Origin of the sequence: Saccharopolyspora ipomoeae (assembly GCF_029952525.1) — a bacterium.
Lineage (GTDB): Bacteria > Actinomycetota > Actinomycetes > Mycobacteriales > Pseudonocardiaceae > Saccharopolyspora > Saccharopolyspora ipomoeae.
Genome location: NZ_JASAOF010000012.1, coordinates 1 through 114,833 on the forward strand (window position 1 = coordinate 1; position 114,833 = coordinate 114,833).

The following is a 114,833-nucleotide window of genomic DNA, read 5'->3' on the forward strand; positions in this document are numbered from 1 at the left end:
CACCGCCGAAGAACGGGACGGCACCGCCGAAGAACGGGACGGCACCGCCGAAGAACGGGACGGCACCGCCGAAGAAGCTGACCGTCACCCGGGTCGCCGCGTGGCGCAGCAAGGACCTGACCCAGCGGGTGGTGCGGCTGTTCTTCTCGCTGGCGCACGCCGACGGGGCCGACCGGTCCGGGCTGGCCAAGTTCACCTACGCGTGGATGGGCAACTACGCGGTCGACGCGGCGATGGCGGTCGCGCTGGCCAACACGCTGTTCTTCTCGGCGGCCACCGCCGAGAGCAAGGACAAGGTCGCGCTGTACCTGCTGATCACGGTCGCGCCGTTCGCGGTGATCGCCCCGGTGATCGGCCCCGCCCTGGACCGCCTCCAGCAAGGCCGGAGGGCCGCGCTGGCGGCGTCGTTCGCGGTGCGCGTGGTGCTGGCCGCGGTGATGGCGCTGAACTTCAACAGCTGGCTGCTCTACCCGGCCGCGCTGGGTTGCATGGTGCTGTCGAAGTCCTTCGGCGTGCTCAAGGCGGCGATGACGCCACGGGTGCTGCCCGGCCAGATCACCCTGACCAAGGCCAACTCGCGGCTCACCGCGTTCGGTCTGGCGGCGGGTGGCGCGTTCGGCGCGATCGCCTCCGGTTTCGCCTGGCTGTGGGGGTCGGAGGGCGCGCTGTGGTTCATGGCCGCGATGGCCGCCGGGGGCGTGTGGCTCTGCCTGCGCATCCCGGGCTGGGTGGAGAGCACCGAGGGCGAGGTCCAGACGTCGATCGGTGATCCGCTGATCGGTGATCGGGGCCGCTCCCGCAAGGTGGCGCTGAGCGATCACGTCGTGGTGGCCCTGTGGGGCAACGGCGGCATCCGCGTGCTCACCGGGTTCCTGACGCTGTTCGCCGCGTTCGTGATCAAGCACGACACCCAGCACGACCCGTTCACGCAGCTGGTGCTGCTGGGCCTGGTCGGCGGCGCGGCCGGTGTCGGCAGCTTCCTGGGCAACGCGCTCGGCTCGCGGATGACGTTCGAGAAACCGGACCGGCTGATCATCGGCTGCCTCGGAGCGGCGATGGGTGTGGCGGCCTGCGCCGCCGCCCTGGCCGGGCTACCGCTGGCGGTGGTCGTCGGCCTGGTCGGCGCGACCGCCTCGGCGCTGGCGAAGGTGTGCCTGGACGCGGTGATCCAGCGGGACATGCCGGAGGCCTCGCGGGCCTCTGCGTTCGGCCGCTCCGAAACGATCCTGCAGCTGAGCTGGGTCTTCGGCGGCGCGCTCGGCGTGCTGCTGCCACCGGTGTACTGGATCGGGTTCCTGGTGGTCGCCGCGCTGCTGGCCCTGGTGCTGTCGCAGACGGTCGTGCGGGGCCGCGGCGGCACGCTGATCCCGGTGATCCCGCTGCCATCGCGGCTGCGGCGTTCGGCGAGCGCACCGGCCACCGCCCGGTCGACCACCGGCCCGTAGGCTCTGGCCGTGCATCGTGGACTGAAGCCGCTGCTGGCGGTGGCCGCTGCCGGGCTCGCCGCCGGCTGCTCCTCCCCCAGCCAACCGCAGGTGACCTTCTACTCGCACGGGGACTCGGTGGCCGTCGACGCCGCCCAGTACTGCGACCCGACCGGTGACCAGTGCTCTCCCCCGAACCAGGAGGCGGTGGGTGAGCTGCGGATGGTCGATCGCGACCCGCTGCAGATCTCGGTGCCCGCCGAGGTCGCCAACGCGCCGTGGCAGGTGGTGTTCCTCTACCAGGGTCTCGACGGCAAGCAGCTGGACGGCCGCAGCCCGGTGTTCACGCCGAACTCGCGCCACTCGTACACGCTGCAGCTGCCGCCGGACGGCGCCCGCATCGAGCACGTCGAGGTCCAGCAGTTCTCGGCGGTGCTCACCCAAGGCGCCGACGGCGGAGTCGACTTCGGCATCGGCGGCAGCTGGGTCCTCGACGTCAAGCAGTGAGGCCGCGCGCGTCAGGCAAGCGCCGGAAGCGCTTTCTCAGTACCCCACCTGAGGCACTTGCACCGCCGCGGGTTCTGACACGTCTTCTGGGGAGGACAGCCGTAGCGCCGTGTATTGACTGACATACATCAGTCTCGGATCCCGGAGCCAGAAGGCGTGTCAGGTTCCGCTACCCGCACCGCCAAGCAAGAAGACCGCGGAGTCTTCCTGAAACCGGTCAGTTGCCACCCGGGTCGAGTTCGCGCGCCACGGCGCGGACCACTTCGCCGATGCGCTTGGAGGTCTTGCGGTCGGGGTAGCGGCCTCGGGCCAGGTCGGGCTGGACCTTCAGCTCCAGGAGCTTGATCATGTCCTCGACCATGCCGTGCAGCTCGTCGGCGGGACGGCGGCGCGCCTCCGTGACCGAGGGCAGCGGGTCCAGTAACTTCACCTTCAACGCCTGCGGGCCGCGTCGACCCTGCGCCATGTCGAAGTCGACGCGCTGGCCGGTCTTGAGCGCATCCACACCAGATGGCAACGCGGAGGAACGCACGTACACGTCCTCCCCGCCATCCTGGGTCAGGAAGCCGAAGCCCTTGTCCGAGTCGAACCACTTGACCCTGCCGGTCGGCACTGTCCTCACCGTTCCCTGTCGAATGCGCGCTGACCCGCTCGCGGGCCACGATCCCTGCCGTTGTTCCCACCGCAACGCGGCAAACGCCCCGTCACGACGAAAGCGCCCCGTTAACGCCACGCAGGTGCGCGCGCCGGGACGCGTCCCACCAAGCGTACCGCGAAGGTGGACCACGTCACCCATCCTTATCGACCCAGACCGGTTGCAGCCGTTGGTGCTGCTGTGAATACGCTGCTCACATGGCGAGCAACTCACCCAGATCCGCAGTGCTTCCGGTCGCGATGGCGATGTTCGGCGTCGGCCTGCTCGCCATCATCGTGATCTTCGCGCTCTTCGCCACCGGTCATCAAGACCTCCCGGCGTGGGTCAGCCTCGCGACCCTGCTGTGCCCGGCGGGCCTGATCTTCGGCGTGATCGCGACCGTGGTGCGCGCCCGCCGGAACTAGACGCGGGCCGCCAGCCAGGCCGGGAACTCGGTGAGGTCGTTGAGCGCCACGTCGGCTCCGGCGTCGCTGAGCTCGGCGGTCGAGTAGGGGCCGGTGGCCACGGCGACCGCGGTGGCTCCGGCCGCGTGCCCGCCGACGATGTCGCCGAAGTGGTCGCCGACGTAGATGGTCGCGCCCTCGGCCAGCAGCACGTCGCCCTTGCCCGCGCCGAACACGCCGCCGGCGAGCCGGTCGACGTTCCAGCCCATCGCCTTTAGGTGCAGCGCGGCGTTTGGCTCGTACTTGCCGGTGACCACCAGCGTCCGCCCGCCCGCGGCGCGCACGGCTTCCAGGGCCTCGGCGGCGCCCGGCAGGGCGATCGTCTCGCCGATGACGACGGTCGGGTAGATCGCGCGGAAGTGGGTGACGAGCCGCGCGACCATCGGCTCGTCGAAGCCGTAGCCGCGCAGCACGTCCTCCAGGGGCGGCCCGAGGTTCGACGCGAAGTGCTGCCCGTCCAGCTCGGTGCCGAACTCCTCGTTGAGGGCCTCGAAGGCGCGGACCATGCCGGGCCGCGGATCGATGAGGGTCATGTCCAGGTCGAATCCGACCGTGAGTGCGTTGCGCTCGTCCATCGCGGCCAGCCTACGGATCCGCGCGCGGCGAACTTGACGCGAAACTGTCCGGTACCGAAACTAGCTGGAGTAGCGCACCTCACACCACGGCGAGCCGGAGTCGTTCAATGACGAGCACGCACCCCGCCCAGCGCGAGAGCTTCCACTCCCTGCAAGCACGCGGCCTGAACTGGGAATCGCTGCCGCTGCGGCTGTTCTCCAAGGGCAATGCCCGCTTCTGGAACCCGGCCGACATCGACTTCACCCAGGACGCCCAGGACTGGCAGCAACTCACCGACGACGAGAAGCGCGGCGTGGCCGGGCTGTGCGCCCAGTTCATCGCCGGCGAGGAAGCCGTCACCGAGGACCTCCAGCCGTTCATGGCGGCGATGGCCGCCGAGGGCCGCTTCGGCGACGAGATGTACCTCACCCAGTTCTGCTTCGAAGAGGCCAAGCACACCCAGGTGTTCCGGCTGTGGATGGACGCGGTCGGCCTCACCGACGACCTGCACGAGTTCGTCGCCGAGAACCCCGGCTACCGGGAGATCTTCTACAAGGCGCTGCCGGAGACGCTGCAGGCGCTGCACACCGATCCCAGCCCGGAGAACCAGGTCCGAGCCTCGGTCACCTACAACCACGTGGTCGAGGGGACGCTGGCGCTCACCGGCTACTTCGCCTGGCACAAGATCTGCGTCAGCCGCGGCATCCTGCCGGGGATGCAGCAGGTCATCAAGCTCATCGGCGACGACGAGCGCAGGCACATGGCCTGGGGCACCTTCACCTGCCGCAGGCACGTGGCCGCCGACGAGCGCAACTGGGCGGTCGTCGAGGACCAGATGGCGACGCTGCTGCCGCACGCCATCGCCCAGGTCCAGTGGCAGCCCGCCGACGCCCCGGAGGAGCTGCCCTTCCAGCTCGACAAGGAGGAGCTCACCGCCTACGCGTCGGACCGCGCGACCCGCCGCCTCGGCGCGATCTCCAGCGCCCGCGGCATGCCGCTGGCCCAGATCGACGTCGACGCCGAACCCGAAGCCCTCGAAGACCGCTTCGGCGCCGAAGACGCAGCAGAACTCGACAAGCTCCGCACCTCAGAGGAATGACAGTTTTCATGAAAACTGTCCCCACCTCTGACCTCCCGGGGTGGTGCAGTTTTCATGAAAACTGCACCACCCCCGAACACGACCCAAACCCCTCGTAACGCCTGTTGGGGTGCTTAGACGGGACAGTTTTCATGAGAACTGTCCGTCCCCTGGTCTCGTGGAGAGGTGACAGTTTTCATGAAAACTGTCCGTTCTCCGGGTGTCGTGGGGTGGCGCAGTTTTAAATAAAAAAAAGTTTTCATGAAAACTTCGCCACCACGAGCGGGGTCAGGCTTGGAAGGGGTCCGTGACGTGGTCTCGGAGGTCGGCGATGGAGCGGACGACCTTCGTCGGGCGGTACGGGAACAGCTCCGCCGTGTCCTGATCGGAGATGCCGGACAGGACCAGGATCGTCTGCAGCCCCGACTCCAGGCCGGAGCGGACGTCGGTGTCCATCCGGTCGCCGATCATCAGCGTGTTCTCCGAGTGCACGCCCAGGTGGCGCAGCGCGGAGCGCATCATCAGCGGGTTCGGCTTGCCCACGTAGTACGGGGCGCGGCCGGTGACCCGCTCGATCAGCGCGGCGACGGCACCGGTGGCCGGCAACGTCCCCTCGCGACTCGGACCCTTCTCGTCCGGGTTGGTGGCGATGAACCGGGCACCGTTCTCCACCAGCCGGATGGCCTTGGTGATGGCCTCGAAGCTGTAGGTGCGCGTCTCGCCGAGGATCACGTAGTCGGGATCCCGGTCGGTGAGCACGTAACCGATGTTGTGCAGCGCGGTGGTCAGCCCGGATTCGCCGACGACGAACGCCGAACCGCCGGGGCGCTGCTGCTCCAGGAACTGCGCCGTGGCCAGCGCGGACGTCCAGATCGCCTCCTCCGGGATGTCCAGCCCGCTGCGCAGTAGCCGGGCACGCAGGTCCCGTGGGGTGTAGATCGAGTTGTTGGTGAAGACCATGAACGGGATGCCGTTCTCCCGAAGAGCGGCCACGAACTCGTCCGCGCCGGGCACCATGTGCTCCTCGTGGACCAGCACGCCGTCCATGTCCATCAGGTACGTCCAGGTGGATGGCTCAGTCACGCCCATGATGATCCTCCGGGAACGGGGTGTATGGCCACCTCGGTAGCCTTGATCACGAACCACACGTCCTCACCTGCGGAAAGTCCGAGCTCGGCGACGGCCGCCGGGGTGACGTCGGCGGCGGGACCGCTCTCAGCGCGCACCCGGACGACGTCGCCGCGCGGTTCCAGGGCCGCGACGGTGACCGGCAGCGCGTTGCGCGGGCTGCCGTGCGGGCGCTCCCGGTGCACGGCCACCGCTGCCGGGGCGAACACCGCCGCGGCCGGTTCCCGGACGTCGAGCTCCTCCACGACCCGGCCGCTGATGATCTCGTCGCCGATCCGCACTCCCCCGTCGACCGCGGTACCCGCGAGCAGGTTGAGCCCGGCCAGGCGTGCGGTGAAGGCCTCGCGCGGCCGGGACAGGACCTCGCTGGTCCGGCCCTGCTCGACGATCCGCCCGTCGCGCAGCACCAGCAGCCGGTCGGCCAGCACCACGGCGTCGAGCACGTCGTGGGTGACCAGCACAGTCGGCATGTCCTGGCGGCGCAGCACCTGGTGCAGCAGGCCGCGCATCGCCGGGGCCGCGTCGACGTCCAGCGCCGCCAGCGGCTCGTCGAGCATGAGCAGCCGGGGGTCACCGGCCAGCGCGCGAGCCAGCGCGACCCGCTGCGCCTGACCGCCGGAGAGCCGCGCGGGACGGCGTCCGGCCAGCTCGACGACACCGGTCTCGACCAGCCAGTGCTCGGCGATCTCCCTCGCCCGCGCCTTGCTCGCGCCCGCCGCGCGGGGCCCGAAGGCGACGTTGTCGCGCGCGGTGAGGTTCGGGAACAGCAACGGTTGCTGCGCCAGCAACCCCACACCGCGCCGGTGGGTGGCGACGTGGACGCGGCGCTCGGTGTCCAGCCACGGCGCCCCGTCCAGCTCGACGACGCCCCGATCCGGCACCAGCTGTCCGGCCAGCACCGACAGCAGCGTCGACTTCCCGGCGCCGTTGTGCCCGAGCACCGCCAGCACCTCGCCGGAGGCCACCTCGAAGTCGGCGCGCAGCGAGAACTCCGCGCGGTGCAGCTCGACGTCCACCCTCAGGCCGCTCACAACCGTCCCTCCACAGCTCTCGGGCGGGCGATCACGATCACCAGCAGGGCCACGACCACCAGCAACAACGACATCGCCACCGCAGCGTCCACATCGGACTGGGCGGTGGTGTAGATGGCCAGCGGCAGGGTCCGGGTGCTGCCCTGCAAGCTGCCCGCGAAGGTGATCGTCGCGCCGAACTCGCCCAGCGCGCGGGCGAACGTCAGCACCAGGCTCGACCCGAGCGCGGGCAGCAGCAGCGGCAGCGTGACCCGTCGGAACGCCAGCCACGGGCCCGCGCCCAGCGTCGCCGCGACCTGCTCGTAGCGGCCGCCCGCGGTGCGCAACGCCCCTTCCAGCCCCACCACCAGGAACGGCATCGCGACGAACGTCTGCGACAGCACGACCGCCGCGGTGGTGTAGGGCAACCGGATCCCGACCACCGCCAGCACGCCGCCGAGCGGCCCGGTCCGGCCCAGCAGGTAGAGCAGCGCGAGACCGCCGACGACCGGCGGCAGCACCAGCGGCAGCAGCACCAGCGCCCGCACCACGCGCAGCCCGCGCATCCGGGAGCGGGCCAGCACGACCGCCAGCGGCACCCCGAGCAAAGCGGCCAGCGCGGTCGCGATCAGGCCCGTGACCACCGACAACCGCAGCGCGTCCAGCGCGGAAGGGCTCAGCAGCAGCGCGGGCAACCGGGCCGGTTCGACCCGGGTGAGCAGGCCGAACACCGGCAGCGCCACCAGCGCCAGCGCGAGCGCCGCAGGCACCCACAGCACGGCGGGCACCTGCGGCGGATGACGCCTGATCACGGAACGTCGAAGCCGTGCGCGCCGAGGACCTCGTGGCCGACCGGGCCGCGCACGAACGACACGAACTCGTCGGCGGCCTGCGCCTGCTGCGAGTCCTTGACGGTGGCGATCGGGTAGCTGTTGACGACCTGCGGCGACTCCGGGAAGTCGATCACCTGCACCTGCTCCCCCGCCGCCTCGGCGTCGGTGACGTAGACCAGACCGGCATCGGCCTCGCCCGCGACGACCTTCTGCAGCACCTGCTTGACGTCGTTCTCCTCGCTGACCGGCTGCAACCCGACCCCGGCGACCTGGGCGACCTTCTGCGTCGCCGCGCCGCACGGCACCTGAGGTGCGCAGACGACCAGCTTCTTGCCGCCGAGGTCGTGCAGCGAGGTCACGTGGCCGGGGTTGCCGGGAGGCACGACCAGGGTCAGCCGGTTGGTGGCGAAGGTCTGCGGCGGCGAGACGAGATCGGCGACCTTGGCCATGTTCTTGTCGTCGGCGGAGGCGAACACGTCGCCCGGGCGGCCCTGCTTGATCTGCTCCGCGAGCGTCGAGGAGCCCTGGTAGTCGAACCGCACCTCGACGTCCGGGTGGTCGGCGGTGAACCGCTTCCCCAACTCGTCGAAGGACTCGGTCAGCGACGCCGCGGCCAGCACGGTGACCGTCTTCCGCTCCGCGGGCGCCTGGCCTGGCTGCACCTCCTGGCCGGGCTGGGCCTGCCCGCAACCCGCCAGCAGGGTCAGCGCGAGCATCCCGCCCGCGATCATCTTGAGCTTCGACATTCAGCCCTCTCCCGGTGTCTCCACCACGACGTTGGTCGACTTGACCACGGCCACCGCGAGCGACCCGGGCACCAGCCCGAGTTCGCGGACCGCCTCGGTGCTCATCAGCGACACCACCCGGTGCGGACCGCACTGGATCTCCACCTGCGACATCACCTTGTCCGAGACGATCTCGGTCACCAGCCCCACCCAGCGGTTGCGCGCCGAACGCCCGACGGCCGACGGGTCCGGCGCGGACCGGGCCTGGTCGCGGGTGAACTCGGCGAGCGCGGCTCCGTCGACGACCAGCCGTCCGGCCGAGTCGCGCTCCGCGGGCAACTGCCCGCCGTCGACCCAGCGGCGAACGGTGTCGTCGCTGACGCCGAGCAGCGAGGCTGATTCTGCGATCCGATAGTGCGGCACGCGCACGACGATACTTCCGCAGGTGCGGCGAAACTAGGCCCTCTCGACCCGCGAACTCGGATCGTTAACCTCCGCCGCACCCCTGTTGACCAGCGCTCTTGGCGGGCTCGAATCCTCGCGCGCGATCGAAAATCGTCGGTGCGAGGAGATAGGGTCGAGTTGTGAACGCGGTGGACTTGGGAATCCCGCTCGTGCGCCGCTCGACCGACTCCTCCGAACGGCCGGACACTCCGGAACTGGTGGACCGCTTCGGCCGGGTGGCGACGGATCTGCGCGTCTCCCTGATCGACAAGTGCAACCTGCGCTGCACCTACTGCATGCCCGCCGAGGGTCTGCCGTGGCTCAAGCGCGACGAGATGCTCGACACCGACGAGATGATCCGGCTGATCCGGATCGCGGTCGAGGAGCTGGGCGTGACCACGGTGCGCTTCACCGGTGGTGAGCCGCTGCTGCGCCAGGACCTGGTCGACGTCATCGCGGCGACCTCGTCGCTGCCGAGCAGGCCCACGACCTCGCTGACCACCAACGGCATCAACCTCGGCGGGTTCGCCGAGAAGCTGGTGACGGCCGGGCTGAACCGGGTCAACGTCTCGCTGGACACCCTGGACCGAGCGGTGTTCAAGGAGCTGACCAGGCGCGACCGGATGCAGGACGTGCTCGACGGGCTCGCGGCGGCCAAGACGATGAAGCTCGAACCGGTCAAGGTCAACGCGGTGCTGATGCGCGGCGTCAACGAGCACGAGGCCCCGGACCTGCTGCGCTACTGCATCGAGCGCGGGTACCAGCTGCGGTTCATCGAGCAGATGCCGCTGGACGCCCAGCACGAGTGGGACCGCGGCGCGATGATCACCGCCGACGAGATCCTGGAGATGCTGAGCAGGGACTTCACGCTCACCCCGGACGTCGCCGAGCGCGGGTCGGCCCCGGCCGAGCGCTGGCTGGTCGACGGCGGCCCGGCCACGGTGGGCGTGATCGCCTCGGTGACGAGGCCGTTCTGCGCGGCGTGCGACCGCACGCGGTTGACCGCCGACGGGCAGCTACGCTCGTGCCTGTTCTCGACGACGGAGACGGACCTGCGCGGACCCATGCGCGAAGGGGCCACCGACGCCGAGCTGATCCGGCTGTGGCAGGGCGAGATGTGGGCCAAGGCCGCCGGGCACGGGATGGACTCCGGCGAGTTCGCCCAACCATCCAGGCCGATGAGCGCAATCGGGGGTTAGCGGAGATGACCGCGGTGTCGGAGCAGAGCACCGGTCCGGCGGAGGGCGCCGTCTCGGTGCAGGTCCGCTATTTCGCCGGCGCTCGCGCGGCGGCCGGCGTCCCCGAGGAGACGGTGCTGCTGGCCCGCCCGGCGGGCGCGGCGCCGACCGTCTCCGACGCCATCGCGGCGGCGCTGAACCAGCACGACGAGAAGCTCGCCAAGGTGATGCCGGCGTGCAGCTTCCTGCTGGACGGCGTGGCCGTGCGGGACCGCGGCACGCTGATTCCCGCTGACGCCACGCTGGACGTCCTGCCGCCGTTCGCGGGCGGCTGAAACCCCCGCGCACTGTTTCTTCTGCGCGCGTGCGGGTGCGCGCGAATACAACATGCCCTGGCGTGTCGTACAGCCTCGTCCGGGTGACTTTCTGGTTGATTCTTCCCTCATTCGATCTTGGTCCGCGGGGCGCTCTCCGGAGCCCCCGCCCGACCGCTTGAACGCCACCCGATCCAGCGACTAGACCAATCACGGTCCGTCAGAATGTGAACACACATCGCGTTGGCGCTCTGCCACCCGTGTCCCCCACGACCCGGGGTGGCCCACGCGCGCTCGACGGTTGGTGACGGCGTGACGGGGGTTCCCCAGTGGGAGCATCGAGGTGACCCAAGCCTCACTTACGGTGATCGATATCAGCCCGGAAACGGTCCGATAACGACGCTCTGATCAGGCAAAATGATCGGGATCGCCACCCCTTCGGCCGGTGTTACTGTGACCAGCGTCACATGGTAGAAGATTTCCGATCTTCGGATTGGTTACGTAGTGTCGCTCCTCGGTCGGCCCCGAACCGATCAGCAAGGAACCCGAGAGCCCGTGGCGCCGAGCCTGTCCAGCGGGCCCTCACCCCGAAAACGAAAACGAACCGGACAGGAACGAGGGACATCTCAGGGCTCCCCGAAAGCTCCGAGATGCCGCCGGCTCCCCCGAGACCGGCGGGCACGGACCCGGCTCCACCCGAAGGAGCCAGACGAGGGTTCGACCCGAGGCGCGGCTGGAGAGAGGGACATGGGCAAGCACCGCAAGCCTTCGAGTACCAAGCGCAACTTCGCCCGGATCGCCGTTGCCGGCGCTGTGGTCGCCACCCCGATCGCGATCGCCGCACCCGCCAACGCAGCGGACTGGGACACCCTCGCGCAGTGCGAGAGCAGCGGTAACTGGAGCGCCAACACCGGCAACGGCTTCTACGGCGGCCTCCAGTTCACCCCGTCGACCTGGGCCGCTTACGGCGGCAGCCAGTACGCCAGCAGCGCCCACAACGCCACCCGCGAGCAGCAGATCGAGGTCGCGGAGAAGGTCCTGGCCTCCCAGGGCAAGAACGCGTGGCCGGGCTGCAGCGCGAAGCTGAACTGGACCAGCGGCTCGACCAAGTCGAGCACCAAGACCGAGTCCACGCCGAAGAAGAAGACCACCACGACGACGACCAAGTCGACGGTCAAGGCGGACGGCGCGGACTACACCGTGAAGGTGGGCGACACCCTGGGCAAGATCGCGCAGCAGTTCGGCGTGAACTACCAGGACATCGCCGCCAAGAACTCCAGCGTCATCAGCGACCCGAACCTCATCTTCCCGGGTCAGCAGCTCGACGTGAAGTAAGACTGCGCGGTCAGGCATCCCCCAACGCCGACCGGCAAGAGAAGCACGCGCCGTCTCCCCCGACACAGCACGTGCTTCGCCAGGAGAACCCCTCCACCGCAACGCCCCCAACGCGGTGGAGGGGTTCTTCTCGTGCAGACGAAGTCGAATTACCAGCAACGACGAGGCAAGGACGGCAACGGAAACCCCTAGGGGCAGTTGACCCATTCCTCGGAGTTGTCGTCGAAGACCTGCCGCTTCCAGATGGGGAGCCGCCGCTTCACCTCGTCGACGAGCTCGGAGCAGGCGTTGAAGGCCTGCTTCCGGTGCTCGGCGGCGACGGCGCACCCCAGCGCCACATCCCCGATCTTGAGCATCCCGATCCGGTGCGACGTGGCGATGGCCCGAACGCCCTCGAACCGCCCGGCGATGTCGGCAGCGACTTCCTGGATGACGTCCTGGGCGATGGGGTGCCCGGTGTACTCGAGTTCGAGGACGCCGCGTCCGCCGTCGTGGTCGCGGACAACCCCGTTGAAGGTCACGACGGCCCCGGCGGCGTTGTGCTCGACGAGCCGGGCGAGGGCCTCGACGTCGATGGCCTCGTCGACGACGTCGGCCCGGAGGACGTCGGCCGCGGTGCGGGCGGTCCCGGGGCGGGTGGGCGCGGTGCCGGAGCCGGGGTGGTCGCCGCCGTGGAGCTGGTCGACGGCGTGGTCGAGGACGCCTCCGAGCACGCCGAGGCCGTCCTTGACGCCGCCGGTGGAGCCGGGGAGGTTCACGATCAGGGTGCGGCCGCTGACACCGGCGAGGCCGCGGGAGAGCACGGCGGTGGGGACCTCGGGCAGTCCGGCGGCGCGGATGGCGTCGGCGAGCCCGGGGATCTGGTGGTCGAGGACTCCGGCGGTGACCTCGGGGGTGCGGTCGGTGGGGTTGATGCCGGTGCCGCCGGTGGTGATGACGACGTCGACGCCGCCGTTCACGGCGGTGCGCAGCTGGTCGCCGACCGGATCGCCGTCGGGGACCACGAACGGGTCGGGAGTGTCGTAGCCCCGGTCGCGCAGCCACTTGACGATCACGGGACCGGTGCGGTCCTCGTAGATCCCGGCTGCGGCGCGGTTGGACGCGGCGACGACTCGCGCGGTCCTCGTCATGGAGACCTCCCGTGGTTTTCCCGGTCCTGGTGCAACGACGACCAGTGACTGATTAGTCCCTGCTGCGAATGGCGGCGGAGCCGCTGTTTCAGGTGTGGGACTCAGCCCGCACCGCCGCAGGTCCTGCTGCTGGCACCGCCACGCACATCAACCCCGAACCACTTCCTAGTCCGCTTCGCGCTCCCAGAGACCGGTCTTGCCGCCCTCCTTGCGCTCGACCTGGACCTGGTCGAGGACCGCGCCGGGGTCGACGGCCTTGATCATGTCGTGCAGAGCGAGCCCGGCGACGGCGACCGCGGTCAGCGCCTCCATCTCGACGCCGGTGCGATCGGTCGTCTTGACCGCGGCGGTGATCCGGACGTCTGTGTCGCCGAGTTCGAGCTCGACCTTGGCGCCGGAGATCGCGATGGGGTGGCACAGCGGGATGAGGTCGGGGGTGCGCTTGGCGCCCATGATCCCGGCGAGCCGCGCGGTGGCGATGGCGTCGCCCTTGGGCAGCCCGTCGCGGCGCAGCAGCGCGATCACCTCGGCGGTCGTGCGCACGACCCCGCTGGCCACGGCCCTGCGGGCGGTGGCGTCCTTCTCGGACACGTCGACCATGCGCGCGGCCCCGGCCGCGTCCACGTGCGTGAGCTCCTCCTGCGCCATGCCCCCGAGCCTAGAGGACCCGCATCCCCCGACCGAGTGCAGGCGACGTCGAAGACCCCGGCGTTCGTCGCGCGAGAACCGGGGTTCTCGACGCGATGGATGCCGGGGTCTTCGACGCGGTGGTGGGAGGGGTCAGAAGTCGAGGTCTTCGGCCATGCTCCAGGGGAGGGAGGAGCCTCCTCGGGAGGTGGTTTCGGCTGGTTTGGCGGCGAGGGCCGCCTTCTTGACGGCGTCCGCGACCGCGGGGGCGACCGCGCTGTCGAAGACGCTCGGGACGATGAAGGAGGCGTTGAGGCGCTCGCCGTCGACCACGTCGGCGATGGCGTTGGAGGCCGCGAGCATCATGTCGTCGGTGATCTCGTGGGCGTGCGCGTCGAGCAGCCCCCGGAAGACGCCGGGGAACGCCAGCACGTTGTTGATCTGGTTCGGGTAGTCGCTGCGCCCGGTGGCCACGATGGTGGCGTGCTGCTGGGCCTCCAGCGGGTCGATCTCCGGGTCCGGGTTGGCCAGCGCGAACACGATCGCGTCCGAGTTCATCGTGGCCACGTCGTCGGCGGAGAGCAGGTTCGGCGCCGAGACGCCGATGAACACGTCCGCCTCGCGCACCGCGTCGGACAGCGTGCCGGTGCGGCCCTCGGTGTTGGTGGTGGCGGCGATGTTCTGCAGGTTCTCGTCGGTGTCGCCGCGCCCGGTGTGCACGATGCCGTTGATGTCGACGGCGATGATGTCGGCGGGCTTCTTCTTCTGCAGCAGGCGGATGATCGCCGAGCCCGCGGCGCCGACGCCGCAGACCACGATGCGGCAGTCGGAGATGTCCTTCTCCACCACGCGCAGCGCGTTGCGCAGGGCGCCGAGCACGACGATGGCGGTGCCGTGCTGGTCGTCGTGGAAGACGGGGATGTTGAGCTTCTCGCGCAGCCGGGCCTCGATCTCGAAGCAGCGCGGCGCGGCGATGTCCTCCAGGTTGATGCCGCCGTAGACGGGGGCGATCAGCTCGACGGCGCGGATGATCTCCTCGGTGTCCTGGGTGTCCAGGCACACCGGCCAGGCGTTGACGCCGGCGAACTTCTTGAACAGCGCCGCCTTGCCCTCCATGACCGGCATCGAGGCCTCCGGGCCGATGTTGCCCAGGCCGAGCACGGCCGAGCCGTCGGTGACCACGGCGACCGCGTTGCGCTTGATGGTCAGGCGCCGGGCGTCGTCGGGGTTCTCGGCGATCGCGGTGCACACGCGGGCGACGCCGGGCGTGTAGGCGCGGGAGAGGTCGTCCCGGTTGGCGAGGGCGACGCGGGAGTTGACCTCGATCTTGCCGCCGAGGTGGACCAGGAAGGTCCGGTCGGAGACCTTGCGGACGCGCACGCCGGGCAGCGCCTCGAGGATCTCGGTGACCTCGCCCGCGTGGTCGGCGGACTGCGCGTTGCAGGTGATGTCGACGACGATGCGGTCGGCGTGCGACTCGACGACGTCGAACGCCGTGATCACCCCGCCCGCTCGACCGATCGCGCTGGTCAGGTCACCGGCGGCGGTCGTCGACGGCGGCGCCTCGACGCGAACGGTGATCGAGTACCCAGGACCTGGAACCGGCATTGGCACACCCCTGTCGAGCGAACGGCTATGGACGTGGGTGCCGTTCTCCAGCGCCCTCGCAGCAGATCAACTGCCCGGGACGCAAGCCCCTCGATCCCGCTAAGCGGCCGGAACTTCACCCAGCACGAAAAAGCCTAAAACTTTCCCGACTGTGAGCTAGATCCGGTCCGCTACTCACCGGTCAGCCTTGACAGGGCGCGTTCGGCGGGGGGACGGAACAGCCGAACCGGCGCGAAGCCGGTCCGGCCGCCGGGTGTCACTTGTTGATGACGGTGACCGGGTGCTCGTACGGGACCACGTCCTCGTTGAGCGGGAACGTCGTGTCCCCGAACGGCGACAGCGCGCCCTGCTTGTCGGCCACCAGCTCGCTGACCGCGTGGTCGCCCTGCGGCCAGCTCGGGTCGATGCGGTCCTTCTTCGTCTTGCCGGCCACGTCATTCCTCCTGCACATTCCGGCTACGGGTAATCCCAGTCTGCCGGATCGACGCGATCGAACTCACCCAAGGGTGGCCCAGCTCGCGCCGATCCTCCCCCGCTACTGCGCAGGGACGGGTCACCGCAGAACCCGGGGTGACCGGATTTCAATGGAAGTCAGGGGTCCGATCTCAATGGAACTCGGACCCCTGACTTCCATTGAAATCGTGAAACCTGCCGGTGGGCGGGTGGGGTGGTGCGGGCGAGTGCGGGGAGTCGGGGACGAGTCCTGGGTATCGTGGACGCGATGTCTCCAGTGGGAATGTGGCTCCGGGACCGCAGCGACGAGCAGCTCGTCGCGCTGCTGCGCGCGCGCCCGGATCTGGCGACGCCGCCGCCCGCCGACCTGTCCGTGCTGGGCTCCCGGGTCGCGCAGCGATCATCGGTGGCGCGCGCCTGCGAGGAGCTGGACTCCTTCGCGCTGAGCGCGATGGAGGCGCTGGTGCTGCTCGACGCCGATCAGCAGCCCGCCTCCCTCGACGCGGTGGCGCAGCTGCTGGGCTCCGACGTCACCGTGCAGCGGGTCCGGCGGACCGTGACGGCGTTGCGCGACCTGGCCCTGGTGTGGGGTGACGACGAGGCGCTGGAGATCGCGGGCACGGCGCGCGAGGTGCTGCCGACGTTCCCCGGCGGCCTGGGCCGACCGGCCGACGACCTGACCGAGGTGACGGCGAAGGCCGCGCTGGCGGACCTGGACGAGGAGGAGCGGCGGCTGGTCGGCGCGCTCGCCGACGGCTCCCCCATCGGCCGCACCAAGGACGCCTCCGCGCACGTCCCGCTGGAGAAGGCGGCCAACCCGATCCAGCGGCTGCTGGCCAAGGGCCTGCTGCTGCGCCGCGACACCGAGACCGTGGAGCTCCCCCGCCAGCTGGCGCTCGCCGTGCGCGGCGACCGCCCGATGGGCCGGGTCGAGCCCGAGGAACCGGCTCCGGAGCTGACGCAGACCGACCGGGAGCGGGTGGACTCGACCGCGGGCGGCGCCGCGCTGGAGCTGCTGCGGCACGTCGAGGAGCTGCTGCGCGCGTGGGAGGCCGACCCGCCGGACGTGCTGCGCTCGGGCGGTGTCGGCATCCGCGACGTGCGCCGGACCGCCAAGACCGTCGAGGTCGACGAGCAGCACATGTCGCTGCTGGTGGAGGTGGCCGTCGCCGCCGGTCTGCTGGACCGCACCGAGGACGCCGAGCCGCGCTGGCTGCCGACGATCTCCTCCGACACCTGGCTGGCCTCCCCCGTCGAGCAGCGCTGGGCGGCGCTGGCCGCCGCGTGGCTGGACCTGCCCCGGCTGCCGGGGCTGACCGGGGCCCGCGACGAGAAGGACCGGTTGATCGGGCCGCTGTCGGACGAGCTCAGCCGCCCGCTGGCGCCGAAGGACCGCCGCCGCGTCCTCGACTACCTCGACGAGCTGCCCGGCGGCTGCGGTGCCCGCCCGGACGACGTGGCCACCGTGCTGGCCTGGCGCGCGCCCCGGCACGCGGGCCGGCTGCGCGACGACCTGGTGCGCTGGACGCTGTCGGAGGCCACCGCGCTGGGGATCGTCGCGCTGGACGCGATGACCACCGCCGGTCGCGCGCTGCTGTTCGACGGCCCGGCCGAGGCCGCGCACCGGCTCGGCGAGGTGCTGCCGGAGCCGCTGGACCACGTGCTGGTGCAGGCGGACCTGACGATCGTCGCCCCGGGACGCCTGGAACCCGACCTGGCGACCGAGATGAAGCTGGTCGCCGACGTGGAGTCGGCGGGCAGCGCCACCGTCTACCGGGTGAGCGAGGGCAGCGTCCGCCGCGCCCTGGACGCCGGGCACACCGCCGACGACCTGCACGCGCTGTTCCGGGACCGGTCCAAGACGCCCATCCCGCAGGGCCTGACGTACTTGATCGACGACGTCGCCCGCCGCCACGGCAAGCTCCGCGCCGGGACCGCGTCGGCCTTCCTGCGCTGCGACGATCCGGTGGTGCTGGCCGAGGTGCTGGCGACGCCGTCGGCGGAGGAGCTGGAGCTGCGGCGGATCGCGCCGACCGTGCTGATCAGCCCGCTCCCGCTGGCCGATCTGGTGGACGGGCTGCGGGCGGCCGGGTTCGCGCCGGTCGCGGAAGGACCCGACGGCACCGTGCTGGACCTGCGGGCGAGCGGTCGCCGCACCCGCGGCAAGACCCGGCAGCGCCCCGCCTACGGGCCGCCGGTGCCCGGCGCCGAGCAGCTGCAGGCGATGGTCACGCAGCTGCGCGCCAACGACATCGCGGGGTCGGCCCGCCTGGGCCGGGCCGTGATCCCGGAGCGCGGGCGCCCGAGCGCGGAGGCGACGCTGGCGCTGCTGCGCGACGCCGCGGCCGACGACCGCAGCGTGTGGCTGGGTTTCGTGGACACCCACGGGGTGCGCAGCCAGCACGTGGTGCGCCCGGTCAGCGTCGGCGGCGGGATCTTGCAGGGCGTCGACGCGGCGAACGACGAGCTCGGCAGCTTCCCGCTGCACCGCATCACGTCGGTCGCCCTCGTCGAGGACTGACGGGGGAGGCCAGGACCGCCCTAGGTCAGTGCTGGGTGGCGAGGCGCTGGCGCATCGCGTGCTCGACCAGCGTGATCAGGGCCTTCTTGGTCGATTCCCGGTCGCGGGCGTCGACGGTGATCATCGGGACGGTCTCCGCGATGGTCAGGGCCTCGCGGACGTCCTCCATGCGGTGGTGCGTGACCCCGTCGAAGGTGTTGACGGCGACGATGTAGGGCAGACCCCGGTCGTCGAAGAAGTCGATCGAGGCGAACGCGTCGGCGAGCCGCCGGGTGTCGACCAGGACGACGGCGCCGATCGCGCCGCGCACCAGGTCGTCCCACATGAACCAGAACCGGTGCCGGCCGGGCGTGCCGAACAGGTAGAGGATCAGGTCCTGGTCGAGCGAAACCCGGCCGAAGTCCATCGCGACGGTCGTGGTGACCTTGCCCGGCGTGGCCGTGAGGTCGTCGACGCCGACGCTGGCCTCGGTCATGACCGCTTCGGTGGTCAGCGGAACGATCTCCGAGACCGAACCGACGAACGTCGTCTTCCCGACACCGAAACCACCGGCGACCACGATCTTCGTCGAGGTCTTCTGGTTGCTCGGTTGCTGCGACCGGGGATCAGAGCCTGCGAAGCCCACTGAGCACCCTCTCCAAGAACTCCATGGACGGCCGATCACCGACGACCATGCCACTGTCATGAATCAGAACCAGCCCGGTGTCGGCCATGTCGCCGATCAGGACCCGCACCACGCCGAGCGGCAGCCGCATGTGCGCGGCGACCTCGGCGACCGAGCGGGCCTCCAGGCACAGCTCGGAGATCGAGCGGTGCTCGGGCCGGGATTGGGTCGCCTGGTTGCGACCTCGTTCGCTGGTGCTTACCAACGTCTCGATAGCAAGATCATAATCGGTGCGGGTGCGCCCCCGAGTGCGGGCGTACGGCCGAACGAGTGAACCGCCGCTGTCCTCGGCTTCCATCTCGTCCATCGCCGGGATCGCCGGCATCGAGCCGGAAATCGACGGCATGGACTGGGAAATCGGTGACATCGACTGCGAGATGGACGGCATCGACACCGACGGCGGACCGCCGTCCGAGCGGGGACGCGGGGTCGGGGCGCCGCCCTGGGAACCCCACCCGTCCTGAGAACCCCACCCGTCCTGGGAGCCCCAGCTGTCCTGCGGCGCCCAGTTGCCCTGGGGTCCGCGGGGGTCCCGGGGCTGGCCGTCTTGGGAAGCCCGGCCGTCTTGGGAAGCCTGGCCGTCGTAGGAAGCCCGGGCGCTCTGCCCGCCCGAGGAGTCGCCGTACCCGCCCGACCCGAACAGGTCGGCACCCGGTCCCCCGAACAGCGCGCGGTCGTACCCGCCGATGGCGTCGCCCCCCTGCCCGGAAGGCGCGTCGTCGACGAAGTCGTCCTGCCAGGACTCCGCGCTCAGCCGCTTGTTGTAGAGGCGGAACAGGTCACCGTCCCAGCTGGGTTCGGAACCGGCGTTCATGGTCAGCTCCCCTCAGCTCTCCCCAGCCGGAATCACCGGCGACCCATGCCCTGCAGCTGCGCGCGCAGTTCGGGCGTGAGCTGACGACCGACCCGCTCCACGAGCAGGGTCATCTCGTAGGCGACCAGGCCGATGTCGGCGTTGGGCGCTGCCAGCACGGCCAGGCATGACCCGTCGCTGATCGACATCAGGAACAGGTAGCCCTGCTCCATCTCGACGACGGTCTGGGTCACCTCGCCTGCTTCGAAGCAGCGCGCGGCGCCTTGGGTGAGGCTGACCAGACCGGACGCGACGGCGGAGAGCTGCTCGGCGCGGTCACGCGGCAAGCCCTGGGAACCCGCCAGCAGCAGACCATCCGCGGACACGACCACCGAGTGCGCGACGCCGGGCACCCGGCGCACGAAGTCGGTGATCAGCCAACTGAAGCTGTTGCTGCTCATCGGTTGCTGCACGGACCCGTTCACTCCTGCTCCTCGGGACGGCTCGGATTCGAGCGGGGAAGTTCGGTGGAAACCGGTTCGGACTTGGCGTGCCTGCCCTTGTGGACGCCCTGCTGGAAGTTCGCCATGCGTCCGCGAACGGCGTCAGCCGAACGCGGGGCGGCGGGCTTGCGGCGAGGGGTCTGCGGGGTGCGGGGCGCTGCCGAGCCGGGCACGAGGTTGGTCTTGGGCACCCGCTTGGGAAGTCCGGCCGCGGTCGTCTCCTGAACCTCGGGGGTCTGCAGGAGGGCCTCGGCGGCTTTCCAACCGACATCCGCTTGTCCCCAGCCCGGGTCGGGCGTGGTGGTGCGCGGAACTTCGTCGACCACCGGCTCCGACGCGGGGCTCGACGGGGTCGAGGGCGCGGCGGCAGCCGGGTCGGCGGGCTTGGGGTCGGCAGCGGCGGTCGAGTCCTCCACATCGGACTCGCGGAACCACTGCGAGAGCACGGCTTCGTAGATCGGCAGGCGTTGGGTAGGCGCATCGTCCATGTCCCAGGACTCCCTCGGCTCGTCGTCGGCGTAAGCCGTCGACCCGCCGTCGAAGCCCGGGGTGTCCGGACCGGAAGTGCCTCGCACGGATGCGTTCTCGGACTCCCAGGACTCCGACGCCGGCTCCGGCCGGCTTTCGTTCCCTGGGGCGCCCTCGTGACCGCCGCCGAAGGCCGCGCCGATTCCACCGCCGTTCAGGCCGCTTCCGCTCAGGGAGCCGCCGTTGAGCGAGCCGCTGTCGTGCTCGCTCCCGTTCAGGCCACCACCGCTGAAGCCGTTGCGGTCCTCATCGGAGCCGAAGGGCTGCGACGGGGCGAAGTTCTTGGTCTTCTCCGCCTCGAACGGGCTGTGGAACAGGTCGGTCGACGAGGTCTCCGACGGTGCACCGCACTGCCCGTCGAAGCCCGGGTCGATGTCCGGCCAGGCTTCCGCCCCGACACCGTCGTCGTGGGGCGCCCGGTCGTCATCCTCCCATCGGGGGACGCTCGTTGCGCCGAACGAATCGCCGGTGGACGTCGTGATGGAGTACTGCGGCGGCTCGGCGCCGAAGTCGTCGTCCTGGTCCTGGAACTCGTGGCCGTTGACGTCGTGGCCGTTGAAGCCCTGGCCGTTGAACGAGGCGATGCCCGGCATGGAGGTGTCGGAGTCGCGAGCCGCCTGGTTCATCGAGGTGAACGAGGTCGGCGGCTCGGAACCGCTCAGGCTGGGCAGCTCGGCCCGGGTGGTCGGCGCGTCCAGGCCCGGCTGCTGGCCGTTGGTGGCGGCGCGACCGCCGAACGCGGCGGCCAGACCGAGCTGGGTGCCGGTCTCGCCGGGCCCGCGCTCCTCCGGCTGCGGGGTGCGCGGCATGTCGGGCATCGGCACCGGGCCGTCCGGGGTGAGCTGGACGACGAGGTCGCCGGACAGGCGCACGGTCGCGGTGACGCCGCCCTCCAGGCCCTCGTTGTTGCCGAGCTCGACCTCGATGTTGTGCCTGCGGGCCAGCTGACCGACCACGAACAGACCCATCCGGCGGGAGACCGCGACGTCGATCTCCGGCGGCCGCACGAGCCGCTCGTTGATCTCGTCGATCTCGCCGGCGTCGATGCCCACGCCGCGGTCGCGGATCTCGATGACCAGCTGCTGGCGGCGGTAGGCGGTCCGGACGGTGACCTCGGTGTCCGGGTTGGAGAACACCGTGGCGTTCTCCAGCAGCTCGGCGACCAGGTGCACGAAGTCGTTGACCACACGGCCCTGCAGGGCCAGTTCGGGGGCGTCGACCACGGCGACCCGGGCGTACTGCTCGACCTCGGAGACGGCGGCGCCGAGGACCTCGGTGAGCGGGACCGGGCGCATGGTGCGCCGGGTGAGGTCGGTGCCGCCGAGGATCAGCAGGTTCTCGTTGTTCCGCCGCATGCGGGTGGCCAGGTGGTCCAGCTCGAAGAGGCTGGACAGCTGGTCCGGGTCCTGCTCGTCCTGCTCCAGGCGGTCGATGAGCGCCAGCTGGCGCTGCACCAGGGTCTGCGACCGGCGGGCGAGGTTGACGAACAGGTCGTTGACGTTGTTGCGCAGCATGGCCTGCTCGACGGCCAGTCGCAGCGCCTGCTGGTGCACCGCGTCGAAGGTGCGGGCGACCTGCCCGATCTCCTCGTCGGTGTAGACCGGCACGGTCGGGACCGTGGTCTGGTGCGAGGCGCCCGGGTTCTCGGTGACCCGGTTGATCGCGTCCGGCAGGCTCTTCTGCGCGATCTCCAGCGCGTTGTAGCGCAGCGTGCGCAGCGGCCGCAGCATCGAGCGGGCGATGAAGGTCGCGACGCCGAACGCGACGATCAGCAGCAGCGCCACCAGGGCGGAGTCGCGGATCAGCGTCCAGGTGGCCGAGTCGGCCAGCGCGGTGGCGTCGGAGTGCAGGTCTTCGAGGACGTCGGACTCGACCTCGCGGACGAGGTCGGTGCGCTGCCCGGACTCCTGCCCCCAGTCGGCCGGGGAGACGCCGAGGTTCTGGTTCTGCTGATCGTTGTCGTAGGCGATCAGCGAGCTCTGCTCCATCTGCTCGGTGCGGTCGATCGCCGCACCGGCGACGCGCTCGGCGAACAGGGCGCGCTGCTCCTGGGTGGCCGCGGACTCGAACTCGCTGTAGGCGGCCTCGTAGCGGGCGTTGGCGGCGCGCATCTCGTCGGGCTGACCGGTCAGGAACTCATCGCGCAGCGCGGCGCTGAGCAGGATGGAGCGCTGCCGCGCGAGCTGCTCCTTGGCCTGGCCGAGGGAGTCGGCGGCGCGAGCGGTCTGCGCGGTGTCGGTGTTGGCCGCGGAGTTGGCGACCTGGTTGTTGATGGTCAGCAGCGTGTCGATCACCGAGTTGTAGGCGATCATCGTCTGCGGGCTGGTGAAGCCGCTGTTGACGGTGCCGCGCAGCGCTCCGAGGCTGCCGAGCCGGTGCTCGGCGCTCTGGAAGGCGAAGCGGACCTCGGGGGTGAAGCCCTCGAGCTGCGAGTCGAACGCCATCACCTGCTGGACAGCGGTGTCGACCCGCTTGCCCTGGTTGGCGTAGTCGGTGCCCGCGCTGCCGCCGTTGGCGGTGGTGAGCACGATCGCGAAGTCCCGCTCGCGCTGCAGCTCGTGGGTGAGGTTGGAGGTCTGCTGCGCCAACTCGACCTGGTCGACGATGGTCTGCATCTGCGACTGGCTGCTGAGGCCGTCGTAGATGCGCACGCCACCGACGCCGAGCGCGGCCAGGGTCGGCACGAGCAGGACGGCGGCCATCTTGTACCGGAGGCGCCAGTTGCGCAGCCACCACTTCTTGGTCCGGGCGGCAGCCGGATCGGCTGCACCGGCTGAGGTCGCGGGGTCGTTGTTGAGCATCCCTGTTTCCTGCGCTGCGGCGGACATGTGCGGAACCGCCACGGCTAGCTGCCCTCTCTGGCCGTGACGGTGGAGATCATCGTGCTGGGAATGTGCCCGCGAACCGACGCTGCCGCATCGGGTACCCACGAGCGGGTCCACGTCACCTCGGCGATCGAGTTTCCGCAGACCCCGACTCTGTCAGCCGGGCTTGCCATCACACTCCCTGGTCACAACGTGCATTCCCCCGAAGCAGAGGCCGGTCACCTCGACGGGCGAGACTATACTTAACCCGGCGTCACAAGTCAGGCCCCCAATACGGGTGTCCATCACTCTTAAGAGTGCCGTGGATAACAGCTGGGCCAAACGTGTGACCCATAGTTAGTTACGCCTGGTTGTAACCCGATAGTTCAAACCTTTACAGTCCTTTTTGCGCCCCACCCGTCACGGCAGTCGGGTTCGCGCCCGGCCCGCACCGGCGCGCTCCGTCGAACGCCGTGGCCAAGTCCACAGTGCACAGACGCACCTGCGGGACCCTGATCGGGGTTGTCCGCGCCCGACTGGCGGGGAGTTCTCGCCGGTGGCGCGCCATGTCGTGCGTTTCGCAAGGAGGACTCGATGACCCTGGCCAGTCGCGCTATGTCGCGGAGAGGTCTGCTCAAACTAGCCGGTGGCACCGCCACCGCGGGCGCGCTGATGGGCGCCAGCGGCTGCGGCCTGCTCGGCGGCTCGGAATCGGCGGGCGGCGGCGACGGCCAGATCGAGAAGCCGAACCTCAAGGTCGGCGCCATGCCGGTCACCGACCTCGCCCCGCTGCACCTGGCCGTGCGCAACGGCATCTTCCAGCAGGAGGGCCTCAACGTCGAGATCGTCACGACCTCGGACGGCAGCGCGGCGCTGACCAGCACCATCGGCGGCGACTACGACATCACCTACGCCAGCTACGTGCCCTTCTTCGCCGCTCAGGCGCGGGGCGTGGCCGACCTCAAGATCGTGGCCGACTGCGGTGCGGGCGCTCCGAACACGACCACGATCATGACCTCGCCGAACTCCCGGGTGCGCACGCCGCAGGACCTGGCGGGCAAGACGATCGCCATCTCCGGCCCGCGCACCATCTCGGAACTGCTGGTCAAGGCCACCATGCGGGCCTACGGCGTGGACTTCTCGAAGTCCGAGTTCACCGCGATCCCGTTCATCAACATGCCGGCCGCGCTGCAGCAGGGCCGGGTGGACGCCGCGATCCTGACCGAGCCGTTCCTGACCCAGGCCGCGCGCAGCAGCGGAGCCGTCCCGGTGGCCGACACCAACACCGGCCCGCTGGAGGACCTGCCGCTGACCGGCTACGGCGCGACCGCCAAGTTCGTGCAGGACAACCCCAAGACGGTGGCCGCCTTCCAGCGCGCGATGGACCGGGCCGTGGCCGAGTCGCAGGACCGCTCCAAGATCGAGCCGCTGCTGCCGGAGTTCGCCAAGATCGACAAGGACACGGCCGCGATCATCTCGCTGCTGAAGTTCAACTCGCGCGCCGACGCCACGCGCCTGCAGCGGGTTCCGCGCCTGATGAAGGACTTCGGCTTCCTGGACAAGGACATCGACGTCGCCAAGATGATCGTGCCGCCGGCCCAGGCCTGACCTGCCGCGCGGGCTGATCTCAGACGCAGGGCTGAACGCCGGGCCTCCTTCGGGATGAGCCCGGCGTTCGTCTTCCTCAGTCGAAAATCCGGTCCGGACCGGGTTCCGGGTTCTGAAGTTGTCCGGAACTCGCCACGAACTCCCGCCGAGCCGCAGACGTTTCGTCCGCTTCGAGACGCCTGCGGCTTTCGTCTTGCAACATCCGTGTATTTCCCGTTTTTGAACACAACCTCACCCGTTCGCGATGTGGAGGACACCCTTCGTGTTCTTTGCTCTCGCGAACGAGTGATGAGAGACACACCTTCGACTACTCGTCACAACGAGGCAATTACGTCTTGTTGTTCCCCCCTGGTCAGGTCTCTAGAGTTCTGCACGCACCGATGCAGCCGGTGACCTGGAGAACGCGGGACGTGCCCGAAACGGGGGACGCCCTCGTCCCGCGAGCGCCGCCACCCGCAGCGCACGCGCACCCGCCTCCCGGCCGCAGCGGCCTCGGTCCACGCAAGTCGCTCCAGCCGCCAGGCCCGCCCCGGGCCACACCCCGCCACGCCAGGAGGAAACGATGCGTCCCACCCACCGCCCGCTCGGCCGCCGAGACCTGTTGAAGATCGCCGGTGGTGCGGTCACCGCGGGAGCGCTGATGGGATCCAGCGGTTGCGGACTCCTCGGTGGCGCCGAGCAGCAGTCCTCCGGGAACGCCCAGGTGGAGAAGTCGCGGCTGCGCGTCGGCGCGCTGCCCACCGCCGAGCTCGCCCCGCTGTACCTGGCCGTGGAAGCCGGCCACTTCCAGCGCGAGGGCCTCCAGGTCGAGATCGTCTCCGCCCCCGACGGCGGCGCCGCGCTCAACAGCGCCATCGGCGGCGACCTGGACATCACCTTCTCCAGCTACGTGCCGATCTTCGCCGCGCAGGCCAAGGGCGTGGCCAACCTCAAGATCGTCGCCGACTGCATGTCCGCGGTGCCCAACAGCTGCCTGATCATGTCCGGGCCGAACTCCAACGTGCGCACCCCGCAGGACCTGGCGGGCAAGCGGATCGCCATCTCCGGTGCGGGCACGATCTCCGAGCTGCTGGTCAAGGCATCGATGAAGGCCAACAACGTGCCCTCCGACAAGGTGCAGATGGTGCCGCTGGGCTTCATGAACATGCCCAACGCGCTCAAGACCGGCCAGGTCGACGCCGCGATGGTCGTCGAGCCCTTCCTGACGCTGGCCGCCCGCGACGCCGACGCCGTCCCGGTCCTCGACACCACCACCGGGCCGCTGGAGGACCTGCCGCTGGGCGGCTACGTGTCCAACTCCCAGTTCGCCGAGCAGAACCCGAAGACCGTCGCGGCGTTCCAGCGCGCGATGACCGCGTCGGTGGCCGAGGCGCAGGACCGGGCCAAGATCGAGCCGCTGCTGCCCAAGTTCGCCAAAATCGACAAGGAAACTGCGTCCATCATCACATTGCTGAAATTGAACGCGCGTGCAGACGCCACCCGCTTGCAGCGCGTTCCCCGATTGATGCTGGAATTCGGTTACATCAACAAGGACGTCGACGTGGCGAGCATGATCATCCAGCCGCCGCAGAGCTGATCGGGACATGACCAGAACAATCCGGGGTCTGCTCGGACTGCTGGGATTCCTGCTGTTGTGGGAAGCCTTCAGCAGGTCCGGGCTCGTCGACCCGCAGTACTTCCCACCGCCCTCGGTGGTGCTGACCAGGTTCGTCGAGCTGCTCGGCGACTCCTCCTTCCTGCTCGACCTGATCGCGAGCGTGCTGGCCTGGGCCATCGCGCTGGGCATCTCGATCGCCATCGCGGTGCCCGCGGGTCTGCTGCTGGGCAGCGTCCGCGGCATCCGGGTGGCCACCCGCGCGATCATCGAGTTCCTCCGGCCGATCCCCTCGGTGGCGCTGATCCCGCTGGCCATCGTGCTGGTCGGCTCCGGACCGGAGACCAAGATCGCGCTCGCGGTGTACGCGGCGGTGTGGCCGATCCTGTTCAACACGATCTACGCGTTGGACGAGGTCGACCCGGTGATGGTGGACACCGCGCGGTCCTTCGGCTTCGGCCGGGTCCGCACGATGTTCACCGTGCTGCTGCCCAACGCCGCGCCGTTCGTGCTCACCGGCATCCGGATGTCGGCCTCGGTCGCGCTGATCCTGGTGGTCAGCACGGAGTTCCTGGCAGGCGGCGGTTCCGGCCTGGGCAGCTTCGTGCTGGACGCCTCCACCGGCGCGGGCCGGATGGACCTGGTGCTGGCCGGGACGATCGTCGCGGGCATCGTCGGCTACCTCATCAACGAGGCGCTGGAAACGGTGCACAAGCGCGGCCTGGCGTGGAGCGCGGTCGATCGGGAGGCAGTGTGACGGGCCACCACTTTCCCGGCTTTCCCAATTCCCCGGGAATTGACATCGCGAATTCACTGGAATTCAACGCGCGGTTGCGAGGTGCGCAATGAAGAAGACGCGTGGATTTCTCCGCCAGTGGCTCGTGTTCATCGTCGCCGTGCTGCTGTGGGAATTGGTGACCCAGCTCGCGCAGCACCCGTTCTTCCCGTCGCCGAGCAAGATCCTCGCCACGGCCGGGCAGAAGTGGTTCTCCGGACCACCGCAGTCGCTGTTCCTGACCACCGAGGCCACCGGCGACCTGCTGGCCAGCCTCGGCCGGGTCGCGCTGGGCTGGGTGCTGGCCGCGGTCATCGGCGTCGCCCTGGGCACGCTGCTGGGCCGGTCCCGCACGCTGCTGGACTACGTCGGGCCGCTGATGGCGTTCATGCGCGCCATCCCGTCCCCGGTGCTGGTGCCGGTGTTCATCGTGCTGCTGGGCATCGGCTCGTCGATGCAGATCACCGTGATCGTGTTCAGCGTCGTGTGGCCGATCCTGCTCAACACCGTCGACGGCGTCCGCTCTGTCGACCAGGTCAAGGTGGACACCGCGCGGTCCTTCCGGATCCCGCGCGGTCAGTGGATCACCGGCGTGGTGCTGCCCGCCGCCACGCCCAAGATCTTCGCCGGACTGCGGGTTAGCCTGTCGTTGTCGCTGGTGCTGATGGTCGTCTCGGAGCTGGTGGGCTCCACCAACGGCATCGGCTACCGGTTGATGTTCGACCAGCGGCAGTTCGACTTCCCGGCGATGTGGGCGGGAATCGTCCTGCTGGGCGTCCTCGGATACGTACTGAACACCCTGCTGCTCGTGGTGGAACGCCGTGCGCTGAGCTGGCAGCCCTCGCAGGCGTCGGCGGACCAAGTTGTCGGAGGCTGACCAATGACCCGAACGAACACGATGCTGGAAGTCTCCGGACTCGGTCACCGCTACGGCGGGGAGAACGGGCACCAGGCCATCGCCGACCTCACCTTCGAGGTCCGCACCGGTGAGCTGGCGTGCATCGTCGGCCCGTCCGGCTGCGGCAAGTCGACCATGCTGCGAGGCATCTCCGGCCTGATCAAGCCGACCACCGGCGACGTGAGCCTGCACGGCGAGCCGGTCGACGGCGTGCCCAGCGACCTGGCCGTGGTCTTCCAGGACTACAGCCGCTCGCTGTTCCCGTGGAAGTCGGTGCGCGCCAACGTCGAGTTCCCGCTGCAGGCCCGCGGTGTCAGCCGCGCCGAGCGGCGGGAGCGCGCCGACGAGGTGCTGGAGTGGGTCGGCCTGTCGGGCGCGGCGAAGAAGTACCCGTGGCAGCTCTCCGGCGGCATGCAGCAGCGGGTGTCGATCGCCCGCGCCCTGGCCTGCCGGCCGGCGCTGCTGCTGATGGACGAGCCGTTCGCGTCGGTCGACGCGCAGACCCGCTTCGAGCTGGAGGACCTGCTGCTGCGGGTCCGCAAGCAGTTCGACAGCACGGTCCTGCTGGTCACCCACGACATCGACGAGAGCATCTACCTCGCCGACCGGGTGTTCGTGCTGTCGAAATCCCCGGCGACGATCGTCAAGGACCTGGAGATCCCGCTCGGTCGCGAGCGCGACCAGATCACCACCCGCGAGTCGGAGACGTTCGTGCACCTGCGCAGCGAGGTGGCCCGCCTCCTCGACGTCAAGAGCGCAGGCCCGGCCCCGGCCTCGTCCGCGGAGACCACTCAGGTCATGTGACGCAGCGGAGAAGGGCGGTCCCGGTTGCTCCGGGACCGCCCTTCTTCCATGTCAACCTCGGTGCAAGCGGCGGAGCCGCGAGGTGCGGAGCCCGCTCTCGCAGCCGGCACCGCCGCGGGTTCTCAGACGTCGTCTGGCGAGTACGCCGCGACGCCGTGTATTGGCATACAAAAGGAGTGGCGCACGGAGTCCAGGCGGCGTCTGAGGTTCCGCTACCCGCACCGCCACGCAAAACGAGTGCCGAACTGTGGGTTTCAGTACAGGAAGCGCTGGCCCGGGTCGACCTTGACGTGCAGCAGGCTCGGGCCCTGCTTGCCGGAGAACTCCTCCGGCAGCGCCTGGGCGAGCTCCTCCGGGGTCTGGATGAGCTTGGCCGGGCAGCCGAGGCTGGTCGCCAGTCCGACGAAGTCGATGCCGCCGAGTTCCACGCCCGGCAGCTTGCTGCCGCCCGCGGCCTCGCCCAGCACCGCCACCGCCGCGTAGCGCGAGTTGTCCATGATCACGAAGGTGACCGGGGCCTGCTCGCGCACCGCCGTCCACAGCGACTGGATGCCGTACATGCTGGAGCCGTCGCCCAGCAGCGCCACCGTGCGCCGGGCCGGGTCGGCCATGCCGACGCCGACCGCCGCGCCCACGCCGTAGCCCAGGGCGCCCGAGAAGCCGGTGAAGAACCCGCCGTCGGTGGAGCGCACCGGGAAGTACTCGTGCAGGTCGTTGCGGTGGCTCGGGGTCTCCTCCACGACCGCCGCGTCGGCGGGCAGCTGCTCGACGAGCGCGTCGAAGACGTAGGAGGCGGTCATCGGCGTGGTCGCGGCGGGCTTCTCCGGCCGCGGCATCGTCGCGGGCGCCTGCCGCTCCAGGTCCTCCAGCTGCGCGTTGACCTGCGGGACCGCGTGCGCCATCGTGCCCATCACGCCGCGCCCGGAGCGGGCGCGCGCCAGCACGTCGGCGTCGTCGTGGACCAGGAACAGCTCCGGCAGCGCGACCTCGGCCTCGCCCCGGTAGACGTGGTAGGTGAACGCGGGCGCACCCCACACCACGACCAGGTCGTAGCTCCCGAGCTCCTGGCTGAGCAGCCGCTGCTCGGGCTGCAGGAACCCGGCGAAGCACGGGTGGTCCTCCGGGAAGGAGCAGCGCGGCGACATCGGCGGCGCGTACACCGACGCCTTGGTCTTCTCCGCCAGCCGCACCATCTCGTCCACCACGCCGTCGGCGTCGACGGCGGGGCCCGCGACGAACGCGGGCCGCTCGCAGCGCCGCAGCGCCTCGGCGAGCTCGGTGATCGCCGTCGGGTCCGGCGCGAACCCGGGCGTGCGCGGGCGGGCCGCGACCTCGACGCCCGGCTCGTCCCAGTCGTCGGCCGGGATGGACAGGAACACCGGGCCGTGGGGCGGGGTGGTGGCCATCTGGTAGGCGCGCACCAGCGCGGCCGGGACGTCCGCGGCGCGAGCGGGCTCGTAGCTCCACTTCACGTACGGCTTCGGGAAGTTCGGAGCCTCGGTGGCGCCCAGGAACGGCTCGCCGAACATCAGGCTGCGGGTCTGCTGACCAGCGGTGATGACCATCGGCGTGCGGTTCCGGTAGGCGGTGAACACCGCGCCCAGCGCGTGCCCGACGCCACCGGCCGAGTGAAGGTTGACCAGCACCGGCTCGCGGCGGGACTGGGAGTAGCCGTCGGCCATCGCGACCACCGCGGACTCCTGGAGCCCGAGCACGTAGTGGAAGTCGTCCGGCCAGCCGGTCAGGAAGGGGACCTCGGTCGTGCCCGGGTTGCCGAACACCGTGGTCAGCCCGAGCTCGCGCATCAACCCCCGGGTGATGTCGCGGACCGTGCGATCCTCGCTACCCATGTCCATCCCCTCCTCGCCGCGCTGGTCCCGACCCGTCGCGGCAGACCGAATTCGTTAGCGGTAAGAAACTCTAAACGCCCTGGACGTCTCCGAAGCAGACGGTTTTCCGGCTGAAGACGTAGTAGCCCTCGTTCTCTTCGCAGGCCGACTCCGGGTCCTGCCCGCCGACGACCCTGGTGACCTGGTCCTCGGCCTTCGAGCACTCCAGCTTCAGCGGCAGGACTCCCTCGTCCTGCTGGAACGGCGTCAGGCAGTCGCCGACCCGGACGTCGAGCACGATGCAGTAGGTGCTGTCGTCGGCGAAGTTGACGTAGTCGTCGCCGCAGCCCGCGAGGTCGCGCCCCTCGCGGACGTCGACGACCTCGTAGTCGGAGTCCGGGGAGCCGCAGTCGGCGGAGGCCATGCGACCGCCGCGCTCGTCGTTCAGCGCCATGCAGTCACCGGCCTCGATGCGGTTGCTCGCGGCCACGGCGAGCGTGATCGCGACGGCGCTCCCGAGCAGCAGCACCACCGCGCCGATCACGAGCCCGACGACGAGACCGGTCCGCTTCTTCGGCGGCGGCGGCGGTGGCGGCTGCTGGTTCCCCGCGACCTGCCGCCAGAACGCGTCCGAACCCTGCTGCGGGTACTGGTAGCCCTGCTGCCAGCCACCCGGGTACGGGCCGGACTGCGCGCCGTAGGGGTCCGGTTGCGGTGGGTAGGTCACTGGTCCTCCGTGGTCGAGTTCGCCACGATCAACCTACCCGGCCAGGGAAAACACCTGGTTACGCGGCATCCCGCCGGAGCACGAACAGGAAGGGGGCGTCGAGGCCGCGCAGGTCCATCGCGCACAGCAGCGTGTCGTCGTCGACCTTGCGGAACGGGTCGTGGATCGGCAGCGCGTCGTAGACCATCGCCGCCGAGGACACGCCCCGGTACTCGACCATCCGCAGCCGCGCGCGGGGTTTCGCCGTGGTCATCAGGGGCATGAGCAGCCGGAACAGCTTCGCGACGACCGGGCTGTTGAGCTTGTCGGCGATGCCGAGCATCAGCCCCACCGGCATGAACGCGGGGTTGATGCTGACCACCCGGTCGCCCTTGCCGCGGAACAGCAGCGGCTCGGCGTCCTCGGGACCGCTGAACCGCTTGCCGTACCAGCCGAAGCGCTCCAGCAGCCCGTCGAACGGGTTCCCGGTCGCGATGCCGTTCCCCCGCCACGTCCCGGCCAGCTCCTCGACCCGCACCGGCGGCAGCGAGTCGAACAGCTCCAGCACGTCCTCCCGCCGGACCCGGCCGTCCTTCGCGGCCCCGGCCTCCAACTCCCGCAACCGCCCCACGACGTCCACCACGACCCGCACCCTCCTCACCGATCACGACCAAGATCGAAAAACGCTCCCACCCCTCCCCTCCCACGACAATCCCCCGAGCGCCCCAGTCCGCGCCCCGGCCTCCCGCCGACCGCTCCAGTCCGCACTCACGTCACCAGGGGACAGTTTTTCCTCGAATCACCCATGATCAATGTCCGTTATGCCCGGACAGTTCTCACTAAAACCGTCATCTGGTGACGCACGCGCGCGTCGGGATCAGGCGATGTGGGTCACTTCGCCGGGTTCTGGGGGTCGGACCCGCGGGGAGCAGGTCGGAGCGGGTGGAATACTGGGTCGGGAGTCCGGTTGGTGGCTGCCAACAGCGCTGATCACCTGCGGAAACGCCGCCCGAACCCCGAGGGAGCGCTCACCTTGACCGACGGACCTCTCATCGTCCAGTCCGACAAGACGTTGCTGCTCGAGGTCGATCACGACCTCGCCGACGACGCGCGCACCGCCATCGCACCCTTCGCCGAGCTGGAGCGCGCGCCGGAGCACGTGCACACCTACCGGATCACGCCGCTGGCGCTGTGGAACGCCCGCGCCGCCGGGCACGACGCCGAGCAGGTCGTCGACGGCCTGGTCCGCTACTCCCGCTTCCCCGTCCCGCAGCCGCTGCTGGTCGACATCGTCGAGACCATGGGCCGCTTCGGACGGCTGCAGCTGGTCAACGACCCCGCGCACGGACTCGTGCTCAGCTCCGTCGACCGGGCCGTGCTCGAAGAGGTCCTGCGCAACAAGAAGATCATCCCGATGCTGGGCTCGCGCATCGACGACGACACCGTCGTCGTGCACCCCAGCGAGCGCGGACGCCTCAAGCAGATGCTGCTCAAGGTCGGCTGGCCCGCCGAGGACCTCGCCGGCTACGTCGACGGCGAAGCCCACCCCATCGAGCTGGAGCAGGACGGCTGGAACCTGCGCGACTACCAGCGCCAGGCCGTCCAGTCCTTCTGGGCCGGCGGGTCCGGCGTCGTCGTGCTGCCCTGCGGCGCGGGCAAGACCCTCGTCGGCGCCGCCGCGATGGCCGAGGCCGCCGCGACCACGCTGATCCTGGTCACCAACACCGTCGCGGGCCGCCAGTGGAAGCGCGAGCTGATCGAGCGGACCTCGCTGACCGAGGACGAGATCGGCGAGTACTCCGGCGAGAAGAAGGAGATCCGGCCGGTCACCATCGCCACCTACCAGGTGATCACCCGCCGCTCCAAGGGCGAGTACAAGCACCTGGAGCTGTTCGACTCCCGCGACTGGGGCCTGGTCGTCTACGACGAGGTGCACCTGCTGCCCGCCCCGGTGTTCCGGATGACCGCCGACCTGCAGTCCCGCCGCCGCCTCGGCCTGACCGCCACCCTCGTCCGCGAGGACGGCCGCGAGGGCGACGTGTTCTCGCTGATCGGCCCGAAGCGCTACGACGCCCCGTGGAAGGACATCGAGGCCCAGGGCTGGATCGCGCCCGCCGAGTGCGTCGAGGTGCGGGTGACGCTCACCGACGACGAGCGGCTGCGCTACGCCACCTCCGAGGCCGAGGACCGCTACAAGCTGTGCGCGACCGCGCGCACCAAGGCCCCGGTGGTGAAGGCGATCCTCGACCAGCACCCGGGCGAACCGGCCCTGGTCATCGGCGCCTACCTGGACCAGCTGCACGACCTCGGCGAGGCGCTGGACGCACCGATCGTGGAGGGCTCGACGAAGAACAAGGAGCGCGAGGAGCTCTTCGACGCGTTCCGGCGCGGCGAGATCAACCGGCTCGTGGTGTCCAAGGTCGCCAACTTCTCGATCGACCTGCCGGAAGCCTCGGTCGCCGTGCAGGTCTCGGGCACCTTCGGCTCCCGGCAGGAGGAGGCGCAGCGGCTCGGTCGCCTGCTTCGTCCCAAGAGCGAGCGCAAGCAGGCGCACTTCTACTCCGTCGTCTCGCGCGACACCCTCGACACCGACTACGCCGCGCACCGGCAGCGCTTCCTCGCCGAGCAGGGCTACGCGTACCGGATCGTGGACGCCGACGACCTGCTCGGCCCGGCCCTCCCGGACGCAGGGTGAGGATCTGCGGACAGTCGTCCTCCAAAAGGGGTCCGCGTGCGGCTGCTTTGCAGCTACCGTTGCGATGAACGAACGCAGCGTCTGAGCTGCAAGACACTGGAGATCGGATGGAAACCGAGCACGAACGACCGGCGATGGGCGGTGCGCACCGCTTCGTCGGACTCGCGGAGAACCTGGAACGCTACGCCGGCACGCCCACCGGCGCCGAGCCGCCGAACGTGCACGGCAGCAACCGCGGCTACGGTCTGGTGTTCTTCTTCCTCGAGGAGCTCCATCTGACGACGGTGATCAGCAGCGGCCTGCGGTTCCAGCCGCTGGGCGCCGAACCGGCGCAGGAGCTGGCCTGCACGGTCTACAAGGAGCAGGCCGAAGCCGCCCGCCACCTCGTGGACCTCACCTCGGAGCTGCTGGTGCAGCAGCGCACCTTCCTGGTGCCGGACCAGATCGTCCCGAACGAGAAACCGCTGCTCCCGGGCACGGAGTTCCACGGCGTCCTCGCCAGCGGCCACCCGATCTTCCCCTCGGAGTTCACCCGCTTCACCGACCCCGAGGGCAACGAGCAGCTCCAGGTCTTCACGCTGCTCCCGGTCACCCTGGGCGAGCTCAACTACATCCTCGACCACGGTGTGACAGCCCTCCGCCAGCAGTGGGCCCGCTTCGAGGTGGACGTCTTCGACCTCGGCCGCCCCAGCATCGCCTGACCCCGCACCCGACCAACGACCCGACGTCCTCACGTCGTCGCGATTTCAATGGAAGTCGGGTTCCCGATTTCCATGGAAATCAGATCCCCGACTTCCATTGAAATCGCGTGCCCTCGGGGGCGCGGGTGGCGGTGCGGGCTGAAAGGATTGGGGTATGGCGAGCTTCGATCCTGCGGCGTTGGATGCGGTCCGGGTGTACGCGTTGCCGATGCGGAACCGCTTCCGCGGGATCACCGTGCGGCGCGGGGTGCTGATGTCGGGCCCCGCCGGGTGGGGTGAGTTCTGCCCGTTCGAGGACTACGACGACGCCGGGGCCGTGCCGTGGTTGCGGGCCGCGCTGGAGGCGTGCCACGAGCGCTGGCCCGAGCCGGTGCGGGAGCGGATTCCCGTGAACTGCACCGTTCCCGCCGTGTCGGCGGAGAAGGCGCAGCAGATCGTGGCGGGTTCGGGGTGCCGGACCGCGAAGGTCAAGGTCGCCGATCCGGGGCAGCCCGCCGCGGACGACCTGGAGCGGGTCGCCGCCGTGCGGGACGCGCTCGGGCCGGACGGGGCGATCCGGGTCGACGCGAACGCCGCGTGGGACGTCGACACCGCGATCGAGCGCATCCGCGAGCTCGACAAGGCCGCCGGGGGTCTGGAGTACGCCGAGCAGCCGTGCCCGAGCGTCGAGGAGCTGGCCGCGGTGCGGCGCAAGGTCGACGTGCGGATCGCCGCCGACGAGAGCATCCGCCGGGCCGAGGACCCGCTGCGGGTGGCCGTGGCCGGGGCCGCCGACGTGGCGATCATCAAGGCGACCCCGCTGGGCGGGGTCCGCCGGGCGCTGCAGGTCGCGGAGGCCTGCGGGCTGCCGTGCGTGGTGTCCTCGGCGGTGGAGACCAGCGTCGGCCTGTCCGCCCAGCTCGCGCTGGCCGGTGCCCTGCCGGAACTGCCGTTCGCCTGCGGTCTGGGCACGATGGCGCTGCTCGACGGCGACGTCGTGGCCGACTCGCTGCTGCCCGAGCAGGGCTCGATGTCGGTGCCCACGGCGCCCCCGGAGCCCGACCCGGCGCTGGTCGCGGCCGCCACCCCGCCCGCCGACGTGCAGCGCTGGTGGCTCGACCGCCTCGGCCGGGTCGGAACCCTCCTGGGGGCCTAGGGGGCCGTTGAGGCATGCGGCGGAGCCGCGTTCTCTTCCACCACCCCGGCAACTGGCACCGGCGCGGGTTCTGAGCGCCTTCGTGGCGAGCACGCCGGGACGCCGCGTATTCGAATGCTCAAGGAGCGGCGCACGGAGTCCACGAAGGCGCTCAGGTTCCGCACCCGCACCGCCACGCAGGTTGACCACGAACCAGTTTCAGGATCAAGCCGCGCGCTTGCGGGCGCGGCGCTTCTTGAAGCGGCGCAGGACGATGAAGGCGACGAGCAGGCCGATCGCGGCCGGGGCCACCCGCTTGAGGACCGGCGCTCCGGCGGTGCCCAGCAGGTCGATGGCCTCGTCGTTGGCGGCGGGCTCGGACGCCGAGGCCGCGCTCGAATCGGCCGGGGTGACCCGCCAGCTGGTGTCCTTGCGCGCCGAGGTCGACCCCACCGCGGCACCGGCGGCGGCCGCACCCGCAGCGGCGGCGGTGCCGTTCCCGCTGGAACCGCTGGAGGTCTCGGTGCTCTTCGGCTCCGCGGCAGCCGACTCCTGGGACGCCGGGGCCTCGCGCTCCGACTCCAGCTTCTTGGCGAGGTTGTCGGCGAACTGGTTCAGGATCTTGCCGCCGACCTCGGAGATCAGGCCCCGGCCCAGCTGGGCGGGCTTGCCGGTGACCTTGAGGTCGGTGTCGACGGTGCCGTGGGTGGTCCCGTCCTGCTCGGTCAGGTTCACCACGACCGTCGCGGCCGCCGTGCCCGCGCCGCGCGAGTCCTTGCCGCTGGCGTCGATGACCAGGCGGCGGTTCTTCTCGTCGACGTCCTTGAAGACGCCGGTTCCCTTGTACAGCAGGGTGACCGGGCCGAGCTTGACCTTCACCGATCCGGCGAACTCGTTCCCCTCGGCCTTGGTCAGCGTGGCGCCGGGCATGCACGGAGCGACCGCCTCGGGGTCGGTCATCGCCTTCCACGCCGCATCGATCGGCACCGGAACGCTGAACGTGTGCTGCATCTCCACTGGAAGGTCCTCCTGATTGGCCGTGCTCGGCTCAGGCGCAGAGCCGTCGTTGAGTCTGAAGCTATAACGCAGTCCGCCCACCAGCCTCCCAGGCCGGACGGCGTGCCGGTAGCCCGTTCGGCCCAGCGAGTCGGACCACCCCGTCCACGAGAAGGATCGGGGCCTGGCGACGATTCCTCGCAACCGCCGCCAGGCCCGCATCGATCGATCGTGATCAGCCGCCCGCCGCCGCGAGCACGGCGCGACCGGTCAGCACCTCGGCGAGGTGCTCCCGGTAATCGGCGTCGGCGCTGGAATCGCCTGCCGCGCTGGTGCCTTCGGTGGCGTGCCGGGCCGCCTCGCGGATGGCGTCGGAGGTCGCCTGCTTGCCGACCAGCGCCTGCTCCACGCCCATCGCCCGGATGGGGGTGGCGCCCATGTTGGTCAGCGCGATGCGCGCCTCGGCGATCGCACCGCCGGAGACCCGCACCGCGGCGGCGACGCCGACGATCGACCACGCCTGGGCGACCCGGTTGAACTTCTCGTAGTGGGCGTTCCAGCCGGTCCACTTCGGCATCCGCACCTCGACCAGCAGTTCCGTCGGTTCGAGCGCGGTCGTGAAGTAGTCGACGAAGAACTCCGACGCCGGGACGGTCCGGCGGCCGGTGGGCCCGGCGATGACCATCTCGCAGTCCAGCGCCAGCGCCGGGGCCGGCAGGTCACCGGCCGGGTCGGCGTGCGCCAGCGAGCCGCCGAAAGTGCCCCGGTGGCGCACCTGGGGGTCGGCGACGGTGCGGGTGGCCAGCGCGATCAGCTCGGCGTGCTGCTGGATCAGCGGGTCGCGCTGCACCTCGTAGTGGGTGGTCATCGCCCCGATGACGAGCCGGTCGCCGTCCTCGCGGACGCCCCGCATCTCCGGGATGCGGCCGACGTCGACGATCGTGCCGGGATCGGCCATCCGCATCCGCAGCACGGGCAGCAGGCTCTGCCCGCCGCCGAGCACCTTGGCGTCCTCGCCCGCAGCGGCGAGCGCGGCCACCGCCTCCTCGACGGTGGAGGGCGCGGTGTATTCGAACTGTGCCGGGATCACTGGACACCTCCGGGGTTCATCGAGCCGAGTCCGCCGCCCGCCTCGGGCGCGGTCTTCCCGGACGCGCGAGCGCCGGTCATCGCCCGCCACACGCGCTGCGGCGAGCAGGGCATCTCGACGTCGTTGACGCCCATCGGGCGCAGCGCGTCGACGATCGCGTTGACCACCGCCGGGGTCGAGGCGATCGTGCCCGCCTCCCCGACTCCCTTGACGCCCAGGGCGTTCGAGGTCGCGCGGGTCTCGGTGCGGTCGGTGACGAACTCCGGCAGGTCGGCGGCCGAGGGCACCAGGTAGTCGGCCAGGGTGCCCGTGGTGAGCGTGCCGGTCTCGTCGTGGACGGCCTCCTCGTAGAGCGCCTGCGCGATGCCCTGGGCGAGACCGCCGTGCACCTGGCCCTCCACGATCAGCGGGTTGACCACCGCGCCGATGTCGTCCACGCACACGTACTTGCGGATCTTGACCTGCCCGGTCTCGGTGTCCACCTCGGTGGCGCAGAGGTGGGTGCCGTGCGGGAAGGAGAAGTTCTCCGGGTCGAACGTGGCGTCGGAGTCGAGGTTGGGCTCCACCCCGTCGGGCAGGTCGTGCGCGGCGAACACCGCGAGCGCCACCTCGGCCATCCCCACGCCCCGGTCGGTGCCGCGCACGCCGAACTTGCCCGCGGCGAACTCGACGTCTTCCTCGGCGCATTCGAGCATGTGCGCGGCGATCGGCTTGGCCTTGTCGATGACCTTGTCGGCGGCCGCGACGACGGCCATGCCGCCCACGACCAGCGACCGGGACCCGTAGGTGTCCATGCCGCGCGGCGAGACCTGGGTGTCGCCGTGTAGCACCTCGACGTCCTCGAACGGCACGCCGAGCCGGTCGGCCACGATCTGGCTCCACGCCGTCTCGTGCCCCTGGCCGTGCGGGGTGGCGCCGGTGACGACCTCGACCTTGCCGGTGGGCAGCATCCGGATCGACGCGTGCTCCCAGCCGCCCGCGCCGTAGGACAGCGAGCCGAGCACCCGCGAGGGCGCCAGGCCGCACATCTCGGTGAACGTGGAGACGCCGATGCCCAGCTGGACCGGGTCGTTGTCGCGGCGGCGGCGCTCCTGCTCCTCGCGCAGCGAGGTGTAGCCGAACAGCTCCATCGCCTTGTCGGTCGCGGCCTCGTAGTTGCCCGAGTCGTAGGTGAGGCCCGCGACGGTGTCGTACGGGAACTCCTCGTGGGCGATCCAGTTCTTGCGCCGCACCTCCAGCGGTTCCATGCCCAGCTCGGCGGCCAGCTCGTCCATCATCCGCTCGATGCCGAAGGTGGCCTCCGGACGTCCGGCGCCGCGGTAGGCGTCGGTCGGCGTCTTGTTGGTGAACACGTTGGTGCAGCTGAAGTGGTACGCCGGGATCTTGTAGATCGAGTTGAACATCAGCGCGCCCAGGATCGGCACGCCCGGGGTGACCAGGCGCAGGTAGGCGCCCATGTCGGCGAGTAGTTCGACCTTGAGCCCGGTGATCCGGCCGTCGCGGGTGGCCGCCATCGACAGCTTCTGGATCTGGTCGCGGCCGTGGTGCGCCGAGACCATCGACTCGGAGCGGGTCTCGGTCCACTTGACCGGGCGGCCGAGCCGCTGGGCCATCAGGAACGCGAGCACCTCCTCCGGCGTGACCTGCAGCTTCCCGCCGAATCCGCCGCCGACGTCGGGGGCGATGACGCGGATCTTGCTCTCCGGCACGCCCAGCGTCATGGCGAGCATGACGCGCAGGATGTGCGGGACCTGGGTGGCCGACCAGACGGTGATCTGCTCACCGGTCGGGTCGACGACGACCGAGCGCGGCTCCATGAACGCCGGGATCAGCCGCTGCTGCCGGAAGGTCCGCTCGACGCGCACCTCCGCGCTCGCCAGCGCCTGCTCGACGTCGCCGCCGGTGCCGGCCTCGACCGAGTCGAAGGTCCACACGGCGTTGGTGTTGGTGCCCAGGTCCTCGTGGACCAGCGGTGATCCCGGCGCGATCGCGGAGGGCATGTCCAGCACGACCGGCAGGTCCTCGTAGTCGACGTCGATGGCGTCCATCGCGTCGCGGGCCTCGGCGGCGGAGCGGGCGGCGACCATCGCCACCGCCTCACCGGCGAAGCGCACCTCGTCGACGGCCATCGGCGGTGCCTGCGGGGCCTTCATGTCCTCGGTGATCGGCCACGCGCAGGGCAGGCTGCCCTGGACGTCGGCGATGTCGCGGCCGGTGACGACGGCGACGACGCCCGGGGACTTCTTGGCGGCCTCGGTGTCGATCGCGGTGATCTTGGCGTGCGCCATCGGCGAGCGCAGGATCGCCAGGTGCAGGGTCCCGCTGGGCGCGAGGTTGTCGGTCCAGCGCGTGCGGCCGGTGATCAGCCGCGCGTCCTCCTTGCGCTTGCGGGAACGACCGAGTTCCGGCTCTGCCACAGCGGTCATGACTGGCGACCTCCCGTTGCCTCGGCACCGGTCCGCTCGTCGGCGGGCCTGCGCTGCATGGGCGTGTCGTCGGTGTGCTCGGCCGCGGGCCCGGCGCCGGGTTCCATGCGCTGGGCGGCGTCGCGCACCGCTCGGACGATGTTCTGGTAGCCGGTGCAGCGGCAGAGGTTGCCCTCCATGCCCTCGCGCACGGCCTGCTCGTCGGGTTCGGGCTCCTCCGCCAGCAGGTCCAAGGCCTGCATGATCATCCCGGGCGTGCAGTAGCCGCACTGCAGCGCGTGGTTGTCGTGGAAGGCCTCCTGCAGCGGGTGCAGCTTGCCGTCCTGGGACAGCCCTTCGATGGTGGTGACGTCGGTGCCGTCGGCCTGCACGGCCAGGACGGAACACGACTTGACGCTGTGCCCGTCCATGTGAACGGTGCAGGCGCCGCAGTTGCTGGTGTCGCAACCGATGACGGTGCCGGTCTTGCCGAGCCGCTCGCGCAGGTACTGCACGAGCAGCGTTCTGGGTTCCACTTCGTCGGTGTACTCGGTGCCGTCTACGTTGACGGTGATGCGGGACATGGAGCGGCCTCCTCGCCAGGAGCGCGAGCGTTCGGGAACGCGACTATCCGCCGAGTGACGGATGTCACTCGGCTAGAGGGTCCTACTCCGTCCCGGCGAGAGCAAGAGCACCCGGCGAGGGGCCACTGCTCTCAGTCGTGGTGGTGGATCGGACCCTCCACGTCCGAAAGCCTCACACCGCGGCCGCCCCAGCGCAGCGCGATCAGCTCGGCGGCGATGGACACCGCCGTCTCCTCGGGCGTCCTGGCGCCCAGGTCGAGGCCGATCGGCGAGGACACGCGGGCCAGCTCCTCCTCGGTGACGCCCTCCTCGCGGAGCCGCTGCATGCGGTCCTCGTGGGTGCGGCGCGAGCCCATCGCACCGATGTAGCCGACGTTCTGGCGCAGCGCTTCCTGGAGCACCGGCACGTCGAACTTGGGGTCGTGGGTGAGCACCATGACGGCGGTGCGCTCGTCGAGCCGTCCCTCCTCGGCCTGGCCGGCGAGGTAGCGGTGCGGCCAGTCGACGACCACGTCGTCCACGCCCGGGAAGCGGCTGTTGGTGGCGAACACCGGGCGGGCGTCGCACACCGTGACCCGGTAGCCGAGGAAACCGCCCATCCGGGCCATCGCGGCGGCGAAGTCGATCGCGCCGAAGACCAGCATCCGCGGCGGCGGCTCGAAGGAGTTGACGAACACCCGCATGCCCTCGCCGCGGCGCTGCCCCTCCGGGCCGTACTCGATGACGCCGCTGCGGCCGCTGGCGAGCATGCCGCGCACGTCGTCGACGACGGCGTCGTCGACCCGGCTGGAGCCGAGCGTGCCGCGCACCCGGTCCCGCCAGATCAGCAGGTGGGTGCCGACCTGGGCCCGCTCCGGGTGCTCGATGACGGTGGCCACCGCGACCGGCTCCTCCGCGCGCACCGAGGCGGCGACCTCGTCGAGGTCGGGGAAGGTCTCGCGGTCGATCCGCTCGACGAAGACGTCGAGGATGCCGCCGCAGGTCAGGCCCACCGCGAAGGCGTCGTCGTCGCTGACGCCGTAGCGGCGCAGCACCGGATCCGAGCCCTGCAGGACGGTGGAGCCCTCCTCGTAGACGGCGCCCTCCACGCATCCGCCGGACACGCTGCCGACAGCTTCACCCTCCTGGGTGACGAGCATCGAGGCGCCCGCAGGGCGGGGCGCGGAGCGGAAGGTGGCCACCACGGTGCCCAGCCCGACGGACTCGCCGGCCTCCCAGCGCTTGGTCAAGTCGTCCAACACGTCACGCACAGCACACCTCCACGGGCCTCACCGGCCCCTTCAAGCATCCACCCGGACCGGCGTCAGGCGAAACCGACCGGTACGCCGGGGATCTGCTCCCCGGACTGGGAAAGTCTGCGAACCCATGACCAGATGTCTTCCAGCGACCGCAGGCTGTGACCGGCCACCATTCGGTCAACGTGCGGGAGTGCCGCCACAATTCCGGATTGCACGGGTTGATATCCGTCGTGCCCGGCGTGCGGGTTCGCCCAGATCACGCCCCGGGCCAGGCGGTGCAGCCTGCGCATCTGCTCGGCCAGGTCGGACGCGTCGCCGCGCTCCCACCCGTCGGAGAAGAGCACCACCACGGAGCCGCGCGCCATGCCGCGCTGACCCCACCTGTCCAGGAACACCCGGAGAGTGTCACCCAGTCGTGTGCCCCCGGAGAAGTCGGGGACCGCTCGGGACGCCGCCTGCAGCGCCGACTCCGCGTCGCGCTGGCGCAACTGCCTGCTCACCCGGGTCATCCGGGTCCCGAGCGTGAAGACCTCGGTGCTCGCCGGGGCCCGGCGCACCACGACGTGGGCGAAGCGCAGCAGCGCGTCCGAGTAGGGGCTCATCGAGCCCGAGACGTCGATGAGCAGCACCACCCGGCGCGCCCGGCGCGAGCGGTGCTGGCGGGGCAGGCGCACCGGCTCCCCACCGGAGCGCAGCATCGCCCGCAGCGTCGCCCTCGGGCTCAACGCCCCGCGCTTGCCCGGCTCGCGGCGCAGCGCCGGGCGCGTCGGGGGCTCGGGCCGCAGCATCGCCAGCATCCGGCGGAGGTGCTCGCGCTCGGCGGCGCTGAGCTCGGTGACGTCCCGGTTGCGCAGCACCTCGGCGTCGCTGGCCGCTGCGGCCAGGGGGTTCTCGCCCTCCCCCTCGCCGTCGGCGCCCTCAGCCGTCAGCGCCGCGATCTTGGCCTGCCGGACCACCGGCTGCCCCGGCTGCTCCACGGGCATCGGCTCACCGCTGAACCACGTCGCGAACGCCGAGTCGTACCGCGCGACGTCGTCGGGCTCGGAGCACAGGGTCAACCGCCCGGCCCAGTACACCCCGTCCCGGTCGGTCACCCCCACCTGCTCCACGGCGTCCAGGAAGCTCTGCACCCGGTTCGGCCCCACGGCCATCCCCGAGTGCCGCAGAGCCCGGGCGAACCCCACCAACCCGGTCACGGTCTCCACCACGCACCTCCTCCTCTGCTCACCTGGGGTTTCACGATTACCGCCGTAATCCGCCCACGGAATACCGCCGTAATCGGGGTCCCGAATACCGCCGTAATCCGGTCACCCCGAGGTGGGCGGCAGCGGACTCGGGCTCAGGGGGCGGTGAGGACTCCTGCTGAGCGGACTCGGTCCGCGTCTTCCCGGTACTTGAGGACCGCGCCGAGGGTGGTGGCGGCGGTTTCCGTGTCCAGGGAGCCCGCGCCGAGAGCTTGGAGGGCTTGGGTCCAGTCGAGGGCCTCGGCCACGCCCGGGGGTTTGAGGAGCTCCATCTGGCGCATCCGCTGGAGGGCACCGGCGACCTGCTCGGCGAGGCGGACGTCGACGCCGGGGAGGCGCCGGCGCAGGATCGCGACCTCGCGCTCCAGGCCCGGGTGCTCCAGCCAGTGGTAGAGGCAGCGGCGCTTGAGGGCGTCGTGGACCTCGCGGGTGCGGTTGGAGGTGAGGATGACGATCGGCGGCTCGGCGGCGCGCACCTCGCCGTACTCCGGGATGCTCACCGCGTACTCCGAGAGCACCTCCAGCAGGAACGCCTCGAACTCGTCGTCGGCGCGGTCGATCTCGTCGACCAGCAGCACGCACGGCGCTTCCTGCAGAGCCCGCAGCAGCGGCCTGGCCAGCAGGAATCGCGGCGTGTAGAGGGAGGATTCGGCGGCGTCGGCGTCCAGCTCACCGCCGGAGGCCGCCTCCAGGGTGCGCAGGTGCAGCAGCTGCCGGGGGAAGTCCCAGTCGTAGAGCGCCTGGGCGGCGTCGATGCCCTCGTGGCACTGCAGGCGGATCAGGTCCACCCCGAGCGCCGCCGACAGGGCCTGGGCGAGCGCGGTCTTGCCGGTGCCCGGTTCGCCTTCGGTGAGCAGCGGGCGCCGCATCCGGATCGCCAGGAAGGCCGCGGTCGCGATCCCGTCGTCGGGCAGGTAACCGGTTTCGTCCAGCGCCGCCGCGACCTCGGCCGGTGATGTCATCTCGAGAGCGTCAGCCACCCCCCGAGCCTATTCGACCGCACGGCATCACCCCATAGGATGCGCGTCGGTCACGATCACGAGGTGGGTGCATGAGCAGGTTCCAGGGGTTCCCGGCGCACGTGGAGAAGCACGTCGGGCGGGTGCGCGGCGCGGACAGCCGCAGCGCCGGAGGTCGCGAGCGGGCCTACAACCTCGTCTACTGCGATCACGCCGACGACGCCCACGTAACCGTGCTGACCAGCGGACTCCGCGAGCACACGGCAGGCGCGCCGCTGCCGCAGGAGCTGCTGTGCACGCTGCACCGCGACCAGGAGGTCTACGCCAAGCACCTGGTGGGCGTGATCGCCGAGCTGCTCACCGAGTCGCAGGCGCGGGTGGGCTACGGCGCGCTGATCATGAACGACCGGGTGCTGCTGCCCGACACCGACATCGCGGGCGCCCTGGCCGCGCCGCACCCCTACCTCGGGGACGAGTTCGACGTGCTGCTCGACGACGGGGAGCCGGTGCTGCAGCTGATCACGCTCATCCCGATCACCCGGTCGGAGTCGCAGCTGGTCGCCCGCTTCGGCCGCGACGCGCTCTACGACCGGTGGGAGGCGTCTGAGACCGACCTCGTCGACATCTTCCGCGCGGATGTGGGCAGGGGACAGTTTTAGTGAAAACTGTCCGGACATTTCGGACATTGATCATGGGTGATTCGAGGAAAAACTGTCCCCTGCCGAGTCACCGCAGACCGGGGGCCTGGGCGATGAAGGTGTCGAGCACACCGTCGGCCACGAGGACCTGGCCCGCGGGGCGGACCTCGGCGGTCGTGGTGCGGATGCGCTGGGCCGCGTCGACGGCCCAGCGGGCCTCGTCGAAGCGGGCCTTGGCCATCGCCTCGTCGCCCGAGGCGCGGGCCTGGAGCCCGTCGGCCGTGGCGAGCAGCGCCTGACCCCACTGGTCGGTGGCCGCCAGCCAGTGGTCGGTGTCGGCGACGAAGTCCCTCGGCGCCCCGGCCCGGATGCGCTCCGGAGCCGCGGCGATGACCTCGGCGTAGGCCCGCAGGTCGCGGACCGCCGCGCGCCGGTCACCGCCGGACCACCCCGCGCGGAACGCGTCGAGACGACGGGACAGCTCCGGGGCCGGCGGCAGCCAGGCCGAGCCGTTCGCGACCGGGGCCATGTGCTCCAGGTCGAAGAACGCCAGCAGCGCCTCCACCGTCGCCGGATCGCCCCGCACGCCCGGGTCCTCCCCGGCGAACCGCTTGCCCGCCAGGTACTCGGCGGCGGCCCGCCACGACCGCTGCGGGTCGAAGTCCTCGTCGTTCCAGGAGAAGTCGGCCGCGCCCATCTCCACGACCTTGCTCGCCGCGGCCTGGTTCATCGGGTTCACCACGTCCCCGGCCAGCTGCCCGCCGAGCCCGCGCTCGCGCTTGTCGTAGGAGCCCAGCATGATCCGGCCGCGCGAGCCGTTGAAGTCGTTGACCGGGTAGTTGTCCCACAGGAAGACCTTGCGGCCCCACACCCGCTCGGCCTGCTGCGCGTCGGACACGGTGATCTGGCGCGGGATCACGCCGTCGCCGGTCCACATCACCAGCACCCGCGGGTCCAGGACCTCGCGGATCGCGGTCTTGTACTCGGAGTCCTCGACGTCGGAGTACTCGGTCGGCACGAACTGGAGCGGCGCGACGCCCTGGTGGGTGTCGACGAACTCCCGCTGCACCCGGTTGAGCAGGTCGGCCTGCGCGCGACCGGCCGAGCCCTCCGAAGGGCTGCCGTAGGCGCGCTCGTCGCCGTCGCAGTTCCAGCGGGTGTAGGAGATGTCGTCCAGCGGCAGCGAGAAGTCGCGGACGCCCTCGTCGTACATGGCCTGCAGCTTCGCCTGCAGCGCCTGGAAATCGCGCGGATCGCTGTAGCAGATGGAGTTGCCCGGCGAGAGCGCGAAGGTGAACTTCACGTGGTGCGCCTGGGCCTGCCCGATCAGCTCGCGGACCTCGCCGATCTCCCGCTCCGGGTACGGCTCGCGCCACTTCTCCCGGTGGTACGGGTCGTCCTTGGGCGCGTAGACGTAGGTGTTGAGCTTGACGTCGCCGTAGAACGCCAGCTGGTCCATCCGCTCCTCGTGCGTCCACGGCGGGCCGTAGAAGCCCTCGATCGCACCGCGCAGCGGCATCGCCGGGCGGTCCAGCACGCCGACCCCGGCGATGCGGCCCGGCGAGACGAGCTGCCGCAGCGTCTGCACGCCGTAGTAGACCCCGGCGGGGTCGGAGGCGCCGACGAACACCTCGGCGTCGACGTCCGGGCGCACCGCCAGCACGTAGCCCTCGTTCGCCATCGGCACCGGGGCGCCCATCCCGGCTTCCTGCAGCCCCTTGACCACGGTCGGCGCGGTGCGCTCACCGATCCGCACCCGAAGCGCGGCGTCGTCGGCGGGTTGGCCCGGCTCGCGGATCACGACGTCGTCGGCGCCGGCGAGCTCGAAGACCTGCTTGGCGAGGTCCTGGGTCGGCTTGTCGACCAGCGGGTCCACCACGATCTCGACCTTGCCGCGGACCGCGACGTCGTCACCGATCCGGTCGATGCCCTCGGGCTGCGGCACGACCGACGGCAGACCCTGACCGGGCAGCGCGTCGGAGCTCTGCGGCGCGGGCTGCTCGGGTGGCGCGGAGTTCGTGCACCCCGCCAGAGCCATCACCCCGGCTGCGCACACCGCGAACGACCTGGCAAAACCGCGCATCGAGCTCCCCATCCCATCCAACGTCGACGCCCCAGTCCAACACACCCGGGTGTGCCCCGAACGGGTCACCTACCCGCCTGACGCAAAGACGAAGGGCCGCCCCCTGGTGGGGACGGCCCTCGTCAGCTGCGGGTCGGGCTCAGAAGCCCATGCCACCCATGCCGCCGGTCGGGTCGGCGGCCGCGGCCGCGTCCCCGCCCTTCTCCGGCTTGTCCGCGACCACGGCTTCGGTGGTCAGGAACAGCGCGGCGATCGACGCGGCGTTCTGCAGCGCCGAGCGGGTGACCTTGGCCGGGTCGATGACGCCGGCCTGAACCAGGTCCTCGTACTCGCCGGTCGCGGCGTTGAGGCCGTGACCCGAGGTCAGGTTCTTGACCTTCTCCGCGACGACGCCGCCCTCGAGACCGGCGTTGACCGCGATCTGCTTGAGCGGGGCCTCGACGGCCAGCTTGACGCTGTTGGCGCCGGTGGCCTCGTCGCCCTCGAGCTTGAGACCGTCGAACGCGGTCTGCGCGGCCTGCAGCAGGGCCACGCCACCACCGGCGACGATGCCCTCCTCGACGGCGGCCTTCGCGTTGCGGACCGCGTCCTCGATGCGGTGCTTGCGCTCCTTGAGCTCGACCTCGGTGGCCGCACCCGCCTTGATGACGGCGACGCCACCGGCCAGCTTGGCCAGGCGCTCCTGCAGCTTCTCGCGGTCGTAGTCGGAGTCCGAGCGCTCGATCTCGGCGCGGATCTCGTTGACCCGGCCGGCGATCTGCTCGTCGTCGCCCGCACCCTCGACGATGGTGGTCTCGTCCTTGGTCACCACGACCTTGCGGGCCTGGCCCAGCAGGCTCAAGTCAGCGGTGTCCAGCTTGAGGCCGACCTCTTCGCTGATGACCTGACCACCGGTGAGGATGGCCATGTCCTGCAGCATCGCCTTGCGGCGGTCGCCGAAGCCCGGGGCCTTGACGGCGACGGACTTGAAGGTGCCGCGGATCTTGTTGACCACCAGGGTCGACAGGGCCTCGCCCTCGACGTCCTCGGCGATGATCAGCAGCGGCTTGTTGGCCTGCATGACCTTCTCCAGCAGCGGGAGGAGGTCCTTGACGTTGGAGATCTTGCTGCTCAGCAGCAGGATGTACGGGTCGTCGAGGACGGCCTCCATGCGCTCCGTGTCGGTCACGAAGTACATCGAGATGAGGCCCTTGTCGAAGCGCATGCCCTCGGTGAGCTCGAGTTCGAGCCCGAAGGTGTTGCTCTCCTCGACGGTGATGACGCCTTCCTTGCCGACCTTGTCCATCGCCTCGGCGATGAGCTCGCCGATCTGGCGGTCGCCGGCGGAGATCGCGGCGGTGGCGGCGATCTGGTCCTTGGTCTCGATCTCCTTGGCGTTCTTGAGCAGCTGCTCGGCGATCGCCTCGGTGGCCTTCTCGATGCCCTTCTTCAGGGCGATCGGGGAGGCGCCGGCCGCGACGTTGCGCAGACCCTCGCGAACCAGGGCCTGGGCGAGCACGGTGGCGGTGGTGGTGCCGTCACCCGCGACGTCGTCGGTCTTCTTCGCGACCTCCTTGACCAGCTCGGCCCCGATCTTCTCCCACGGGTCCTCGAGCTCGATCTCCTTGGCGATCGAGACGCCGTCGTTGGTGATGGTCGGCGCGCCCCACTTCTTCTCGAGCACGACATTCCGGCCCTTGGGGCCGAGCGTCACCTTGACGGCGTCGGCGAGGGTGTTCATGCCGCGCTCAAGACCGCGGCGGGCGTCCTCGTCGAACGCGATCATCTTGGCCATTGCGGTGTGGTCCTCCACCTATCAGGACGCCGTCGGTGCACACTGGTGCGTGCACGACGGCAGGACTCTGCTCGGCCAGGCTCGGTGCCCGCGACGGACGATCGCGCGGCGGCACCGTCATGTGGCGCCACCGGAACGACCTCACCGTCCCGACCTGGCACTCAACCCTGATGAGTGCCAGTACCGTGTTTAGCACTCACAGGGGGCGAGTGCAAGCGACCCGTCCGGGACTCACCCGCCGGCGGTCGGCACCGAGGTGGGCAGCCGCCCCGAGGTGGGCGTGGACGTCGAGCCCGAGCCGCCGTCCGAGGTGGCCATCGCCACGAACAGCAGCACGATCACCAGCAGCGCCACGACCACCAGGACCGGCACGATCCACTTCGCCGCGCCGCCCGACGAGGTCTTGGTGAACGCCGATGACCCGGCGGGCATCGGCGGCCGCACCCGCACCGGCTGCTGGTACCCGGCCGCGTAGGGCTGCGGGTAGGGGCCGGACTGCTGGTGCATCGGCTGCTGGTGCCCAGGCTGCCCGTGCACCGGCTGCTGGTGCACCGGCTGGGGCGCGGCGGCCTGCGGCACCGGCTGCTGGGCGATGCGCGGCGGCGCCGGGGCCTCCCCCGCCGCCGGGCCGAGCGCGGCGCGAGCGGCGGCGACGAGGTCCTGGCAGGTCGCGTAGCGCTGGTCGGCGCGCTTGGCCATGCCCCGGCGGAGCACGTCGTCGATCGGCGGCGGCAGCAGCACCAGCGATCCCGGCGTCGGCGGTTCGGCGCCCAGGTGGCCCTGGATGACCTCCTGCACCGAGCCGCCGAACGGCGGGCGCCCGGTCAGGCAGGCGAAGAGCACGCAGGCCAGCGCGTACTGGTCGGTGCGGCCGTCGACCGGCTCGCCGCGCAGGTGCTCGGGCGCGGCGAAGGTGGGCGAGCCCAGGAAGTCCCCGGAGGACGTGCGGTGACCGGTGGCGCCGCGCCGGGTCAGCCCGAAGTCGGCGAGGTAGACGTGCTCGTGCACCGATTCGCGCGAGGTGACCAGCACGTTCGCCGGTTTGAGGTCGAGGTGCACCAGGCCGCGCTCGTGCAGCATGTCCAGCGCCTCGGCGATCTGCCCCAGCAGCTCCAGGGTCCGCTTCGGCGAGATCGGGCCGTCGGAGATCAGCCCGGCCAGGTCGGTGCCCTCGACCAGCCGCATCGCGATGTAGAGCATGCCGTCGACCTCGCCGAAGTCGTACAGCGGCACGATGTTGGCGTGGTCGATGGCCGAGGTGTTGCGGGCCTCGTCGACGAAGCGCTCGCGGAACTCGGAGTCGCCGGTGATGTGCTCCCCCATCACCTTCAGCGCGACCTTGCGACCGAGCCGGACGTCGGTGGCGCGGTACATCACGCTCATCCCGCCGCGACCGAGCACACCGTCGATCTTGTAGTGGCCGAGCTTGCGACCGGTCAAATCATCCGAGGACACGCTCGGCAGCGTAGTCGTCGGAGGCGTCGGACGGGTGCAGGTTCAGCGGACCCAGCGCTGCGCCTGCCGTTCCGCGCGTTGCGGCCCGGTCCCCCGACCAGGAGAACCGGGCCGCACGACGACCTGGTGCGCAGTTCTTGTCAGACTTTGCGAACGCCGTCGGCTTGAGTTCGGCCATCACGGCCGGCTTTCACCTCGAATTCGACCCGATCTCCCTCGGAAAGGGTGCGGAAACCAGACATGTTGATCGCGGAGTAATGGACGAACACATCGGAACCACCGTCCGTCGCGATGAATCCGTAGCCCTTCTCCGAGTTGAACCATTTGACCGTGCCGACCGCCACGGCGTCCTCCTCAAGAAAATGTGATGCACGACGCTAGCGTCGCTGGAGCATCGGCCACACTACTCCGGAAAATCTGGCTCGTCGCGGGTTCGGCAATACGACTTTTCCGTTAAACGCTGGGCCGAACGGGTGGCCGCCGCAGCCACGTTGCGTTATCGAACGGAGCCAATTCCCCCGAGTGTCGCAATCGTTCTCCACCCGTGGCGAAAAACGGTAACGAAGCTTCCCCGGGTGAAACGCGCGAGCAACGCCGAACGGATACGTCAGACCATTCGGGATCCGGAGACCATTCGCGATTGTGCGCCGACAACGGCGTCAGGAACGCGGTCCGAGACCATTCGACTTGAGCCAGCCGACCAGTCCCCGCGGATTCCGCGTCTGGGTCAGCACCTGCCCCGGACCGGCGAAGTCGAAGACCAGCCCCTCGCCGCTCTTGAGCGACTGCGCCACGCCCTGGTTCATCTGCCGCAGCTGGCTCTGCACCGTGTCGGCGTAGGCGACCACGTGACCCGTGTCGATCGTGACGTACTCGCCGGGCTGCAGCGTCACCACGTCCAGCGCGCCGTAGCAGGCCACCACCGCCGAGCCGTGCCCGCTCAGCCGGGTGAGGAACCCGCTCTCACCGCCGAAGAGGTTCTGGAAACCGCCCCACTGCGTCTCCACCTGCACCGCGCTCGCCGAGGCCAGCCAGTTCCCCCTGGTCACGCACCAGCCGACCCGGCCGTCGAGCTCCAGCACGTTGAGGTCGCCGGGCAGCGTCGGCGCCACGTCGACCCAGCCGCCCTGCTGCGGCGCGGTGTAGGTCGAGACGTAGAACGACTCGCCGCCCAGCGCCGAGCGGGCCAGCGACTTGAGGAAACCGCCCTGCGCGCGCGACTCGACGCTCACGCCGTAGCTGGTGGCCAGCATCGAACCGGACTCCACCCGCACCGGCTCCCCCGGAGCCAGCATCAGCCGGGCGACCCCGTAGGACGGCGTGTGACGAGTGCGGACCTGCACGGCGAACCCCCTTCGAGCGCCCCGCGACTCGGGGCACGGCGATTCTACGAAGACCGCCCCCGGCTCGCGGAAAGTCCGCTCGGCCGACGTGAAAACGCGGCCCCGCTGACGTGAGAGCGCGCCATTGTGCCATCCCGCCGCGCGCGGCCGACCCCACGCCGATGGCGACACGGCGTGCCCGATGACAGATGATGCGTGCGTGTCGTCCAACAACACCGCTCCCGAGCTGAGGTCGGTCACCGATCACCGCGCGAAGGTCGCCTCGCTGCTGACCCGCACGCCGGTCGAGACGCGGCCGCTGGAGAACTGCCTGGGCCTGGCGCTGGCCGCCGACCTGGTCGCGCCGATCTCGCTGCCGCCCTTCAGCAACTCCGCGATGGACGGCTACGCGGTGCGCTCGGTCGACCTGACCGAGGCCACCCCCGACTCGCCGGTGACGCTGCCGGTCGCCGAGGACATCCCGGCCGGCCGGGTCGACGTGCCGCCGCTGCAGCCGGGCACCGCGCACCGGATCATGACCGGCGCGCAGCTGCCGCCGGGCGCCGACTCGGTGATCCCGGTGGAGCGCACCGACGCCGGCACCGAGACCGTGGCGCTGTTCGCCTCGGTGCAGCCGGGCGCGAGCGTGCGCCGCGCGGGCGACGACGTCACCGAAGGCACCACCGTGCTCACCGCCGGGACCCGGTTGGGCGCCGCGCAGCTGGGCGTGGCCGCGGCCGTCGGCATCGCCGAGCTGCCGGTGCACCGGCCGGTTCGGGTGCTGGTGCTGTCCACCGGCTCGGAGCTGGTCGCGCCCGGCGAGGAGCTGCAGCGCGGTCAGATCTACGAGTCCAACGGGCTGATGCTCGCCGCCGCGGTCCGCGAGGCCGGTGGCGAGGCGACGGTGCTGCGGTTCGTGCCCGACGACGTCGCGGCCTTCCACGCCGCGCTGGCCGAGCACCTGGACTCGGCCGACCTGCTGCTGACCTCGGGCGGGGTCAGCGCGGGCGCCTACGAGGTGGTCAAGGACGCGCTGTCGGGCAACGGCGTGGAGTTCACCAAGGTCGCGATGCAGCCGGGCACGCCGCAGGGCTGCGGCCGCTACCGGGACGCGTTCGCGGTGGTCACGCTGCCGGGCAACCCGGTGAGCTCGATGGTCTCGTTCGAGGTGTTCGTGCGCCCGGCCATCCTCGCCGCGGCCGGGCACGCGAGGACGTCGCGGCACGAGCGGCAGGCGGTGCTCACCGAGTCGCTGACCGCGCCCGCGGGCAAGCGGCAGTTCCGGCGCGGGGTGTTCGACCCGGCGACCGGCGAGGTCGGCCTGCAGGGGGCGTCCGGTTCGCACCTGCTGGGCAGTTTGGCGAAGGCGGACTGCCTGCTGTCGATCCCCGAGGACGTGACGGACCTGCCCGCCGGGTCCACAGTGGACGTGGTGTTGCTGGACTAGTTCAAGTCGATATCGCTTGTCACACCGTTGTTGACGGGTCGATGCGCGGTCCCCAAGACTGCTTGCCCGACCTTCCGCTTCCCCTCCGGAGTTTTGCACGTGCGTGGCCCCTGGCGCGCCGCCTTGGCGCTGGCGTTGCACATCGGTTTCTTCGTCGTGTCCCTCGGCCTGGTCGCAGGCCTGCTGATGATGGCGGGCATGACGTTCCGCCGGGACACCGTCGGAGGGCTCAAGGTCGCCTTCGCCGCCCTCGTCGTCGGCGCGACCCTGCTCTTCTGCCTGCGCGCGGTGCTGCGCAACAAGGTCCGGCCGCGCGGCGTGCCGCTGGACCGCGTGAACCAGCCCAACCTGTGGCGGACCATCGACCAGCTCGTCGACGCGACCGACTCCCCGCTGCCCGACGAAATCCGCATCACCTCCGAGCCGAGCGTCACCGTCCGCGAGGACACCGCCCTCCTCGGCCTGCGCACCCGCACCCGCTACCTGGAGATCGGGCTGCCGATGCTGGCGGCGCTGACCACGTCCGAGCTCGGCGCGCTGCTGGCGCACGCCGTCGGCAGGCTCACCGGGCGCAGCAGGCTCGCGGTCACCGCGCACCGGGTGCTGGCCAGCGTGCGGCGGACCCGCGACGGCCTCACCCCCGGGCCGGTGAAGTGGCTTTTCGCCGGGTACGCGCGGGTGTTCACCGCGATCGCCGTGACCACCACCAAGGAGCTGGTGCTGGCCGGTGACGCCGCCGCCGTGCGGGTCGCGGGCAAGCGGACCGCGGTGATGGCGCTGCGCAAGTCGGTGGCGGTGGAGCTCGGCTGGCAGGACTACACCGACGAGTACCTGAGCATGGCGGCCACGATCGGCCACGCGCCGGACGTGCTGCTGGGCTTCCGCAGCTTCATGGACCACCCGACGCGCAAGCCCGCGCTGGCCGAGCGCGCCAAGGTGGCCATCGCCGAGGAGACCGGCGAGCTTCCGGTGCGCACGCGGGTCGAGATGATGAAACGACTCAAGTCCGCCGACAAGGAGGTCGACGAGCGCCCGGCGTTCGCGATCCTGCGCAAGCCCCGCAACGCCGTGCCCGAGCTGGAGGACCACCTGCTGGTGGACTCGCTCGGCCCGCGGATGCCGTGGCCGGACGTGGTGCGGAAGGCCGGTGCGGCGCAGTCCGCCGAGAAGGCCGCGCAGCTCAGCGCCGCCGCCCACCAGTGCGGGCTCGGCGTGGACCCGACGATCCAGGGCGTCCTGGTGGCCATCCACCGCGGCCACGGCCGCGACCTGGTCAACCCCGTGCTCAACCCGGGCCTGCACCCGTCGACGATCGACCAGGCCGCCGAGGACACCCTCACCGACCTGCTGGGATGCACCGTCGTCGACGCGCTGGTCTGCGCCGGGCGCGCCCACCACGAGCTCGACTGGGGCGGCCCGCCCGGGATCCGGCTGGCCAACGGCCGCCCGATCGACCCGGACCGCCTGGTCCGCCCCGCCGTCGCCGACCCGCGGCTCATCCCCGGCCTGCACCGGGTCCTGGTCGACCTCGGCGTCCCGCTGCGCCACACGCGCGAGCCCGCCGAGGAGCCCGAGCCCGTGCTGTCGGGCATCGTCAGCCCCGTGCTGTGCTCCGGCGAGTCCTACGACCTGCTGGTCACCGACCGGGGGCTGCTCCTGCTGCCCAGCGACGCCAGCGCCGCGAAGCGGCTGCTCGCGGGCACCCTGGCGATGCTGCGCGAGGCCGAGGAGGAGCAGCTCAGCGAGCTCGCCTCGCGCCCGATCGCCGAGCTGCGGGAGCGCTCCGGCGCGCAGTGGGTGGACAGCCGCGACGTGGCCAGAGCCCGCCTCGACCAGGACAAGACCGGCTGGTCGCTGGAGCTGGACCTCTACCTCGACGAGTACGCGATGTCGACGCTGGACGACGTCCGCGTGGTCTCCGGCCCCGACGAGGGCGTCTCGGTGCTCACCCTGCGCAGCACCGCCGACGGCGTCGAGCACGGCGAGCCGTACCACGGCCTGTCCGAGCTGATGGGAGCCCGGATGGAGCTGGACGAGCCCGCCCTATCGCTGGACTGACGCCTGTCGCTGGGCTGGGGCTGTCGTTGGGCTGGGGCTGTCGCTGCACCGGGGCCCGTCGTCGGGCTGAGCCGCCGCAGACGGACAAAGAGGCCGTTCGGAACCTCCCCGTAGGTGCCGAACGGCCTCTTTGTTTTTCGGGTCCGTGCGCCCCCCGACGGCGCACGGCCCTCTTTTCGCGGTCCGCAGCACCTGGCAAGCGAAGGTGCCGTTCGCGGACACGAAGGAGATGAACTGATCAACGTTTCGTGACGCGGTTTCTAGTGTAATTGAGTTCACAGCTCGTCCGTAGCCGCTATCGGAGGACGTTGGCGACTCGTTTGGTGACTCCGCGTCAACGAAGTCACTGTTCTCTCCACGACCGGATGCGGTCACTCCAGGGACGGAAGGACCCCGACGGTTGGTTGCACCGGCAAGGAGGCTGCGCGTGGTCGTTCACCCGTCCGTGTGACTTCGTGCGTGCGGGGCGGTAGCATCTCGGCCGAAATACGTGCAGGTCAGGCGGTTCGTCCTTGATCGACTGCGGCCCCTGGCGACGGAGCCGATCGGACGTCGGCGATGCTGTACGTCTACGGCGCAGGCTGGACTACCGCGCCGCGCTGACATGACCTCCGACGCAGGGGCGCGACTACCTCGATGAGCAGCACCCAAGAGAGCCCGCTGGCGCACCTGATCGCGCTGGCCAAGGACACCGTTCCGCCGATGCACCCGGCAGGCAGGCCGTTCGTCATCGGCGCCGCCGTCGCCACGCTGGTGCTGCGCCGCATCTGGCGTCCGCTGGGCGCCGTCGGCGCGGTGCTCACCGCCTGGTGCGCGTGGTTCTTCCGCGAGCCGGTGCGCACGACCCCGACCCGCGAGGGCCTGGCCGTGGCCGCCGCCGACGGCGCCGTCGCGCACGTCGAGAGCGCCGTCCCGCCGGCCGAGCTCGGGCTCGGCGACGAGCCGATGACCCGCATCAGCACCTTCCTGACGATCTTCGACGTGCACGTCCAGCGCGCACCGGTCAGCGGCCGGATCGACAAGATCGTCTACCGGCCGGGCAAGTTCCTCTCCGCCGACCTGGACAAGGCCAGCGAGGACAACGAGCGCAACTCGATGGCGCTGCGCACCGAGGACGGCACCCGCGTCGCGGTCGTGCAGATCGCCGGCCTGGTCGCCCGCCGCATCGTCTGCGAGGTCGCCGAGGGCGACATCGTCGCGGCGGGCTCCACCTACGGGCTCATCCGCTTCGGCTCCCGCGTCGACCTCTACGTGCCCGCCGACAGCGAGGTCCTGGTCGAGCCCGGCCAGCGCACCATCGGCGGCGAGACGCCGCTGGCCGAACTGCCCAGGGGGAAGCGCGAACGATGAGCATGCGGACCACCCCCGGCGTCCGGCTGCTGCCCAATGCGATCACCGTGCTGGCGATGTGCGCCGGCCTGTCCGCGATCCAGTTCGCCCTCAACGGGCAGCTGGACTTCGCGATCGGGTCCGTCGCCGTCGCCGCCGTGCTCGACGGCCTCGACGGGCGGATAGCCCGACTCCTCGACGCCACCTCCAAGATGGGCGCGGAGCTGGACTCGCTGGCCGACGCGATGTCCTTCGGCGTGGCCCCGGCGCTGACCCTCTACGCCTGGCACATGCAGGACAACCGGGCCGGCTGGGTGGTCTCGCTGATCTTCGCGGTCTGCATGGTGCTGCGGCTCGCGCGGTTCAACACGCTGCTCGACGACGCCGAGCAGCCCGCGTTCGCCAAGGAGTTCTTCGTCGGCGTGCCCGCCCCGGCCGCCGGTCTGCTGGCGCTGCTGCCGCTCGCGCTGACCGCGCACTTCGGCTACCCGGGCTGGTGGGCGAACCAGACCGTGGTGATGGTCTGGATGGTGCTCATCGCCGCGCTCGCGGTCAGCCGGGTGCCCACGCTGTCGCTGAAGACCGTCAAGGTGCCGCCGAAGCTGGTGGCCCCGCTGCTGGTCGGCGTGGCGCTGCTGGCCGCGCTGGTCGTGGTGTTCCCGCTGATCTCGCTGGCCATCGCGATGGTGCTCTACCTGCTGCACATCCCCTACGCGGTCTACCGCTACCGGTGGCTGTCGCAGCACCCCGAGGCCTGGGACGCCGCGCCGCGCGAGCGCCGCGACATCCGCCGCCGCAACCAGCGCCGCCTGGGACTCCGCCCGCCGCTGCGCCGCAGCGTGGCGGGCGCCGCGCGCCGCGTCCGCCTCCCCCGCCGCCCCACGGGTCCGGGCCACCCCCGCCGCAGCTGGCGTCGCCTGGAGCTCCGGCGCAACCGCGACGACTACTGAGGCAGCGGACAGTTTTAGTGAAAACTGTCCCGACATTTCGGACATTGATCATGGGTGATTCGAGGAAAAACTGTCCCCTGCCCACCCTGGTGATCACCGCGACCACTGCTCTCGGCACCTCAGGGGCTGTCTGCGGCTAAGGTCGGCGGGGTGGCTTCGATCAGCTTGACCGCTCGCGCGTCCACCTCCGCTCGCGACACCCGGCGCGGGGTGGTGCGGCTGCACCCCGAGGTGATGGACGCGCTGGGGCTCCGGCCGTGGAGCGCGGTGCGGTTGACCGGGGCCCGGGAGACCGTGGCGCTGGCCGCCGCGGCCGAGCGCACCTCCCCCACCGGGTTCCTGCTGCTCGACGACGTCGCGCTGCTCAACCTCGGGGTCACCGAGGGAACCTCCGTCGCGGTCGCCCCGGCCCAGGTGGAGGTCGCCAAGCGGGTCGGCATCACCGGTTCCCGGATGGCGCGGGCGACGGTGTCGCCGGAGACCGCGCGGCTGGCGCTGACCGGCAAGGTCTTCTCCCCCGGCGACGCGGTGTCGCTGCTGCCGCAGGACCTCTCCCCCGCCTCCTCCTCGCGCGCCGGCGAGGTGCGCAGGCAGATGTCCGCCGCGATCGGCCTGACCTGGACCAACGAGCTCATCACGATCGCCTCCGCCGATCCCGCCGGTGCCGTGGCCGTCCAACCGTCCACAGTGGTCGAGTGGCAGGACGGCGTCACCGGGACCCCGCCCGAGCCCGCCGGAACCCCTGCCGCGCCCGCCGGAACCCCTGCCGCGCCGCGGGAAGCACCCGCCGCCGAGGAGCACCCGGCCGTGCCGGTGGCCGACCTGGTGGGCTCGCGGGACACCGCGCGCAGGCTCACCGAGTGGCTGCGGCTGGCCTTCGACCAGCCCGACCTGCTGCGCAGGCTCGGCGCCGAACCCCGCCTCGGAGCGCTGATCAGCGGCCCGCCCGGCGTCGGCAAGGCCACGCTGGTGCGCGCGGTGTGCGCCGAGACGGACGCCGAGCTCGTCGAGGTCGCCGCGCCCAGCATCGCCGCGCTGGAGGCCCGCACCGCCGCCGCGCGGCTGCAGCAGGCCGTCGACCGCGCCACGGCCGCCTCCGGCGACCGGGTCCTGCTGATCACCGACGTCGAGGCGCTGCTGCCCGAGTCCGACCCGCCGCCGCTGGCCACCGTCGCGCTCGACGCGCTGCGCGACGCACTCGGCCGCGACCGGCTCGCAGTGGTCGTCACCAGCGCGAACCCGCAGTCGGTCGATCCGCGGCTGCGCGAGCCCGGCCTGGTCGATCGCGAGCTGACCGTCGGGTTGCCCGACGACACCACCCGCGCCGACCTGCTGGGCGTGCTGCTGCGCGGCACCCCGCTCGACGAGGACGTGCGGCTCGACGACATCGCCGGTCGCACACCGGGTTTCGTCGTCGCCGACCTGCTGGCGCTGTGCCGGGAGGCCGCGCTGGGCGCCGCGCTGCGGTATTCCGACGACCCCGCCGACCCGCGCCTGCGCCACCAGGACCTGCTCGACGCGCTGTCCTCGATCCGGCCGATCTCGATGTCCACTTCGGACAACCTGCAGACCGGTGGGCTCACCCTCGACGACGTCGGCGACATGACCGAGGTCAAGCAGGCCCTCACCGAGACGGTGCTGTGGCCGCTGCAGTACCCGGACTCGTTCACCCGGCTGGGAGTCGAGCCACCGCGCGGCGTGCTGCTCTACGGCCCGCCGGGCTGCGGCAAGACCCACCTGGTGCGGGCGCTCGCGGGCAGCGGCAGGCTCAACGTGCTCGCGGTCAAGGGCGCGGAGCTGATGGACAAGTGGGTCGGCGAGTCCGAGCGCGCCGTGCGGGAGCTGTTCCTGCGCGCCCGGGGCGCCGCGCCCGCGCTGGTGTTCCTCGACGAGGTGGACGCGCTGGCCCCGCGACGCGGCCAGTCGTCGGACTCCGGCGTCGCCGACCGCGTGGTCGCGGCCCTGCTCACCGAGCTCGACGGCGTCGAGCCGATGCGCGACGTGGTGGTGCTGGCGGCCACCAACCGGCCGGAGCTGATCGACCCCGCCCTGCTGCGCCCGGGTCGGCTGGAGCGCCTCGTCTACGTCCCGCCGCCGGACGCCGACGCCCGCGAGGCGATCCTCGCGGCGGCGGCGAAGAACACGCCGCTCGCCGACGACGTCGACCTCGCGGACCTGGCCGCCGCGCTCGACGGCTACTCGGCGGCCGACTGCACGGCCCTGATCCGCGAAGCGGCCCTCACGGCGATGCGCGAATCCCTCACGGCGGCCGAGGTCACGGCGAGCCACCTGCGCACGGCGCGCGGGGCGGTCCGCCCGTCCCTGGACCCGGCCCAGCTCGAAGCCCTCGCCTCCTACGCCGACGACCAGCGAGGATGACCAGCCGGTCAAGCACCGAAGGTGCCGCACCGCCAAGCGAGGAGACCGCGGATCACTTCCCGGTGGAAGGGCCCTTGTAGTCGTTGGTGATGATGGCGATCAGACCGGGGGTGGCGTCCTGTATCCCGTCGAAGCGGGCGTCGGCGCGGGCGCCGATGCGGGCGGCGAGCTCCTCGGCCTGCCGCTCCTCGTCGGTGCCGGGCCGGAAGTAGACCGTGGTGGTCGGGATCTTCCCCGCCGCGTAGTTGCCGACCTCGGGCACGTCGTAGCCGGCCTTGCGGAGGTCCTCGGCGGCGCGGTGCGCGAGACCGGAGATCGTCGAGTTGTTGTAGACCCGGACGATGATCTGCTCGCTGCCCTTGCCGGACCCGACCGGGACGTCCTGCGCCTGCCCGGATCCCGTCGACTGCCCCGAACCCGTCGACTGGCCGGAGCCCGGTTCCTGGCCCGAGCCCGGCTGCGTGGCCTGCGGCGGCTCGGTCACCGGCGGGGGCGCGACCGGCGGCGGCTGGACGGGCGGGGTGACGGTGGACGGCGCGGGTTTCAGCGGCGGTTGCACCTGCGAGGAGGGTTCCGGCGGGAGGGGTTGGGCGGTGTCCGAGGACTCGCCCGACATCAGGGTCACGGTCCCGAACACGGCGGCGAGCACGCCGACTCCGATCAGACCCAGGCCGATCAGCTTGGCCCCGCCGGGCCCGCCGGACGGTTCCCCAACACTCATCAGTGCAACTCGATTCCCAGTCGTTGAGCGGCCCTGGCGCGCTGCCGCGCCGCCCGTGCCTTGCGCAGTCTCTTGATCAGCATAGGGTCCGCGCGGAACGCCGCGGGAGAATCCAGCAGCGTGTTGAGAAGTTGGTAGTAGCGCGACGCGGACATGTCGAACAGCTCGCGGATCGCGATGTCCTTCTTGCCCGAGCGCTTCCACCACTGCGCTTCGAAGGCGAGGATCCCGCGCTCCCGGTCGGTCAACTCCCGGTCGGTCAACTCCCGGTCGGTCAGCTCCCGATCGGCTGGTTCCCGTTCCGCGGGAACGGGTTCCGGCTCGACGATCCGCTCGATGGGCTGGGTGATCGGTTCCGCCACCTGCAGCCGCCGACGTGCCGGAGCCTGCTGCCCGTGCGTCCGCGCGAGCTGCTCGCACTGACGGGCGATCTCCTTCGCGGTCAGCATCTGGGCGGCGTCCATCCGGCTCCTCGCCTCGCGATCGGTCGCGGAGAATCACACGGCTGTCATTCCCGCACCAATTGAACCATGCCGTGATCCGGACGGGGAGCCGATCACACACCGGTTTCACGCGCAAGAGCGGCCCGGGTGCCTCACCTGCGCAACCGATAGGGTCCGCGCATGGCTGTTCACCCCATCCGCGTCTACGGCGACCCCGTGCTGCACCACCCGACCCGCCGCGTGGAGAACTTCGACGAGGAGTTGCGCACGCTCGTCGAGGACATGTTCGAGACGATGGCGGCGGCGAACGGGGTCGGGCTGGCTGCCAACCAGATCGGCGTCGACCTGCGGTTGTTCGTCTACGACTGCCCCGACGACGAGGGCGTGCAGCACCGCGGCCTGGTGGTGAACCCCGAGCTGACGACCTCGGAGATCCCGGAGACGATGCCGGACCCGGACGAGGACTGGGAGGGCTGCCTGTCGGTTCCCGGCGAGTCCTACCCGACGGGCCGGGCGAGCTGGGCGAAGGTCACCGGGTCCGATGTGGACGGTGAGCCGGTCGAGGTCGAGGGCACCGGCTTCTTCGCGCGCTGCCTGCAGCACGAGACCGATCACCTCGACGGCTACGTCTACCTGGACCGCCTCACCGGCAGGCACGCCCGCGCCGCGAAGAAGATGATCAAGCGCAACGAGTGGGGCGTTCCCGGGCTCAGCTGGGACCCGGCCGAGATGGGCGACCCGTTCGCCGACGACTGATCCGGATGGCTGAGCCTCCGGATCCGACTGTTGTCTCCGGGGGCTCCTGGCCGTAGCCTCGGGCACTGCACAAATCAATCCGCGGGAGCTCGCACCGAAAGCGGGCTGAGAGGGTGGCTGGAGCAACTCCGGGGCCGCCGACCGCAGAACCTGACCGGGTAATGCCGGCGTAGGGAGTGAACGGCAGTGGCCGACGTGTATCCGAACGCATCCGGAATCACCACGGGACCCATCGAGGGATCCCGAAAGGTCTTCAGCAGCACCGAATCCGGGCTGCGCGTGCCGTTCCGCCGCATCGAGCTGACCAACGGTGAACACCTCGACGTCTACGACACGTCGGGGCCGTACACCGATGACACCGCCACCGTGGACGTCCACAGTGGTCTGGCTCCGACGCGCGCGGGATGGCGGGACGGACGGGAGCACAACACCCAGCTGGGCTGGGCGAAGGCGGGCGCGATCACCCGCGAGATGGAGTACATCGCGCACCGCGAGGGCGTCTCGGCGGAGTTCGTCCGCGACGAGGTCGCCTCGGGCCGCGCGGTGATCCCGGCGAACCGGTGCCACCCGGAGAGCGAGCCGATGATCATCGGCAAGAACTTCCTGGTCAAGGTCAACGCCAACATCGGCAACTCCGCCGTCACCTCCTCGGTCGAGGAGGAGGTGGAGAAGATGGTGTGGGCGACCCGCTGGGGAGCCGACACCGTGATGGACCTGTCCACCGGCAAGCGCATCCACGAGACCCGCGAGCGCATCCTGCGCAACTCGCCGGTGCCGATCGGGACCGTGCCGATCTACCAGGCGCTGGAGAAGGTCAACGGCGACCCGGCCTCGCTGACCTGGGAGATCTACCGGGACACCGTGATCGAGCAGTGCGAGCAGGGCGTGGACTACATGACCGTGCACGCCGGGGTGCTGCTGCGCTACGTGCCGCTGACCGCCCAGCGCGTCACCGGCATCGTCTCCCGCGGCGGGTCGATCATGGCCGCCTGGTGCCTGGCGCACCACCAGGAGAGCTTCCTCTACACGCACTACAGCGAGCTGTGCGAGATTCTGCGCGCCTACGACGTGACGTTCTCGCTGGGTGACGGCCTGCGGCCGGGTTCGATCGCCGACGCCAACGACCGCGCCCAGTTCGCCGAGCTGGAGACCCTCGGCGAGCTCACCCACATCGCCCGCGAGCACGACGTGCAGGTGATGATCGAGGGCCCGGGTCACGTGCCGATGCACAAGATCGCGGAGAACGTGCGGCTGGAGGAGGAGCTGTGCGGTGAGGCGCCGTTCTACACGCTCGGCCCGCTGACCACCGACATCGCGCCCGCCTACGACCACATCACCTCCGGGATCGGCGCGGCGATGATCGCCCAGGCCGGCACGGCGATGCTCTGCTACGTCACGCCGAAGGAGCACCTGGGCCTGCCGAACCGCGACGACGTGAAGACCGGCGTGATCACCTACAAGATCGCCGCCCACGCCGCCGACCTGGCCAAGGGGCATCCGCGAGCCCAGGAGCGCGACGACGCGTTGTCGCAGGCCCGCTTCGAGTTCCGCTGGACCGACCAGTTCAACCTGTCGCTGGACCCGGACACGGCCCGCGCCTTCCACGACGAGACGCTGCCCGCCGAACCGGCGAAGACGGCCCACTTCTGCTCGATGTGCGGCCCGAAGTTCTGCTCCATGAAGATCACCCAGGACGTCCGCGCCTACGCCGAGGAGCACGGCCTCACCAGCGTCGAAGCCATCGAAGCGGGCATGGCCGAGAAGTCCGAGGAGTTCACCCGAACCGGAGGCGAGGTCTACTTGCCGATCGCGGCCAACGACTGACGCGGCCGCTGGGGCGGCTCCGCGCGGAGCCGCCCCAGCACCTCAGAACTGGTCGGTTGGAATGGACAAATCGAACGGCTCTGGAAGCTCGATCGGTTTGCCGAACGGAAACCGCTCGCGTTTCCCGTAAGTTCCATCCTGCGGGTCCGAGTGCAGGAAAGCCGCCGGTCCATCTTCGGCGAATCGATCGATCAGCAGGTACAGCGGCACCTCAGCTTGCCCGTAGGCCCACAGCTTTTCCTTGCGGTCGACATCCGCGTTGCTCTTTGAGGTGATCTCCGCGACGAGGAGCGCGCGTTCAACCGGCACCGGCCCCACCGTGTCGTCGTTCGGCAGCTCACCGAACGGAATCACCGCGATGTCCGGCACGAACAGACACCTCCGAAGAGGTATCGCGACGCCCGCAGTCTGGAAAACTCCCCATTCCTCTGAGATTGCTCGGTCCAGTGCGCGTTGAACACGCGCCGCGATCGCGTTGTGCGGATAACCCGGCGGCGGGGACATGACGATCGTCTCCTCGATGATCTCCGCGCGCCAGGCCTTGTTCGGCAGGTCCAAGTGCTGCCAGGTCTGCACCAACTCGTCCCACGTCGAGTACGACGGTGCCGGAGCAGCAGTCATAGCGCGGTCACCTCCTGTGTTGTTTTCATCACGCACAGTACTCACCGCCTCTGACAATCTTGCGATCTGCCTGGTCATGAGCCTATCGGGAATCCTTCACACCGTCAGCAGCTAGGCGATTCCAGATCATCGGTGACACGTAGCATCTCGGGAATGCAAGAAAGCACTGCTCCGGCCACTGCGTTGACGATCGCCGGGTCGGATTCCGGTGGTAGTGCCGGGATGCACGCGGATCTGCGGACCTTCTTCGCCTGCGGGGTGCACGGGATGACCGCCGTGACAGCGGTGACCGTGCAGAACACCGTGGGCGTGACCGGGCTGGTGGAGGTGCCGCCGGAGACGGTCGCCGCGCAGGTCGACGCGGTCGCCTCGGACATCGGGGTGGGCGCGGCGAAGACCGGGGTGCTGGCCTCGGCAGCCACCATCGACGCCGTCCTCGACGTGTGCGACCGGCACGGGATCGGTCGCGGCGGGCGGACGCCGTTCGTCGTCGACCCGGTGGCGGCCTCGCGCAGCGGTGAACCGCTGCTGCGGCCCGACGCGCTCGACGCGCTGCGGTACCGGGCGTTCCCCCGGGCCACCCTGGTCACCCCGAACCTCGACGAGGTGCGGCTGCTGACCGGCATCGACGCGCGCACCCGCGACGACCTGCTGGACGCGGCGAAGGCGGTCCACGACTTCGGCCCCGAGTGGGTGCTGATCAAGAGCGGCCACCTGCCCGACGACCCCGAGTGCGTCGACCTCCTCTTCGACGGCACCGAGGCCCTCGCGCTCCCCGGACCGCGCTACGCCACCGAGCACACCCACGGCGCCGGCGACGTGTTCGCCTCGGCGATCACCGCCGCGCTGGCCAAGGGCGCCTCGATGCCCGACGCGGTGCGCGGCGGCAAGCGGTTCGTCACCCGCAGCGTCGCCGACGCCTACCCGCTCGGGTCGGGCGTGGGACCCGTGTCGACCTTCTGGCGCATCAGCCCTCGCTCGTACTGACCAATCAATAGGGTGATTCTCGCCCCCACCCTGTAACCCGATAGGTGCTACTCGTCGACATATGTTCGAGAGACGCGTAATCCCAGGGCCCGGAACCTGGAGCGCGGCGAGGGATGACAGGGGTTTGCGAGAGCGTGGCTAAAGCGGTGTTGACACGAGCGCGGGGATGGCTGGCCACCGAGGCGGGGGCGCCGGATCCCCGGCAGCGCCAGTACGTGCTGCTGGTGGTGCTCGCCGTCCTCGCCGGAACCGTCGCCGGGTGGTTCTTCGAGGTGCAGACCCCGATGCTGCTCGGGGCGCTGACGACCGTGCTGGCGCTGACCGCCACCAGCGGTCAGGCGCTGCGCTCCGATCTGCGCCGGTTCATGTGGCTCACGCCCGCGCTGGTGCTGATGATGGCCGTCGGCCCGATGCTGACCAAGGTGCCGGTGCTGGCCGGGCTCGCCGTCGCCCTCGTGGTGTTCGGCACCGGGATGCTGCCCGCGCTCGGCGAGCACTACCGGATCGGCGGGCAGATCTTCGCCGCGGCGACGCTGGTGACCACCACGACCGGCATCGGCAACGACCAGCCGTTCCTGGTGCTGCTGGCCTCCACGCTCGCGGGCGGGCTGTTCGCGCTGCTGCTGCGGGTGATCGTCGGGCTCGGCGACCCCGGCCACGCGACCCGCGTCGCCGTGGCGCGCACCCTGCTCACCCCCGGTCCCGGCGTGCTCGAAGGGGCCGCGGCCGCGTGGCGCGCCGACGGCTCCAGCACCTGGCTCGGACAGGTGCTGGCGGGTTCGGCCCGGTTCCGGGCGGCCCGCGAGACGCTGCTCGCGCAGGCCCAGCAGAGCGACCGGATCGAGGCCGAGAGGCTGCGCGAGATCGTCGCCGAAGCCGACAAGGTCGCCGCCGAGCTCGCCCGCGCCGTCCGCTCCCGCGCCTGCACCGGCCTGCCGATGGCGGCCCGCCGCGACCCGGCGCAGATGGTCGTCGCCCGGGGCGGCAGGCAGGACCTGCCCGACGCGGTCGCGGGCGTGAACCAGGGCCTGGACCGGATCCGCGCGGCCGTCGTCAACCGGGACGAGACCCCGGTGCCGCCCGCCGAGGAGGGTGCGCTGAAGGAGCGGCTGATGGGCGCGGTCCGCGCGCACCTGTCGTTCCGGTCCTCGCTGTTCCGGCACGCGCTGCGCTGCACGCTGGCCGTCGCGGTCGGCATGGTGATCGTGCTGCTGATGCGCGACCCGTCGGCGTCGAGCCTGCTGCTCGCGCTCTACGTGGTGCTGGCGCCGGCCGCGCGCGACAGCATGACCGGCGCCCTGGAGCGCACCGGTGGCGCGGTGCTGGGCGTGACCGCCCTGGCCATCCTGATCACCCTGCTGCCCGGCGCCTACCTGCTGGTTCCGCTGGTCATCGGCGGGATGCTGCTGAACATGCCGCGACTGCGGGCCGAGTACCAGGTGGTGCTGGGCTGCCTGATCGTGATCACCGTCGTGGACCAGGCGATGACGCTGGACCGGCCGCTGGTCAACGTCGGCATCAGCTTCGCCGCCAACACCGCGGTCGGCGCGGCGATCGCGCTGATCGTCGGCTACGTGAGCTACCTGGTGCTGCCCAGCAGCATCGTCCCGGACGTGCGGGGCGCGGTGCGCTCCACCGTCTGGTCTGTCTCGGAACTGCTGCGCAGCGTCCGCGCCTCCGGTCAGGGCGCGGACCTGCCGAAGGCGCTGCAGGCCGCGAACGTGCTCGCGCTGCGCCGCACCCAGGACCTGCTGGGGATGCCGGCTCTGCTGGACGGCACCGGCGAGGAGACCGACGACAACCACGCCACCCGCGCCGCCGCGATCGCCCTGGACGCGCTGCGCCAGGACGTCTCCACGCTGGCCTTCCGGCCCGCCGAGGAGCGCAAGGTCGCGGTCCCCGCGCTGCGCTCGGTCGACGACCTGCTGGGCGGCAAGTCCACGGCGAAGATCCCCGACATCCCGGCGGGCGGCGCCCCGGCCTCCGAGCTGCTGGCGAGCTCCTTGGTGGAGAACGCCCTGCACGCCCGCCAGGCCATCGACCGCACCTTCGGCTACGACAACCCGTGGAAGAGCTACACGATCAGCTTCGTCCGCCCCGAACGCCTCCACATCCGCTGAGCAGCTGCCGCCACGGCTGGTCGCGCCGGGTTCGGTGGTGCGGCTGGGGACGGTTTCAGCCGGAATCGCCCGGGATCTAGGAGTCGAGATCCCGGGCGCTGGCCAAAAACCGTCCAACTCCCCGACCCTTCGGGACCAGAGCTAGCCCATCGGGGTGCCGGGGCTGGAGGCTTGGGCCCAGAAGCGCTGGGGGATGCGGCCCGCTTGGGAGGCGAGGCGGCCCGCTTCGACCGCCGAGCGCATCGCCGTGGCCATCCGCTCCGGGTCCTGGGCCCGGGTGACCGCGGTGGCCAGGAGGACCGCGGAGCAGCCGAGCTCCATCGCCAGAGCCGCGTCGGAGGCCGTGCCGATGCCCGCGTCGAGGACGATCGGGACGTTCGCCCGGGAGACGATCATCTCGATGTTGTGCGGGTTGCGGATGCCCAGACCGGTGCCGATCGGCGAGCCCAGCGGCATGACCGCCGCGCAGCCGACCTCCTCCAGCTTCAGCGCCAGCACCGGGTCGTCGTTGGTGTAGGCCAGGACGACGAAGCCCTGGTCCACCAGCTGCTCGGCGGCGTCGAGGAGCTCCACCGGGTCGGGCAGGAGGGTGTCCTCGTCGGCCACCACCTCCAGCTTGACCCAGTTGGTCTCCAGCGCTTCGCGGGCCAGCTGGGCGGTGAGCACCGCTTCGGCCGCGGTGCGGCAGCCCGCGGTGTTGGGCAGCGCCTCGATGCCCAGCTTGCGCAGCAGGTCGAGCACGCCGGTGCCGCCGCCCGCGTCGGCGCGGCGCATCGCGACGGTGGTCAGCTCCGTGCCGGACGCGATCAGCGCGCGCTCCAGGACCGCGAGGTTGGTGGCCCCGCCGGTCCCGGTGATCAGACGCGAACCGAACTCACGACCGGCGATCACCAATGGGTCGTCCACGGTCACCCTCCTTGCACTGCGGTGAGGACTTCGATGCTGGCGTCGGCGTGCACCGCCGTGCCCTGCCAGGACGCGCGCGGCACCACCGCGCCGTCCAGGGCCACGGCCACGCCTCGTTCCGGCACGCCGAAGTCGTCCAGAACCGACGCGAGCGTGGCGTCGGCAGCGACCTCCCGCGCCTCGCCGTTGATCACGACGTTCACTGCTGCCCTCCCAAACGACTCGGATCGGTGGCCTTGATGAGCGCGCCGGGCTCGTCCCCGCGCAGCAGCGCCAGCACCGCGTCGACGGTGACCGGCGTGAGCAGGAACCCGCCCCGGTGATGTCCGGTGGCGGCCAGCACCCCGGGTTCCAGCCAGCCGATGAGCGGCAGGTTGTCGGCGGTGCTCGGGCGCAGCCCGGCGGTGGCCTCGACCAGCGCGTACTCGGCGATGCCCGGCATCACGGTCTCGGCGTCGGCGAGCAGGTCGCGGACGCCGCCGACGGTGACCTCGGTGTCGAAGCCGACCTCGTGCTGGGTGGCGCCGAGCACCACTCCCCCGTCGTCGCGCGGCACCAGGTAGCAGGGCCTGCCGCGCACCGGGCCGCGCACGGTCCGCACCGGCGGCGGCAGCGCGGTGGCGCGGCGCCGCAGCCGCAGGATCTCGCCCTTGACCGGGCGGATCCTGCCGGACAGCGCGGGGTGCAGATCTCCGGAGCGCACGCCCGCGGAGATCACCGCGAGGTCGCACTCCAGCTCGGAGTCGGCGAGTTCCACGGCACCGGACCGGACCCGCTCGGCGCGCTCGGCGACGAACTCCACGCCCGCCGCCTTCGCCGCCGCCTGCAGCGCGGTCAGCGCGAGCCGGTTGTCCACCGCGAGATCACCGGGGATCTCCAGCCCGCCGCGCACCGCGGGGCCCAGCGCGGGTTCGCGCTTGCGGAGCTCGCGGCCGGTCAGCCGGGTGACGCTGCGGCCGAGCCCGGCCAGGTACCCGGCGACGGTGTCGAGCTCGCCGCGGTCGGCGCCGTCGATGCCGATCATCAACGTGCCCTCGGTGCGCAGCCCGGACGGCAGTCCGGCGGCGCGCGCGAGCTCGTCGGCGAAGCCGGGCCAGCGGTCCAGCGACGTCGTGCCGAGTTCGAGCAGTTCCTCCTCGCCGGGCCACGCCTCGGCCAAGGGGGCGAGCATCCCGCCCGCCACGTGCGATGCGCCGGAGGCGGGGGCCGGATCGACCAGGCTCACCCGGTTCCCGGCCTCGGCGGCGCGCCAGGCCACCGACAGGCCGACGACTCCGCCGCCCACCACGACGACATGATCGGTTCGTTTCCCAGACAACTCCACGCTCCCTGCGCCGGCATGACCCGGATCAGGTTCGACGGTCGGAGCCCTGCGCTCCCTCTCAGCCCGGTCCGCCGGGCTCCCGTGCTCACCGCCCACCACACTACCCGTCCGCAGATCACGACGTCAGAGGTTGGTTGGGCCGTCCCTCCTCTAGGCTGGGGGCATGCCTGGTTTGGACGGCTTCGGGATTCGCGCTCGCCTCGCCGAGGCGAAGTTGTACTTGTGCACCGGCGCGCGGAGCGAGCGGGGTGATCTCGCGGAGTTCGTCGACGCCGCCCTGGAGGGCGGGGTGGACATCATCCAGCTCCGGGACAAGGGCCCGAACGGCGCTCCGCTGGAGGCCCGCCAGGAGCTCGCGGCGCTGGAGGTGCTGGCGGAGGCGTGCGTCCGGCACGGGGCGCTGCTGGCGGTCAACGACCGCGCCGACGTGGCGCTCGCGGCCGAGGCCGACGTGCTGCACCTGGGCCAGGACGACCTGCCGGTGGAGCTCGCCCGCCGCGTCGTCGGCGACCAGGTGGTGATCGGCCGCTCCACGCACGACATCGCGCAGGCGGACTCGGCGGCCACCGAGGCGGGCGTGGACTACTTCTGCACCGGCCCGGTGTGGACGACGCCGACGAAGCCCGGCCGTCCGGCCGCGGGCATCGACCTGGTCCGGCACGCGGCCGAGCACCGCGGCCACGGTCGCCCGTGGTTCGCCATCGGCGGCATCGGGCTCGACAACGTCGACGAGGCCGTCGAGGCCGGTGCCGAGCGGATCGTGGTGGTCCGCGCGATCACCGAGGCCGAGGACCCCGTCGCGGCGGCGCGCGAGCTGCGGTCGCGACTTCCGTGACATGGGACGACCCCCGGCGGTCGGTTCCGGGGGTCGCGAAGTTCTCATGAGAACTTCCCCCACCCACGACACGTGCCGTGAGCGGGGGAAGTCTCGGATCACTGGATCAACGGGGAATCACTGGGTCAGCAGGGAGACGCCGTAGGCGGACAGGGCCTCGCCGACCGGCTGGAAGTAGGTCGTGCCACCGCTGCTGCAGTCGCCCGAACCACCCGAGGTCATGCCCTGGGCCTGGTCGCCCGAGATGAACGAGCCACCGGAGTCGCCCGGCTCGGCGCAGACGTCGGTGCGGGTCAGGCCCTCGACCGTGCCCTGCTCGTACTGCACGGACTGGTTCTTGGCCTCGACGGTGCCGCAGTGCCAGCCGGTGGTGGAACCCGAGCGGCAGATCGAGGCGCCCTCGGCGGCCTCGGACGACCCGGCGACGGCCTGGGTGCCGCCCTGGTAGTTGTTCACCGCGGGCTGCGGGGTGTCGTCGTCGCCGACGGAGATGTAGGAGTAGTCGTCGCCCGGGAAGGACGAGCCCTCGAAGGTGCCGCTGGGCTCGGTGGTGGTGTCGCCGGCGCCACCGCAGTGGCCCGCCGAGACGAAACCGCCGTCGACGGCGAAGCCGACGGAGCAGCGGGCGCCGCTGCCGATGTAGTAGGCGTTGCCGCCGACCACGTCCATCAGCGTCTTCGGCTGCTCCTGCGACTCGACGATCTTCACCGCGCCGTCGGGAGCGCCCGCGGCCTGCGCGAACTGCGCGGCCTCGGCGGCGGCACCCGGCTTGACCGTGACGACGACCGCGTTCTGCCGGTTGCTGGTGTACCAGCCGGTGACGCTCTGCGGGGCCTGGGCCTTGCCCGCGTTGAGGCCGTCGACGACGCCGGTGAGCTGCTGGGCGCTGAAGGCGACCTGGCGGACCTCGGCCCCGGCGGCGCGGACCTGCTCGGAGCGGGCCGCGTCGGTCACGCCGACGACGAGCTTGCCGGTCGCGGAGTCGAAGTAGGCGCCGCCGAAGGCGTCGGCCAACGCGCCGCGCAGGGTGCTCTCGGTGCGCTGGGCCGCGGATTCGAGGTGGAGCCGGTCGAGGGCCTGCGCCTCGGTGAGGCCCAGGTCGCGCTGCATGGCCTCCAGCAACGTGCCCGCCACCGGAACGGAGGTCGGCGCGGTGGCGGTGGCCGGCACGGTGAGCGCGGCGACCGTGCCCGCGGTGACCAGAACGGTCCCGGCAATGCGAGCCGCGAGTCTACGTTTCATCTCGTGTCTCCCTTGTAGTGACCTGATCTCTCAAGGCCCCGTCGCCGGTCCAGTATCAGATCCTCTCAGGGAAATCACATCCAGCTTTTAGCGCAATGTGCGCAAAACAACTCCCCTTTCATCGGAGATCACCGACAGAATGGCGGCGTTTCACCGTTTTTCGCATTTATCCGAGCGGGAGTCCCGGCAGCGTCGACTGCGGAGCGGGTTCGGTCGACTCCGGTGCGGATTCGGTGGTCGAGGGTTGCGTTGTGGGAGAACCGGATTCCGTCGGCGGCGCCGTGGGCACCGGGGCCTCGCTGCTCGGCGGGGTGGCGGGAGCGGAGGGTTCCGTCGACGGCGCCTCGCTGGTCGGAGCCGGTTCGCCGGTGGTGGGCTCGGTCCGCTCGGCCTCGACGGGGGCGGGCTGCAGCACCTGACCGAGCGTCGTCCCATCACCGCCGGACAGCGGACGGCCGGTGATCCCCTCGAAGCCGGTGACCAGCAGCATGCTCACCGCGAACACGAACGCGCAGGTCGCGCCGACCAGCGCCCAGCGCCCCCACCTGCGGCGGGGCACCGGCGGGGAGAGCACGGTGCGGGGTTCCTCGACGGCCCCGGGCCTCTCGACGGCCCCGGGTTCATCCACGACCTCGCCGCCGGGCCACTGCAGGCCGGTGACCTCCAGCTTCCGCGTCACCTCCTCGGTCTCGCCGGACCTCGGCCGCCCCAGCTGGGTGCGGCGTTGCCGCAGTTCGGCGGCCTTCGCGGCGGCGACCGCGGCCTTCTCCCGGGTCTTCTCGAACGACCGCTGGTACAGCGCTCCGCCGACGGTGATGATCACGCTGGTCAGGCCCGCGCCGAGCACGGTCCCGGCCACGCCGAGCCGCGAACCGAGGAACGCCGCCGTCGCCGACGCCAGCGCCGCTCCGCCGACCTGAGCCGGGGAGACCTGCATCTTCTTCTCGCTCTGCTTCTCCGGCCGATCTTCTTCGGCCGAATCCGCGCCGCCCTTCACCATTTCCCTCACACGCGCAATGGGAGTCCTTCGCTCTGCCCCACCCAACGCGCACGCCCGCGAGGTTTTCTCCCCGCCCGCGTCTTTCGTGAGCACTCCCACGACGTGTAACGAAAAGCGGTGTCACTGCCCGGAATTCCGATTGCGCGCAGCGTGAGGGATTCAGGCGGGCGGATTCAGGCGCGCGACGAACTTGTAGCGATCACCGCGGTAGATCGAACGCACCCATTCCACCGGGCGGCCCTCGGTGTCGAAGGAGTGCCGGGACAGCAGCAGCATCGGCAGGCCGACGTCGGAGCCGAGCAGCTCGGCCTCCTCGGGGCTGGCCAGCGCGGTCTCGATGGTCTCCTCGGCGTGGCCGAGCTCGACCTCGAAGGTCTCCCGCAGCACCTGGTACAGCGAGCCGCCGGACTCCAGCCTCGCGGTCAGGCCGCGGAAGCGGGCCAACGGCAGGTGGGTGGTCTCGATGGCCATCGGCTCGCCGTCGGCCAGCCGCAGGCGGCGCAGGCGGAGCACCGCGGACCCGGCCTTGGTGCCGAGCAGGACGGCGAGCTCCTCGTCTGCGGCCTCCTCGACGACCTCCAGCAGCCGGGAGGTGGGCTGCCTGCCCTGGGCGCGCATGTCCTCGGTGTAGGAGGACAGCTGGAGCCGCTGGGCGACCTTGGGCTTGGCGGCGAAGGTGCCCTTGCCCTGCACGCGCAGCAGCCGGCCTTCCACGGTCAGCTCCGCGAGGGCCTGGCGGACCGTGGTGCGGGAGACGTCGAACTCCGAGGCCAGCGAGCGCTCGGTGGGGATCGGCGAACCGGGGGGCATCGACCGCAGCAGGTCGAGCAGGTGCTGCTTGAGACCCCAGTACTTCGGTTCCCGCGGCGCGCGACCCTGCGGATCCGCCCCGCCGGACACGGTCGTGTCGAGCATCGTTCCTCCTACCCGCCGCAGCCTGACCATCGAGCATGCCCGACCGCGCCGCCGCGCGGAACGCACCCGGCGCAGATCGTGCGTGCTGATCAATTCAGTCTTTGGTGTGCGAGCACACTAACGCCGATTCCTGTTGACAATGAGTGTCGCTCACCACAATCCGTGACGCCCCGGCGGTCGCGGTGAAGCCGTCCATCGGACGAACGCCAGTGCTCTCCGGTTCCGGACCGAGTAGAATTGGTCTGGACCTTATGGAAGGGATGGGCCCGACATGTCCGCCACCCCCGGCACCCACATGAAGGACGAGATCGACCAGCAGCCCGCGGTCTTCGCGGACCTGCTGGCCGCCCGCGAGCAGATCGCCGAGGTCGCGGCGGCCGTGGCCGAGCGGCGCCCGCGGTTCGCGCTGCTCGCGGCGCGCGGCTCCAGCGACCACGCCGCGCTCTACGCGAAGTACCTGATCGAGGTGCTGCTGCAACTGCCCGTCGGCCTCACCTCGCCGTCGACGACCACGCTCTACGGCGCCCGGCCGGACCTGACCGACGTGCTGCTGGTGACCGTCAGTCAGAGCGGCGGCTCGCCCGACCTCGTCGCGGTCACCGAGTCCGGCCGGGCGCGCGGAGCGCTGACCGTCGCGGTCACCAACACCGCCGACTCGCCGCTGGCCTCGGCCGCCGAGCTGTCGCTGGACATCTGCGCGGGCCCGGAGCGGGCGGTCGCCGCGACCAAGACCTACAGCGCCACGTTGCTGGCGTTGTACCTGCTCATCGATGCCATTCGCGGCGGGGACGGCGCGCACGCCCGCGCCCTCCCGGACCTGGCGGCCACCGCGCTCGACGAGTCGCGCGACCCCGTCGAGGAGACCGCGCAGCGCTACCGGTTCGCCGGCCGCCTGGTGACGACCGGGCGCGGGTACTCGCTGGCCACCGCGCACGAGGCCGCGCTCAAGCTCGCCGAGACCAGCTACCTGTCGGCCCGCTCCTACAGCGGCGCCGACCTGCTGCACGGCCCGGTCGCCGCCGTCGACAACGAGACCGCCGTGCTCGCGGTCTGCAGCGCGGGCCTGGGCGGGGAATCGACCCGCGAGGTGATCGACGCGGTGCACCAGCGCGGCGCGGAGATCTGCGCCATCGGCTCCGCGGCGTCGAAAACCCCTGCCTCGCACCGCATCCCGCTTCCGGAGACGGCCGAGGAGGTCGCCCCGATCCTGGAGATCCTGCCCGCCCAGCAACTCGCCCTCGACCTCGCCCTGGCCAGGGGCATCGACCCCGACAACCCCCGGGGCCTCCAGAAGATCACCAAGACCACCTGACCCGGGGACAGTTTTCATGAAAACTGTGCTCTCCCCGGGACCGGGAAGTTTTCATGAAAACCTCCCCACCTCCCCACGACGGAGGTCTCCACGGAGGTCTGCGTCGTCGTGGGACGGGACAGTTTTCATGAAAACTTCCCGTCAGAGGGTGTAGATCTCGCGTGCCGTGGTGTCGAAGACGGCGGTGCGCTCGGTGTCGCTGAGGCCGGAGGTGAGGTCCTTGGCGACGCCGAGGACCTCGGTGTAGGAAGCCGCGAGGAGGCAGACCGGCCAGTCGGAGCCGAACATGACGCGGCCCGGGCCGAAGGCGTCCAGGACCACGTCGGCGCAGGCGCGCAGCCGCGACGGGTCCGGCTGGGCCGCCCACTCGTCCTCGGTGACCAGGCCGGACAGCTTGCAGACGACGTTCGGGTGCGCCGCCAGCGCGCGGATCCGGCTCGCCCACGGCTCCCACTCCCCGGTCGCCACCGGCGGTTTCGCGCAGTGGTCGAGCACGAACGTCAGCTGCGGGAACTGCCCGACTGCCTTGATCGCGGCGGGCAGCTGGTGCGGGCGGATCAGCAGCTCGTAGAGCAGCCCCGCGTCCTCCACCGCGCCGAGCCCGGCGAGCACGTCCGGCCGGACCAGCCAGTCCGGGTCGTCCTCGTCCTCGACCTGGTGCCGGATGCCGCGCAGCCAGCCTCCCGACGGGTGGGTCTGCAACCGGCCGATCTGCTCGCGGGTGTCCCTGGCGGTGAGGTCGACCCAGCCGACGACGGCGGCGATCCGGTCGACGGTCTCGGCCAGCACCAGCATCTCCGGCGTCTCGTCCGGGTCGGCGACCGTCTGCACCAGCACGGTGGCCTCGACCGAGGTGCCGCGCAGCGCGGCCTGCAGGTCCGCCGGGCGGAAGTCGCGGCGCAGCGGATCCATCTCCGGGCCGGTCATCCAGGGTTGGTCGCGGACGTCGAGATCCCACAGGTGGTGGTGGGTGTCCACGGTCATCGAGCGCCTCCGCGGGTGTCCACATCAGACGGAGCGCTCGGGTGGGCGTCGCGCATGTTCTCTCTTCTCCCCGACGGTGACACGACGCCTCGATGTATAGCCGCTCCCCGTCCGCGAGACCAGGCCCCGGATTGATCACTTTCCGTCGTATCGCACGCCCCGCTCGCCGCGCCGGAGTAGAAAGAGCGCATGCACGGTGATGACCCCACGGCCCTCGTCCTCGGGCTGGACGTCGGCGGCACCAGCAGCCGCGCCCTGGTCAGCGACCTGTCCGGTCGCGTGCTGGGCGTCGGGGAGGCAGCGGGCGGCAACCCGAACTCGCACCCCGCGCCCGAGGCCGTCGCGCAGATGGCGAGCGCCGCGCGGCAGGCCCTGGGCGCCCACGACCCGGCCGCGGTGCGCGGGTGCGTGCTCGGCATGGCCGGGGTGAGCAAGATGGCCGATCCCGCGTTCGGCGAGTTCTTCCGCGACGAGTGGTCGCGGCTGGGCCTGGGCTGCGGGACGACGCCGGTCAGCGACGGTGTCGTCGCCTTCGCCGCCGGGACGCCGGAGCCGCGGGGAACGGTGCTGATCGCCGGGACCGGCGCGGTCGCCGAGCGCGTCGAGGAGCACCGCGTGGTCGCCACCCTCGGCGGCTGGGGCTGGCTGCTGGGCGACGAGGGCTCGGCGTACTGGCTCGGTCGCGAGGCCGTCCGCGCGACGCTGCGCGCGCTGGAGCGCGGCGCGGTGATCGAGGGCCTGGCCGAGGAGGTCTGCGCGCGCCTGGGCGTGCCACCCGAGCGCAAAGCGCTGATCACCGCGGCGAACGCGCGCGAACCGATCCGCCTCGCCGAGCTCGCGCCGCTGGTCACGGCGGCCGAGGACGACGCGGCGGAGGACATCGTGCACCGCGCGGCCGTGCTGCTGGCCGACACCGCGGCCACCGCCCGACCGGACCAGAGCTCCCCGGTGGTGCTCGCCGGTGGCCTGCTCGGTCCCGACGACCGCATCGGCCAGGCCCTGCGCGCCGAGCTGGAGGCCCGCTCCTGGCCGGAGCCGCTCACGGCGGGCTCCGGTGCCGCGGGTGCCGCCTGGCTGGCCGCGCTCCCCCTGTCCCCGGACCCGAACTCCCTGCACAAGACGCTCCTGGGCTGACGCGGTCGATCCCGCATCAACTGATCGGTTGATCCGGGATCGACCGGCCGACGCCGGGGGACGAACCGTTGGATCGACGTCCCGCGCCTCCGCAGCGCCGAAGCTGGGAGCACAACGCCGGAACGCACCAACGAACAGGGAGAACCACCCGTGAAGACCCGCACCCGCGCCCTCGTCGGAACCCTCGTCGGCATCGGCCTCCTCGGCGGAGCCACCGGCCTCACCGTCGCCCAGGCCGACCCCACCGCGCAGCAGGCGCCGAAGCCCTCGGCCGTCGTCGCCCAGCAGCCGGTCCTCAGCGCCGACGCCGCGATCAAGGCCGCCCAGGCCGCCCTGGACGCCGCCGAGGCCAAGGGCCAGCACGTCACCGTCTCCGTCGTCGACCGCGCAGGCAACGAGCGCGTCCAGCTGACCGGCGACGGCGCGGGCCCGCAGAGCTTCGACTCCGCCGAGCGCAAGGCCTACACCGCCGTCGCCTGGGGCAAGGCCACCTCCGAGCTGAGCAAGCAGGCCGGTGGTCAGGGCGCCACGCTGCGCGACATCCCGAACACCCTCTTCCTCGCGGGCGGTGTCCCGGTCAGCGCCGGAACCCCGATCGCCGGCATCGGCGTCGCGGGCGCACCCAGCGGCGACCTGGACGAGGAATTCGCCAAGGCCGGCCTGCAGGCCATCCAGGCCGACCTGCGCTGACCCCGATTACGGCCGTAGTCCGGCACCCGATTACCGCCGTAATCCGGCACCCGATCACCGCCGTAATCCGGCACCCGATCACCGCCGTAATCCGGCACCCGATTACCGCCGTAATCCGGCACCCGATTACCGCCGTAATCCGGGACCCGATTACGGCCGTAATCCGGGACCGCGGACTGGGCCGATCCCGACCGGGCCGGTCCCCGTTGCCCCCGGGGGTCGGTCTGCCCCCTCCCGAGCGGAAGGACGTTCCCATGCTCACTCGACGCCTCGCGCTCGGGATCTTCACCGCCCTCGCGCTGGCTTCCTGCGCACCCGCCGAGCAGCCGCCGGCTCCCCCGACGCCGGCGGCTGCTCCCGCCCCGTCCCAGGAGACGACCGTGTCCGACCACCAGCTCCTGCGCGCCGCGGACGCCGGTGACATCGGCGCCGTGCGCGCCGCGCTCGGCGCCGGGGCCAACGTCGAGGCCCGCGACGAGCACCGCCGCACCCCGCTGCTGCTCGCCGCCCTCGGTGACCACGTCGACGTCGCCCGCGAACTCGTCCGCGCCGGGGCCGACCCCGACGCCCAGGACGATCGCCGCGACACCCCGTTCCTGGTCACCGGCGTCACCGGCAGCGTCGACATGCTCGAAACCCTGCTGCCCGCCGACCCCGACCTCACCCTCACCAACCGCTACGGCGGCACCGCGCTGATCCCCGCGGGCGAGCACGCCCACGTCGAGTACCTCCGCGCCGCGGTGCGCACCGGCATCGACGTCGACCACGTCAACGACCTGGGCTGGACGGCGCTGCTGGAGGCCGTCGTCCTCGGCGACGGAGGCCCCCGCCACCAGCAGGCCGTGCAAGCCCTCCTCGACGGCGGCGCCGACCCCTCGATCCCCGACCGGGACGGCGTCACCGCCCTCCAGCACGCCGAACGAGACGGCCACACCGACCTCGCCCGAATCCTCCGCTCCACCTGACCCCAGAACGAGAACCGCTGTTCTCGCGCGTTGAGAACAGCGGTTTTCGTCGCGCGAAAACAGCGGTTTTCGACGTGGGGTCAGGTGTTGTCAGAGGAGGCCGACTTCGGTGAGGGCGCCTCGGATGACCTGGAGCTCGGCTTCGTCCGCCTCGACCAGGGGCAGACGGGGCGTGCCGACGTGGTGACCGAGGAGGTTGAGGGCCGCCTTGACCGGGATCGGGTTCGTGGTGACGCCGAGGGCCGAGTAGAGGGGCTTGAGGCTCGCGTCGATCTCGGCGCGGCGGGCCGGGTCGGTGACCATCTGCTTCATCTGCGGCCCCACCAGGTGGCTGGCCACCAGGATGCCGCCGAGCGCGCCGAGGTCCAGGGCCTGGGCGAAGCCGTCGTCGTTGCCCGCGTAGAGACCGAGGCCGTCGATCTGGGCGAGCGCGTCGTTGTCCGCCTGCTTGACGTAGTCCAGGTTGTCGACCTGGCCGAGCTCGCGCAGCAGGTCGTGGTCCAGCGACAGACCGATCCGCGACGGGACGTTGTAGAGCACCACCGGCTTGTCGGTGGCCTTGCCGATCTCGGTGAAGTGCCGCACCAGACCGCGCCGGTTCGGCTTGTTGTAGTACGGGGTCACCGACAGGATCCCGTCCGCGCCGATCTCGGTGACGCGCTCGGTCATCCAGCAGGCGTGCGCGGTGTTGTTCGAACCGGTCGAGGCGATCACCGTGACGCCCTCGGGACGCTCGCCGACGGCGAGCTCGACCAGCCGCAGGTGCTCGGCGTCCGACAGCGTCGGCGCCTCGCCGGTCGTCCCGCACACGACGACGCCGTCGGAGCCGTTGTCCAGCAGGTGGTGGAACAGGTTCAGGAAGGCTTCTTCGTCGACCTTCTGCCGGTCGTCGAACGGGGTCACGATCGCGGTGATCACGCTGCCGAGAGACATGTGCGCATTGTGCGCCCGCGCCCCGGAGGTGTCACGTCGCGGGTTCCCGCGGGTGACGCATGCCCGGATGATCCCCCGGCAGCGACCGGCGCAGCACCCACCAGCTCACCGCCACGCACACCGCCACCAGCGGCCAGGTCAGCACGACCTGCGCGATCGTCAACGGCCCGGTCGCCCCGGCCAGCCACAGCGGGATGAACACCACCAGCCGCACCGCGTACTGCCCGACCCACACCCAGCTGGCCCGGCTGTAGCCGCGCACCAGGTCGGGGTCCTGACGCCACTTGCGGCCCTGCCCGAGGGCGACGCCGACGACGACGCCGAGCAGCGGCCAGCGGATCGCGATGCTGGTCATCCAGGCCAGCGCGCTCAGCGCGTTGCTGGCCAGGCGGGGCAGGAAGAAGTCGGCGGCGTCGCCGGTGCGGATCGCGATGAGCGCGCCCAGCATCACCGCCAGCAGGCTGATCAGGACCGCCAGCGGCCGAGCGCCCTTGCGCAGGCGGTAGCCGCCGATGAGGGCTCCGACCACCACCGCGGCGGCGCTGCCGATCACGATCGACTCGCCGCCGAAGAACCAGCCGGCGCCGAAGGCGATGGGCGGGAGGCTCGCGTCGATCGCACTCCCGCGGCCGCCGAGCAACCGCATGAACGAATCGCGGTCGTCCCGCTCGATGTCCGTCTCCTGCGTCACGACACTAAGCCTGCCCTAAGTTCCGGCCGAACCAAAATGTCCGATCCCGGTCTCCAGCTCTACCCGAGTTGGCGGGCGCGTTCCACCAGGGTCGCGATCTCGGCGGCGATGGTCGGCTTGTCCGCGGGCTGGCACGCGACCGCGTCCTGGCCGTCGACCCGCTCCCCCTGCATCGCGTAGCGGCCCCGGTCGGTGTCGAACCAGATCAGGTTGGGCACCCGCGCCCGGCGGCCGCCCGCGACGACGAAGTGGCCGAAGCGGAACTTGGGCCGCGAGGTGACGGCGCGCAGCTCGGGAAGGCCCTCGATGTCGGCGTCGGCGGGCATTCCGCCGCGCCGGTCGGCCACCGCGCGCAGCGCCGGACCGGCGCCGACGGGCGCGTCCGGGAGCAGGTCGGCGGCGGTGCGCGGCAGGGCGCTCGGCGACAGGAACGTCATCCGCATCCCCCGGCCGTCGAAGACGCCGAGCACCCCGACCTCGCCGGTCGCCACCACCCTGGCCGCGAGCCGGTGACCGGCGCGGACGTCGAGCAGACCGGACGCCGCGATCGACACCTCCGAGCTGCACAGCAGGTAGAGGGCGTCCTCGACCTCGGGTTCCGGGCGGCCGTTGCGCGCCAGGCCGGTGGACTCCAGCTCCCGCCAGACGCGCTGGGCGACCTGGTTGCGGTCCTCGGGCAGCTCGGCGATGCGCGGCAGCTCGAACGGGTACTGCCGGACGGCGAGGTTCAGCTGCTCACCGAGCAGGTCGACCGCGGGGGCCGACAGGGTGATCGTCTCAACCATCACAGCTCACATTTCGCGTTGGCGGTACCCAGTGTTATCAGTGGTCGGTTCTCTCGGGCGCGCTTCGACCCGGGCGGGACCCGCCCGGGGTTCACCGGCCCGTCAGAAGTCCCGGAAGCTCGCCGGGGACTCGCCGAGCACCGGCGGCGCCACGAGCCGGCCGCCGTCATCGTCGTCCCACAGCTCATCGGCCTCGATGAGGAACTGCGGCACGGCTCCGCTGCCGGACTCGCCCGGCTTGTAGCCGGCCCCGGCGCGCAGGTCGTCACCGCCCTCGCGGCGCTCCTCCTTGAAGTCGTCGGCCGACCACGAGGTGTTGCGCCCGTAACCGGGACGACCCGAGCCGCTCGACCAGGAACCTGCCGAGCCCATCGGGCCGAACCCGCCGTCGGGGCGCTCGGTGACCTTCGGCGTCCGGACCGTCCGCGTCTTCGGCCGCTGCTGCTCCGGCCGCTGCTCCGGCCGCTGCTCCGGAGCCTCCGGAGCCCGCGACGCCTCAGGCCGCGGCGGCGGCGGCTGCGCGGGCGGCTGGGCAGGTCGCTGCGGTCCGGGCGCCGGGGGTGCGGGCGGCTGCTGGGCAGGCGCCTGCGGCACCGGCGGTGCGGGCGGCTGCGGTGCGGGCTGCTGCGGCGCGGGCGGCTGCGGCGCGGGCGGCTGCGGCGCGGGCGGCTGGGGTGCAGCCGAGTGCTGGGCAGCGGGTTGCGGTGCCGGAGGCTGGGGTGCCGGAGGTTGGGGCGCGGGCGGCTGCGGGCCGACCGGCGGTTCCACCGGCTGCTCCACCTGCGGCGGCGGCATCGGTGGTCCGGCCGGTCGCGGCGGAGGCGGCGCCATCGGCGGCGGCCCCTGCGGACGGGGCGGACCACCGTTCGGAACCCCAGGGGTGCCCGCGGGCGGGGACGGGGGCGGCTGCTGCGGCCCCGACGGCTGCTGACCCGGCGCCCCGGGAGGCGGCCCGACCTGCGGCATCGGTCCGCTCGGCGGCCCCGGCGGAGGCCCCATCGGTCGCGGACCCGACTGCGGACCCGACTGGGGCCTGTTCTGCGGTGGTGGCGAAGTCCTCGTGACGGCGTCCCCACCCGACGGAACGTCGGGTTCAGGTGCAGGTGCGGCGTCCGAAGGCCGAGAAGCGGGCGCCTGCGGGATCGGCCCGCTCGTGGGCCCGTCCGCCAGCGGGCCGCGCAGCACGCCGTCGCGCACCTGCGGTCCGCTCTCCGGCGCGGGCACCGGAGCGGGCGTCGACGTGGGCGCCGGAGCCGAACCAGGATCCGAAGGCGGTGCGGGGCGGCGGTTTTCGGGAGGCGGGAGCAGCGATCCGCTCAGACTGGCGCCTTCCGGGCGCCCGTGACGCGGTTCGTCCGGCTCCGCCAGGGAACCCGACAACCCGGCGGAACCGGGCATTCCAGCAGAACCGGTCAAGTCGGCAGAACCGGGCAGGTCGGCGGGCCCGGGTAAGTCGGCAGGCTCGGCCACCGGAGGCTCCGGCGGCGGCGCGGAACCGCCTCCGCCGAGATCGCCGGAGAGCGACGGGAGACCGCCGGTGGACGGGCGCGAGGGCTCGGCGGGGCGGCTCGGCGGAGCGGAACCCGCTCCGCGCTGCTCCTGCTCGAAGCGGTCCGGGAGCTGTTCGGCGCGCTGCCAGAAGGCGAACGGGTGCGCCTCACCGGCGAGCGCGGCCAGCTCGGCGCGCACGTCGAGGCGTCCCGGGCGCGGCGCGGGCGGGCCCGGGCGCGCGGGAGGTGCGGGCGGCGGGCCGGCGGGCCCGGCGTCGCTGAGCGATCCGCGCAGCGGTGGTTCTGCTCGGCGTCGGCCACCGGTCTCGGGACCACCTCGCCGGTTCGGCGCCTCGAAGCCCGCCGGCCCCGGCGCGGACGCCGGATTCTGCGGTGCCGTCACGATTCCCCCAGCTGTAGAGGACGGTTGCGGAGACCGGCGATCGGAATCGCGGCCACAATGGGATCGACGCCCACAATGGAACCGACGCACTGCCCCATGTCGTCGTTCCCCATCAACCGGCCACGACGGCGAGAGCGCGCAACGGCTGCTCCGGCGTCCTGCGAGCGGACGCGCGTCGAGCTGTGACCTGCAGCGATCGCGTCATCGTGAGCCCCCTTGTCACTTCTGTTACCGCCGAAGGACATTAGCAGCTGACGTTCATCCGTATCGGTGTTTCCCGCCAAGATCCCGCCCCCTGCCGCCGGACGAGCTGATGCACCGCACGTCAAGGAAGAGCATCGTTTCGATCAAGTCAACCGACCAAACGGACATAATTTCTAGACTGCCCAGTGCCGTTAGTCACTCGCCGGGAACCTTCGGTGGCGTAGGTACGTTCCGGAGGGCCACTGTTGATTCCGCACCAACACGAGGGTGGGAAGAGCAGGGAGGACGGGTCGACATGGGATCGGGGCGCTGGGACAGCTTCGTCGCGCTGGGAGACAGCTTCACCGAAGGTCTGGCCGATGCCACTGAGGAGCACGACGTCTACCGCGGCTGGGCCGACCGGCTCGCCGCGCATCTCACCGAGCAGAACCCGGATCTGCGCTACGCCAACCTGGCGGTGCGCGGCAAGCTGATCCGGCAGATCGTCACCGACCAGGTCCCGCAGGCCATCGCGCTCGAACCCTCGCTGGTCGCGCTGACCGCGGGCGGCAACGACATCATCCGGCCGGGCAGCGACCCGGACCTGGTGGCCGCGCTCTTCGACGACGCGGTCGCCCGGATCCGCGCGACCGGAGCCGACGTGCTCATCGGCACCGGCTTCGACACCGCGCGCACCCCGGTCCTCAAGCACGTGCGCGGCAAGGTCGGCACCTACAACTCGCACCTGCGCTCGATCGCCGACCGGCACGGCTGCTACGTCATGGACCTGTGGTCGATGCAGGTCCTCAAGGACCCGCGCGCCTGGTGCGAGGACCGGCTGCACCTGTCCGCCGACGGCCACCGCCGCGTCGCGCTGCGCGCCTGCTCGGCGCTGGGAGTGCCCACCACCGAGGACTGGAACGAGCCCTGGCCGGACCTGGACGAGCGCAGCTGGCAGGAGCAGGCCGCCGAGGACATCAAGTGGGCCCGCGAGTACCTCGCCCCCTGGATCAGCCGCCGCCTCCGAGGAGTCTCCAGCGGAGACGGCCGCACAGCCAAGCGCCCCTGCCTCGAAAAAATGCCCACGAACTGCGGATAAGCGCCGAAGGCGCTTTCTCTTTCACCACCTGAGCAGCCCGCACCGCCGGGGGTTCTGAGCGGCTTCGTGGCGAGCACGCCGCGACGCCGTGTATCGGCATACATCAGGAGTGGCGCGCGGAGTCCACGGAGCCGCTCAGGTTCCCCCACCCGCACCGCTGAGCAAGGGGACCAAGGGACAAAGCAATAGAGAAGACGAGCGCTCGGGCGGCTCCCCCGAACCGTCCGAGCGCTCGTCACACCCCCACACCCGGCTTCCCGGATGCCCTGCACCCCCTGCGGTCGTCCCGGCCGCGAACGACCGGGACGACCGGGGCGACAATCCCCCCTTGGACTCCCCCCAGAGCCGCCCGTGCGCGGATCAAGCACGGATCGATCCGCACGATCAAGTTCCCAGTCGGCCCTACACGTCCGCTAAACGCGCGCTAAACGATCCTCAACCGGCCTCGTCGAGCCGCTGTCGAACCTCTCTGACCTGCGGAGATCCCTCGGCCTCGAAGATCGACAGCGCGGTTTCCCAACGGGTGCAGGCGACGGGGACGTCGCCGCGGAGCCGCGCGACGTCCCCGAGGCCGAGGTTGGCCGAGGCCTGCCGGACCGCCGAACCGCACTGCCGGGCCACTTCGAGGGCCTCGTGGTGGAAGCGCTCACCGTCGTCGAGGTTGCCGAGCTCGATGCTGACCTCGCCGCAGTTGTTGAGCACCATCGCCAGGGTTTCCAGGTCGTCGGCCTCGCGGTAGAGGCCCTCGGCCTCGCGCAGGTGCCGCAGCGCGGCCTCCAGCTCGCCGTTGACCTGCTCGACCATCGCGAGGTTGTTGAGCGCCCCGGCCACGAAGTAGCGGTCGCCGAGCGAGCGGTAGACCTTGAGCGCGTCCTTGGAGTGGATCTTGGCCTCTTCGTAGCGGCGCAGCCGGAACAGCGCGCTGGAGAGGTTGACCTGGGTCATCGCGAGCCGCTCGGAGTCGCCGGTCTGGACGGCGACCCGGTAGGACTCCTCGTAGTGCGCCAGCGCCTCGTCGAGCTTGCCGGAGCGGGCGCAGGCGACGCCGAGACCGGCGGACATGAGCACCTTGCCGACGGGATCTCCCACGGCGCGGGCGGATTCGGCGCCGTCGGTGTAGACGCGGAGCCAGTCCTCCCACGGGCAGCGGACCATGAGGTAGTTGAACTGCAGCCGGGCCAGCGGCCAGGCCATGTCGTGCATCCCGGCGAGCTTGGCGGCGCGGACCGCGGCGACGAGGTTCGGCCACTCGGCGTCGAACCACTCCAGGGCCTGCGAGCGGGACCCGACCTCCGGGCGGTGGTCGCCCTGCGCGCAGAAGTCGAGCTCGTCGCGGGTCGGCCGCAGGAAGCGGCGGGCGTGATCGGCGGCGCACAGGTAGTGCCCCAGCAGCCGGCGCAGCGCCGCGGAGTCCTCGACTCCGGCGGGCAGTTCGCGGGCGTAGGCGCGCAGCAGGTCGTGCATGCCGAACCGGTCCGGTTCCGGCTCGGTGACCAGGTGCGCCAGGGCCAGCGCCCGCAGCCTGCGCTGCGCGGAGGCCGGGTCGGTGTCGCACAGCGCGGCCACCGCGTGAGCGGTGAAGGTCTGGCCGGGGATCAGGCCGAGCACCCGGAAGGTCTCGGCGTGCACCGGCGGCAGGCTCCGGTAGGAGATGTCGAAGGCGCGGCGCACGCTGGTGTCGGCGTCGTCGTCGATGTCCAGCGCCTGCAACCGGTTTCGCTCGTCGGTGAGCTCGTGCACCAGGTCGGAGACGCCGCGCGCCGGGTTGGCGGCCAGCCGGGCGGCCGCGATGCGCAGCGCCAGCGGCAGCCCGCCGCACAGCTCGGCGAGCTCGGCGGCCGCGTCGGGTTCGGCGGCGGACTTGCCGGGAACCCCTGCGCGGTCGAGCAGTTCGATGGCGCTCTCGGTGGGCAGCGTCTCCAGCGGCAGCACCCGCGCGCCCGAGCGCACCACGAGCCCGTCGAGCCTGCGCCTGCTGGTGACCACGACCAGCGAGGCCGCGCTGCCCGGCAGCAGCGGCAGCACCTGGTCGGAGTCGCGGGCGTTGTCCAGCAGCACCAGCACCTTCCGCTTCGCCAGCAGCGACCGGTAGAGCGCGGTGCGGTCGTCGAGCTCGACCGGGATCGCGTCGGAGGCGACGCCGAGCGTCTTGAGCATGCTGGTCAGCGCCTCACCGGGGGTGAGCGGCTGGTGCTCGGAGTCGAAACCGCGCAGCGAGGCGTAGAGCTGACCGTCGGGGAACTCCTCGGCGACCCGGTGCGACCAGGTCAGCGCCAGTGCGCTCTTGCCGACACCGGCGGTGCCGGTGAGCACGGTGATCAGGCTGGAGCCCTTCTCGCGGGTCTCCAGCATCGCGTTCAGCGTCGCGAACTCCAGCCGCCGGCCGACGAAACCGGCCGGTGCGGGCGGGAGTTCGGCCGGGACGGGGCGCCGGATGCCGAGGCCGGGTTCGGCGCGGCTGGGGTGGTTGCGCAGCGCCGGGTCGTCGCGCAGCAGCTTCTCGTAGAGCTCGCGCAGTTCGGGGCCGGGGTCGATGCCGAGCTCGTGGGACAGCCGGTGCCGCAGCTCGTGGTAGCGGGCCTGGGCCTCGGCGCGGTGCCCGGCGCGGTAGTTGGCCAGCATCAGCTGCCCGGCCAGCCGCTCCCGGATCGGGTGCTGGTCGACCAATGTGGACAGTTCGGCGATGAGCTGGTGGTGCCTGCCGAGTTCGAGGTCGGCGGCGATGCGCTCCTCCAGCGCCAGCAGCCGGAGCTCGTCGAGGTTGGGCGCGACCATCCGGTGCAGCCTGCTGCCCGCGATGTCGGCGAGCACCGAACCGCTCCACAGCTCCAGGGCCTCGGTGAGCAGGCGCGATCGCTCGGCGGGTTCGAGCCCGTGCGCCCGGCTGATGAGGCTGCGCGCGCGGTGCGCGTCGATGCGCTCCCCGTCGACGCGCAGCAGGTAGCCGGGCGCGCGGGTGATGATCTCAGGACCGCTGGTGCCGAAGAACTTCCGCAGCCGGGAGACGTAGCCCTGGATGATGGTGCGGGCGCTGGCCGGGGGTTCGTCGTCCCACAGGGTGTCGATCAGCCGGTCCATCGGCACGACCTGGTTGGGCTCCAGCAGCAGGCAGGCCAGCAGCGCGCGCACCGGCGTGCGACCGACTTCCAGCGGAACGCCGTCGAGGCGCACCTCGAGGGGACCGAGCAGGCGGAATTCGAAGCCCGCGGTCCCCCCTAAGCTGCCCAGCGGCGTCATCTTCACCCAAATCCGACTTCCGGCCTACGTCTGGCGTGACCGACACACGGTAGCGATCCGAGACGGAGTCGAGACCGAGGCGTTCACACCGCTCACACCAATGGAGTATGCCCGATTCACCAGGCGGAACATCGGTCTCCGCTTTCGTCTCAGGTGAACGTCTCCCGGCCGCCGGAGCGGGCAAGTAAAGTCTGAGTACGTCGATCACCCGAACGAGTGGCGCAGCAGGACGCCGCGGAAGGAGCACCACCCGTGCCGACGACGTCCACAGTGGTCGATCGGGCGGTGGGTTGCCTGCTGGGCGGCGCCCTCGGCGACTCGCTCGGCACCCTGGTGGAGTACTCGCCGCTGGAGGACATCCGCGCCGAGTTCGGACCGGACGGACTCACCGAACCCGCTCCGCAGGCGATGCTCGGCGACGCCACCCAGATGGCGCTGTTCGCCGGCGAGGGCTACCTGCACGCGTGGACCACGGGCAACAGCGGTGGCCAGTGGCGGCCCGTCGAATCCACCGCCGCGGCGCTGCGCCGCTGGCTGCTGACCCAGCAGGAGGACAAGCCCGCGCCCGGCGCCACCGGCCTGCTCGCCGAACCCGAGCTCTACGTGAGCCGCGCGCCCGGCCTGACCAGCCTGCGCGCGCTGGAGGAACCCGAGCTCGGCACGCCGGACCGGCCGCGCAACACCTCCAAGGGCTGCGGCGGCCTGGACCGCAGCACCCCCATCGGCTTCTCCCCCACCTCCGAGATGGCCTACCAGCTGGCCTGCCAGTGCGCGGCTCTCACGCACGGCGGAGTCGGCGGCTGGTCCTCGGCGGGTGCGCTGGCGCTGATCGTGCACCTGGTCGCCGTGCAGCAGCGCCGGTTGCCCGCGGCCGTCGACCAGGCCGCGGGACGCGTGCTGCGCGAGGACTTCGAGACCGCCAACGCGCTCGCCGAAGCCGCGACCCTGGCCCGGCTCGGCGCCAGCGTCGGTCACGTCGAACGCCTCGGCCAGGGCTGGATCGGCCCGGAAGCGCTGGCCATCGGCGTCTACTGCGCGCTCGCGCTGCCCAAGCCCGAGCAGTTCGCCGACGCGATCCGCTTGGCGGTCAACCACTCCGGGCACAGCGACTCCACCGCGGCGGTCACCGGCAGCATCCTCGGCGCCCGCCACGGCACCGCCGTCCTGCCCCGGAACTGGCTGGCGCGCCTGGAACTGGCCGACGTCATCGAGCGCATCGGCCACGACCTCGGCGCCTCCTGCTCCGGAGAGCCGTTCAACGAGCGCCGCTACCTGGGACTGGCCTGAGACCTCAGGCCGGAACCGGGGCCCGGGAGGCGCGAGCGAGGCGGCGGCTGCCGATGGCCCGGCAGACCAGGTAGATCACGAACGAGATGATCGTGACGAAGGCGCTCACCGGCGCGCCCGGCGCCAGCGACAGCAGGATGCCGCCCAGCACGGCGACTTCGGCGAACACCACGGCCAGGACCGTCGCGCGGACCGGGCTCGCGGTCACCCGCGCCGCGGCGGCGCCCGGCGTGACCATCAGGGCCAGCACCAGCAGCGCACCGACGGTGTAGACGCCCAGAGCCGTGGCGACGCCGACCAGGACCGCGAACAGCGGGGTCAGCACGCGGGTCGGCACGCCGCGCGCGGTGGCGACGTCGGGGTCGACGCTGGCGAACAGCAGCGGCCGGTACACGAAGGCCAGCACCAGCAGCACCACCACCGCGCAGCCGCTGAGCAGCAGCACGTCGGAGGAGTCCACGCCGACGATCTGCCCGACCAGCAGGCTGAACTTGTTGGCGGTGCGCTCCGGGTTCAGCCACAGCAGGAACACGCCGACGCCCAGCCCGAACGACAGGATCGCGCCGATCACCGAGTCGCGTTCGGTCTGCTTCTGGCCCAGCAGGCCCAGCAGCAGCGCCGCCACGACCGCACCGGCCAGCGCGCCGACGCCGACGCTCACCCCGACCAGCAGCGCCGCGGCGGCACCGGTGAAGGCCAGCTCGGCGGTGCCGTGCACGGCGAAGGACATCTTGCGCGCGACCACCAGCGGCGCCAGGCAACCCGACACGAGGCCGAGCGCGGCGGCCGCCAGCAGCGCCTGCTGCACGAACGGGTAGCCGAGCAGGTTGATCATGGTGTCGAAGTCGAGCACCTTGCTCAGCGACTCAACGACGTCGTTCACGCTTCGTCCGCCCCCACCACGTGGTGCTCGTCGTTCTCGGCCCCGGCCACGACGAGACGGCCGCCCACGCGGGCGACCTCGACGTCGGTCCGGTAGAGCTCCGAGAGCGTTTCGGAGTTCATCACCTCGTCCGGCGTGCCGATCCGGAACCGGCCGTCGACCAGGTACAGCACCCGGTCCACCAGCGGCAGCACCGGGTTGATCTCGTGCGTCACGAACAGCACGCCCGCGTCGGTGCGGCGGGCCTGCTCGGCGATCAGCCGGGAGACCTTGCGCTGGTGCGAGAGGTCCAGCGACAGCAGCGGTTCGTCGCACAGCAGCACCGACGGGTCGCTGACCAGCGCCTGCGCCACCCGCAGCCGCTGCTGCTCACCGCCGGAGAGCAGGCCGACCGGCATCCTCGCGTACTCGGTGGCCTCGACCGCGCGCAGCGCGTCGGCGACCCGGCGCTTGCGCTCGCGGCGCCCGCCGAAGCCCAGGCCCCAGTGGTGACCGTCGAGGCCGAGACCGACGAGGTCGCTGCCGCGCACCGTGACGTTGGCCTCCAGCGCCCGCTGCTGCGGGATGTAGCCGATCCGGTCGCTGCCGCGCCGCGCCGGTTCCCCTCCGATGTGGACGGTCCCGGAGTTGAGCTCCTGCAACCCGAGCAGCACCCGGAGCAGGCTGGTCTTGCCCGAGCCGTTCGGGCCGAGCACGGCCACGAACTCGCCCGGCGCGACGTCGAGGTCCAGGCCGGACCACAGGGTCCGCTCGCCGTAGGCCAGCGTCGCGCCGCGCAGCGAGACGGCCGGAGACCCGGCGTCGGCCTGAGCCGCCGCCGGGTCTGCGTCCACCGGTTCCGCGTCCACCGGTTCCGGGGTGTCCGCGAGCTGTTCAGAGGTCATCGGTTGAGGGCACCTTGCAATGCGGTGATCTGCGCGTCCATCCACTGCACGTAACCGGCGCCCTCCGGCAGCGTCTCGGTCATCTCCACGACCGGGATCTGCTGCGCGTCGGCGGCGGTGCGCACGTTGCGGGTGACCGGCGATTCGGTCTGCGGGTTGTAGATGACGGCGACGGCCTGACGCGCGTTGATCGCGTTCTGCACGTCGGCGACGGCGGCCGCCGAGGGGTCGGTCTCGGACTCGATGGCGTTGACGAACGACGGCGGGGTCACGTCGTTCAGCTTGGCGGACTCGATCATGTAGTGCGCCACCGGCTCGGTGACGATCACCGGCTTGCCCTGGTGCGCTGCGGCGATCTCGCCGACCCGGTTCTCCAGCCCGGCGACCTGCTGCTCGAACCCGGCGGCGTTGGCCTCGAACTGCTGGGCCTTGGCCGGCTGGATCTTGCCGAGCTCCGCGGCGATCTGGTCCGCGACCTCGTGCACGGCGTGCAGGTCGTACCAGACGTGCTCGTTGACCGAGTGGTCATGACCCTCGTGACCACCGGCGGGCTCCCCCGCGTGCGGCTCCTCCGCGTGCGGCTCGCCCGCGTGCTCGCCCTCCGCCGGGGCGGGCTCGGGGTGCTCGGAGTCGACGGCCTGCACGGTCGGCTTGGCGTTCTGCCCCAGGACCTGGGTCATGAACTCGTCGTAGCCACCGCCGTTGAGCACCACCAGGTTCGCGTCGCTGATCTTGGCGGCGTCCTGCGGGCTGCTCTCGTACGAGTGCGGGTCGGCCCCGGCGTCGCTGATGATCGACTCGACCTCTACGGCGTCGCCGCCGACGGCCTGCGCGACGCTGCCCCAGACGCTGGTCGACGCGACGACCTTGATCTTGTCATCGGGTCCGGGCGCGGCGGTCTCCCCCGCCGAGCAGCCGCTCAGCGCGATGGCGCTGACGGTCAATCCGGCTAAAGCGGTCACAGCGGTGCGGCTGCGGACGGTCATGGATGGCACTCCCGGGTGATCAGGTCAGGACGCTGTCGAGCGACTCCAGATGCGAACGGTAACGGTAACCGTTGTCAACTGCAGTCTAAGCGCCCTTCAACCAAACGCACTAGAGCCCGTCGTATTTCCGAACGCGACATGCCCCACAAGCAGCAACAACGCCCCCGCCCGGAAGACCGGACGAGGGCGTTGGCGCGATCGCCGACCCCGCAGGAGACGGCGGCGATCAAGACCGGGTCACGCCGCCAGGCGGACACCCGTTTCGGGGTGGAACAGGTGCACCTCACCGGCGTCGCGGAGGGCGACCTTGACGTTCTGGCCCAGCGCCGGGGGCGTGCGTCCGTCGGCGCGGACGACGAAGCGCTCCGAGGAACCGCCGACCGTGATCGAGCCGTGGATGAGCGCGTCGGCACCCAGCTCCTCGACCAGCTCGACGGTCATGTCCAGGCCCTCGGAGTCGCTGGAGGTCAGCTCCAGGGCCTCGGGGCGGACGCCGAAGGTGACCTCCTCGAGGTCGCCCGCGGCGGCCAGCGCCTCGCGGGACAGCGGGACCGTGGTGCCGTCGAGCACCGCGCCCTCGCTGCTCAGCGGTACCGTCTTGAGATTCATGGCCGGGGAGCCGATGAAACCGGCGACGAACGCGTTCGCCGGGTTCTCGTAGAGCTCGCGCGGCGAGGCCACCTGCTGCAGCAGGCCGTCCTTGAGCACCGCCACGCGGTGGCCCATCGTCATCGCCTCGACCTGGTCGTGGGTGACGTAGATGGTCGTGGTGCCGAGCCGCTTCTGCAGCGCGGCGATGTTGGCGCGGGTCTCCACGCGCAGCTTGGCGTCCAAGTTGGACAGCGGCTCGTCCATCAGGAACACGCTGGGCTCGCGGACGATCGCACGACCCATCGCGACCCGCTGGCGCTGACCGCCGGACAGCGCCTTCGGCTTGCGGTCCAGGTACTTCTCGAGGTCGAGCATGCGCGCGGCCTCGGTCACCTTCTCGTTGATGACGGCCTTCGGCGTCTTGCGCAGCTTGAGCGCGAAGCCCATGTTCTCCGCGACCGTCATGTGCGGGTAGAGCGCGTAGGACTGGAAGACCATCGCGATGTCCCGCGCCTTCGGCGGGGTGTTGGTGACATCGCTGCCACCGATGGAAATACCGCCCTCGTCGATGTCCTCGAGCCCGGCCAGCATGCGCAACGCCGTGGACTTCCCGGACCCGGAGGGCCCCACCAGAACGAGGAACTCACCGTCGGCGACGTCCAGCTCCAGCTGGTCGACCGCCTTGACCGGCGGGCTGCCGGGGTAGACGCGCGAGGCGTTGACGTACGCGACCTCAGCCATATGTGACACCCTTCACTACAAATGGTCCAGAGGACGCTATCCGTCGAAAGTGTTTCCGTCACTCCCCCGAGGGAACCATTTCGGACAGTGATCAGCCTACATCGTTCCGTGTTCGACGTTCGAACATCAGTGGGACGTAGGTCATGCTCGCTTCACCCTCGGGTTCTGAACCGTTACGGTTCCTGCATGGCGCGGTCAACGAATGCCCGGCGGCCTGCGACCCTCGCGTCGCTCGCTGCGGAACTCGGGGTCTCCCGGACGACGGTGTCGAACGCCTACAACCGTCCGGATCAGCTGTCCCCCGAGCTGCGCAAGCGCGTCCTGGAGACGGCGCGGCGGCTCGGGTACCCGGGACCGGACCCGGTCGCACGCTCGCTGCGCACCCGCAAGGCGGGTGCGGTCGGCCTGCTGCTCACCGAGAACCTCTCCTACGCGTTCCGCGACCCGGGAGCCGTCGGCTTCCTGGAGGGGCTCGCGCTGGCCTGCGAGGACGCCGGGCAGGGGCTGACGCTCATCCCGGCCAGCCCCGAGCGCGAGGACGTCGCCTCGGTGCACCGCGCCGGCGTCGACGGCTTCGTCGTCTACTCCGTTCCCGAGGACGACCCGCACCTGGCCGCCGTGCTGGAGCGCCCCGTCCCGGTCGTGGTGTGCGACCAGCCGCGCCTCGACAACCTCGACTGGGTCGGCCCGGACGACCGCAAGGCCATCAAGGCCGTCGCCGACCACCTGATCGGGCTCGGCCACCGGCGGATCGGCGTGCTGTGCATGCGCCTGGCGCGCGGCCGCAACGACGGCCCCGCCACCGTGCAGCGGCAGGCCAACGCCAGCTTCCACGTGCAGAAGGCCCGCCTGACCGCGCTCGCCGAGGAGTTCAGCGAGGCCGGCGTGGACTGGACGACGGTGCCGGTCGTGGAGCGCTTCGACCACACGCTGGACTCGGGCGCCTCCGCCGCCGCTCAGGCGCTGGAGATCGACCCGGAGATCACCGCGCTGGTGTGCACCTCGGACATCCTGGCGCTCGGCGCGCTGCGCGAGGCCCGCAACCGCGGCCTGCGCGTGCCGGAAGACCTCACCATCACCGGCTTCGACGGCATCCCGGACGCCGAGCGCGCCGGGCTCACCACGGTCCGCCAGCCCTGGCTGGAGAAGGGCCGCGCCGCCGGTCGCCTCCTGCTGGAGACCGCCGAGCCCAGCCGCCCCCGCCACATCCAGCTGGAGACCCAGCTCATCACCGGCTCCACCTCGGGACCGCCCCGCTCCGGCGAGGAGTTCTGGTTCGGCCCGTGACCCGGGGTGACCCGATTTCAATGGAAGTCGGGGACCCGAGTTCCGTTGGAACCGGGTCGGGTCAGTAGTTGGTCCACTCGCCCTGGGCGTAGTCGAGGATCGTCGGGTGCATCAGCGTCGAGGGCTGCAAGTCCGGGAGGCGGGCGCGGTCCGGTGGGAACGCCTGCGCCGCCCGGAGCGTGGCCGCGTCGAGGGAGCGCAGCGGCGGGACGTCGTCGGGCAGCCGGGGTTCCGGAGCCGCGGAACCCCGGGTGACCAGGTGGAACCCCCACTCGCCGAAGGCCGGGACGGAGACCTCGTAGGGCGTGGTGGCCAGGCCCAGCGAGCGCAGCGTCGCCTCGACGCACCAGTACGCCTTCGGCGCGAAGTACGGCGACCCGGCTTGCACGACCATCCGCCCCCGGTCGGTCATGGCGTGGTCCACCAGGCCGTAGAACTCGGCGGAGTACAGCTTCGCGGTCGCCGTGGAGTCGGCGTCCGGCATGTCGACGAACACCACGTCGTAGCGGTCCCGGTTCTCCCGCAGCCAGCTGAACGCGTCCGCCGGGATCGCGCGCACCCTCGGGTCGCGGAACGCGTCGCGGTTCAGCGACGACACCCGCTCGTCGCTGCGCGCCAGCTCCAGCACGGCCGGGTCGAGGTCGACCAGCGTCACCTCGCGCACGTCCGGGTAGCGCAGGACCTCCCGGAGCGCCAGGCCGTCCCCGCCGCCGAGCACCAGCACCCGCCCGCGCGGGCCGCTCATCGCCGGGTGCACCAGCGCCTCGTGGTACCGGTACTCGTCGATCGAGCTGAACTGCAGGTCCCCGTTGAGGAACAGCCGCGTGTCCCGCACGCCGCTCAGCGACACCGACTCGGTGAGCACCACGTCCTGGTAGGGCGTGCGCTCGGCGTGCACCACGGGGGCGGAGTACAGCGCCTGCCGCGCGGTGACCTCGAAGTCGTCGGCGTAGGCGTAGGCGCCCAGCAGCAGGCCCGCCACCAGGGCCGACGCGCCGATCAGCAGCAGCCTGGCCCGCTTGGACAGCTCGCGGCGGAACACCGTGAGCACCAGGCCCAGCCCGGCGGCGGCGTTGACCATCCCGACCAGCAGCGCGCCCTGCACCTGCCCGAACAGCGGCAGCAGCAGGAACGGGAACGCCAGGCCGCCCACCAGGCCGCCGACGTAGTCCGCGGCGAACAGGTCGGCGACCGCCGACCCCGCGTCCTGGCTGCGGATGCGCTGCAGCAGCACCATCAGCAGCGGGATCTCGGCACCGATGAGCAGTCCCAGCACCAGCGCGGTCGCGATCAGCGCGGGCAGGTACAGGCTCAGCCACGCGAACGCCGCGTAGAGCCCGAGCACGCTGAGCCCGCCGAGCAGCGCCAGCAGCAGCTCGATCCCGGCGAAGGACGCCGCCGCCCACGGCTGGAGCGGTTTCGCGGCCAGCGCCCCGACGCCCATCGCGAACACCATCAGCGACAGCACGATCGAGGCCTGCCCGATCGTGTCGCCGATCAGGTAGCTGCCGAGCGCGACCAGCGCGAGCTCGTAGACCAGTCCGCAGGCGGCGCAGACGAACACCGCCACCAGCACCGCGAACCGCGCCACGCGGTTCCGCCGTGCCGGGGGCGAGTCCTCCTGCGCCGGAGCGGCTTCGGTCGTCGTCACCGGATCATCAGTAGATCGCGGCAGCCATCAGCACCGCGAGCACCAGGTGCGCGGACGCCGACACCCAGGTCGCCGGGTGCATGTCCGGCGAGGCCAGCTCGTCGCCGAGCTTGCCGGGCGTGATGGCGTCGATGAGCAGGAACGACAGGCTCATCAGGATCAGCCCGAGCAGGCCGTAGGCGACCGTGCCGATCAGGCCGAGCAGCAGGTCGTTGGCGCTGGCCATGATCGCGGTGGTGAGGATGATCCCGACGCCGAGCAGGCCGGAGACCAGCAGCAGCGCGGCGTTCGGGTTGCGGTTGACCCAGATCAGGTCGCGCAGCTTGCCCGGGGTCGCGAGGTCGACGAGCACGTAGCCGAGGGCCATCATCGCCACGCCGATCACCCCGTAGGCGACCGCGGCGAACAGGCCGGCGAGCAGTTCGTTGAGCAAGGTGGTGTGCCTTCCGTGTCGTGGTGCGTCAGCGCGGCGGCCCGGCCTGAGCCGCTCGCGGAGGTCGAGGTGCGGTGGCGGGACCGCTGGTCACTTGCCTACTCCCGGTCCGCCGCCGCGGAAGGTCTCGCCGCGCGTGGAGCTCCAGCCCCACACGTGCCCGACGTGGCTGTGGTAGTGCCGGTAGGCGCGATCGGCGTCCATCAGGTGGATGACCGACCCTGCCCCGTGCGGCTGGATGATCACCGCGTCGTCGGAGTAGCGCAGGTAGACGCCCGAGGCGTCGGTGGACTGCGCCTGCGGACGCCACTTGGCGGTGATCTCGGCAGCGACGGTCCTCGGCGGTTTCGGGCTCGTGTAGGCCGCGTTGTCGTCGTCGCCCGCGATGTCGAGGTGCGCGGCGCGGGTGTAGTTCTGCTGGACGTAGCCGCGCGCCCCACCGCCACCGGCGAAGATCATCACCAGTCCGACGATGAGCGCGATCACCACGGTCACACCCGCGATGACGAACCAGTACCTGGGTTTCATCGATCAGCCCGCCGTCGGGTAGATGAGCACGTCGTAGCGGCCGAGCTTCTCGCCCGCGGTGGCCTCCCACGCGGCGCCGCCGTAGGACTCGAAGCCCAGCAGCGCGCCGTCGGAGGACTCGTAGTCGTGGTAGCGCACGGTGCCCTGGGCATCCAGGCCCGTCGTCGCCTCGCTGCGGAAGTTCGCCGAACCCGACTCGCCCGAGCGGTAGGTGCGGCCCTCGTGCTCGATCGTCGGCGCCCCGGGGGCTCCGACGCCGGTCACCGGCGTCCACAGGGTCAGGACCAGGTCCGGGTCCTCCTCGACCGCCAGCCACACCTGAGTGCCCCGGGAGTCGTCGAGCAGGTGCTCCGACCAGCTCCAGCCGCCCTCGTCGAGGCGCAGGCTCCCGCGCACGGTGTAGGTGGTCGAGCGGATCTCCACGATGTCCCCGGCCTTGAGCGCGCGGGGATCACCGCGCAACGAGTCCTGGTCGCCGGTCCCGAAGGGGTCCTGCGGCGCTCCCGCCCGCGACTCCCCCGGTCGCTCTCCTCGCCGCGCCCGCACCCCGAGCACCACGGCGACGACCGCGACCACGACCAGCAGCAGCACCAGGACGACCAGCAGCGCTGTCATTCCGGAACGCCCCCTTCCACGCGATGTCGCGCTGAGGCTAACCGCTGGAGATCACCCGAGTGGCCCAAACACCCGAAACGTGACCAACCGGAACGCGGAACGGGCCGCCCACCAGTGGTGGGCGGCCCGTTCGAGGAGGTGGATCAGGCGGACAGCAGCTGGGCGCAGCGGATCAGGCCCAGGTGCGAGTACGCCTGCGGGTGGTTGCCGAGGGAGCGCTCCGCGATCGGGTCGTACTCCTCCGACAGCAGGCCCGTCGGGCCGGCGGTGTCCACGATCTGCTGGAACAGCTCCTCCGCCTCGGTGCGGCGACCGGTGAGCAGGTAGGCCTCGATCAGCCACGCCGCGCACAGGTGGAACCCGCCCTCGTCACCGGGCAGGCCGTCGTCCCGCCGGTAGCGGTAGACGGTGGAGCCGCTGCGCAGCTCCGCCTCGATGGCGGTGACCGTGGCGCGGAACCGCTCGTCGGACGGGTCGATCAGACCCGACAGGCCGACGTAGAGCGAGGCCGCGTCGAGGTCGGAGCCCTCGTAGGCGGTGGTGAACGCCTGCACGTCCGGGTGCCAGCCGTTCTTCACGACGTCCTCGGCGATCTGGTCGCGCAGCGGGACCCACGCCTCGTCGAGCTCGCGGCCGTAGGTCTCGGCGATCTTGACCGCGCGGTCCAGCGTCACCCAGCACATCACCTTGGAGTAGACGTGGTGACGCGGCGCGTCGCGCTCCTCCCAGATGCCGTGGTCGGGCTCGAACCAGCGCTTGCCGACCGCGTCGGCCATCGCCGTGACCAGCTCCCAGTCGCTGTCCCGGACCGTGCCGGTGGCCTGCGCGAGGTGCGCGATGAGCTCCACGACCGGACCGAACACGTCGAGCTGGACCTGCTGGTCGGCGAGGTTGCCGACGCGCACCGGACGCGAACCCGCGTAGCCGGGCAGGCTGTCGATGACGGCCTCCGGGCCGAGGCCGGTGCCCTGCAGCGAGTACAGCGGGTGCAGCCGCTCCGGCCCCGGCACGCTCTCCAGCACCCGGTGCAGCCAGTCCAGGAACGCCTCCGCCTCGCCGTTCGAGCCGAGCGTGACCAGCGCCTGGGCGGTCATCGCACCGTCGCGCAGCCAGCAGTAGCGGTAGTCCCAGTTGCGGACGCCGCCGATCTCCTCGGGGAGCGAGGTGGTGGCGGCGGCCATGATCGCGCCGGTGTCGGAGTGCACCAGGCCGCGCAGCGTCAGCGCCGAGCGGGCCACCAGGTCGCGCTCGACCTCCGGCAGCGACAGCGTCTTCATCCACTCCGACCAGTACGCCTCGGCCTCGGCCCGGCGGGCGGGCTCGTCGGTGGGCGTGAGGTCCTCGGTGCCGCCGCGCATCTCCAGCACCACCGGCTCGCCCTCGGTGAGTTCGAGGACGGCCTTGGCGGACTGGTGCATGCCGTCGGAGGTGATCTCCCACTGCACGCCGGGCGAGTGCAGCACCATCGGCTCGGAGGTGCCCTGCACGCGCAGGCCCCCGGCCTCGGGCGTGATCCGCACCGGCACCTGGCCGAACTCCGGCCGCGGCGCGAACTCCACCGACACCGTCGTGCTGCCGTTGATCACGCGCACCAGGTCGGTGCGGTGGCTGTCGGTGCCGTGCGCCAGGTAGTCGGTGACCAGCAGCCGCGACCAGCGGGTCTCCACGGTCATCGTGTTGGGCACGTAGCGCTGGCCCAGCGGCAGCGGGCTGCGCTGACCGCCGTTGCCCCCGGCGTGCGGGCGGATGCTGAAGTGCCCGGCGGTCGGACCGCCGAGCAGGTCGGCGAACACCGCGGCCGAGTCCGGCCCGGGGTGGCACATCCAGGTCACCCGGGCGTCCGGGGTGAGCAGCGCGATCGTGCGCTCGTTGGACAGCATGGTCAGCCGCTCGATGGGCGGCGCCTGCTCGCCGTAGAGCCAGGTGCGCCGCTCCTCCATGAGGAACGCGAGCACGGTGGCCACGTCGGTCGTGCTGCTGATCCGGTGCGCGGCCAGCGACTCGCCCTCGCCGACCTTGATGCCCAGGTCGGGGCCCTGGAGGCGGGCGAATGCCTTCTCGTCGGTGACGTCGTCGCCGAGGAAGATCGCGGCGGTGGCGCCGACCTGGTGGCGCAGCGCGTCGAGCGCGTTGCCCTTGTCGGTCTGCACCACGGCCAGCTCGATGACGGCCTTGCCCTCGGTGACCTGCACGCCGTCCCACTGGGCGGGGCCGGTGCGGACGGCGTCGAGGACGGTTTCGGCCACGTCGTGCTCGGCGCGGCGGACGTGGACGGCGACGCTGGCCGGCTTGGCCTCCAGCGTCACGCCGGTCTGGCCGCGCACGATGTCCTGCACGGCGACCTGCAACTCGGTCCGGAGCTGGGTGGCCTCGGGTTCGAGTCCGTGCACGAAGCCGACGTCGAACTCCGAGCCGTGGCTGCCGACGAGGTGGACCTCGGCGGGCAACCGGGACAGGGTGGCGAGGTCGCGCAGCGCACGACCGGAGATCACCGCCGTGGTGGTCGCGGGCAGCGCGGCGAGCGAGCGCAGCGCGTGCACGGATTCGGGTAGCGGTTTGGCCTGGGTCGGGTCGGCCACGATCGGCGCGAGCGTGCCGTCGTAGTCGCAGGCGACCAGAAGTCGAGGCGTCCGCGCGAGCTGCACGATCACGCGTCGCAGCTCCGCAGGCAGGGCTTCGGCGGTCAACGCCATACTCCTTGGGGCAGGTCAAGTCTGGATGGATCGATCCGGAACGCCTGAGGCGATAACCATCTGCTGGCGACCGGTTCTGCTCAGTATCGCCGACGCGGTGGGATCCGCTGTTGCGGACCGGTTACCGTCAGCTACTCCACGAGGGGCGCGCCCAACGCTTCGAGGAACGACCGCGCCCAGCGGTCGACGTCGTGCGTGAGCACTTGCCTACGCAGAGCGCGCATCCTACGGCGGCCCTCCGCCTCGTCGATCTCCAGGGCGGCGAGCAACGCGTCCTTCACCCCGTCCAGGTTATGGGGATTCACCAGGAACGCACTGGTGAGCTCGGCGGCCGCCCCGGCGAACTCGCTGAGCACGAGCGCCCCGCCCAGGTCGTACCGGCACGCGACGTACTCCTTGCAGACCAGGTTCATCCCGTCGCGCACGGGGGTCACGACCATGACGTCGGCCGCGGCGTACAGCGCGACCAGGTCCTTCTTGTCGACCGAGGTGTGCAGGTAGTGCACGGCCGGGTGACCGACGCGCCCGAACAGGCCGTTGATCCGGCCGACCTCGCGCTCGATGCCGTCGCGCATCTGCTTGTAGTGCTCGACGCGTTCCCGGCTGGGCGTGGCGACCTGGATCATCGTCACGTCCTCGGCCTTGATCTGGCCCTCGGCGAGCAGCTCGTGCATGGCGTGCAGGCGCACGTCGATGCCCTTGGTGTAGTCCAGCCGGTCCACCCCGAGCATGATCTTGCGCGGGTTGCCCAGGTCCGCGCGCAGCTTCTTGACCCGCTGCTGGACGTCCTTGCTGCGCGCGAGCCGGTCGAGCTCGGTGGAGGCGATGGAGATCGGGAACGCGCCGACCCGCACGGTCCGGTCGCCTACCTGCACGACGCCGGGCCGGTTGCGCACGCCGACCTGACCGCGGCTGGGTTCGAAGCCGGCGAGCCTGCGCGCCAGCCACAGGAAGTTCTGCGCGCCGCCGGGCCGGTGGAAGCCGACGAGGTCGGCGCCGAGCAGGCCGCGCACGATCTCGGTCCGCCACGGCAGCTGCATGAACAGCTCGACCGGCGGGAACGGGATGTGCAGGAAGAAGCCGATCCGCAGGTCGGGCCGGAGTTCGCGGAGCATCGCGGGCACCAGCTGCAGCTGGTAGTCCTGCACCCACACGGTGGCGCCCTCGGCGCTGACCTCGGCGGCGGCCTCGGCGAAGCGGCGGTTGACCCGCTGGTAGGCGTTCCACCAGGAGCGGTCGAACACCGGCGGCACGACCACGTCGTGGTACAGCGGCCACAGCGTGGCGTTGGAGAAGCCCTCGTAGTACTCGGCGAACTCCGACGCCGACAGCCGCACCGGGTACAGCTGCATCTCGCCGTCGTCGAACGGCTGGACCTCGACGTCGGCGACGCCCGGCCAGCCGACCCAGGCGCCTCGCCGGGCCCGCAGGAACGGTTCGAGCGCGGTGACCAGCCCGCCGGGGCTGTGCTTCCAGCGCTCGGTGCCGTCCTCCAGCTTCTCCAGGTCGACGGGTAGCCGGTTGGCGACCACGACGAAGTCCGCCCGGCCGGAACTCCTCTTGGGCTCGTCGCCCTCGCTCACCGGAAACCCTCCCGCCATGTGTCCACCTGGAGTTGTGAGGCTACTCAAACGGCCTCTTCATCGCGTGCTTCGTGTGGCCCAAACACCCTCGCGTGTTTCGGTCCGGATGGGGCCTTAACTTCGTCGCGGTTGCGTTGCGCGGCAAGTCCTTCTCAGTCCAGCCGCCGCCTGCTGGGGCGCAGCGGTCCGGACAGCCTGGGCCCGGAGATCCGCCGCTCCAGGTTGCCGAGCCTGCTGCGCACCGGCTGCGCCAGGTACTCGCCGAGCACCACGCCCGCGCCCAGCGCCAGACCCGTGGCCACCGCCAGCATGAGCGTGGCGACACCGGTCGGGCTGCCCAGCACCGACAGCTCGAACAGACCCCGGTAGGTCGCCAGACCGGGCAGCAGCGGCGACACTGCGGAGACCGCGATGACCAGCGCCGGGATCTGCAACCGCCGGGCGACGATGCCGCCGACGAAACCGACGACGGTGGTGGCCACCGCACCGGCCAGCACGGGGTTGAGCGCCACGCCGTCGGGCATGGTCAGCGTCGCGTACACCCCGGCGGCCACGCCGCCGCCGATGCCGGCGATGAGCAGCGGTCGCGGCGGCGCGTAGCTGGCCAGCGCGAAGCAGGCCGAGGTGGAGGCACCGGCGAGCACCTGCACCGACAGCACCAGGCCGGGCGCGGTCACCTGCGCTCTCCCCAGCGATTGGGCGTCGAGCCCGGCGACCTGGTCGCCGCCGATGCGCAGGCCGATGTAGAGCGCGAGCACCACGCCAGCGATGAGCCCGGCGGTCATCATCGCCAGTTCCGCCATCCGGCCCGCCGCGGTGACGTTGTATCCGGTGATGGCGTCCTGCATGGAACCGACGACGGTCATCCCGGACAGCAGCACGATGATGCTCGCGGCGATCGCCAGCGGCGCGCTGCTCAGCAGGCCCAGCGCGTAGGCGCCGAGCGCGATGGTGGTCGCCACGGCGCCGCCGACGGCTTGCTGGAAGAAGAACGGCAGGGCGCGCTTGTTCAGCAGCCGCCCGACGCGGTCGACCAGCGCGGTGGTGCCGGCGGCGACCATCGGCAGGAACGGGTCGTTGCCGCCGCCGAGCAGCACCGCCAGCGAGGCGGCCATGCCGGCCCAGGCCAGGGTGGCGACCCAGCGCGGGAACGGGTGCGAGGCGGTGGTGATCCGGTCCAGGTCGGCGTAGGCGTCGCTGGCGCTGATCTCGCCCGCGGTGATGCGCCGCAGCAGCTTCTCGACGTCGGCGAGGCGGGTGTAGTCGATGGAGCGGTTGCGGACCACGCGCAGCGACGTGATCGGCGGCTGCTCGGTGCCTCTGTAGCAGGAGACGGTGATCGACGTGTAGATCACGTCGACCTCGCAGTGCGGCAGACCGTAGGCGCTGACCACGCCGATGATCGTCGCGGTGACGTCGGAGGCACCCGCGCCGCTGGCCATCTGCACCTCACCGATGCGCAGGCCGAGGTCGAGGACCAGGTGGACGGTTGATTCGTCGGGCAGCGAGGGCCCGTAGACGACGTTGCGAGAGCCCGGGACGATGGTCTGCTCGGGGTCGCGCCGCCGCAGCACACCACGCGCGCGCTGCGTGATTCCCACCGCGGTCTTTCCTTCCTGCCGCGCCCCGCGAGCGGAGCGCCGCCGTGGCTGATCTTCCCCTCGGGCATCGCCTGTCATGAGCGGACCGTTGCAGTCGGCATCTGTGGCTTCCATCACTGGTCGTGGGCGCACGCGCGGCCGCCTCCCGGGCCGAGCGCTGCGGCGCTTACGATGTTCGCGCACACCTCGTTGTCGCGCGCCGCTGTAGCTCAGTTGGTAGAGCGCCCGCCTTGTAAGCGGATGGTCAGGGGTTCGAGTCCCCTCAGCGGCTCCGAGCGTACCTGACCAGGTCTTTTGACTGAGCGGGTACGCCTGTGTCCGCTCCGCCACAGTCCGCTCCGGAGAATTCTGGTCCCGGGACCAGCAAGAATGCGTCGAATCGCTCAGAACCTGCGATCACGAGCCCATTTCCGGAGTTGAAGATCACTTCGGACGCGGCGGCTGGACACCGGACTACTCCGACCTATACCGTCCCTGCGGTCGTCGATCGTGAATTCTGGTGGGGTTACTGGTGCGCATTGCCGTTGACGATCTGACAGACCCGGAGATCGAGTCTTTCCTGCAGGGGCACATCAGCGAGATGCGCGCGGTCTCGCCGCCCGGGAGCACGCACGCGCTGGAGCTCAGCTCCCTGCGCCGACCTGGGGTTACGTTCTGGTCCGCCCGCGAGGGCGACGCGGTGCTGGGCTGCGGAGCGATCAAAGAAATCGATCTTGAACACGCCGAGATCAAATCAATGCGCACCGACCCGTCGCACAAGAATCGCGGAATCGCGTCGCAACTGCTGACGCACATCATCGGCGAATCGAAACTCATGGGCTACACGCGCCTGAGCCTGGAAACCGGTTCGGCCGATTTCTTCGAACCCGCCCGCAAGCTCTACCTCAAGCACGGCTTCGACTACTGCGAACCCTTCGCCGAATACCGCAAAGACCCCAACAGCGTCTTCATGACCAGAACCCTCTGACCCGAACACCGACGTCGGCGCCGCGGTCGGCGACGGCGGCGCATCATGGGGGTGTGGCTGGTGGACCGACGCTGACGGACAAGCTGTTCCGGGTGGCGGTGTGGCTCAAGGGCCTGGACGCCGTGACCCAGCTGCTCGGCGGCGTGCTGCTGATCTTCTTCTCGCCGCGCGAGCTGACCCGGATCGCGCACGGCGTGGTGACGCGCGATCTGCTCGGCCCGCCGACCGGCGCGCTCGCCGGGCACTTCGAGGAGGCGGTGCAGCACTTCGCGGGCGGCACCCGCGCCTTCGTGATCGGCTACCTGCTGGTGCACGGCCTGATCAAGCTCGTCCTGGTGATCGCGCTGCTGCGCGAGGCGGTCCGCTGGTACCCGGTGGCCATCACCGCGCTGGGCCTGTTCGTGCTCTTCGAACTGGTCCGGGGCGTGCAGACGCACTCGCTGGTGCTGCCCGCGCTCACCGCGCTGGACATCGTGATCATCGTGCTGGTGATCAAGGAGTATCGCGAGATCCGCCGGGACTCCGCCTGAGCCGGAGGGGAATCCGATCTCCCGGGGTTGAATTGCGTTGGGAAATACTGGGAATTGCCGGGTGCCGCATTTCCCGGTGATGGCGAGTTGTGCTCAATCAATGGACAGCACCACTCGATCGAGTGAAGGTCGATTTCGGCTCTCGCCCAACCGCGAACCGAAGGAGACCAACGTGTCGCTCGTCCGCAATCTCGCCGGACTCGCCGGTGCCGTGATCGCCGGCGGCCTGCTGGCGGTGCCCGCGCAGGCAGCCCCCACCCCGCAGGACGTCCAGCCGTACATCATCGATGGCCGCGAGGTGGACAGCGCGCCGTGGGCGGCCCGGCTGTTCGTCGACGACCAGGAGACCTGCACCGCCTCGATCATCGCCCCCGAGTGGATCCTCACCGCTCAGCACTGCGTCGCCGACGCGGCCGACGGCAACGGCCTGAGCTTCAACGTCGGCGACGTCGACCAGACCAAGGGCGAGCACGTCAACGCCATCCCCGGCGAGGTGCACATCCACGACACCGCCGACATCGCCCTGGTCAAGATCGACAAGGCGGTGCAGACCGACTACGCGCCGCTGGGCGACCCGGGCACCGTCGCCAACGGCGACACCGTGCAGACCTACGGCTGGGGCGCGACCTGCACCGACAAGCCGGAGATCGAGTGCCAGGCGCCGATCCTCAAGGTCGCCGACGTCAACGTGACCGGCGTGAACGGCGACTGCACCGACTACCGCGGCGGCCAGGCCATCTGCGCCTCGCGCGGGGACGGCATCCCGGCGGGCGGCGACTCCGGCGGCCCCATGTTCGCCGGTGACAAGCAGGTCGGCGTGGCCTCCACCAGCGACCGCGCGACCTCGACGGCCTACGTCAACATCACCGAGTACCGCGACTGGATCTCGGGCCTGGCCGGCGTCTGATCGACCTCCCACCGGGGACCCCGACGCAGGCACGGGTCCCCACTCCAGCGGGCGCATTCGCCCGGGGCGTGCCGGCCCCGGCGGGTGCGCCCGCTTCCATTTCTCACCTGATCCGAGCAGTATTCACAAGACCGGAAGATTTCCTGCCCGACGCGGATCAGCCGCTCTCGGAATCACCGTTTCCGCTGGTCAGAGGTTGCCGAAAATTGTCCTGCAAATCCCCGGAGAGACCGGCTAGCACCGGCTCAGACGGCGGATCAACGTTTCTGTAGTGCTTCTCACGTGTAAAATCGAGAATCGCCTGGTAGATGCCGGAAGAAAGGCGTGAGAACCTGACTCACGACGGATGTTCTGTTAAGTTGGCACAACATGACCGGCGATAAACCGAGCCATAAACACGAAGATCGGAATGGCGGAAGCGGTTCAGCCGGACGGTTGGAGATCGACGCTCCGGTCGTCGCGGACGGCCCTGAGCTCTACCGGATCACTCGCGATTCGGCAGTGCTCGATGTGAACTCGTCCTACGCATATTTGTTGTGGTGCCGGGACTTCTCGCAGACCTCCGCGGTGGCGCGTGTCGACGGTGCGGTAGTGGGCTTCGTGACCGGGTTCATCCGGCCCGACGCTCCGGACACCCTCGTGGTGTGGCAGATCGCCGTCGATGCCTCCCAGCGCGGTGGTGGCGTGGCCGGCAAGCTGCTGAACCACCTGGTCGATCGAGTGCGGGGGCGCGACGTGCGATTCCTGGAGACCACGATCACCCCGGACAACACCGCATCGATCAAGCTTTTCAGCGCGCTGGCGCGCGACCGAGCGACGCAGATCACCAGCAGCGAGTTGTTCACCGCTGACCTGTTCCCGGACTCGCACCTGGGAGAGGACCTGTACCGCATCGGGCCGTTCGACGCCGCCTGAGGCAAAGCCACTCCACTCTTTCCCGTCTTCAAGCGCCGGGCGCCCGCGCGCCGTCGGCCGAACGGAGGATCCGTGAACGACATCTTCGCCACCCTCGAATCTGAAGTCCGCAGCTACAGCAGAACGTGGCCGACCACGTTCGACCGCGCGGTCGGCAGCTACCTCTACGACGAGGACGGCACCGGCTACCTCGACTTCTTCGCCGGCGCGGGTGCGCTCAACTACGGGCACAACAACCCCGCGCTCAAGCAGAAGCTGCTCGACTACATCGCCCGCGACGGCGTGACCCACGGTCTCGACCAGGCCACCAAGGCCAAGGCCGAGTTCCTGGAGTCGTTCAACACCAACGTGCTGCAGCGGCGCGGGCTGAACTACAAGGTCCAGTTCCCCGGCCCGACGGGCACCAACTCGGTGGAGTCGGCGCTGAAGCTGGCCCGCAAGATCACCGGCCGCGAGTCGATCATCAGCTTCACCAACGCCTTCCACGGCATGACGCTGGGCTCGCTGTCGGTCACCGGCAACTCGATGAAGCGCGGCGGCGCGGGCATCCCGCTGGTGCACGCCACCCCGATGCCCTACGACGACTACTTCGACGGCCAGGTGCCCGACTTCCTGTACTTCGAGCGGATGCTGGAGGACAGCGGTTCCGGCCTCAACGAGCCGGCCGCGGTCATCGTCGAGACGCTGCAGGGCGAGGGCGGCATCAACTCCTCGCGCCCCGAGTGGCTGCGCGGCCTCTACGACCTGTGCCAGAAGCACGGGATGCTGATGATCGTCGACGACGTGCAGATGGGCTGCGGCCGGACCGGTCCGTTCTTCTCCTTCGAGGAGGCCGGCATCCAGCCCGACATCGTCTGCCTGTCGAAGTCCATCGGCGGCTACGGCATGCCGCTGGCGCTGACGCTGATCAAGCCCGAGCACGACGTGTGGGAGCCGGGCGAGCACAACGGCACGTTCCGCGGCAACAACCCCGCGTTCGTCACCGCCGCTGAGGCATTCCGGCTGTACTGGTCGAACGACGAGCTGGAGAAGTCGACCATCGCCAAGGGCGAGCGGGTCGGCCAGGTGCTGGAGGAGATCGCCGCCGAGCACGGTGGCGCCATCGCCAAGGGCCGCGGGCTGGCTCGCGGCCTGGGCTTCGAGGACACCAACGTGGCGGGCAAGGTCTCCAAGGCCGCGTTCGACCGCAAGCTGCTGATGGAGACCTCCGGTCCCTCCAGCGAGGTCCTCAAGATCATGCCGCCGCTGACCGTCTCCGACGACGAGCTGGAGAAGGGCCTGGAGATCGTGCGCGACTCGGTTCGTGCCGTTCTGGCCTGATTCGACGTTGCTTCCGCGGGTCGGGAGGGTGAAAAAGCCATTCGAACGGCTTTCACCTCTCCCGACCCGAGCACGTCGTGCGGCAAGCTGCGTGTGGCGCGTTCCCGCGCAGTGCACCAACCAAGATTCACAGGAGGAAACGTGATCGTCCGGCACCTCTCGGAGATCGAGGACACCGACGCCGACATCAAGACCGAGAACTGGCGCAGCAAGCGCATTCTCCTCGCCAAGGACAAGCTGGGCTTCTCGGTGCACGAGACCACGCTGTACGCCGGCACGGTGAACGACTTCTGGTACGCCAACCACATCGAAGCCGTGTTCATCACCGAGGGCGAGGGCGAGGTCGAGAACAAGGCGACCGGTGAGGTCCACCAGCTGAAGCCGGGTTCGATCTACGTGCTCAACGACGCCGACAAGCACCAGGTGCGTCCCAAGACGACCATGAAGACCGTGTGCGTGTTCAACCCGCCGGTCACCGGTCGCGAGGTGCACGACGAGAACGGCGTCTACCCGCTGATCGTCGAGGACTGATCATCGCGGGCTGATTCAGCTCCACGCGCGGCGGGTACCCGGAGACCGGGGACCCGCCGCGCTGTCATTCACCACCAGGGTTTTCCCCACGCGTGCGACGTGGGGGAACGCGGGCACTCGACGTGTGCCGCTTCTCAACGAGGAACCGAGAACGGCGGGCGGTGTCATCCAGACATCGATCCGCTCCGGCGGGAATTCGCGAAGGAGGCGCAACCCATGACCGTCGCTGATCTGAGCACCACGGACCGCTACCCGACGCGGGGCTCCGATTCGGCGTTGCTCGAACGGACCGATCCGACCGTCTGGTCCGGTGGGCCCACCGGACCGGCCACGCGCGACGAGCTGGCCGCCCACGACACCAAGGGCTTCCACGTCCAGGAGGGGCTGCTGTCCCCCGCGGAGGTGCAGACCTACTGGCAGGAGCTGGAGCGGCTGACGCGCGACGAGGAGGTCCGCGCCGACGAGCGCACGATCATCGAGCGCTCGTCCGACGAGGTCCGGTCCATCTTCGAGGTGCACCGGATCAGTCCGCTGATCGGGGAGCTGACCCGCGATCCGCGGGTGCTCGACCGGGCCAGGCAGATCCTGGGGTCGGACGTGTACGTGCACCAGAGCCGGATCAACTACATGCCCGGTTTCCGCGGCACCGGCTTCTACTGGCACTCCGACTTCGAGACCTGGCACGCCGAGGACGGCATGCCGGACCCGCGCGCGGTGAGCATCTCGATCGCGCTGACCGACAACTTCCCGTTCAACGGCGGTCTGATGATCATGCCGGGCGCTCACCGCACGTTCGTCTCGTGCGCGGGTGAGACCCCGGAGCAGAACCACAAGACCTCGCTCAAGCAGCAGCGGGTGGGCGTCCCGTCCGAGGAGGCCATCACCAAGCTCGCCTACGAGCACGGGATCGAGCAGTTCACCGGCCCGGCGGGCTCGGCCCTGTGGTTCGACTCCAACTGCATGCACGGTTCGGGCAACAACATCACGCCCTATCCGCGCTCGAACATCTTCATCGTGTTCAACAGCGCGGAGAACTCGCTGGTGGATCCCTACGCGGCCAGCGCCCCACGCCCGAACCACATCGCCTCCAGGGACTTCACCCCCCTGCAACGCTGACACCGACGGCTGGGCTCGGAGCGGGGCGCCTGACCACCCAGGCACCCCGCTCCACCCTCCCGGCCCGTCCGCGCCGCCCCGCCCGACGCGACGCGACGCGAGGCGAGGCGAGGCGAGGCGAGGCGATGTCACGGTGACAACGTCCGTTGCCAGTGGACAGTTTTAGCCATAACTGTCCGGACAAAAAGGACATTGATCATGGGTGATTATGGCTAAAACTGTCCACTGCCCTCACCTCACGGGGTGGGCGGCGAGGACCTGGCCGACCTCGGTGGCGACTTCGGGGTTGAGGAGGGGGTACCTGCCGCCGGCCACGAAGCGTTCTGAGAGTTCGAAGGTGATGACCTCGCCCTGGGCGAGGAGTTCGGCCGTGGCTCGGGGCTGGGTGGCGACGTTGTCCGGGTGGGTGATGGTGACGTCGGCGTAGGTGGCCGCGAGGTAGGGGCTGGCGAACTGGGTGAAGGAGTCGCCGACCACCCGGACCGGAGCCGTGATCATCCCCGGTTTCGGGGTCGACCTCAGGTGCAGCGGCTCGTGGAAGTCGCTGGGCTTGAACTGCGTGTTGTCCTCTCCCCCGTCCGGTGCCAGCGCGTAGGCCTGGATGTCCACCGCGCGATCCTGGCCCAGCAGGTCGGGGATGTCGGCGCTGTGCGGGTACCGCCGCGACGGCGTCATCTTCCAGGTGCCGGTGATGCCCGGCGAAAGCCGTTCCGCCAGCTGGTAGACCATCGTCGCGCCGCCCTCGTGGGTCCAGTGCGTGTCGATGTCGTGGTAGATCGGGTGCCCGTTGCGCTCGGCCGCTCGGCGCAGCGGCGCGCGCAGGTCGATCGCGCCGGTCGCCTTCGGGACCCGCCGCCAGAACTCCTCCCGGGCCGCCTCCGAGCAGTCCTTCCCCGCGTAGTTCTCCGGCAGGTGCTCGGGGTACGCGGTCGACTTGTCCGGGGCGATGACCAGCTGGAACGTCCGGCCCGACGACTCCACGGCCTTCCGCCACGCGCGGAGCCCGGCGATGATCTCGTCCGTCGTGCGGCTCGGCACGCAGCGGTAGGACACGTCGTGCCCCAGGTACAGCCAGCCGTCGCGGCCCTCGATGACCGGCGGGAACACGCTCTCGTCGATCGGCGGTTTGGCGTCCACCTGTCCCGCACCCACCGGCGAGCTGTGCGACCCACCCGCCAGCGGCGCCGGCTCGCCGAACACGCCCCGGCTGATGCCGCTGACCGCCTGCACCGCCGCCTTGCGGAACGGCAGGTGATCGGTGGCCCACCCGTTCAACCCGGTGAAGAACCCGAAACCCTCGGTGACGCTGGGGAACTCGGCCAGCGGCCGGTTCTCCAGCTGCTCCGGCCGCGCCCCGAACAACCAGCTGCTCAACGGCGCGCTGAAGAACGCCAGCGCGCAGATCAACGCCACCAGCTGACGTCGGCCGTGCCGAGGCCGGTGCAGCGGGTGATCCCGCGGCAACCACGCCTCGTGCACCGGAGGCAGCTCCGGAGTCCTCACCTGTCCCCTCCTAGAACTGGTAGTACAGGAACGGGCTGAACGTGCCGGTGGCGACGAGCAGGCCCGCGTAGCCGAGGCCCGCCGTGAGCACCACCGCGCGCACGACGTAGGCCTCGCGGGTGCGGACCGCCTCCAGGAACGGGCCGGTGCCCGAACCAGCTGGCAGCAGCACCACGATCAGCGCGATCAGCAGGAAGAACAACCGCTGGTGGGTCACCGACGCCGCGACGATGTCGGTCAGCCCCGCCAGGTCCGGGATCAGCATGTGCCCGAGCATCCCCAGCGCGCTGCCCAGGTCGGGTGCGCGGAAGAACACCCAGCCGACCACCACCAGCAGCAGCGTCAACGCCCGCCGCGCCAGTCGTGACCGCAGGTCCGCGGGTGCGGCCGACCAGCCGAAGCGGCGCTCCAGCACCAGCAGACCGCCGTGGAACAGCCCCCACACCAGGTAGGTCCACGCGGCGCCGTGCCAGAAACCGGTCAGCACGAAGATGATCGTCAGGTTCCGGTACGTCGTCGCCGTGCCGCGGCGGTTGCCGCCGAGCGGGATGTAGACGTAGTCGCGGAACCAGCGCGACAGCGACATGTGCCAGCGCCGCCAGAACTCGGTGATCGTCACCGACGAGTAGGGCCGCGCGAAGTTCTCCGGCAGCCGGAACCCCAGCATCCGCCCCAACCCGATCGCCATGTCCGAGTAGCCGGAGAAGTCGAAGTACAGCTGCATCGTGTAGCCGATCGCGCCCAGCCAGGCGATCGCGAACGTCATGTCCTGCGCGGGAGTCGCGAAGCACGCGTCGACCATCGGTGCCAGCGTGTCGGCGACGACGACCTTCTTCGTCAAACCCCAGGCGAAGCGCGGGAACCCGGCCGCGATGTCATCGAGCCGGTGCGTGCGGCGCTGCGGCAGCTGATCGGCGATCTCCCGGTAGCGCACGATCGGACCCGCCACCAGCTGCGGGAACATCGCGATGTAGGTGACGAACGAGACCGGGTCCCGCAGCGCCGGGCGCTCGCCCCGGTAGATGTCCACCACGTAGGAGATGTGGTGGAACGTGTAGAACGAGATGCCGATCGGCAACGCCAGGTGCAGCACCGGGTAGTCGCCGCCGAACCAGCGCGCCAGCACCGCCAGCTGCTCGGTCGCGAACCCCGCGTACTTCCAGATCAGCAGGATCGTCAGGTTGAACGCGACCACGCCGATCAGCAGCCACCGGCGGCGTTCCCGCTGCCCCGGCCAGTCGTCGCCCGGCTCCAGGCGGCGACCGGCCAGGAAGTTCACCGCGATGCACGCCAGCAGCAGCACCGTCGTGCCGCCCGCCCCGCTCGCGTAGAACAGCAGGCTGGCCAGCGCGACGACGACGTTGCGCCCGCTGCGGGGTGCCACCAGCACGACCGCGAGCACGGCCGGCAGGAAGTACCACAGGAACAGCGGCGAAGCGAAGGACATCGAAGGGCCTCGGTTGCGGGAGGCCCACGCCTCCTCGGATCGGTTGCCGGAGCAGCCTAACCGAGGTCAGCGCGTCGCAGGTCCGGAATGGACCGAGCTCTCGCCCCTCAGCGGACCCGGCGCCGCCGGGCGACCTCGGAGAGCACGACACCCGCGGCGACCGAGGCGTTGAGCGACTCGACGTCGCCGGCCATCGGGATCGACACCGTCTGGTCGCAGGTCTCGCGCACCAGGCGCGACAGCCCCCGCCCCTCCGAGCCGACGACGACCACCAGCGGGCCGGTGGCCAGCTCCAGCTCGTCGGAGGTGATGTCGGAGTCCGCGTCGAGGCCGACGACCATCAGCCCGGCCTCCTTGTAGTCCTTGAGCGTGCGCGTGAGGTTGACGGCCTTGGCGACCGGCAGCTTCGCCGCCGTGCCCGCGCTCGTCCGCCACGCCACCGCCGTGATCCCGGCGCTGCGCCGCTGCGGCACGACCACGCCGTGCGCGCCGAACGCGGCCGCCGAGCGGATCACCGCGCCCAGGTTGCGCGGGTCGGTGACGCCGTCGAGCGCCACGATCAGCGGCGGCAGGCCGGTGTCCTGCGCGGCCGCGAGCACCTCGTCGGGGTGGGCGTAGTCGAACGGCGGCACCTGCAGGGCCAGGCCCTGGTGCATCGCGTTGTGGGTGAGCCGGTCCAGCTCGACGCGCGGCACGTCGAGCACCGGGATGCCCCGGTTCTTGGCCTCGCGCACCGCTTCGGTGACCCGGTCGTCGACGTCGATGCCCTGCGCGACGTACATGCCGCTGGCCGGGACGCCTGCGCGGACGCACTCCACCACCGGGTTGCGCCCGGCGACGAGCTCGGGCGCGTTCTCCGCCGCGGCCTGGCGCTTGGCGCGCTGCTGGTCGGCCTTGGCGCGCTGGTCGGCGCGCTTCTTGGCCGGGTGCGTGACGCGGTCCTCCGCCTTCGGGGTCGGGCCCTTGCCCTTGAGACCGCGCCGCCGCTGCCCGCCGGAACCGACGACCATGCCCTTCTTGTTGGTCTTGCGCACGCCACCGCGGCGCTTGTCGTTGCCGGCCACGAGTTACCCGTCTTTCAATGTCCACGTCGGACCGTCGGGGGTGTCCTCGACGGCGATCCCGCCCTCCTGCAGCCGGTCTCGCAGCAGGTCGGCGGTGGCGAAGTCCTTCTCCGCGCGCGCCTTCTGGCGCTGCTCCAGCACCAGGCGCACGGCCTCGCCGAGGGCGTCGCGGGCGGCGTCGCCGCCCTCCTCGGCCCACTGCGGCGACAGCGGGTCCAGGCCGAGCACCCCGGTCATCGCGCGCACCGACGACGCGGCCGCGCGGGCCGCCTCGTCGTCACCGCGGTCCAGCGCGGCGTTGCCCTCGCGGACCGCCGCGTGGATGGCGGCGGTCGCCTGCGGCGTGCCCAGGTCGTCGTCGAGGGCTTCGGCGAACTCCGCGGCGACCTCGCCCGGCTCGACCGAACCGGCGCGGGAGACGACCTTGCGGACGAAGTTCTCGATCCGCCCGTACGCCGAAGCCGCCTCCTGCAGGCCCGCTTCGGAGAACTCGATGGTGGACCGGTAGTGCGGGGTGACCAGGTAGTACCGCAGCTCCACGGCCCGCGCGCGCTCCAGCACCGCCGGGATGGACAGCACGTTGCCGAGCGACTTCGACATCTTCTCGCCGCTCATGGTGACCCACGCGTTGTGCATCCAGTACTGGGCGAACCCGTCGCCCGCGGCGTGCGACTGCGCCAGCTCGTTCTCGTGGTGCGGGAACACCAGGTCCAGGCCGCCGCCGTGGATGTCGAACTCGCCGCCCAGGTAGAAGGTCGCCATCGCCGAGCACTCCAGGTGCCAGCCGGGGCGCCCGTGGCCCCACGGCGTCGGCCAGCTCGGCTCGCCCGGCTTCGCGCCCTTCCAGAGCGTGAAGTCGCGCGGGTCGCGCTTGCCGGAGGCCAGCGACTCGCCCTGCTGCACCTCGTCGAGGCGCTGCCCGGAGAGCTTGCCGTACTGGTCGCCGTAGGAGGCGACGTCGAAGTAGACGTCACCGCCGGACGGGTAGGCGTGGCCCTTGTCGATGAGGCGCTGGATCAGGTCGATCATCTGCGTGACGTGCCCGGTGGCGCGCGGCAGCACCGACGGCGGCAGGCAGCCCAGCCGGTCGTAGGCCGACTCGAAGGCGCGCTCGTGCGTGGCAGCCCACTCCCACCACGGCCGGCCCGCTTCGGCCGCCTTGGTGAGGATCTTGTCGTCGATGTCGGTGACGTTGCGCACCAGGCGCACGTCGTAGCCCGAGCGCTGCAGCCAGC

General features: G+C 71.0%; 101 protein-coding genes, 1 tRNA gene and 1 riboswitch (1 of these 103 running past the window's edge). Of the genes, 42 read left to right on the forward strand and 60 right to left on the reverse strand.

Annotation, left to right across the window (positions count from 1 at the left end; translation table 11 throughout):
- On the forward strand, positions 1-1,445 hold a 1,445-nt coding region (locus QFW96_RS18480; RefSeq protein ID WP_281456941.1), incomplete at its 5' end, for an MFS transporter.
- Between the two features lie 9 nt (positions 1,446-1,454).
- A complete protein-coding gene (locus QFW96_RS18485; protein ID WP_281456942.1) occupies positions 1,455-1,931 on the forward strand; it encodes a DUF2771 family protein in 477 nt (158 codons plus the stop codon).
- Positions 1,932-2,148: 217 nt separating this feature from the next.
- Here the strand turns inward: QFW96_RS18485 and QFW96_RS18490 are convergent, their stop codons facing one another.
- Complete coding sequence (locus QFW96_RS18490; protein WP_281456943.1) at positions 2,149-2,544, reverse strand: cold-shock protein; 396 nt, start codon at positions 2,542-2,544, stop codon at positions 2,149-2,151.
- A gap of 239 nt (positions 2,545-2,783) precedes the next feature.
- On the opposite strand from QFW96_RS18490, the gene QFW96_RS18495 reads away from it, so the two are divergent.
- Complete coding sequence (locus QFW96_RS18495) at positions 2,784-2,990, forward strand: hypothetical protein (RefSeq protein ID WP_281456944.1); 207 nt, start codon at positions 2,784-2,786, stop codon at positions 2,988-2,990.
- Here QFW96_RS18495 and QFW96_RS18500 read toward each other — a convergent pair.
- Positions 2,987-3,604: an HAD family hydrolase gene (locus QFW96_RS18500; protein WP_281456945.1), complete on the reverse strand. Its 618-nt coding sequence runs from the start codon at positions 3,602-3,604 to the stop codon at positions 2,987-2,989. The genes QFW96_RS18495 and QFW96_RS18500 overlap by 4 nt on opposite strands.
- A 107-nt stretch (positions 3,605-3,711) precedes the next feature.
- Here QFW96_RS18500 and QFW96_RS18505 point away from each other — a divergent pair, with 107 nt between their 5' ends.
- Complete coding sequence (locus tag QFW96_RS18505; protein ID WP_281456946.1) at positions 3,712-4,683, forward strand: R2-like ligand-binding oxidase; 972 nt, start codon at positions 3,712-3,714, stop codon at positions 4,681-4,683.
- A 267-nt stretch (positions 4,684-4,950) separates the two neighbouring features.
- On the opposite strand, the gene QFW96_RS18510 is transcribed toward QFW96_RS18505, so the two are convergent.
- The 5 genes from QFW96_RS18510 to QFW96_RS18530 are packed head-to-tail and all read right to left on the reverse strand — an operon-like array spanning position 4,951 to position 8,781.
- Positions 4,951-5,751, reverse strand: coding sequence for an HAD-IIA family hydrolase (locus QFW96_RS18510; RefSeq protein WP_281456947.1), 801 nt, complete (start codon positions 5,749-5,751; stop codon positions 4,951-4,953).
- Positions 5,742-6,821: a sulfate/molybdate ABC transporter ATP-binding protein gene (locus QFW96_RS18515; protein WP_281456948.1), complete on the reverse strand. Its 1,080-nt coding sequence runs from the start codon at positions 6,819-6,821 to the stop codon at positions 5,742-5,744. Before QFW96_RS18515 ends, QFW96_RS18510 begins: the two co-directional genes overlap by 10 nt.
- Complete coding sequence (locus QFW96_RS18520; RefSeq protein WP_281456949.1) at positions 6,818-7,588, reverse strand: ABC transporter permease; 771 nt, start codon at positions 7,586-7,588, stop codon at positions 6,818-6,820. Before QFW96_RS18520 ends, QFW96_RS18515 begins: the two co-directional genes overlap by 4 nt.
- Before the next feature lie 20 nt (positions 7,589-7,608).
- The gene (gene modA, locus QFW96_RS18525) at positions 7,609-8,379 is read right to left on the reverse strand and encodes a molybdate ABC transporter substrate-binding protein (RefSeq protein ID WP_281456950.1); all 771 of its coding nucleotides are present in this window, start codon (positions 8,377-8,379) and stop codon (positions 7,609-7,611) included.
- Entirely contained in the window at positions 8,380-8,781 is a 402-nt protein-coding gene (locus QFW96_RS18530; RefSeq protein WP_281456951.1) for a TOBE domain-containing protein, read from the reverse strand.
- Between the two features lie 161 nt (positions 8,782-8,942).
- Between QFW96_RS18530 and moaA the strand changes: the two genes are divergently transcribed.
- From moaA to QFW96_RS18545, 3 genes are all read left to right on the forward strand, one after another.
- Positions 8,943-10,001 (forward strand): GTP 3',8-cyclase MoaA, encoded by a 1,059-nt coding sequence (gene moaA / locus QFW96_RS18535; RefSeq protein WP_281456952.1) that lies wholly within the window; start codon positions 8,943-8,945, stop codon positions 9,999-10,001.
- A gap of 5 nt (positions 10,002-10,006) precedes the next feature.
- A complete protein-coding gene (locus QFW96_RS18540) occupies positions 10,007-10,315 on the forward strand; it encodes a MoaD/ThiS family protein (RefSeq protein WP_281456953.1) in 309 nt (102 codons plus the stop codon).
- A 726-nt stretch (positions 10,316-11,041) separates the two neighbouring features.
- Complete coding sequence (locus QFW96_RS18545; protein ID WP_281456954.1) at positions 11,042-11,629, forward strand: transglycosylase family protein; 588 nt, start codon at positions 11,042-11,044, stop codon at positions 11,627-11,629.
- Positions 11,630-11,817: 188 nt separating this feature from the next.
- Here the strand turns inward: QFW96_RS18545 and QFW96_RS18550 are convergent, their stop codons facing one another.
- The 4 genes from QFW96_RS18550 to QFW96_RS18565 form a co-directional block, all read right to left on the reverse strand.
- Positions 11,818-12,759 carry a molybdenum cofactor biosynthesis protein MoaE gene (locus QFW96_RS18550; protein WP_281456955.1) on the reverse strand — a complete coding sequence of 314 codons (942 nt, stop codon included), beginning with the start codon at positions 12,757-12,759 and terminating at the stop codon, positions 11,818-11,820.
- 165 nt (positions 12,760-12,924) lie between these two features.
- Positions 12,925-13,407, reverse strand: coding sequence for a cyclic pyranopterin monophosphate synthase MoaC (gene moaC / locus QFW96_RS18555; protein WP_281456956.1), 483 nt, complete (start codon positions 13,405-13,407; stop codon positions 12,925-12,927).
- A gap of 132 nt (positions 13,408-13,539) precedes the next feature.
- Positions 13,540-14,994: an NAD-dependent malic enzyme gene (locus tag QFW96_RS18560; protein WP_281456957.1), complete on the reverse strand. Its 1,455-nt coding sequence runs from the start codon at positions 14,992-14,994 to the stop codon at positions 13,540-13,542.
- A 256-nt stretch (positions 14,995-15,250) separates the two neighbouring features.
- Positions 15,251-15,445: a hypothetical protein gene (locus QFW96_RS18565; RefSeq protein WP_406692935.1), complete on the reverse strand. Its 195-nt coding sequence runs from the start codon at positions 15,443-15,445 to the stop codon at positions 15,251-15,253.
- 270 nt (positions 15,446-15,715) lie between these two features.
- Here QFW96_RS18565 and QFW96_RS18570 point away from each other — a divergent pair, with 270 nt between their 5' ends.
- The gene (locus QFW96_RS18570) at positions 15,716-17,968 is read left to right on the forward strand and encodes a helicase-associated domain-containing protein (protein WP_281456959.1); all 2,253 of its coding nucleotides are present in this window, start codon (positions 15,716-15,718) and stop codon (positions 17,966-17,968) included.
- Positions 17,969-17,993: 25 nt separating this feature from the next.
- Here QFW96_RS18570 and QFW96_RS18575 read toward each other — a convergent pair whose 3' ends face one another.
- From QFW96_RS18575 to QFW96_RS18590, 4 genes are read right to left on the reverse strand one after another with little or no spacing between them, the layout of a single operon-like run.
- Positions 17,994-18,593 (reverse strand): GTP-binding protein, encoded by a 600-nt coding sequence (locus tag QFW96_RS18575; protein WP_281456960.1) that lies wholly within the window; start codon positions 18,591-18,593, stop codon positions 17,994-17,996.
- A complete protein-coding gene (locus tag QFW96_RS18580) occupies positions 18,574-19,446 on the reverse strand; it encodes a DUF742 domain-containing protein (protein WP_281456961.1) in 873 nt (290 codons plus the stop codon). Before QFW96_RS18580 ends, QFW96_RS18575 begins: the two co-directional genes overlap by 20 nt.
- A 32-nt stretch (positions 19,447-19,478) precedes the next feature.
- Positions 19,479-19,886, reverse strand: a complete 408-nt coding sequence (locus tag QFW96_RS18585; RefSeq protein WP_175548002.1) for a roadblock/LC7 domain-containing protein — start codon at positions 19,884-19,886, stop codon at positions 19,479-19,481.
- Positions 19,887-19,906: 20 nt separating this feature from the next.
- The gene (locus tag QFW96_RS18590; RefSeq protein WP_281456962.1) at positions 19,907-23,284 is read right to left on the reverse strand and encodes a sensor histidine kinase; all 3,378 of its coding nucleotides are present in this window, start codon (positions 23,282-23,284) and stop codon (positions 19,907-19,909) included.
- 570 nt (positions 23,285-23,854) lie between these two features.
- On the opposite strand from QFW96_RS18590, the gene QFW96_RS18595 reads away from it, so the two are divergent.
- From QFW96_RS18595 to QFW96_RS18615, 5 genes are all read left to right on the forward strand, one after another.
- Positions 23,855-24,868, forward strand: coding sequence for an ABC transporter substrate-binding protein (locus QFW96_RS18595; protein WP_281456963.1), 1,014 nt, complete (start codon positions 23,855-23,857; stop codon positions 24,866-24,868).
- A 562-nt stretch (positions 24,869-25,430) separates the two neighbouring features.
- Entirely contained in the window at positions 25,431-26,444 is a 1,014-nt protein-coding gene (locus tag QFW96_RS18600; RefSeq protein ID WP_281456964.1) for an ABC transporter substrate-binding protein, read from the forward strand.
- Positions 26,445-26,451: 7 nt separating this feature from the next.
- The gene (locus QFW96_RS18605; protein ID WP_281456965.1) at positions 26,452-27,219 is read left to right on the forward strand and encodes an ABC transporter permease; all 768 of its coding nucleotides are present in this window, start codon (positions 26,452-26,454) and stop codon (positions 27,217-27,219) included.
- Between the two features lie 88 nt (positions 27,220-27,307).
- Positions 27,308-28,114, forward strand: a complete 807-nt coding sequence (locus QFW96_RS18610; protein WP_281456966.1) for an ABC transporter permease — start codon at positions 27,308-27,310, stop codon at positions 28,112-28,114.
- A gap of 3 nt (positions 28,115-28,117) precedes the next feature.
- The gene (locus QFW96_RS18615; RefSeq protein ID WP_281456967.1) at positions 28,118-28,939 is read left to right on the forward strand and encodes an ABC transporter ATP-binding protein; all 822 of its coding nucleotides are present in this window, start codon (positions 28,118-28,120) and stop codon (positions 28,937-28,939) included.
- Between the two features lie 254 nt (positions 28,940-29,193).
- On the opposite strand, the gene mdlC is transcribed toward QFW96_RS18615, so the two are convergent.
- The 3 genes from mdlC to QFW96_RS18630 form a co-directional block, all read right to left on the reverse strand.
- Positions 29,194-30,789: a benzoylformate decarboxylase gene (mdlC, locus tag QFW96_RS18620; RefSeq protein WP_281456968.1), complete on the reverse strand. Its 1,596-nt coding sequence runs from the start codon at positions 30,787-30,789 to the stop codon at positions 29,194-29,196.
- A gap of 70 nt (positions 30,790-30,859) precedes the next feature.
- Positions 30,860-31,495, reverse strand: coding sequence for an LppU/SCO3897 family protein (locus tag QFW96_RS18625; RefSeq protein ID WP_281456969.1), 636 nt, complete (start codon positions 31,493-31,495; stop codon positions 30,860-30,862).
- A 58-nt stretch (positions 31,496-31,553) separates the two neighbouring features.
- Positions 31,554-32,117, reverse strand: a complete 564-nt coding sequence (locus QFW96_RS18630) for a DUF4334 domain-containing protein (protein WP_281456970.1) — start codon at positions 32,115-32,117, stop codon at positions 31,554-31,556.
- A gap of 390 nt (positions 32,118-32,507) precedes the next feature.
- On the opposite strand from QFW96_RS18630, the gene QFW96_RS18635 reads away from it, so the two are divergent.
- The 3 genes from QFW96_RS18635 to QFW96_RS18645 all read left to right on the forward strand — a co-directional run bounded on the left by QFW96_RS18635 (position 32,508) and on the right by QFW96_RS18645 (position 36,005).
- Complete coding sequence (locus QFW96_RS18635) at positions 32,508-34,169, forward strand: DNA repair helicase XPB (protein WP_281456971.1); 1,662 nt, start codon at positions 32,508-32,510, stop codon at positions 34,167-34,169.
- Between the two features lie 107 nt (positions 34,170-34,276).
- Complete coding sequence (locus tag QFW96_RS18640) at positions 34,277-34,870, forward strand: suppressor of fused domain protein (protein WP_281456972.1); 594 nt, start codon at positions 34,277-34,279, stop codon at positions 34,868-34,870.
- Positions 34,871-35,024: 154 nt separating this feature from the next.
- The gene (locus QFW96_RS18645) at positions 35,025-36,005 is read left to right on the forward strand and encodes an o-succinylbenzoate synthase (RefSeq protein WP_281456973.1); all 981 of its coding nucleotides are present in this window, start codon (positions 35,025-35,027) and stop codon (positions 36,003-36,005) included.
- A 204-nt stretch (positions 36,006-36,209) separates the two neighbouring features.
- Here the strand turns inward: QFW96_RS18645 and QFW96_RS18650 are convergent, their stop codons facing one another.
- The 7 genes from QFW96_RS18650 to QFW96_RS18680 form a co-directional block, all read right to left on the reverse strand.
- The gene (locus tag QFW96_RS18650; RefSeq protein ID WP_281456974.1) at positions 36,210-37,001 is read right to left on the reverse strand and encodes an SRPBCC family protein; all 792 of its coding nucleotides are present in this window, start codon (positions 36,999-37,001) and stop codon (positions 36,210-36,212) included.
- Positions 37,002-37,215: 214 nt separating this feature from the next.
- Complete coding sequence (locus QFW96_RS18655) at positions 37,216-38,070, reverse strand: FAD binding domain-containing protein (protein WP_281456975.1); 855 nt, start codon at positions 38,068-38,070, stop codon at positions 37,216-37,218.
- Complete coding sequence (locus QFW96_RS18660) at positions 38,067-40,496, reverse strand: xanthine dehydrogenase family protein molybdopterin-binding subunit (protein ID WP_281456976.1); 2,430 nt, start codon at positions 40,494-40,496, stop codon at positions 38,067-38,069. The genes QFW96_RS18655 and QFW96_RS18660 overlap by 4 nt, the downstream gene beginning before the upstream one ends.
- Positions 40,493-41,059 carry a (2Fe-2S)-binding protein gene (locus tag QFW96_RS18665; protein WP_281456977.1) on the reverse strand — a complete coding sequence of 189 codons (567 nt, stop codon included), beginning with the start codon at positions 41,057-41,059 and terminating at the stop codon, positions 40,493-40,495. The genes QFW96_RS18660 and QFW96_RS18665 overlap by 4 nt, the downstream gene beginning before the upstream one ends.
- Positions 41,060-41,190: 131 nt before the next feature.
- The gene (locus tag QFW96_RS18670; protein WP_281456978.1) at positions 41,191-42,309 is read right to left on the reverse strand and encodes an XdhC family protein; all 1,119 of its coding nucleotides are present in this window, start codon (positions 42,307-42,309) and stop codon (positions 41,191-41,193) included.
- Between the two features lie 53 nt (positions 42,310-42,362).
- Positions 42,363-43,505, reverse strand: a complete 1,143-nt coding sequence (locus tag QFW96_RS18675) for a vWA domain-containing protein (protein ID WP_281456979.1) — start codon at positions 43,503-43,505, stop codon at positions 42,363-42,365.
- A gap of 131 nt (positions 43,506-43,636) precedes the next feature.
- Complete coding sequence (locus QFW96_RS18680; RefSeq protein ID WP_281457076.1) at positions 43,637-44,503, reverse strand: AAA family ATPase; 867 nt, start codon at positions 44,501-44,503, stop codon at positions 43,637-43,639.
- A gap of 89 nt (positions 44,504-44,592) precedes the next feature.
- On the opposite strand from QFW96_RS18680, the gene QFW96_RS18685 reads away from it, so the two are divergent.
- A complete protein-coding gene (locus QFW96_RS18685; RefSeq protein ID WP_281456980.1) occupies positions 44,593-45,159 on the forward strand; it encodes a suppressor of fused domain protein in 567 nt (188 codons plus the stop codon).
- A 67-nt stretch (positions 45,160-45,226) separates the two neighbouring features.
- On the opposite strand, the gene QFW96_RS18690 is transcribed toward QFW96_RS18685, so the two are convergent.
- The 5 genes from QFW96_RS18690 to QFW96_RS18710 all read right to left on the reverse strand — a co-directional run bounded on the left by QFW96_RS18690 (position 45,227) and on the right by QFW96_RS18710 (position 51,793).
- Positions 45,227-47,221, reverse strand: a complete 1,995-nt coding sequence (locus tag QFW96_RS18690; protein WP_281456981.1) for a glycoside hydrolase family 84 protein — start codon at positions 47,219-47,221, stop codon at positions 45,227-45,229.
- Positions 47,222-47,360: 139 nt separating this feature from the next.
- Positions 47,361-48,995: a chaperonin GroEL gene (gene groL / locus QFW96_RS18695; protein WP_132623251.1), complete on the reverse strand. Its 1,635-nt coding sequence runs from the start codon at positions 48,993-48,995 to the stop codon at positions 47,361-47,363.
- A 231-nt stretch (positions 48,996-49,226) separates the two neighbouring features.
- Positions 49,227-50,459, reverse strand: a complete 1,233-nt coding sequence (locus tag QFW96_RS18700; protein ID WP_425524770.1) for a serine/threonine-protein kinase — start codon at positions 50,457-50,459, stop codon at positions 49,227-49,229.
- A gap of 131 nt (positions 50,460-50,590) precedes the next feature.
- A complete protein-coding gene (locus tag QFW96_RS18705) occupies positions 50,591-50,794 on the reverse strand; it encodes a cold-shock protein (protein WP_093268692.1) in 204 nt (67 codons plus the stop codon).
- A gap of 315 nt (positions 50,795-51,109) precedes the next feature.
- Positions 51,110-51,793, reverse strand: coding sequence for a TIGR00266 family protein (locus tag QFW96_RS18710; protein ID WP_281456983.1), 684 nt, complete (start codon positions 51,791-51,793; stop codon positions 51,110-51,112).
- Positions 51,794-51,974: 181 nt separating this feature from the next.
- Between QFW96_RS18710 and moeA the strand changes: the two genes are divergently transcribed.
- The 5 genes from moeA (at position 51,975) to QFW96_RS18735 (ending at position 59,935) form a co-directional block, all read left to right on the forward strand.
- Positions 51,975-53,219 carry a molybdopterin molybdotransferase MoeA gene (gene moeA, locus QFW96_RS18715; RefSeq protein WP_281456984.1) on the forward strand — a complete coding sequence of 415 codons (1,245 nt, stop codon included), beginning with the start codon at positions 51,975-51,977 and terminating at the stop codon, positions 53,217-53,219.
- 99 nt (positions 53,220-53,318) lie between these two features.
- A complete protein-coding gene (locus tag QFW96_RS18720) occupies positions 53,319-55,277 on the forward strand; it encodes a M48 family metallopeptidase (protein ID WP_281456985.1) in 1,959 nt (652 codons plus the stop codon).
- A 636-nt stretch (positions 55,278-55,913) separates the two neighbouring features.
- Positions 55,914-56,627 carry a phosphatidylserine decarboxylase gene (locus QFW96_RS18725; RefSeq protein ID WP_281456986.1) on the forward strand — a complete coding sequence of 238 codons (714 nt, stop codon included), beginning with the start codon at positions 55,914-55,916 and terminating at the stop codon, positions 56,625-56,627.
- Complete coding sequence (pssA, locus tag QFW96_RS18730) at positions 56,624-57,556, forward strand: CDP-diacylglycerol--serine O-phosphatidyltransferase (RefSeq protein ID WP_281456987.1); 933 nt, start codon at positions 56,624-56,626, stop codon at positions 57,554-57,556. Before QFW96_RS18725 ends, pssA begins: the two co-directional genes overlap by 4 nt.
- Before the next feature lie 150 nt (positions 57,557-57,706).
- The gene (locus tag QFW96_RS18735) at positions 57,707-59,935 is read left to right on the forward strand and encodes an AAA family ATPase (protein ID WP_281456988.1); all 2,229 of its coding nucleotides are present in this window, start codon (positions 57,707-57,709) and stop codon (positions 59,933-59,935) included.
- Between the two features lie 52 nt (positions 59,936-59,987).
- Here the strand turns inward: QFW96_RS18735 and QFW96_RS18740 are convergent, their stop codons facing one another.
- Together QFW96_RS18740 and QFW96_RS18745 are read right to left on the reverse strand one after the other, a co-directional pair.
- Positions 59,988-60,656, reverse strand: a complete 669-nt coding sequence (locus tag QFW96_RS18740; protein ID WP_281456989.1) for a LytR C-terminal domain-containing protein — start codon at positions 60,654-60,656, stop codon at positions 59,988-59,990.
- The gene (locus tag QFW96_RS18745) at positions 60,656-60,934 is read right to left on the reverse strand and encodes a DUF3263 domain-containing protein (protein WP_281457077.1); all 279 of its coding nucleotides are present in this window, start codon (positions 60,932-60,934) and stop codon (positions 60,656-60,658) included. Before QFW96_RS18745 ends, QFW96_RS18740 begins: the two co-directional genes overlap by 1 nt.
- Positions 60,935-61,279: 345 nt before the next feature.
- On the opposite strand from QFW96_RS18745, the gene QFW96_RS18750 reads away from it, so the two are divergent.
- Both QFW96_RS18750 and thiC read left to right on the forward strand, forming a co-directional pair.
- The gene (locus QFW96_RS18750; RefSeq protein ID WP_281456990.1) at positions 61,280-61,855 is read left to right on the forward strand and encodes a peptide deformylase; all 576 of its coding nucleotides are present in this window, start codon (positions 61,280-61,282) and stop codon (positions 61,853-61,855) included.
- A 186-nt stretch (positions 61,856-62,041) separates the two neighbouring features.
- Entirely contained in the window at positions 62,042-63,679 is a 1,638-nt protein-coding gene (gene thiC, locus QFW96_RS18755; RefSeq protein ID WP_281456991.1) for a phosphomethylpyrimidine synthase ThiC, read from the forward strand.
- Positions 63,680-63,721: 42 nt separating this feature from the next.
- On the opposite strand, the gene QFW96_RS18760 is transcribed toward thiC, so the two are convergent.
- Positions 63,722-64,300, reverse strand: coding sequence for a Uma2 family endonuclease (locus tag QFW96_RS18760; protein WP_281456992.1), 579 nt, complete (start codon positions 64,298-64,300; stop codon positions 63,722-63,724).
- Between the two features lie 153 nt (positions 64,301-64,453).
- Here QFW96_RS18760 and thiD point away from each other — a divergent pair, with 153 nt between their 5' ends.
- The gene (gene thiD, locus QFW96_RS18765; RefSeq protein WP_281456993.1) at positions 64,454-65,287 is read left to right on the forward strand and encodes a bifunctional hydroxymethylpyrimidine kinase/phosphomethylpyrimidine kinase; all 834 of its coding nucleotides are present in this window, start codon (positions 64,454-64,456) and stop codon (positions 65,285-65,287) included.
- 146 nt (positions 65,288-65,433) lie between these two features.
- Entirely contained in the window at positions 65,434-67,407 is a 1,974-nt protein-coding gene (locus QFW96_RS18770; RefSeq protein ID WP_281456994.1) for an FUSC family protein, read from the forward strand.
- A 141-nt stretch (positions 67,408-67,548) separates the two neighbouring features.
- Here the strand turns inward: QFW96_RS18770 and thiG are convergent, their stop codons facing one another.
- From thiG to thiO, 3 genes are all read right to left on the reverse strand, one after another.
- Positions 67,549-68,313 carry a thiazole synthase gene (thiG, locus tag QFW96_RS18775; RefSeq protein ID WP_281456995.1) on the reverse strand — a complete coding sequence of 255 codons (765 nt, stop codon included), beginning with the start codon at positions 68,311-68,313 and terminating at the stop codon, positions 67,549-67,551.
- Positions 68,314-68,315: 2 nt separating this feature from the next.
- A complete protein-coding gene (gene thiS, locus QFW96_RS18780) occupies positions 68,316-68,516 on the reverse strand; it encodes a sulfur carrier protein ThiS (protein ID WP_281456996.1) in 201 nt (66 codons plus the stop codon).
- On the reverse strand, positions 68,513-69,631 hold the full coding sequence (gene thiO / locus QFW96_RS18785) for a glycine oxidase ThiO (protein ID WP_281456997.1): 1,119 nt from the start codon (positions 69,629-69,631) through the stop codon (positions 68,513-68,515). Before thiO ends, thiS begins: the two co-directional genes overlap by 4 nt.
- Positions 69,623-69,730, reverse strand: a riboswitch (TPP riboswitch). Its footprint overlaps the gene before it by 9 nt.
- Before the next feature lie 70 nt (positions 69,731-69,800).
- On the opposite strand from thiO, the gene thiE reads away from it, so the two are divergent.
- Entirely contained in the window at positions 69,801-70,472 is a 672-nt protein-coding gene (thiE, locus tag QFW96_RS18790; protein WP_281456998.1) for a thiamine phosphate synthase, read from the forward strand.
- Positions 70,473-70,589: 117 nt separating this feature from the next.
- Here the strand turns inward: thiE and QFW96_RS18795 are convergent, their stop codons facing one another.
- From QFW96_RS18795 to QFW96_RS18805, 3 genes are all read right to left on the reverse strand, one after another.
- Positions 70,590-71,714 (reverse strand): alpha-lytic protease prodomain-containing protein, encoded by a 1,125-nt coding sequence (locus tag QFW96_RS18795; protein ID WP_281456999.1) that lies wholly within the window; start codon positions 71,712-71,714, stop codon positions 70,590-70,592.
- A gap of 166 nt (positions 71,715-71,880) precedes the next feature.
- Entirely contained in the window at positions 71,881-72,723 is an 843-nt protein-coding gene (locus QFW96_RS18800; RefSeq protein ID WP_425524768.1) for a hypothetical protein, read from the reverse strand.
- Between the two features lie 150 nt (positions 72,724-72,873).
- The gene (locus QFW96_RS18805) at positions 72,874-73,629 is read right to left on the reverse strand and encodes a GntR family transcriptional regulator (RefSeq protein ID WP_281457000.1); all 756 of its coding nucleotides are present in this window, start codon (positions 73,627-73,629) and stop codon (positions 72,874-72,876) included.
- Between the two features lie 271 nt (positions 73,630-73,900).
- Here QFW96_RS18805 and QFW96_RS18810 point away from each other — a divergent pair, with 271 nt between their 5' ends.
- Positions 73,901-74,941 (forward strand): SIS domain-containing protein, encoded by a 1,041-nt coding sequence (locus QFW96_RS18810; protein ID WP_281457001.1) that lies wholly within the window; start codon positions 73,901-73,903, stop codon positions 74,939-74,941.
- Between the two features lie 141 nt (positions 74,942-75,082).
- Here the strand turns inward: QFW96_RS18810 and QFW96_RS18815 are convergent, their stop codons facing one another.
- A complete protein-coding gene (locus QFW96_RS18815) occupies positions 75,083-75,925 on the reverse strand; it encodes an amidohydrolase family protein (RefSeq protein ID WP_281457002.1) in 843 nt (280 codons plus the stop codon).
- Positions 75,926-76,114: 189 nt separating this feature from the next.
- Here QFW96_RS18815 and QFW96_RS18820 point away from each other — a divergent pair, with 189 nt between their 5' ends.
- From QFW96_RS18820 to QFW96_RS18830, 3 genes are all read left to right on the forward strand, one after another.
- A complete protein-coding gene (locus QFW96_RS18820; RefSeq protein WP_281457003.1) occupies positions 76,115-77,059 on the forward strand; it encodes an N-acetylglucosamine kinase in 945 nt (314 codons plus the stop codon).
- A gap of 150 nt (positions 77,060-77,209) precedes the next feature.
- A complete protein-coding gene (locus tag QFW96_RS18825) occupies positions 77,210-77,749 on the forward strand; it encodes a GlcG/HbpS family heme-binding protein (RefSeq protein ID WP_281457004.1) in 540 nt (179 codons plus the stop codon).
- 254 nt (positions 77,750-78,003) lie between these two features.
- The gene (locus QFW96_RS18830; protein ID WP_281457005.1) at positions 78,004-78,714 is read left to right on the forward strand and encodes an ankyrin repeat domain-containing protein; all 711 of its coding nucleotides are present in this window, start codon (positions 78,004-78,006) and stop codon (positions 78,712-78,714) included.
- Between the two features lie 90 nt (positions 78,715-78,804).
- Here QFW96_RS18830 and dapA read toward each other — a convergent pair whose 3' ends face one another.
- The 4 genes from dapA to QFW96_RS18850 form a co-directional block, all read right to left on the reverse strand.
- Positions 78,805-79,647 carry a 4-hydroxy-tetrahydrodipicolinate synthase gene (dapA, locus tag QFW96_RS18835; RefSeq protein WP_281457006.1) on the reverse strand — a complete coding sequence of 281 codons (843 nt, stop codon included), beginning with the start codon at positions 79,645-79,647 and terminating at the stop codon, positions 78,805-78,807.
- Positions 79,648-79,678: 31 nt separating this feature from the next.
- Complete coding sequence (locus tag QFW96_RS18840) at positions 79,679-80,293, reverse strand: DUF3159 domain-containing protein (protein WP_406693175.1); 615 nt, start codon at positions 80,291-80,293, stop codon at positions 79,679-79,681.
- 104 nt (positions 80,294-80,397) lie between these two features.
- Positions 80,398-81,123 carry an ESX secretion-associated protein EspG gene (locus QFW96_RS18845; protein WP_281457008.1) on the reverse strand — a complete coding sequence of 242 codons (726 nt, stop codon included), beginning with the start codon at positions 81,121-81,123 and terminating at the stop codon, positions 80,398-80,400.
- A gap of 102 nt (positions 81,124-81,225) precedes the next feature.
- On the reverse strand, positions 81,226-83,016 hold the full coding sequence (locus QFW96_RS18850) for a hypothetical protein (protein WP_281457009.1): 1,791 nt from the start codon (positions 83,014-83,016) through the stop codon (positions 81,226-81,228).
- A 499-nt stretch (positions 83,017-83,515) separates the two neighbouring features.
- On the opposite strand from QFW96_RS18850, the gene QFW96_RS18855 reads away from it, so the two are divergent.
- Complete coding sequence (locus QFW96_RS18855; protein WP_281457010.1) at positions 83,516-84,298, forward strand: SGNH/GDSL hydrolase family protein; 783 nt, start codon at positions 83,516-83,518, stop codon at positions 84,296-84,298.
- 435 nt (positions 84,299-84,733) lie between these two features.
- Here the strand turns inward: QFW96_RS18855 and QFW96_RS18860 are convergent, their stop codons facing one another.
- Positions 84,734-87,535 (reverse strand): AfsR/SARP family transcriptional regulator, encoded by a 2,802-nt coding sequence (locus QFW96_RS18860; RefSeq protein WP_281457079.1) that lies wholly within the window; start codon positions 87,533-87,535, stop codon positions 84,734-84,736.
- Positions 87,536-87,787: 252 nt separating this feature from the next.
- Here QFW96_RS18860 and QFW96_RS18865 point away from each other — a divergent pair, with 252 nt between their 5' ends.
- Positions 87,788-88,822: an ADP-ribosylglycohydrolase family protein gene (locus QFW96_RS18865; protein WP_281457011.1), complete on the forward strand. Its 1,035-nt coding sequence runs from the start codon at positions 87,788-87,790 to the stop codon at positions 88,820-88,822.
- Between the two features lie 4 nt (positions 88,823-88,826).
- Here the strand turns inward: QFW96_RS18865 and QFW96_RS18870 are convergent, their stop codons facing one another.
- The 4 genes from QFW96_RS18870 to QFW96_RS18885 form a co-directional block, all read right to left on the reverse strand.
- Positions 88,827-89,657, reverse strand: coding sequence for a metal ABC transporter permease (locus QFW96_RS18870; protein ID WP_281457080.1), 831 nt, complete (start codon positions 89,655-89,657; stop codon positions 88,827-88,829).
- Positions 89,658-89,701: 44 nt separating this feature from the next.
- A complete protein-coding gene (locus tag QFW96_RS18875) occupies positions 89,702-90,589 on the reverse strand; it encodes a metal ABC transporter ATP-binding protein (protein ID WP_281457012.1) in 888 nt (295 codons plus the stop codon).
- Positions 90,586-91,575, reverse strand: coding sequence for a metal ABC transporter solute-binding protein, Zn/Mn family (locus tag QFW96_RS18880; protein ID WP_281457013.1), 990 nt, complete (start codon positions 91,573-91,575; stop codon positions 90,586-90,588). Before QFW96_RS18880 ends, QFW96_RS18875 begins: the two co-directional genes overlap by 4 nt.
- Positions 91,576-91,812: 237 nt before the next feature.
- Complete coding sequence (locus QFW96_RS18885; protein ID WP_281457014.1) at positions 91,813-92,907, reverse strand: ABC transporter ATP-binding protein; 1,095 nt, start codon at positions 92,905-92,907, stop codon at positions 91,813-91,815.
- A 186-nt stretch (positions 92,908-93,093) separates the two neighbouring features.
- Between QFW96_RS18885 and QFW96_RS18890 the strand changes: the two genes are divergently transcribed.
- Positions 93,094-94,194 carry a LacI family DNA-binding transcriptional regulator gene (locus tag QFW96_RS18890; RefSeq protein WP_093415521.1) on the forward strand — a complete coding sequence of 367 codons (1,101 nt, stop codon included), beginning with the start codon at positions 93,094-93,096 and terminating at the stop codon, positions 94,192-94,194.
- Positions 94,195-94,255: 61 nt separating this feature from the next.
- On the opposite strand, the gene QFW96_RS18895 is transcribed toward QFW96_RS18890, so the two are convergent.
- The 7 genes from QFW96_RS18895 to QFW96_RS18925 form a co-directional block, all read right to left on the reverse strand.
- Complete coding sequence (locus tag QFW96_RS18895; protein WP_281457015.1) at positions 94,256-95,845, reverse strand: polyamine aminopropyltransferase; 1,590 nt, start codon at positions 95,843-95,845, stop codon at positions 94,256-94,258.
- Positions 95,846-95,852: 7 nt separating this feature from the next.
- The gene (locus QFW96_RS18900; protein WP_281457016.1) at positions 95,853-96,278 is read right to left on the reverse strand and encodes a DUF350 domain-containing protein; all 426 of its coding nucleotides are present in this window, start codon (positions 96,276-96,278) and stop codon (positions 95,853-95,855) included.
- A gap of 90 nt (positions 96,279-96,368) precedes the next feature.
- On the reverse strand, positions 96,369-96,806 hold the full coding sequence (locus QFW96_RS18905; protein WP_281457017.1) for a DUF4247 domain-containing protein: 438 nt from the start codon (positions 96,804-96,806) through the stop codon (positions 96,369-96,371).
- A gap of 3 nt (positions 96,807-96,809) precedes the next feature.
- Entirely contained in the window at positions 96,810-97,421 is a 612-nt protein-coding gene (locus tag QFW96_RS18910) for a DUF4178 domain-containing protein (RefSeq protein WP_281457018.1), read from the reverse strand.
- Positions 97,422-97,564: 143 nt separating this feature from the next.
- A complete protein-coding gene (gene otsB, locus QFW96_RS18915) occupies positions 97,565-100,114 on the reverse strand; it encodes a trehalose-phosphatase (RefSeq protein WP_281457019.1) in 2,550 nt (849 codons plus the stop codon).
- Positions 100,115-100,245: 131 nt separating this feature from the next.
- Positions 100,246-101,715 (reverse strand): alpha,alpha-trehalose-phosphate synthase (UDP-forming), encoded by a 1,470-nt coding sequence (locus QFW96_RS18920; protein WP_425524769.1) that lies wholly within the window; start codon positions 101,713-101,715, stop codon positions 100,246-100,248.
- A 134-nt stretch (positions 101,716-101,849) separates the two neighbouring features.
- Positions 101,850-103,298: a threonine/serine exporter family protein gene (locus tag QFW96_RS18925; RefSeq protein ID WP_281457021.1), complete on the reverse strand. Its 1,449-nt coding sequence runs from the start codon at positions 103,296-103,298 to the stop codon at positions 101,850-101,852.
- Between the two features lie 198 nt (positions 103,299-103,496).
- On the opposite strand from QFW96_RS18925, the gene QFW96_RS18930 reads away from it, so the two are divergent.
- From QFW96_RS18930 to thpD, 8 genes are all read left to right on the forward strand, one after another.
- Positions 103,497-103,569: transfer RNA gene (locus QFW96_RS18930), tRNA-Thr, on the forward strand.
- A gap of 228 nt (positions 103,570-103,797) precedes the next feature.
- Positions 103,798-104,265 (forward strand): GNAT family N-acetyltransferase, encoded by a 468-nt coding sequence (locus tag QFW96_RS18935; RefSeq protein WP_281457022.1) that lies wholly within the window; start codon positions 103,798-103,800, stop codon positions 104,263-104,265.
- 53 nt (positions 104,266-104,318) lie between these two features.
- Complete coding sequence (locus QFW96_RS18940; RefSeq protein WP_281457023.1) at positions 104,319-104,795, forward strand: DUF2127 domain-containing protein; 477 nt, start codon at positions 104,319-104,321, stop codon at positions 104,793-104,795.
- Positions 104,796-104,967: 172 nt separating this feature from the next.
- On the forward strand, positions 104,968-105,702 hold the full coding sequence (locus QFW96_RS18945; RefSeq protein WP_281457024.1) for a S1 family peptidase: 735 nt from the start codon (positions 104,968-104,970) through the stop codon (positions 105,700-105,702).
- 435 nt (positions 105,703-106,137) lie between these two features.
- Positions 106,138-106,617, forward strand: a complete 480-nt coding sequence (ectA, locus tag QFW96_RS18950) for a diaminobutyrate acetyltransferase (RefSeq protein ID WP_281457025.1) — start codon at positions 106,138-106,140, stop codon at positions 106,615-106,617.
- Between the two features lie 72 nt (positions 106,618-106,689).
- Positions 106,690-107,937: a diaminobutyrate--2-oxoglutarate transaminase gene (gene ectB / locus QFW96_RS18955; protein ID WP_281457026.1), complete on the forward strand. Its 1,248-nt coding sequence runs from the start codon at positions 106,690-106,692 to the stop codon at positions 107,935-107,937.
- A 141-nt stretch (positions 107,938-108,078) separates the two neighbouring features.
- Positions 108,079-108,468, forward strand: a complete 390-nt coding sequence (locus tag QFW96_RS18960) for an ectoine synthase (protein ID WP_093415539.1) — start codon at positions 108,079-108,081, stop codon at positions 108,466-108,468.
- A gap of 216 nt (positions 108,469-108,684) precedes the next feature.
- Positions 108,685-109,584, forward strand: coding sequence for an ectoine hydroxylase (thpD, locus tag QFW96_RS18965; protein ID WP_281457027.1), 900 nt, complete (start codon positions 108,685-108,687; stop codon positions 109,582-109,584).
- Between the two features lie 231 nt (positions 109,585-109,815).
- Here thpD and QFW96_RS18970 read toward each other — a convergent pair whose 3' ends face one another.
- The 4 genes from QFW96_RS18970 to cysS form a co-directional block, all read right to left on the reverse strand.
- Positions 109,816-111,087, reverse strand: coding sequence for an alginate O-acetyltransferase AlgX-related protein (locus QFW96_RS18970; RefSeq protein ID WP_281457028.1), 1,272 nt, complete (start codon positions 111,085-111,087; stop codon positions 109,816-109,818).
- A gap of 10 nt (positions 111,088-111,097) precedes the next feature.
- Entirely contained in the window at positions 111,098-112,534 is a 1,437-nt protein-coding gene (locus tag QFW96_RS18975; RefSeq protein ID WP_281457029.1) for an MBOAT family O-acyltransferase, read from the reverse strand.
- A 107-nt stretch (positions 112,535-112,641) separates the two neighbouring features.
- On the reverse strand, positions 112,642-113,598 hold the full coding sequence (gene rlmB / locus QFW96_RS18980; RefSeq protein ID WP_281457030.1) for a 23S rRNA (guanosine(2251)-2'-O)-methyltransferase RlmB: 957 nt from the start codon (positions 113,596-113,598) through the stop codon (positions 112,642-112,644).
- Positions 113,599-113,601: 3 nt separating this feature from the next.
- Positions 113,602-114,833, reverse strand: partial view of a cysteine--tRNA ligase gene (gene cysS / locus QFW96_RS18985; RefSeq protein WP_281457031.1) — the 3' portion only. The gene runs 157 nt beyond the window's last position; 1,232 of the gene's 1,389 nt are visible here — the last part of the coding sequence; its start codon lies beyond the right edge, outside the window — the gene reads right to left on this strand; the stop codon is at positions 113,602-113,604.

What these genes read in the sequence shown, in the direction of transcription:
- thiE (WP_281456998.1), top strand. Translation starts at nt 69,801, where the DNA reads ATGCCTGGTTTGGACGGCTTCGGGATTCGCGCTCGCCTCGCCGAGGCG.
- thiD (WP_281456993.1), top strand. Translation starts at nt 64,454, where the DNA reads ATGCAAGAAAGCACTGCTCCGGCCACTGCGTTGACGATCGCCGGGTCG.
- QFW96_RS18645 (WP_281456973.1), top strand. Translation starts at nt 35,025, where the DNA reads ATGGCGAGCTTCGATCCTGCGGCGTTGGATGCGGTCCGGGTGTACGCG.
- QFW96_RS18600 (WP_281456964.1), top strand. Translation starts at nt 25,431, where the DNA reads ATGCGTCCCACCCACCGCCCGCTCGGCCGCCGAGACCTGTTGAAGATC.
- QFW96_RS18495 (WP_281456944.1), top strand. Translation starts at nt 2,784, where the DNA reads ATGGCGAGCAACTCACCCAGATCCGCAGTGCTTCCGGTCGCGATGGCG.
- QFW96_RS18740 (WP_281456989.1), bottom strand. Translation starts at nt 60,656, where the DNA reads ATGAGTGTTGGGGAACCGTCCGGCGGGCCCGGCGGGGCCAAGCTGATC.
- QFW96_RS18610 (WP_281456966.1), top strand. Translation starts at nt 27,308, where the DNA reads ATGAAGAAGACGCGTGGATTTCTCCGCCAGTGGCTCGTGTTCATCGTC.
- QFW96_RS18560 (WP_281456957.1), bottom strand. Translation starts at nt 14,994, where the DNA reads ATGCCGGTTCCAGGTCCTGGGTACTCGATCACCGTTCGCGTCGAGGCG.
- otsB (WP_281457019.1), bottom strand. Translation starts at nt 100,114, where the DNA reads ATGGCGTTGACCGCCGAAGCCCTGCCTGCGGAGCTGCGACGCGTGATC.
- QFW96_RS18820 (WP_281457003.1), top strand. Translation starts at nt 76,115, where the DNA reads ATGCACGGTGATGACCCCACGGCCCTCGTCCTCGGGCTGGACGTCGGC.
- QFW96_RS18590 (WP_281456962.1), bottom strand. Translation starts at nt 23,284, where the DNA reads ATGTCCGCCGCAGCGCAGGAAACAGGGATGCTCAACAACGACCCCGCG.
- QFW96_RS18640 (WP_281456972.1), top strand. Translation starts at nt 34,277, where the DNA reads ATGGAAACCGAGCACGAACGACCGGCGATGGGCGGTGCGCACCGCTTC.
- QFW96_RS18810 (WP_281457001.1), top strand. Translation starts at nt 73,901, where the DNA reads ATGTCCGCCACCCCCGGCACCCACATGAAGGACGAGATCGACCAGCAG.
- QFW96_RS18595 (WP_281456963.1), top strand. Translation starts at nt 23,855, where the DNA reads ATGACCCTGGCCAGTCGCGCTATGTCGCGGAGAGGTCTGCTCAAACTA.
- QFW96_RS18875 (WP_281457012.1), bottom strand. Translation starts at nt 90,589, where the DNA reads ATGACCTCTGAACAGCTCGCGGACACCCCGGAACCGGTGGACGCGGAA.
- QFW96_RS18660 (WP_281456976.1), bottom strand. Translation starts at nt 40,496, where the DNA reads ATGACCGCTGTGGCAGAGCCGGAACTCGGTCGTTCCCGCAAGCGCAAG.
- QFW96_RS18830 (WP_281457005.1), top strand. Translation starts at nt 78,004, where the DNA reads ATGCTCACTCGACGCCTCGCGCTCGGGATCTTCACCGCCCTCGCGCTG.
- QFW96_RS18920 (WP_425524769.1), bottom strand. Translation starts at nt 101,715, where the DNA reads ATGGCGGGAGGGTTTCCGGTGAGCGAGGGCGACGAGCCCAAGAGGAGT.
- QFW96_RS18975 (WP_281457029.1), bottom strand. Translation starts at nt 112,534, where the DNA reads ATGTCCTTCGCTTCGCCGCTGTTCCTGTGGTACTTCCTGCCGGCCGTG.
- QFW96_RS18680 (WP_281457076.1), bottom strand. Translation starts at nt 44,503, where the DNA reads ATGACATCACCGGCCGAGGTCGCGGCGGCGCTGGACGAAACCGGTTAC.
- QFW96_RS18500 (WP_281456945.1), bottom strand. Translation starts at nt 3,604, where the DNA reads ATGGACGAGCGCAACGCACTCACGGTCGGATTCGACCTGGACATGACC.
- QFW96_RS18505 (WP_281456946.1), top strand. Translation starts at nt 3,712, where the DNA reads ATGACGAGCACGCACCCCGCCCAGCGCGAGAGCTTCCACTCCCTGCAA.
- QFW96_RS18585 (WP_175548002.1), bottom strand. Translation starts at nt 19,886, where the DNA reads ATGAGCAGCAACAGCTTCAGTTGGCTGATCACCGACTTCGTGCGCCGG.
- QFW96_RS18605 (WP_281456965.1), top strand. Translation starts at nt 26,452, where the DNA reads ATGACCAGAACAATCCGGGGTCTGCTCGGACTGCTGGGATTCCTGCTG.
- thpD (WP_281457027.1), top strand. Translation starts at nt 108,685, where the DNA reads ATGACCGTCGCTGATCTGAGCACCACGGACCGCTACCCGACGCGGGGC.
- QFW96_RS18510 (WP_281456947.1), bottom strand. Translation starts at nt 5,751, where the DNA reads ATGGGCGTGACTGAGCCATCCACCTGGACGTACCTGATGGACATGGAC.
- QFW96_RS18725 (WP_281456986.1), top strand. Translation starts at nt 55,914, where the DNA reads ATGAGCAGCACCCAAGAGAGCCCGCTGGCGCACCTGATCGCGCTGGCC.
- QFW96_RS18690 (WP_281456981.1), bottom strand. Translation starts at nt 47,221, where the DNA reads ATGCGCGGTTTTGCCAGGTCGTTCGCGGTGTGCGCAGCCGGGGTGATG.
- pssA (WP_281456987.1), top strand. Translation starts at nt 56,624, where the DNA reads ATGAGCATGCGGACCACCCCCGGCGTCCGGCTGCTGCCCAATGCGATC.
- QFW96_RS18580 (WP_281456961.1), bottom strand. Translation starts at nt 19,446, where the DNA reads ATGAACGCCGGTTCCGAACCCAGCTGGGACGGTGACCTGTTCCGCCTC.
- QFW96_RS18860 (WP_281457079.1), bottom strand. Translation starts at nt 87,535, where the DNA reads ATGACGCCGCTGGGCAGCTTAGGGGGGACCGCGGGCTTCGAATTCCGC.
- QFW96_RS18890 (WP_093415521.1), top strand. Translation starts at nt 93,094, where the DNA reads ATGGCGCGGTCAACGAATGCCCGGCGGCCTGCGACCCTCGCGTCGCTC.
- QFW96_RS18870 (WP_281457080.1), bottom strand. Translation starts at nt 89,657, where the DNA reads ATGATCAACCTGCTCGGCTACCCGTTCGTGCAGCAGGCGCTGCTGGCG.
- moaC (WP_281456956.1), bottom strand. Translation starts at nt 13,407, where the DNA reads ATGGCGCAGGAGGAGCTCACGCACGTGGACGCGGCCGGGGCCGCGCGC.
- QFW96_RS18840 (WP_406693175.1), bottom strand. Translation starts at nt 80,293, where the DNA reads ATGCGGTTGCTCGGCGGCCGCGGGAGTGCGATCGACGCGAGCCTCCCG.
- QFW96_RS18845 (WP_281457008.1), bottom strand. Translation starts at nt 81,123, where the DNA reads ATGGTTGAGACGATCACCCTGTCGGCCCCCGCGGTCGACCTGCTCGGT.
- QFW96_RS18615 (WP_281456967.1), top strand. Translation starts at nt 28,118, where the DNA reads ATGACCCGAACGAACACGATGCTGGAAGTCTCCGGACTCGGTCACCGC.
- QFW96_RS18550 (WP_281456955.1), bottom strand. Translation starts at nt 12,759, where the DNA reads ATGACGAGGACCGCGCGAGTCGTCGCCGCGTCCAACCGCGCCGCAGCC.
- mdlC (WP_281456968.1), bottom strand. Translation starts at nt 30,789, where the DNA reads ATGGGTAGCGAGGATCGCACGGTCCGCGACATCACCCGGGGGTTGATG.
- QFW96_RS18750 (WP_281456990.1), top strand. Translation starts at nt 61,280, where the DNA reads ATGGCTGTTCACCCCATCCGCGTCTACGGCGACCCCGTGCTGCACCAC.
- QFW96_RS18910 (WP_281457018.1), bottom strand. Translation starts at nt 97,421, where the DNA reads ATGACAGCGCTGCTGGTCGTCCTGGTGCTGCTGCTGGTCGTGGTCGCG.
- QFW96_RS18855 (WP_281457010.1), top strand. Translation starts at nt 83,516, where the DNA reads ATGGGATCGGGGCGCTGGGACAGCTTCGTCGCGCTGGGAGACAGCTTC.
- moeA (WP_281456984.1), top strand. Translation starts at nt 51,975, where the DNA reads ATGACAGATGATGCGTGCGTGTCGTCCAACAACACCGCTCCCGAGCTG.
- modA (WP_281456950.1), bottom strand. Translation starts at nt 8,379, where the DNA reads ATGTCGAAGCTCAAGATGATCGCGGGCGGGATGCTCGCGCTGACCCTG.
- QFW96_RS18795 (WP_281456999.1), bottom strand. Translation starts at nt 71,714, where the DNA reads ATGAAACGTAGACTCGCGGCTCGCATTGCCGGGACCGTTCTGGTCACC.
- QFW96_RS18805 (WP_281457000.1), bottom strand. Translation starts at nt 73,629, where the DNA reads ATGCTCGACACGACCGTGTCCGGCGGGGCGGATCCGCAGGGTCGCGCG.
- QFW96_RS18905 (WP_281457017.1), bottom strand. Translation starts at nt 96,806, where the DNA reads ATGAAACCCAGGTACTGGTTCGTCATCGCGGGTGTGACCGTGGTGATC.
- QFW96_RS18570 (WP_281456959.1), top strand. Translation starts at nt 15,716, where the DNA reads ATGTCTCCAGTGGGAATGTGGCTCCGGGACCGCAGCGACGAGCAGCTC.
- QFW96_RS18885 (WP_281457014.1), bottom strand. Translation starts at nt 92,907, where the DNA reads ATGGCTGAGGTCGCGTACGTCAACGCCTCGCGCGTCTACCCCGGCAGC.
- QFW96_RS18685 (WP_281456980.1), top strand. Translation starts at nt 44,593, where the DNA reads ATGAGCAGGTTCCAGGGGTTCCCGGCGCACGTGGAGAAGCACGTCGGG.
- QFW96_RS18665 (WP_281456977.1), bottom strand. Translation starts at nt 41,059, where the DNA reads ATGTCCCGCATCACCGTCAACGTAGACGGCACCGAGTACACCGACGAA.
- QFW96_RS18545 (WP_281456954.1), top strand. Translation starts at nt 11,042, where the DNA reads ATGGGCAAGCACCGCAAGCCTTCGAGTACCAAGCGCAACTTCGCCCGG.
- groL (WP_132623251.1), bottom strand. Translation starts at nt 48,995, where the DNA reads ATGGCCAAGATGATCGCGTTCGACGAGGACGCCCGCCGCGGTCTTGAG.
- QFW96_RS18540 (WP_281456953.1), top strand. Translation starts at nt 10,007, where the DNA reads ATGACCGCGGTGTCGGAGCAGAGCACCGGTCCGGCGGAGGGCGCCGTC.
- dapA (WP_281457006.1), bottom strand. Translation starts at nt 79,647, where the DNA reads ATGTCTCTCGGCAGCGTGATCACCGCGATCGTGACCCCGTTCGACGAC.
- QFW96_RS18760 (WP_281456992.1), bottom strand. Translation starts at nt 64,300, where the DNA reads ATGACTGCTGCTCCGGCACCGTCGTACTCGACGTGGGACGAGTTGGTG.
- QFW96_RS18565 (WP_406692935.1), bottom strand. Translation starts at nt 15,445, where the DNA reads ATGTGCAGGAGGAATGACGTGGCCGGCAAGACGAAGAAGGACCGCATC.
- QFW96_RS18815 (WP_281457002.1), bottom strand. Translation starts at nt 75,925, where the DNA reads ATGACCGTGGACACCCACCACCACCTGTGGGATCTCGACGTCCGCGAC.
- QFW96_RS18880 (WP_281457013.1), bottom strand. Translation starts at nt 91,575, where the DNA reads ATGACCGTCCGCAGCCGCACCGCTGTGACCGCTTTAGCCGGATTGACC.